We start from the raw sequence: 109,497 nt of genomic DNA on the forward strand, positions 1-109,497 counted from the left end.
ACGGTCGCCTCGAACCACGTCCAGACGTTGGCCGTGACAGTGGTTTCGTTGGCGCTGGTCGACAGGTAGGCGCCAGCTGTGGTGAACCAGTTGACGTTCAGGCCGATGTCCCGGGCGATGCCGCAGAGCAGCCACCCCGAGGCGATGTACTGCTCGCCCACGACCACCGGCATAGTGGCCGACCCGGCGTTGGGGAACTGCGCCACCCCGTTCGGCGTCAGTTGCAGCGCCCACGAACCGGCGAACGGCTTCGGAAGCGGCGCCGAGACCCGGGCGATCGTGCCGCCCGAACCGGCCCAGCCAGTGGTGCCCGTGTCGAAATCCGGGTTGGCATTGAGGACCGGCGCCGCAGTCACCCAGGGCCCGGACGGCGTGCTCACAGCCACGCTTGCCGCGGTGGAGGTCGCTGCCGCAGCCAGCTGTGACAGATCCGTGTCGGCGCGACCGACGACGGGATCCTCGACGACACCGACTCGCCATGGTCCGGCCGGGACGCACACGAAGTCGACTTCCCACGTGTAGATGCCCAGGCGTTCCGTGTAGCCCTGCACCAGCAGGTCGACCGGGCCCGGCGGCAGGAAGTCGGGGAGGTCCGTGATCCGCAACATGTCGCCCTCGGTCATGCCGAGGACGGTGTCGATCAGCTGCGGGGCCCTGTGAAGTTTCACCGTGACGACCGGGTAGCGGGCCTCGTCCCACGTCCGAAGGTGCATCAGCCAGTACGCGGTCGGCTCGGCCTGGTCGTCGTCGTACAGGTTCAGGTCGAAGACCTCGTCGTACAGGCCCACACCTGCGGGCGGGTCCTGCACGGACAGCCGGCCTTCCTCCAGGACGGCACGGCCGGTGCCTCCGGCGACCCGGTTGACGGCGACGTCGTTGCGGACGGTGGAGGAGTCCGGCTCGACTGGCCGCATCGGGCGGGCCACACCGCGGTCCCCGTACGCCAGCGTCAGCTTCGGCGTCTGGTTGTACAGCGTGGTGCGGGCCCGGTACCGCAGGCCCAGACGGTCGCGCTCCTCGCCGAAAACCCCGCCGTCGGCGTCGGCGCAGTCCTGCAAGAGCTTCAGCAGGGTGCCGGGCCGCTGAGGGCCGAGCTGGACTGTCTCCGCAGTCGGGTCGGCCAGCCGGAACGGCACGCCTTCCTCCGCACACAGCCGGGTCATGCGGGCCGCGGCGGTCTCCCCGTTGAAGCCGTGGTCGGCGTTGTTGAACGCTGTGGACTCGCCGGTGAACACCGCCAAGTGTCCCAAGCGCATCCCGTCCAGACCTGTGCCGAATGTCGAGCGGACGTCGAGCACGCTGCCGGGCACCGCGGCGATGGTGGCGCTGGTGGATAGGCCGCCACCCCCGATGGTCACCCAGATGATGATGTACTCCACGTTGCCGCCGGTCTGGACGGCCTTGATCTGGAGTCGGTTCCAAGTGCCGGTGAAGGCCGGAGCGGTCGTCGTCTGGGTGAAGACCACGTTGTCGTCGGCGTCGAGGCCTTCGAATGTGACCTGGTTGGTGGCCACGCGCGCCCGCACGCGGCGGGCCGTGCCGCTGGTGCGCACCTCGAACAGGGTGGTCAGCGCGACCGGCATGGTGTCGAGGTTGTACACCAGCTCCACCTGCCACGAGCCGGCAGGCGCGTTGGGAACCTGCGCGACGAACGAAGCGCCGACTTCCAGGGTCGGAAGGGCGGAGGAGCCGGGCAGGGTGTCGTCCGCAGCCATGTCGAACGCGACCGGTTTGAAGGCCTTCACCCCCGGGATGGGGCTGTAGATGGTGGTGGCGTCGGTGCCCTCCTCCATGGGCCAGTAAGCGATCGGGTTGAACGACGGGATGCGCCGACGCAGGGTCGAGGCCAGGACCTTCTTGCCCTGGTTCATCCGCTCCAGGATGCCGACGGCCTCGCCCTCCACGGTGATGAGGTCACCGCGGCCGGACCAGTCGGCCGGCCAGTCGGAGAACTCGCCGACGAAACGGATCTGCCGGTTGGTGATCTCCGCGCCCCCCGACGGAGACCAGGTACGGCCCGCCGCATCGACGAAGCTCGTGGCGCCCGCAGCAGGGAGCGAGAAATCCGGGTTCGCGACGACCGTGCCGTTGATGCCGGACCGCAGCTCGAAGGCATGGGCACGGCCCACCGGGCGCTCGAAGCCGAGCTCGGTGACATCGCCGACCGTCAGCGGCGCGGTGGAGGAGAAGATGCTCGTGGTCCCGGCGTGGACGTCCGGGGTGCCCAGCATCGTCCACGGCCCGGCGATCGTCGGTGCCGTGTACCAGGTGACCGTGTGGCCGCCCGCGCCGTTGTCGACGTCGAGCGTGACCCGTACGGCCAGGCGGCCAGAGGTGGGGATCGTGAGAGCCGTGGACAGGTACTGGAGGACGTTCGTCCCGTCTGGGGACCAGCGCCACGTCAGTCGGTTGTCGATCCACATGAATAGCGCCCACGATCGCTGGTTGCCGGTGCCCGCGTACTTGCCCGCCAGCTCCCGCAGGTTGCTCGTGCCGTGCCACGGTTCGAGAGTCAGCTCGATACGGACGTCGATGTCGCTGGTGATGTCCAGCGAGGCGTGGTCGGGCGTCGAGGCCCCGCTGCCCGCGATGTCCGGCAGCCACAGGTAGCGCTCTCCGGCGAACACGGAGATCCGAGTGGGGGTGTTGAGGCCGATCTTCTCGAAGTACTCGGATCGGGGGTTCCTCGGGGAGAACAGGCCGTTCGGCGACTTGAGGATGAGGGAGCAGGAGGCCGGGTCGACCGCCTGTCCCTCTTCCTTCTGGCCGCGGGTGTGGGTGATGATGTTCCGCTTCAGCGTGTACGCGGTGACGTTGGTGAACACGTCGTCGATGCCCAACTCGGCTGTGGTGCCGAGAGGATCTTCAGGAAACGCCATCAGCCGTCTCTCCTTCCGGTGAGGGCGAACGTGGCGTCGGGGCCGCCGACCTTGCGGATGCCGCGGCGTACGCGGCCCATGAGGTAGTCGTCCTCTGCGCGGCCTGACGAGCGCAGTTCCAGCACGACGCGCTGCGATGCGGCCGCCCGGGCGCGGGAGCTCGCCGAGTCCCACGACCCCGCGGCTGGCGTCTCGACCAGGGAAGCCATCGACCGGTTGACCGCGGACCGCTGACCCTCCATGCCTCGGATGAGGCCCTGCGCGGTGTACCGGCCGACCAGCGCCATGACCCGGCTCGGGGACTTGATCCCGAGCGCGGCGCGAATCGACTTGGACATGCCCTTAGCGATCCGGAGCATGGTCTTCTCGATGTACTTCTGGTGGCTGGTCAGACCCCGCACGAGGCCTTGAGCAGCCTGGATCCCGGCCCCGTACATCGCGTCCCCGGCAGTGGTGCCCGCCTGCCCCGCAGCCTTCACCAGCGCCGACTGCTGCGAGTTGATCTGCTTGATCTGCGAGTTGTTCGCGTTGGCCAGCGCGGCGGCCGCCGACGCGCCACCCTCCACCCCGGCCTGGGCAATCTGAGCGACCAGGTCGGAGCGGACACCCTTCTTCCGAAGGGCGGCGAGGTTCTTCGCGAAGGTCTGCGCGGCCGTCGTGTCCTGCCTGAGGCCAGCGAGGATGGTCTCCGCAGTCTGCGGCCAGCCCCCGGTCTCCTGGCGCGTGATATTGGCGGAGTCGAGGATGCCCTTCCGGACATCCGCGCTCAGCTTGTCCCGCTCCTTTTGCAGGTCAGCGAGCTTCTTCTTCGCGGTCTTCAGCTGCCCGGCGATCTTCGTGTCCCAGTTCGCCAGGAACACCAGTGAGTTGGCGTCCTTGTTGATCCGCTTGAGAGCAGCGCGCTCCTTCTTCCCGGTCAGAGCGTCCTTCACGATGTCCGTCAGCTTGTACGCGGCGGACTTGACCTGCTTCGTCGACCCGGTGAGGCCGTCGACCAGGCCGCGTGCGATCCAACGCCCCTGCGCCTTGGTGACCTTCGACGGCGAGGCGATCCCGAGGGCCTTGGCGATCGGCCCCGGGATCGCACTCTTCGCCCAGCCGATCAGCTTCGAGCGGAGCCAGCCGCTCATGCCGACGACGCCGTTCCACAGCCCCGTGACGATCTCGCGACCCTTGGAGTACAGCAGATTCCGTACCGCACCGATCGCGCCCGTCACACGCCCAGGGATGCCCTTCACCCAGCCGAGGAACTGGGAGACCTTCACAGCGGCCGCCGTCTGTAGGGCGGCAAACGCGTTGGTCGCCGCCGTCCGAAGTCGCCCAGACAGGCCGGAGATCGCCGACCAGACCCGGCCCGGCAGGCCCGCGACCCAGGCGACCCACGCGGTCGCGATCTGGACCGTGCGATCCTTCACGCCCTGCCACCAGGCGCCGACCTTGTCCGGCAGCGATGCGAGCCACGCGACCGCGGCCAGGATCCCGTCCTTCGCCCACTGGACCTTCGAGACGACCCACGACCAGGACGACTCCGTCGCACCCTTGATCTCGTCCCAGTAGGTGACGATCAGGAGCACGATTCCGGCGACAGCTGCGGCGATTCCGGCGATGATCCAGAACACGGGGTTCGCGAGCATCGCGCTGTTCATCGCCCACACGCCGATCGAGGCGACCGAGAAGGCAACGCCCAACGCCGTCACAGCCGCCGCCAGGCCCAAGACCAGGCCTTTGTTCTCCCCCATGAAGGAGAAGAAGCCCTCCATCCGGGGCAGGACCTGGCCGCCGAGGAAGTCCACGAGGTTCTGCTGCATCCCCCGCTTGAAGGCCTCCAGACGGACGCCCGAGTTGTCGCGGAGACGGTTGCCCATCTCGTCGGCCTTGCCGCCGACCTGCCCGAGGGCGGCGGCCGCCTTCGACGGATCCAGGCTGAAGAGCGCCTTCTGGGTGTCCTCCGCCTTCGTCCCGAACAGAGTGAGAGCCAGGGCACTTCGCTTGGCCGGGTCCTTCACCGCGCGGAGCCGGTCGAAGAGCATGTCCAGCGCGCGCTCAGCCGACGGACCGCCCTTGGCGAACAGCTCCTGCATCTGCTTGCCGGACAGGCCGATCTCGTGGAACGCCTCGTCGACCTTCTTGCCGCCACCCTGTGTGATCAGGACCAGTTCCTTGATCGCGTCCGCGACCACGTCCGTGTCCCTCGCGCCCGCCTTCATGCCCTGCGCAAGCAGGCCTGTTGCGGTGGTTGCGTCGATGCCGACCTGGCGGAAGATCGTCGAGTACTCGTTGAACGTGTCCATCAGGTCGTCGGCCCGCGGGCCCATGACCTGGAGGCCGCGCGTGAAGACGTCGAGGGCTTCGGTACCGTCCTTGGCCAGCCCGGTCTTGATCGCCTGCCCCACGGCGTTCGCCGTCTGACCAAGATCCAAATCGAACGTGGTCGCCAAGTCGGAGACCTTCGTCGAAAGACTCTGGATCTGCGCCTCGGTCGCGCCCGTCGGCAGCAAGCCAGCGCGCATCGTCGCCGAGATGGCGTCCGCCGCACCCTGGAAGTCCTGGGTCACCGCGTCCGCGTACATCCGCCCGGCGATGTGCCCGTACTTCTGAGCCTCCGCCGGGGTCGCGCCAAGCTGAGCCGCGAGCCTCCCTGTGATCTTCCCCTGCTCCATGGCCTGCATGAGCGAGTCCATGAGGACCGCTCCCACGGCCAGACCAGCGCCGGCCGCCGCGAGCTTCATACGGTCACGGAGCCGGTCCCCGATGGACTGTGCAGCCTCGTCGGCACCGTCGGTACCGCCCTCGGTCAGGCCCTCGCCCACGCCCTCGCCCGCGCTGCGGCCCGCGGCCACGAAGCGGCCGCGCGCATTGCGGAGGCGCCCGTCCGCGCCCCTGACGATGCCTTCGCCGAGGTCCTCGCCAGCCTGCCGGCCCGCGCGCTCGGCATCGTCGCCCATGCGCTCCCCGGAGTGGCGCAGGGCCTGCTCGGCTCGGCGCAGGCCAGGGCTCATCGCCTGGTCGTCGACGGACAGGATCGCGTTGAGTTCGCCGACGGTGAGCGACACGGACGGTCACCTCCTGAACTTCTGTTTCTTGTCGGGAGGCGGTGCGAAGTGCCGGTGCAGGCGGGTCTCGCTGGAGAGCAGGCCGAAGACGCGGGCCTGGAACCAGCGCCAGCTGCGGCGCTGGAGAATGCCGTCCCCCACGTCGATCCCGTAGGTCTCGTGGAGGTCGGCCTCGATGAGCGGCCACTGCTGGAGCAGCCGCTCCCACGTCAGGTTCGAGAACCCCTTCGACGACGACGAGAGCCCGCCCTCGTACCACTCGTAGAGCCCTGTGTGCGGGTCGAGTTCGCCTCGGCCGACGCCGAGGTACCGGGCTTCGCCTGCGCTCTCCGGGCCGCCCGGTTCGCCGCTTTTCCCGGCTGCTGGCCCGTCCGCCAGTACTCCTGCGCGGTGGACTTGTCGGCGGTGATCCAGAACATCGCGGTCAGGGACACGTGCTTGAAGGGGCCCCACTTCACGCCGTCCGCCAGCAGCTGGTCGTAGGCGTCGCCGAGGCACATGCGGAACAGATCCCGCTCCTCCTCGTCGTTGAGGAGCGGGGTGTCCGGCGCCTTGCCGCCCGCGGCGAGCCGAGCAGCAAGGGTCGTGATCTTCTCGATCCGGATGCCGTCCTCGGCCGACGGGTCCTCGATCCGGTAGACGCGGACCTCCCCATCGCGGCCCTTGACGGGGAGCTCCAGGTAGTCGTCGAGGAACGCGTCGAGCGCCTCGAACTTCTCGTCAGCCACCATCAGGGGGCCAGCGGGTTGGTGATGGGCGTGAGCGCGCCGTCACCGGTGAACGTGATGTCCGTTTCCCCGAGCGCGGTGTATTCCCCGCCGGCGGGCTGCCAGTTCGGGATCGCCTTGCCCTCGTAGGCCTCCGGCAGACCGTTGCGGTTCATGTACCGCAGGTGCACCTTGTTCGCGTCCCCATACGCGAAGTGGGCCAGGCGGATGGCCTCGTGGACCGGATTGTAGATCTTGACGTCCTTGTTGGCCTTCCGGCGGATCTTGACCGTCAGCTCCCAGCTCTGGCCGGTCTTCTCGTTGGCCGACCAGCCCTCGCCGTCGTAGTCGCTGGCGTCCTCGATGTTCGGCTCGCTGGCCGGCTGGAACTCGCGGACGCCCGGGCAGAGCTGCCAGTCGGGCACCTCCGCGGTGCCCATGTTGATCTCAAGCCGCCACTCGCGTGCGAGCTCGGTCTCCTCCGTGGGGGTCGACACAGGGTCCTCCTAGTCGTTCAGACGGATCCCGGACCTGACCGTCCGGAAGTAGTAGTTGCTGGTCAGCTCCATGCGCCCCTTGGCGTCCTGACCGATCCACGCCTGGCTGTTGCGCCAGGAGATCTCCACGCGCACGCTGCGGGCGTCCCAGCTCTCACGGTTGTGCAGCACGCCGAAGACGTCGTCGGCGAGCTGGACCAGGTCGAGGACGTTCGCGCCCGCGCGGATGCGCACCTGGACGCCGGTCACCGAGTCCGTGGAGTCGTCGTCGGCGACCGGATATGGGTTCAGCGCGAGCACTCGATCCGGGCCGTCCGGCATCCGGCCGAGCACAATGCCCGTGCCACCTGCTGGCAGAGCCGCGGTCGGCGAGTAGACGCCCACGTTCTCGACCGCCAGCAGCTCGGCGACGCCCTGGAGCAGGTCAACGTCGTGGGTCTCACCGCTCACCGCAGCGCCCGCCGCATCTCGGCGGCCACCAGAGCCAAAACGACGGCCCGCTCCGCGTTGAGGCTGTTCTCCAGGTACTTGGCCTCTCGCCCGGGCGCGTGCCGGTAGTCCAGCTCCTCGTGCTGGCGCACGGCGTACGGGGTGTCGTAGCTGACCATCGCGGTCAGGCTCGGCTCGTCCACGCTCGTTGTGCCGGACCGTTGCAGCGCAGCCTCGTCCAGCGGGACCCGGTCGTTGCTCACGCCCAGGACGTGCTCGGCGCCGAGGAGTAGGCCGCGGGCGGCTGCCTGCCGCAGCTCCCGCTCGGCTGGCGCTGCGTTGAAGCGGAGGCGGAAGTTCTGCGGCACGCCGATCACCTCATTCGAGCTGGATTTCCAGGTGGTTGGGGGTGCCGAGGCGGCCGCCGTCGCGCTTCTTGGCGTTGATGACCGTGGTCTTGCGGCCGTCGGGGAGCGTCACCCGGGACAGGGCCGGAGCGGTCTTGTCGAGGTCGGCGTAGGCCGTCGAGGTGGATGTGACCTGCTCGCCGCCAGGCGTCCGCACCGCGCGTGTCTGCTCGTCGAGGAAGCACTTCACCTCGGTCGGCGGGCCGTACAGCGAACCCGTACTCGACTCACCCGTGTACGGCTCCACCGTGATCTCGTGGATGAAGTACCGGCGAGGGATACGCCGCACCATCAGCAGCCACCCGAGAACACGACCAGCCGAAGCTTGTCCGCCGGCACATTCTCAAGCGCACGCCTTACTCCGGGCGCGTAGTAATCCGGGCCCGACCGGTTCTCGCCTGCGCCGAACTGAAGCTGGACGCTGCCGATCGAGACGCCCTGAAGCGGGCCTGAGACATCGGTCTCGACGCCGACTTCACCCCAGAACTCGACTTGCGCACACACCGCCTCGGCGAACGCTGCCGCGACGACCGGATCGCTCGGCATCCCGTCCGAGTTGACGTCGTACACCGCCGCCTTCAGGAAGTCGCTGTCCAGCAGTCGCGTCGCGCGCTCCAGAAGCTCCACCGCATCCACGGGCGGGGCCTTGTGCAGGTAGTTCGCCAGCTGCGTCGTCGTCGCGTAGGACCGGACGTCCGCCATCGTCGGCGGTGCCGGCGCCACGGCCACCACCTCGTGCTGACGGCTCGCTCCGGTACCGGTCACGGTCCACGACAGTCGCCACAGGCCAGCCGCGGTGTACGTCAGGGCCGCCGTCCACGTCGTCCCGCCGTCCGCTGTACCCGTGGCAGGGTTCGAGACGGTGCCGTCGGGCGCGGCGACCGCAAGGGTGGCGCTCGTGCTGCCGTCGGCCGGACTGACGGTCAGGGTCGCTGTGACGGTGTCTCCAACGTCGGGCATCGATCAGCCTCCAGTCGTCGAGGCCGCCACCAGCTGGGGCCCGGTGGTGGACGGGGTGAGAGTGGGCCCGGCCGCCGCCGCGGTGAGCGTCTGTGCGGGGCGAGGCAGGCGGGTGACCGTGCCTGCCCGGGCGCGGGTGCGCGCGGCGCCCAGCTGGACGACATGGGCCGCGCTCAGCGGCCGCGCCGAGCTCGCCGTACGGGCGGCGCCGATCGGGAAGGCCTTCTGCCCGGCGATCGGACGGGCGGCGGCTGCTGTACGCGCTGCGCCGAGGAGGATCAGGCTTGTGGGGAGGTTGACGTTGTCGACCTCGGCGAAGTTGTCCGATCCGTCGGCGCGTGTGGACTCCATCAGCAACGACAGGTCGACGTCTGACGCCCACGCGGGCGTTGGCGAGGAGCGCAGGACGGTCCAGTTCGAGCTGTCCGGCGAGGCCTCCCACAGGAGCGTCCCGCCGGTCTCACGCAGCCTCAGCCACGCGTGCGCCGCTGGGTCGTAGGGCGGGAAGAGCGCGCCTCCGTCGGCGTAGCCGGTGCGGGAGTACAGACCCATCGCGCCCTGCGCGGTGTCGATGATGAAGCCCGCGTCGGTCCCACCCACGCTCGACAGCACGAGCAGCGACAGCGCGGCCGTCGTCACGGCGCCGTTCGCGGCTGGCGGGTAAGCACGCAGCAGAAAGTGCGATCCGGCGAGCGTGTACGTCGTCGCCGAGCGGAGCCCGGCGAATCCACCCACAGTGCATGGGATTCGTCCCCGGCCGCCCGCCGCCGTGGAGTCACCGTACGAGCCCGGCCACTTGCCCGTGTCGAGAGCGCCAGTGAAGTGGTCCTCCAGCGAGTCCAGGAGCGGCATGTTCGCCTCCCCGTCAGGCGTTGGACTCGACGCTGACGCCGTCGACGTGGACACGCGCGACGATGTCCGTGCCGTCCGGCGTGACCGCGAAGTCGTGCAGGGTAAGCGGCATGATCGCCGAGTCGGCCGAGGCCGTGTCCGGCTTGTAGCAGATGGCCAACTTCCCCACAGGGTTGCCGGTCGCGGCTGTCCACGCGATGTCATTCGCGTCGAAGTTCGCACTGTTCGTGGTGTCGTTGACCGCGACGACCACTCCCGCGAGGGCCTGGCGACCCATCGTGGTCTGCTCGTTCGCGGCCCCGGCGAGGAGGTCGGCGAGGGTGTCGTAGTCCTGGAGGACGTCGTCGGACGGGAGCCCGGTCGCCTCCAGTGGCACTGCGATCAGCGAGTCGTTCGCTGCTGGCAGGCTGGCATGGGTCAGGATCCGGCCCTTGGCCACGTTGGCCACCACGTCCGCCATGGCAGTCCTCCCCTCCTGGGCAGTGCGCGAGGGAGGCCCAGTGTCCGGGCCTCCCTCGACGCGGTCTGGATCGGCTACGCGGACGCGCCGACGATGAAGATGTCGTACGTCACCGAAGTTCCGCCTGCGCTGTTCGCGACCTTCAGCAGATCGCCTGTGCCCGCGGTAACCGCGTAGCCCACGGCGTCCGCGGCTCCTGCCATGGCGCCGACCGTGGCACCCGGGCGGACCGTCAGCGTGCCCGTCGCGTTGAGCAGCGTCGCCCACGCGTTGGAGGCCGCCGCGCCGACCACGACGTTGTTCGTGTTCGCCGCAGCAGCGCTGATGAACAGGCCCTTCACCCGCACGAAGGTGAGCGCGGCGCCGAGGGCGTCGGTGAGCACACCCGCCAGGTCCAGGTCCTCGGTCGCGCTGGCGGCGAGGGTCCGACGGGCCTGGTAGACCTTGTCCGCCTTCCCCGCGCCCGTGCCGTTGGCCAGGCTGACACTGCGGTTCAGCTGAGCGGGCACGCGAGCGGTTCCGAGTCCGGCGGTTGCCGAGAGTTCGGCCGACGCCGCCATGGCGAGCAGCGTTCCGGAGAGCGCCATCAGTTGTCACCTCCGTACTGCTCGATGAGCTGGTCCTTGGTGAGGCCGTCGATCGCGACCTCCTCGTCCGAGTCCTGCGCGCGGGCACGGGCGTACGCCTGCCAGTCGGCCTTGGGAGCGGAACGGGCCGGACGCTCAGGTGCTGCGTCCGGTCCGCTGCCGACCCCTCCTGCCACTGGCCCATCACCGGGCGCCTCTGGGCTGGGAGGCTCAGCGACAACCGGTGCGGTGGGCTCCTGTGGGCTCAGTTCGGGCGTCGCGGGCGGTGCCGGCGGCTCCATCGGAGCGGGCGGGCTAGTCGGCAGCGCCTGGGCGCTCTCCGCTTCGGGCTCCTGGAGCGTCTCCCAGTTGGGCAGCATCTCCAGGCGGGCCGATCGGTACGGATACTCGACGACGTCGCCCGTGTTGTTGTTCCGGTAGACGAACATGGTCATGGACGTCCCCATCACGGCAGGTCGTTGACGTCGGCGTCGATCGCGATGTCCGCCTGGATGACGACCGTGGTGGCGTCACCGCTGATGACGTCCAGCGCCAGGACCGCGCCCGCGGCCATGTCCCCTGCGGCGCCGGTCGGCACGGCGGAGGTGAAGGCGCTGTTGCCGGCGGTGAGGTTGGCGGCGAGGACGGCGCTGACGCCGATCTTCGCGTTGACGGCGGCCGCGGCACCGCCGGAGCGGTAGCCGTGAAGCCGTACGACGGTGCACGCGACGGGAGCGCGCCAGACGACGTGGGAGGCGGCGCCGACCGGAGCGCCGGTCAGGCGGATGGACTGGGTGATGATGCGGCGCTGGTACGCCATTGGATCTCCTGACGGGTGAGGAACTGCGTGCGAGAGGACTGGGGCGGCGTTCCGCAGGCCGTCAGCCGTCGACACCCTTGATGAGGACGGCGCGGTTGGCGTCCAGCACCTTCGTGCCGTACAGGCAGTCGATGCTGACGACGTCCTGCTTCTTGTCCATGTCGTAGCCGTAGATCACCCGCAGCCCGAACCCCTTGTAGTTCGCGATCGCCGCGTTCGGGTTGCCCTTCGGCAGGGCCAGGGGGCGGAACGCCAGCGCGAGCGCGGTCTTGTGGAAGGCGATGCCGACCTCGGTCGTGGAGATCCCGGTGCCCTGCGGCGACGGCACGGCGATGTTCTGCGTCATGTAGGGGTCGAACCCGAACACGCGGCGGCCGAGCGAGGCCTCCAGCAGGCCTTCGGTGGAGCCACGCTTGTCCGCCTCGTGGAAGGTGGGGTCGGCGACCCACTGCGCGGCGGTGATCGGTCCGGTGACGACCCTGCGCTCGGTGGTCGGGACCTTCTTGATGTCGAGGGTCATGCCGGCCTCGACGAGGACCTTCGGGTTGGACCACAGGTAGGTCGCGGGCGGGCCCGCAGCGGCGACGTCGCCGACCTCCTGCACGATGTCGTCGCGCAGTGCGAGGAGGTCGCGGTCGATCTTCTGGGCGATGGCCTCCATGGCCGGAGTGAGGAACTGCTCGTCGAAGTCCTCGATCTTCAGCGTGAGGTCTTCGGCGGTGACCGCGAAGGAAACGTCGGCCATGTGGTTCAGCTCCAGGTTCACCGAGGTCTCGGTGACGTCCTGAACCGTGATGCCGGCGCTGCGCTCGTACTCGTTGGCCGTGAAGACAGCAGGCTTGCGGATGGTCACCGCGTCGCCGATCTTCCGGGCGAACTCGTTTTCGTAGTCCCGGTGGACGAGGTTTGCCATGACGGTGGCCTCGTACAGCGTGGCCAGCGACTGCTGCGCGATGGCAGTGGGGCTGAGGATCGTGTTGGCCATGGGTTCTTACCTCCTATCCGGTCCGGCGCTTACGGCGCGCGGCACGGATTTCGTCGATGCTTTCGGGTTCGGAGGAGCCCCCGGCCCCACCGTTGAAGTCGCTGGTCGTGCGCGCGGGAGCGGTAGCGACCTTGAGCTTGGGGTTGTCGTCGACCGCCTTCTTGATGGCGGCGTTGACGGCTTTCGCGAATCCCTCGTCGGACGGGTCGAGACCTTTGATCGAGGACAGGAACGCGCGGCTGTCGGTGAGCGCATCCGGATCGGCGCCGTACTTCGACGCGCCCCGATACACAGCCAGTTCGACCGAGGTCTCCCGGTGTGCCGCCGTGGCCTTCTCCACCTGCGCCATGAGCGCGGCGGGGTCGGGAGGCGTCTCCTTGTCGTCCTTGATCATCCCGAGCGCCTTGCCCAGCTCCTTGACGACCTCGGAGCGGGCCTCGTCCGCCGCGGTCTTCTTCGCGGTCGTCCGCGCCTTCGCCGCGTCCGCGTTCGCCGACTTCAGCTCCTTCTGGAGCCTGGCGATCGTCGCGGCCGGGTCCTCGTCGGCGGGCTTCTTCACGGGCGGCTTCGGCTTGGCCTTGTCGTCCTTGCCTGCGTCGTCCTGGTCGTCGTCGCCGGTCCCGCCGGCGTCGTCGTCCTGGTCGTCGTCGGTGTCGCCGCCGTCACCGTCCCCGTCGTCGCTGGTGGATCCGGAGTCGCCTCCGTCCCCGCCGTCGGCGTACAGGTACGGGTCGAAAGGGCCGGTGGCGTAGGGGTGTGCCCAGCCAGCACCCGCCAGGGCGCGGCGGGGAAGGGTTCGATTCTGCATGTCGTGCACTCCCGGTGCGCGTGAAAGAGGAAGGCCCCGCACCCGGCGGGGCCGTACTGCGATCCGGCCCGCACCCGGCGGGCGGAAGTCTCTGGTGCCGGTCGGTGTGCCACTCGAAGGCATCCGGCGTACCTTCGAGGTATGGACACGGAAGACACTGATCGGCGGCAGCGCCGGTGTCCGCTGTGTAAGCAGCCCCTGAGCTATTCCGGCGACCTGGACACGACCGGCATGGGGCACGAGGGTCACGAACATCGACGCGGTGTCTACGAGTGCACGACAGAGGGCTGCGACAACTTCGCCAGCGTGGTGAACAACCCGATCTAACGAGCAGAGTTGATCTGTTCGCGGTGTGACTTGCGTGGTAGGCCGTTCTCGGCGACCAACTCGCGTACGCGGCCCTGATATGCGCGCACCCGCGCACGCGCAGCCGTCCGTCTCGCATCGTCCATGGCCGCAGTCTCCAGCCGCTTCCACTTCCGGATCTGCCGCTCCAGGTACCGCTGTTTCTGCGTGTCCTCGTACGTGCCGCGCGACGGCTGCGCTGCGGGTACCCGGGACACTCCGGGCAAGTAGGCGCTGATGTTGTGGCGGCAGTTGGGGTGCAGCAGGCCCGCGCCCCTGGCTTCATCCAGGGATCCGGCCACGTGCACCGTGATCGTCTCGCCGTCCTCGGTGGCGTGCTCCACCTCGATGTCCCGCGCGCCCATGTCACCGGTCCGGGTGAGGACCTTCCGCTCCCAGGGGCGGCACAGCGGGCATTCCTCGGGTGCCTGCGACACGATCACCAGGTCGATTCCGGCGGCGCCGAGCCGGTCGGAGTGGGCTTCGATCGTGGCCCGGCCGACCGCCGATCGCGTCGCCATCTCGATGTACGACCGCAGCTCCCACGACCGGCCGGCCTTGTCGATGAAGCCGGTCACGCCCCGGCCTGCGAAGGCATCGAGCGCGGCTTGCGCGGCTTGCCGTCGAGTCTGCGCTCCGAGCGCTGGTGCGGCGGCCGCCCGCGCGATGACATCCCGGTAGGTGTCCATCGTGGTCCGCAGGATGCGCAGGTACACAGGGCCGGTGTCGTTGATGACGGCGGCCGCCAGGCGGTCGACAACCGGTGCAGTCGGCAGGGCCACCGCAGCGGCGGCCGTCTGTCCCACTCCGAGGGCCCCCAACTCGGCGACAGCAGCCTGTTGGCCACGCTCGTACGCCTCGGCCAGGGCCTCGTGGATGGCGCCGTTCGCATCGAGCTGGAGCGCGGCGATGACCTCGTCGATGGCGGCCTGGAGGTTGCCGAGCGCGGCGAGCTTCAGTTCCACCCACGCGGGGCTGTCGATGTCCTTGGCGAGGGCCTGCCGGATACGGTCGATCAGCGTGCCCTCGGCCGCTTCGTACAGGTCGGCGACGGCGGCCGCGAGGTCCTCGGCGAGCGCGGGCGAAACGGGCACGGCCCACCTCCTACGGCAGCGCGCCGGTCTGCATCGGGTCCGGCACGGCCATGCCCTGCTCCTGGTGGATGCGCTCCACCTCGGCCGAGACCTGGACGTCGTTCCACTCCGGGTGGGCCATGCGGACCAGGGTGTCCGTCGAGGCAGCCTGCGCCCGCCTGAGGACCTCGGCCGTGTTCGCCAACGCCAGCGGATCCTCCTGGACCGAGTCCTCGAACTCGATCGTCGGGGGCTGAGGCGTTACCCCGGAGTGGAACACCTCCTGGTCGATCGCCAGCAGAGCGTGGATCGCGTCCTGGAGGCCCGGCCTCCAGCGGAGGATCTTCCGGCCGCGGGTGGTCATCGATCGACGCTCGCGGGACTTGACCTCGGTGGCGGTCACCGCGGCGTCCCCGCCGAGCCCGAACGTCTGGCCCGAGTAGCCGGCCGAGCGGAGGATCTGATTGACCAGGTCCTCCGCTGTGTCCCGATGCTCCTGCACCCGGATCTTGAACTGGACGGCTGTCAGCTGCTGGGTGTCGCCACCGCGGGCCAGCATGTCCAGGCCGGCGTAGATCTCCTGGTCCGGATTCCAGCTGGCGCCCTGCCCGCGGCCGTTGGACTGGAGGTATGCGTTCGGGGTGATCACGCGGCCCTTGCCGATACGGATGTCCCGCATCCAGCTCGCGTACGTCTCGTCGAGGCTGTCCATCATCGGCTCGATGCCGTCGAGGTCGGATCGGCCGAGGTCGGAGAGCTTCTCGTCCCGGCGCCATCGCCGGCTGTTCTGGTTCGGGATGTACGAAACGTCCAAGCCGTTGTAGCCGGTGGCCAAGGCGCCGTCCTCGTTGACCAGAGCGGCGTAGGCCTCGGTTGCCGGGTGGTCCTCCAGCGGTACGGCCCTGCCGAGCTTCTCCTTCGTGCCCTGGTACAGGCCGTGCAGGATGCGGCCCTTCTCGTGGCACTCCAGGTGCCGCCACACCTGGCCGTCCTCCTCGTGCACGACCTTCCAGAAGAGGACCGAGGAGAGGCGGTTCCAGGTGAAGGTGGGGATCGCGCGGTCGGCGTGCGTGGCGTGCAGCCACGGCCGGTCTGCGACGTCCAGGTCGTACACCGGGCGCAGGTAGATGCCGCCCAGCGCGGCCCCAACCTCGGCCGCGGTCTGGAGAGTGGCCAGCATGCCGTCGTCGGCCAGCATGTCGAGGCGCTTCTGGGTGGTCTCGTCGGCGGCGGTGAACTTCGGCGGCTCGGAGAACAGTAGGTCCGCGGATCCGCCGCAGAGGTCACCGGCGATCGGAACGTGCAGCTTGGTTCGACGCCCACCCGGAGCGGTCGGTGTGCCCCACCACCAGCGGGCGAACTTGCCCAGGACTCCGGTGGAGAACTGGACCGGCTTGGGGTCGGGGCCGAAGCCGCCACCGCCCGCGCCGTACAGCTGCTCCAGGCGGTCGGGGTCACCGCCCCACCAGGTGTCCCAGACGTTCATCGCTTCAAGGGCTGGCCGCAGGTGCGGCGGGGGCCAGGTGACGTTACGCGTCGGCAGCGGCATTCGGCACCCCCTCGTTTGTGCGCCAGGCGCGGAAGTTCCGTGCGTAGACCCAGCCGTACGCGACGGCGGAGACCACAAAGCCGTACTGCTGGGTGGACAGTGCGTAGACGAACCAGAGGAGTTGGGCGCCAAGGCCGATCGCCCAACCGAGAGCACGCCTCCGGCCGGCGAGGAAGAGGCCGGTCACACCGACTGCCATGAGCAGCCAGGACCACCAGGTGATCACGCGGCCACCTCCAGACGAGTCGGCAGGTAGGGGCGCCACAGGGACTCGGTTGTTCGGATGCCGTACCGCAGGGCGTCCACCGAGTGGTCGTCCTGCTTGATCGGCTTGTCCTCGCCGCGCTCTGCGGCCTCGTCGTCCCAGCTGTATCCGGGGATCTCGTCGATGAGGCCCTGCGCGGACTCGTGGATGTACAGGTCCTCTGTCGACAGCAGCGAGGACACGGTGCGGATGCCGTCGAGGACGGTGTTGTCGGCCTGAGTGACACCGAGGACCTGGTCGCGGTGCAGCTGCTCGATATACGAGCTGGCGGACGGGTCGACGACCGTCCACTCCGGGGCCACGCCGACCACGTTCGTGCCGGGCTGCGGCACCTTCGCCAGCCACGCGCGCCGCGCGCGGGAATACTCGGCGTCGGTCATCTGCTTCCGCTCGCGCCGCGAGTCGTACCGGTACTCGCTGACCACGTACAGCTTCCGGTCCGCGCCCAGGCCGAGCAGGATGTCGGCGTACGGATTGACCGTGCCGTAGTCGATCGCGTCGCACAGCCACCGGTCGATCCGAGGCAGGGTCGACACGATGTGCTTCTTCGTGTCGAAGCTCTCGTAGATCGCGCCCTCGGACTGCACCCAGTGGCCGAGGATGTACCGCCGGTACCAGAGGCCGGTGAAGTTCCGGCGCATCCGGGCCTTGTAGTCCTCGGACAGGGCGGGGTTGTCGTCCATGACGAAGTGCCAGGTGCGAACGCCCAGCTCATCAGCCCTGTTCAGCCACTCCTTCTTCGCCCAGTGGCCTGGATTGTCCGGGTTGGTCGTTGCGAAGATTAGGGCACCGGGCACGGACATGCGGTCGACCAGGCGCTTGAAGAACTCCTTCGGGAGCAGCGTTAGCTCATCCACGTACGCGCCGGCGCCCGTGAGCCCGCGGAGTCTAGCCTCGGCCTTGGCGTCGTTGGCAGTGATGACCTCGATCTGCTTGCCGAGGATCCACGCGACGCTGGAGCCGCGGGTGTAGGACACGAGCTTGGCGATCTCGGAGCCGACGATGCTCGGGTCCTGCAAGGGTCCGAAGACGTTGCGGGCCACGGTGTCGTAGGTCTTGCCGACGACGACCAGTTGCCCGCCGGAGGGGGCTGTCACGACGTACATCAGCCAGCGCAGGAGGCTGGCGATGGTCTTGCCCGAGCGGACGCTGCCCTCCCACACGTTCAACCACGCGGTGGAGTGGGCGATGCTCCGTTCCTGCTTGTCGGACAGCTTGAGTTCAGTGGTCTCCATGCCGTTCGCGGAGCCGGTCGAAGAGGTTCGTCAGCAGCGATCCGACCTCGCCGGCGCCGCCCTCCTCCTTCGGCGGGGAGAGCTTCAGCGACCGGTCCACGGCGGTGGCCACGAGGGACATATACGCCCGCTTGTCGCCGGGGGTCGGCTCAGGCGCCGTGTGGGTGCCGAAGTCGTGGTCCTTGCCGCCCCAGTCCCAGTACTCGTGCGGCTCGTTGATCTTCGCGGCCTCGGCTTCGGCGATGTCCTGGAGCTTGACGGCGAAGGCGGCGCGGCGGTCGGCGAGGTCGGCCTGCCGGACCTCGGTTGCCTGCCGCACCTCGGCGGCCCGAGAGAAGGACAGGCCGAGGCCCTTGGCGATCTCGCTGATCGTCCGGCCGGAGCGACCGAGGGCGGTCGCGATCTCGTTCCGGCCCTTGCCCTCTGCGTGCAGCTGGCGGACGCGCTCGCGTTCCTCGTCGGTGACCGGGTTGGCGCTGCCCATGGGTGGCCCACCCCCTGGACATGACGGAGGCCCGCGCGGTGGCGGGCCTCCTGTGGTGCGCTCGGTGGCGCGATCATGAGTTTTTGTGTCCGGGCACGCCGGACTTGCGCCCAGGATGGATCATGCCGTCCTGAAATTCAACTACGTCACGACCTCATGCATCCCAGCCCGCGTCGAGGCAGGACTGGGCGAAGGCGTCGGCGCCGATCTGCCAGGCGCCAGCCGATGCCTCGGAGCCGCGGGCGAGGGCCTTCGCGTTGTCGGCAATGCCGTTGGTGGCTGACGACTGCGCCCACTTGTTGACCTTGTCAGCGAGGTCGACGCGCGCCTGCTGGGTCTGGGCGGCCTTGTACCCGTCGGCGAAGTCGTCGCAGGCGAGCGAGGCGGCGTCGTCGAGCTTGGTCGGATCGGCCGGCTTGCTGCTGTCGCTGCTGGAGCAGGCGGTGAGCGCGCAGACGAGCGCGGCGACGGTGGCGATGGTGGTGCGGATGCGCATGGTCCCCCCTGGGGTGATGGTCACGAGGCGGCATCCTCGCGGCTGTTGTGGGGGTGACGGGTGGTTGTGGCGGTTCTGTGACGTCCGGCTTAGGTGCTGACCAGCTCGGGGTGTCGGGCGTGGCGCTTCACATCCGCCTCGACCTCGTTGCGAGCCCTGCTCTCCGCCTCGGCGTGGTCGGTGACTGCGGCCTGGATCGCGACGGCGGCGTCGCGCCAGTCCTCCCATGCCTTGTTGTACGCGGCGGTCTGGTCCTCGCTCCAGCCGCCTTCCTGGGCGGGGCGGCCGTATTCGTCCCGGAGGGCGAGGACCTGGGCGTGGGCCTGGTCGGCCGTGCGCTGTTTCTCCACGAGTTCTTCGAAGGTGTGTGCCACGGGCACGGATCCTACGTCTGGTGGGCAGGACATGACGGGCGTCAAGGCCGTCATGACGGGGCTACGGCAGCCACTCTTCCTCGGTGATCCAGCCAGGGACCGTCCGGCGGACGATGATCGGGCGGTCGCTCGTGAACCAGTGGCCGCAAACGGGCAGGCACGTCCAGATCTCGTGCGCCAGAACGTGCCACTGAACCTCACGGGCCTCGCGCCAGCAGTACGGGCAGCCGGGCAGCGGGACCGAGTCCTCGAAGCCTGGCTGCATGCGGACCTGCCACGGCTGCTCGGCAAGGTAGGCGTCACGGTCTTCGAAGGCCTGACGGAACGCCACGGCCCGGGCGGCACTGAGCGAGAGCGGATGGTCGCTCACGGCCGCCACTCCTCACGGTAACCGGGGCGGTCCGCGTAGGGCAGCGCGAGCAGGCGCAGGGTGACGCACGGGTACTGCGCGGGGAAGTGACCGCACACCTGGCAGTCCTCGATGGTGCCTCCGCCGCTGCCAGTCGACCGCTGCTGCACAGGACGGTGCAGGGCGAGAAGTTGCCGCTTGGCATCGATCTCCCTCAGCACCCGAGCCGGATCCCACTCCGCGATATGCCGGGCCACGCCCTCATCGTCCGAGGCCTTGGGATCGACGTGCGTGACCAAGCCCTCTTCCATCGCGTCCTCGACGTACCAGCGCTCGTCCTTGCCCCATGTGTCATACGGCGAAGGAGCGGCGTGCCAGGCATTCGCCTCGTCGGCCCACGACGCTGCCTGCACGATCCGTTCGTCCTCGTCGACTTGGGTGTGCAACCACTGCGCCAGTTCCATACTCATGCCTCTCCAACGAGATGGCCCGCCGCGTGTACTCGCGGCGGGCCTTGACGGTCAGCGTGGCAGGCCGTCAGCTTCGATCGACGCCGATCGCGACCTCAATCTCCTTGATCTTCCCGCTCATGGAGAGTTCGGCACGGAGCGGGTTGTCGCCAGGGACGCCGGCCTTACGCGCGTCCTCGACGAACTGTGCGAGCTCGTCGAGCGTCAGGTCCTTCGCTTCGCCGGTGGCCCGGATCGAGGTTGGCATGAGGTCAGGATGACGTACGCGGGCCGCGTCGCGGGAGGGGTTCCGCGAAGGGGCTCGGGTGGGGTCACGGGGTGGGTGGCGCGGGCGGCTTGGCCTGGGCGCGCGAGACCTCGGCGAGGAAACGAGCGATCACGTCGTCTTCCGCGCCCTTCTGCCCCGTGCCGATTCGGTGGCTGAGGTCGTGGATCGTGAAGCCGGTGTCCGTGCGCTCTACACGGAACCCCTCCCCGCTCCCCTCCCAGTCGCCGTTGTTGCTGTTGTCGTTGTCGCCTGACCTGCAACAACAACCGCTCCCGTGGGAGTGGCCAGGAAGGGAGGAGGAGGCGGCCGGGATGGACTCCTTACGTACGGCGGGCCCGTTCCCCTTCCGCGTGCGGGACGGCTTCCAGGGGATGCCCTCGGCCTCCAGGAGCTGCTTGACCGTCTTGGTGTCGGGGAGCTGGAGGTCGTCGCGGAGGGCGGTGAGGAGGACGCCCTTGTCGTCGCCGACCAACCGGTGGAGTGCGCCGACGACGTCCGGCGCGGCCTCCTGCTGCTGCTCCTGGTCCTCGTCGTCGCCGGTCTTGCCCCAGCGGGCACGGGCCTTCTGCACGCCGACGGTGCCGATGCTGCCGACGACGACGTACGCCAGCTCGGGGAACGCGACGATGGTCCGCCAGGCGGCGACGGCCCCGAGCGCTGACAACACAACGGCCGACGCCCGGCCGCCGGTCGACTCGTCCTCCTCCCCCGCGGTCTCCGCCTCGACCTCGGGCGCACCCTCCGGCTCCTTCACTGCCACAGCCCCACCACCAGGTCGCCGAGCCACGAAACGGACGGCGCGATGACGATTCCCACTGCGCCCGCGATGCTGGATGCGAGGCCGAGGCTGATCCCCGCGATGGTCTGCCGGACGAAGTCCCAGCGGAAGCCCCTGCGGCTGGACACGGCGATGATGACGACGGTGATGACGATGACCGCGGCGTGGCCACCAGGGGTAAGGGCCAGCTGGCTGGAGCGGGTGACGGCTGGTGTGCTCGCCCCGATCCCGTAGACCAGGACGATGTCGCCCACCATGTTGGTGCCCCACAGGGACCAGTCGGCGATGGCGCCGATGATGCCGCCGACGCAGAGGATGAGCAGCGCGCCGTAGGAGAGGCAGAGGACCTGGGGGGCCAGGTCCTTGAGGGCCTTGGGGGCGAACCGCTTCTTGTGGCTGACGAACCAGCGGGTGAAGTCCCAGGCGAACAAGCTGAGTCCGGCGGTGACGCCTCCGAGGGAGACGTAGCCGTAGGTCGGGAGGTCGAGGGGCGGGAGTGCCATTGCTGTCCTCAATGGAGGAGGGCCGCGGCGAGGGCGGCGAGGGCGAGGATGAAGGCGCCGGTGCCCGTGACCGGGAGGACGGCGTGCGGGGCCTGGTGGACCAGGCCGAGGAGCGCACCGCAGGCGGCGACCGCGCAGAAGACGCCGAACAAGGTGGTCACGGGCGGGCTCCTAGGCGCTCATGCCGAACGGGGCCGTCGGCAGGTCCTTGAGGTGCGGCTCGTGGCTCTCGACCTCGGTGCGAAGGGTGCCGCGGATGTAGCCGTCGGACGCGTCGCTGAGGCCCGCTCGGACGATCGCGGTGCGCATGGCCGCCGTGCCGGGGCGGGACGGCGGGACGGTGTCGTACAGGGCGCGGATCACGGCGCAGCGCGGGTCGCTGTACTGGATCGGCGCCGGAGGCTGCGCGGGTGCGGGCGCGTTCGGGGGGATCGAGCGGCGGCAGACGACCGGAAGGAGCCGCGCCCCGGTCGGGATGACGGGCGGGCGCGGGGCCGGCCTGCGCGCGGGCGGGGGCGGCGGCGGGGTGGGCGCGCTGGGCAGCGCAGGCGCGGCGGGACGCGGCTGCACCGCGGGCGTCGTGACGGGGGTCGTCACCGGACCGTCGGTGATCCTGTCGACGCTGGTCACGGCCGTCACGGGCTCGGTGACAGGGTCGAGGCTGGCGAGGCGGGCACGGACCGACTCACGCAAGGTCTTCCAGGCGTCGCCGGGGAACATCAGCCAGGCCAGGACGGGGATGTGCGGCATGCGTTCCGCGACGAGGCCGCGCGCAGCGCGCTGTTCATCGCGGACGTCGCGGCGGTGCAGCTCGAAGAGCAGCTCGACCGCGAGGCTGATGGAGGCGAGGCCGATGCCGCCGACCATGCCGCCGACCTCCAGGCCGTGCGACCAGTTGAGGACGCCGGAGACGCCGACGAACGCGAGGACGGCGAGGCGTGGGAGGCCGGCCGGGGTGCCGCGCTCGATCGCTCGCTTCGCGTACTGGGCGCAGAGGAGCCCGGCGAGGTCGAACATCAGCGAGAGTGCGTAGGCGGGGCGCTCGCCCATGCCCCAGCCCATGAGCTTGCTGCTGATGGACCAGGCGGCGGCGATGAGCATCATCGCGAGGACGATGAACCAGGCAGTTCCGACGCCGGTACCGAGGCGGCGGCCGGTGCCGATGGTTGGGGTCTTCAAGGTTGCTCCTGGGGAACGAGGGCCGCCCCCGCTGGGGGATGGCGGGGGGCGGCCCGGTCCGGTGGTCAGGCGCCGCGGCAGATCGCGAAGCCGAGGGCCGCGAAGCTGGCGACGATGGCGAGGGCGTACATGAAGCGCTCGAACACGTCGGGCTCCTCAGTTCCAGTCGGTCTCGCACGACTTGTTGCGCGCGAAGCGGTCGCGCTGACGGTCCTTCTCCTCCCAGGCTTCGGCCTTGGCGGCGACGCCCGGGATGGACCGGCGGTGGCCGGCGCGGTTCTGGGCGGAGAGGTCCTCGGCGAGCTGGCGGTCGTAACCGGGGGCGAGGCTGCGGATGATGTCGCGGAGGCCCATCAGTAGCCACCGCCCGTCTGCATGCCGTGGACGCGGTCCTCGCGGGAGAGCTGGTTGCTGCGGCGCTGGGTGTTCCTGTAGTCGACGGCGGCCCGAGCATGGAGCAGGGGCGCGGGGACGTTGGCGTCCTCGGCGACGGGGGTGGGCTGCTCGGGGGGTTGATCGGTACCGTGGTGCACGGTCGTTTCTCCTGATCGCTCGGGTGATCTGGCCCCCCGGCCCATATGGAGCGGCAACTCCGGGCCGGGGTTTTTGTTGTTGCGCAAGGCCGGAGGAGGCCCTCCGCGCCGTTGTGTAGGTAAACTACACTTGTGTAGGCTACCTATACAAGACGGCACGAGAAATCCGCCTCCCCACTCCCGGAGAGGGACGGATATGGACGACCAGTCGGAGGAGGTGCGGCGCGTGCGTGAAGCCATTGCCGCCGTGGCGGTAGAGGCGGCGCCAGCGGAGCGGGCCCGGCGGCTGGACGAGGCCATGGAAGCTGCCCGATTGGAGTGGCGGCGGCGCCGGAGGGAGGCGATGCAGGAGATGAAGGACGGCGGTATGACGCTCCGGGAGATCGCCAAGGAGTTGGGGATCAGCTTCGGCAGGGTCCGACAGATCCTTGCCGACGACCCCGACGCGACGCCGTCAGAGGAATGAGAGATGACCGGGCGGTGTGAGAGACCGCCCGGCCATGCAGCAGCCCGATCCCAGCGATAGGGAGGCGCTCCCTTGAGCGTACAGACCGCAGCGCACCCGCAACTCGTCCCCATCTCGGTGCGGCCGCCGACTCCGTCAGAGCCGCAACTGGCAGCCGTCTACCGGCTCTACGGCGCGGATGGCGAGCTGTTGTATATCGGCAGCACCGACTACCCGCCGATCCGCTGGTCTCAGCACCGGACCTCGAAGGCGTGGTGGACGGACGTCGCCGCCTACTCCATCACCTGGTGGCCTGACCGGATGCAGGCGTTTACGGAGGAGTACAAGGCGATTCACGCTGAGAACCCTTGGCACAACAGGCTGCGGCGTTCTCCAGCGGTCCCGGCTGCTGGGTCTCGGGTATCCGAGTCTCTGGTGCAGCGAGTGTTCGACGCCCTTGACGACGTGGAGCGCATCGACGACCCGGAGGCGCGGTCGCGTGCTCAGGCGCAGATCACGGCGGAGACCCGGACTCGCGCTGCGAAGTGGGCTGCGGAGCGGGGCGAGCTGGCTCGTCGGATGGACGCCGAGGGCGAGTCGCTGCGCGGGATCGCGCGGCGCCTAGGGATCAAGCCCGCCACCGTCCAGGATCTGCTGCGCGGGTACAAGGGCTCGGGGAAGGACCGGCCATCGGCGGGCGAGCGCGAGGCTGGCGAGTGACCGAGAGCCCTATCGATCACGGGGGGCGTCGGAATGCGGTGCCAGGCATTCGGGATGATCCTGGAGCCATGGCCGGGCCGATACGCGTGATCGTGCACCCGCCGTCCACGACGGGCGGTCGGCGGGTGCGTGTGGACGGCGAGATCCTCGGCCTGGCGCACGGCCTGGTCGACGTCGCCGAGTTCCTCCGCCGGGCTGGCCTGGAGGTGGACCCGGCGGACGTAGCCCAGGTGCAGTGGATCGACTGGCGTGGCGGCGGCCCAGGAGAATGGGGCGGTCTCAATGCCGAGACGTCCTGAGTGCGGGCCTCAAGACCGACGCAATGTGCCGTACGTCACGCGCGGTGCGGGCCTGCGGAGCGGTGACCCGACCAGGCCGTTGCGAGACTCGCGACATGCATTTACGCCAAGTAACCGCGTGCCCCTGTCCAGCCGCCTTCACGTCCTTCCGTCGGCGAAGGAAGGACGGCCTGGCGTGGCAAATCTTCACCTGCCAGAAGCATCGCCGGATCAACGATTGGTCGGTCCCGGGCAATCTGCGACGTCTCGAAGTCGGCGAGGGCGAGTACCAGTGCGGAACGGTGCACGACTTCCGGCCCATGGGCGAGATCATCGTGTCGCACGTGCGCGGCTGGATGGGTGGAGAGTGCAGTTTGGGCGACAGCCCCGGAATTCCCGACGACGACTGGCGCGGTCAACTCCGGAACGTGCGTGTGCACTTGGCCTACATCGAGCATCGGAGGTTGCTCGCGATCGTCGACAGGGCTCTGCGTATCGCTGAGACTGGCGAACTGAACGACGTAGTGGCGCTGTTGGCGGAGGCCGAGGCTGACGGCGCACGGCGGCGAGGGCTATGAGGCGAGTGCCGGCGGCCGATGTGGGGTCGGGCCCGGCCCCGAAGGGCCGGGCGTCGTGACGCCCGTCAGGAACCGTCAACGGGGGTGCTCAGCTCCAGAGGCGGGAGCGTGGGCGTGGTGACGATGGCGTAGGCCTCGGCGAGGTCGCGGAGGGCAGCTGCGCCCTCGCGCGGGATCTGCGTCCTGGCGTTGTCCGTCTGCTTGCGGATCGCGTCGATCAGCTCGGCCTTCGCCAGGTCCTCGGGACGCGCGGTGATGATCTTCTCAGACATGGTGTTCCTCTCGGGGTTGGCCCTGCCCGGGCGCGGGCGGGGAAGTCGTCAGGCAGCAGCGGTGCCGGTCCAGGTGCGGCCGCAGCTTCGGCAGCGGACTGCCGGGTCCTGGCCGTCGCCGCCCTCGATGCGTAGGACCCCGCGGCAGTGCGGGCACGGCCGCTCCAGGACCTGCGTCTTCCGCGTCATCTCCAGGGCCATGTCGACCTGCTTGGCGGCCCATCGGGCGACCGAAGCGATGGCGTCCTGGTGGAGCGGGCGAAGCTTCTCGAAGGGGCCGGGAGCTCCGTCATGACGGGCCAGGAGCCATGCGGCCGCGTACGGCGCGGTACGGCGGCGGGGGTCGGTGTAGCTCCACCGTCGTTCGTCGTGCTCGTCCTTGACGATCAGCGTGCGCAGGGCGAGGGCGACGTCGTCTCCGGGGCCGGCCACGCGCACGCGGCTGGGGGTGGGGTCGCGCTGGACGTGGCTGGCGAGGATGTCGGCGGCGTCGACCAGGCGCTGGTCGAGGTCGGTCATGGTGTCGAGGATCGCGATGCGGAGCGGGGCCGCGGTGGCACCGATCTGGTCGGGTGAGCGTTCCAGGGCGCGGAGCTCCACGGCCTGGTCGTCGGCCTTGAGGTGTTCGTGGAGGCGGGCGATGCCCATGACGGGGGGCCAGGTGTCGGCCTGGCTGGTCCCGAGGGCGGTCTGGAGGTCGGTCCAGTGGTTGATGACGTGGTGGAGGTGGTTGGCGGTGGTCATCGTGACTCCAGTTGTTCGCGGGTACGGTGATCACTGCCGGGGGCGCGCTGGTCTGGCGAGACGTGAAGCGCGCCCCTTCCGCATGTCAACGGCTCTGCTGCTGGAGCTCGTGGGCAACTTGGCCGAGCAGCGTGGAGTTTCGGTGCTGGTGCCAGCGGGGGCAACGAATGACCTTGATCCGGCCGATCCCTCGGAGCTTGTCGAGCCTGTCCGCATAGACGACGTCTCGGTCCCGCTCAGAGAGGCCAGACGCGGCACACCACTCGCGGAACTCGGCACGGTCCTGGGCGAGGACCACGAGGATCGTGCGCTCTGATCGCATGGTCAGATCCCGCTTCGGCGTGAGTTCGGCGAGGGCCTGGTCCCAGTTGGTGAAGCGGACGGCCCGGTCGTCGAGGTACGCGGTCGCGGCCAGCTTCCGGTTCGTCACCAGCAGTTCGCCGCGCACGTTCCAGAACGGGCCGGTGTGCTGGAGCTGGCAGGTGAAGCCACCGTGGGCGGTGAGCCACATGGCGACCTGGACGGGGTCCCGGGTGGTGTGGATGAACACGGCGTCCTGGTCGAGGAGGGCGCGGAGGCCGTCGAGGGCGCCGGGCAGGGGCGGGTCGTAGATCGTCCCGTCCGCCCAGCCGCGGCTGTAGGTGTGGATCACACCGTCGAAGTCGACTGCGATCGTCACGGGTCAGTCCTCCTTCGTGGTGGTCTGCTCGGCGCCGTCGAGAGCGGCGATCGCGCGTACGGCCTCCCGATACCGGCGGGCCTTCGCCACAGCCTCGTCGTCCCACCCGTGACGCTGCTGCATCTCCTCCATCGCCCCATGCGTGCAGGAGTCGTCGTGCTCGGTCTGCTCGCAGTCCCAGCCGCAGAGGACAGCCCACAGCCAGGCGTCGACGCGGTACTCGCCCCAGTCGCGGGAACTGGTGGCGAGGAGGGTGTGCAGTCCTTCGAGCATGGGGGCGAGGGTGCGCGCGTGGTTGAGGGTGGCGTGGGGGTCGCCGGTGACGCCCGTCACGACGGGGCTGACGGGGCCGTGGATGGCGGCCCGGAGCTCGGCCAGGCGTCGGTCCCACTCGCGGGCGATGGGCGTGCCGAGCTTCGGCGGGCCGGCCTTTACCCACTGCTCGTAGAGGTCGAGGACGCGCTGCACCGTGGTCGTGCCGATCGGGCACTCGGGGTGCGGGTGGACCTCCTCGCCCTGCTCCTCGTAGCAGAACCCGCAGGACAGGAGTCGGCGTGGCTGGGGCGGGAGCTTGCCGTCGAGGTATGCCTGGCCGATCGCGGCCGACATCTTCTGGACGATCGCCTCCATCGAGCCCTCGGCCGTACCGCCGTCGATGACCTCCAGCGCGGCACCAAGGCCGGAGAGCATGCCGGCGAAGAACATCTGGGCGGGCATGGGCGAGGTCGCGGTCTGGTGCTTGGCCTCGTCGATGAGGGCCTTGATGTGCGTGCGGGCGCGGCGGTCGACCGTGCGGCTGGGGGTCGGGCGGCTCATCCCTGGGCTCCTTGACGGTCGAGGTCGGTGATGATCGCCTGGCAGACCGCGGCGATCTGCACGACCTCCTCGCGGAACTTCGCGAGGTCGGTCTCGGCGCCGGCCTCGTACGCCTCCTCCAGGAGGATCGTCATCCAGCACCGCTGGGCGGGGTCGTCGTTGGTCTTCCTCAGACCGTCGGCGAGGTCCTCGAAGAGGACGACGGAGTGCAGGCCGCGGAGGATCGGGTGATGCTGGTCGCCGAACTTCTCCAGCTGGCGCTGCCGTTCGGTGTCCACGGCCTCGGCGAAGTCCCGCATGCCGGGTGTGGTGAAGAGGGCGGGGTAGCTCACAGGCTGCTCCTGGTGGCGTGGTCGGCGGTGAGGTCGGCGGTGATCCGGTGGAACAGGTCGGTGCACTTCCGACGGTCGTGCGCTGCACCCCCGCTGTGGCGGGCGAGCGCGCAGCACGGATCCAACGGAGCAGGGCACTCGCCGAGTACGTGTCGCTCCTCCCAGGCCTCCTCGGCGACCTGCCGGTGGTGGGCGGCGTAGTACCGGTTCGAGCACCAGGCGAGGACGGCGGCCGCGTACAGGCCGGGCAGGGCGAGCCAGAGGTTCACCAGGGAGGCGGCGTACAGGCCGGCGGCCGTCGAGGCGAGCGCGACCAGGGCCAGGGCGCGGGCGGTGCGTCGGTTCGCGGTCACGGCTTCCTCCGAGCAGCACGGTGGACGTGGAACGCGAGGACAGCCCCGGCGGTCAGGTAGAGCAGCGGGCAGGCGGCCCCGACGACGGTGGCGATCATCTGGACTCCTGGCGGAGACGGGCGTAGCGGCGGGCACGGACCGGGCCGACCGCCCAGGACGGGCGCGGCCGGCGAAGGACGCGGACGAGCGCGCGGGCGCCGGGCGGCGCGCCCTCGCCCTGGTGGCAGCAGAGCAGCGCGGCCACGGGGATGACCATCGCGAGGTAGGCGATGACGCCCGTCATGACGACGCCCCGGTCCGCTGCTGCGCCTGCTCGGCTGTCGCTGCCAGCGCAGTCCTCAACTCGGGCAGTCGGTCACTCGGGACGCGGACGCGGACCGTCGCGGCTGCCTCGCCGACGACCGGCCGTCGAGTCACCTCGACCACGGTCTCGACGCCCGGCCGGACGATCAGCCTGTCGCCGGTGTGGTCCATGGTCTCGTACCTGGTCCCGGCGGCCAGGTGCTTGCGGAGCGTGGCCACTTGATCAAGCCGAAGCCACACGCTGGTGACGGTGACGGTACGGCCGGCGAGGTTCTCAGCCTCCAACCAGACGTACCGGCGGCCGCTCAGGTCGGCGGCCGAGCGCAGCGTCAGCCGGTGGGCCAGGGAGGTGTAGCTGTAGGGCTGCTCCAATTTGAGAGTCACGACTGCTGCGCCCCGCCCTGCTGCGCCTCGGCGGCCATGACGCGGTCGATGGCTGCCAGGGTGTCGCGGGCCTGGTCGATGGCGCCCACGCGGACAGACGCCGCGATGGTCATCTCGCACAAGCGGCGGACCTCGGCGAGCGCGGCGGCGACCCGGTCAGCGTCGGCGACTGGTGCGGTGGTTGCCACGTTGGGGTCGGCGACCAGGCGCAGCAGCTCGTCGGCGGCTCGGGTCACGCCTTCGGCTGTGCGCAGTCCAGCGTCGTCGTAGACCTGGTGAAACAGGGTGGTGCGCAGGTGCCGGGCGGCGATGGCGAGTACGGCGGCCCGGATCTCGGCGCGCTCCTGTGCCCTGTGCTCGCGCACCTTCCTCTCCAGCGGGGCCAGGAGCGCGGCGATCCGAGCAGCGGACTGCTCCTCCAGGGTCGCGAGCTGCTTCGTTGGGGAGGCGATGTCGGCGGTGCTTTCGCCGTCGGCCAGGCCGAGGCAGTGCAGCCCGGTCTCGTCGTCCTCGTCGTAGTCGTGGGGGTCGTGGTGTTCGGGGCGCGGGCAAAGGCGAAGGCGGGAGAGGGGGCTGGTGTCACGGATGCCGTCGCGCTCGCGCGCCTCTTCGGCGTCTACGGCTGCGGTCAGGCGGACGAGCGCCGAGGCGGTCTCGTCGGGGAGGTTGTCGGCGACGTGGGCGAGGAGGGCGTCGAGCGCCTCGGGGCGGTCGTCCATGGACATGGGTGCTCCGTTGGTGGTGAGTGGTTGGCTGTAGTGCTGGTCAGAGGGCCTGTTCCAGCGGCGTGCACCACACGACGGTGTGTTCGGTGTGGTGTTGCGTGCAGTTCCAGCTGGGGCGCGGGTGGGCGAGTGTGTGGGCCCAGACCCAGCAGGTGCCGCGGGGGCAGGCGTACGTCGGGCCCCACCAGGCGCTGGCCATGTACCGGGCGCAGGCATCGCAGCAAGGTCCGGAGTGGGCGCGGTGGAAGGCCTTGCGGTACGCGTTGGCCATCAACCCGGCGGGATGGAGGCCGAGGAGGTTCTGGACGGCGCAGACGCGGGTGGTGGCGGGCTTGTTGCCGCACCATTCGCAGGTGCGGGGCGTCTCGGGGTTCAGAGCGGTGAGGTCGAAGAGGGTCAGGGCGGCTGATCGCACGGCTGCTCCTGGGTTGTGGGACGGCGGGGCGCCGGCCGCCCGCATTGCCCGCGGGCGGCCGGGCCCGTCAGACGTGCCGGAAGGTGATCTCGGCGAGCTCGGCGCGGGCTTCGGCGAGGGTCTTGCGGCCGTTGGCGAGGTCGGCGATGAGGCCGGCGGCGTGGTACTCGCCCTCGTCAGTCGCGTCCGTGAGGCGTACGGCGATCTCGGAGATCAGCTCGAAGACGTCGCCGTCCGCGTCGCCGGACTCCACGAACTCCTCGTCCTGGTCGTCGTCGGAGCACCGCTCGCAGCGCTCGGCGACGGTGCAGGTGCACGGAGTCTCGTCGCCTTCGTCCTCGTATCCGGCGACCGTCCAACGCTCGGTGGCCGGGTCCCAGATGACCGACCAGGCGTTGTGGTCGGTGAGGGTGCCGTCGAGGTCGATGCCGACCGGCATCCCGGCGGCGTGTGCGGCGTTGAGGGCGTTGGCGATGTCCACCCAGCGCTCGCGCTCGGTGCGCGGTACGACCGCAGTGTCGGCCTCGCCCGGGCTGACGGGTTGTGACGGGGCGTCACCGGGCTCACTATCGAGGGGCTCCAGCAGCGCGTAGGCGGCCTCCCGGTCACCGAGGAGGTACTCGATCGCGTAGTCCCCGAGCAGCTCCCGGCGCAGCCATCCGCGCTGCTCCGCGATGAAGCCCTTGTCGTCCCAGGCGCCGTCGCCGATGTGCGACGACGTACCGGTCTGGTCCGCCCGGTCGAGGCGGGAGGCCGGGAAGCCGTACTCCAGCGCGGTCTCCCGGGACCAGACGCCGGCAGGCATCTCGCAGACGTTGGACCAGCCAACGTACTGGTCTCGGTCACGGTCAGGCTTGACGATCAGGCAACGCAGGCGCGGGTCGTGGCTGGCCTTCTCCTCGGCGAGCTCGGCCTTCGTCGTCGCCAGCTCGCGGTGGGCGTCCTCCAGGGCGATGGCGGTTTCGATGTACAGGCCCATGGCGTGTTGGGCCCGGCCTTCCACGGTGACCTCGTACGGCTGGCGGCGGGTGGCGGCGTCGTGGACGTCGCGGGCCCAGCGGGCGTCGCCAAGCGCGGTGTGGGCGACGTCCTTCGAGGGCGGCTCGACGCCGATGGCGCGGGACATGGGGTGAGTGGGCCAGGGCAGTGGTCCGAGGGCCTGGGTGCCGAGCTTGGCGGCGGCGAGCTGGACGATGTCGTACGGCCGGTAGTGCCACTGAGCGCGGCCTCGGCCGACGAGGCGCCGGAGGTGGCGGTCGTCGAAGGCAGGGTTCGAGCCGACGAGGACGGCGCCGCGCAGGACGTTGACGATGGCGGTGACGGCCTCGGCCCGGGTCATCGGCGCAACGTGTCCGCTCTCGTCGGCGGTCCACGCGGCCTCGACGCCGGGCGGGACGGCGAACCGCTCCTCGTAGCGGCCGACCTTCAGTGCCTCGGGGTCGGCGTGGGCGAGGTTGGGGCGGATCTGCCAGACGTACTCGGTGTCCGTGGGCTGGCCGTCCTCGAACTCGCGGAGGATGACGGCGACTTCCCACGCGTGGCCGATGCTGGCGTCGAGGTGGGTGGTCTCGCAGTCCACGAAGGCGATGGGCAGGGTCATGTGCTGGCCTTTCTGAGCGTGCCGGGCTCGGGCAAGCCCTTGATGGCGTTCGGGGTGTGGTCGGGGCAGCGGCGGCCGATGAGGAAGAGGCGCACGCGGTCGGTGGACCGGCAGTGGCGTTGCTCGGCACCGATCCAGTGCGCGCACGCCCCGGCCTCGACGGGCTCAGGCACTCCGCGGTTGCGGCCCGGGGGCCGTCGTGACGGCCGTCAGCGCCCCGTCAGCGACGACATCGAGCGCCAGGAGGCGGACGTGGTTCCGGATCCGCTCACCCCGCTGCTCCGAACCGTGCCCGTCCCACTGGGCCCGCGGGTCCGTCACGTCGACCGCGGGCACGTGCCGGAACAGGTCGGCGTCGCGCGCCGCGATGGGCCAGGACAGCTGCCAGCCGCCAGCCTCGACGTATAGGTCCTGCGACCCCTCAGGGGCATGCGACGGGGCGATCACCGCGGTCGCCGGATGAAGGGCAGCGATCCAGGCGAGGAGCTGCGCGACCTCGCGCTGCGCGTCGTCCCACTCTTGGGCGAACTCGTCAGCGTGGCTCTTCCAGCGCGCGGCCTCCTCGCGGGCGAGGTGGAGGTCTTCGGCCTGACGGACGCTGGCGGCGAGGGCGTCACCGAGGTTCGGGAGGCAGGAGGCGGTGCTGCGCGGGGGCGTCATGACGGGCGTCGGCCTGCGGAACAGGCGCGCGAACCAGGGGCGAACCGGTTCCGGTTCCTGGTTCCTGTCGGGGTGGTTGATCATGGACATGCTCCGGTGTGGTGGCCGGAGGTGGGTCCCTGCGTGGGGTCCCTGTCCTCTGTGGGTGGGCTACTGCTGTGCGGCGATCTGGTCGAGGAAGCGGGCGCGGACGAGGTTGTGGCGGGCGTCGGCGAGGGCGTTGTGGAGTCCGTCGGCTTGCTGTGGGAGGTCGATCGGGCGGAGGCCGAGGCGCTTGGCCTCGGTGACGAGGTCGTCGGACTGCATGGGGATGCCGCGCGGCAGGTTGATCATGGGGCCCCAGAGTTGGGCGAGGGCGACGTGGTCGTACGCCGAGTAGTAGGCCCAGAGCTGGGGGTCGGGGGTGGTGAGGATGAAGTCCTCGACGAGGTTGGCGATCTGGGCGCGGGGTCGGACGTCGGGGTGGTCCAGGTCGAGCCTGTCGATGCCGCGGTAGCCGGGCTGGTTCTTCCGGATCGGCAGGGACGACCAGACGTTCTCCATCAGCCAGGGGTTTTGGCGTACGGCGGTCTGGTTGAACTCGCTGCTGACGGCGTACAGCTCGCGTCCGTCTTCGCGGACCATGCCGATGCTGATGAGGTCGATGGTCTTGCCGTCGTCGATGAATTCGGTGTCGTAGAAGATCCGCATCAGGTGTCCTGTCGTGGTGGTGGGAGTGCGTCGAGGCTGTCGCCGATGTCGTGGGCGAGTTGGCGCCAGCGGGTGGCGAGTTCGGGTGCGGTGGTCTCGCGGGCTTGGGCAGCGACGAGGAGGGCTTCGACGAGTTCGGTGGCGTCTCGGGTGCCTCCGGGGAGGCGGAGGAGGGCGGCCATCAGTAGTTCTCCGGGGCGACGGGTGGCGGTGCCGGCGAGGGTGTCGGTACGGCGTCGCTGGTGGTGTGGCAGCTGAGGAGGAGTACGGCGGCGGCTGCGGTGCTGATGAGGGCGTGGAGGGCGCGCATCAGAAGGGCGGCTCGTTGCCGCTGGGGCCGGTGTTCCAGGGGTCGTCCTGCGGGGGCGGGCCCTGGCGGTACTGCTGCTGTGCTTGCTGGCCTTGGGGGTGCTGCTGGGCGGTCTGGCGTTGTCCGCCTTGGCCGTTCTGCTGGCTGGCGGCGTCCTTCGAGACCTTCGCCACGGCGTAGGCAAGGTTGGGGGCGATGGAGCGGATGAGGAGGGCCGGCCGCTCGTACTTCTGGCCGTCCTTCTCCCAGCGCTCGGTGCGGAGTTCGCCGGTGACGAGGACCTCCATGCCCTTGGCGAGGGACTCGGTGGCGTTCTCGGCGAAGCGCTCCCAGACAGTGCCGCGGACGAAGAAGGTGTCGCCGTCCTCCCACTGTTGGGTCTGCTGGTTGAGGCGGCGGGAGTTGAAGGCGAGCGCGATGGACGCGACGGCTTTCCCGGCCTGGGTGAAGCGGAGTTCGGGGTCGGCGGTGAGGCGGCCGACGCCGGTCAGGGTGGGGAGCAAGGTCAGTTCTCCTTGGTGGTGTGCTTCGTGGTGGTGCGGTGGATGGCTTCCATCCACTCACCCCAGTCCTCGCCGTCGTATCCGCGGCTGTCGGGGTCGCCGGCCAGGGGCTGGGCGAGGACGTGGGCGGCGACCTGGGCGAGCCTGGCGTGGACGTCGGCGCGGGCGATGAGTGCGGCCTGCTGCTCGGGCCACCGGGGGAGGCCCTCGCGTGTGACGGGGCTGCCGGTGATGCTGGTGAACGAGGCTTCGGAGAGGAGCCGTTCGGCTTCGCGGTAGTGCTGAGGTCCGTTCACCGGATCAGTTCTCCTTCGTGGTCTGGTGGTCCGCGATCTCCTGGAGGCGGGCCATGAGGTTGGGGATTTCGGCGAGCGGGACGCTGGAGCCGTTGGGGTCGGTCCGGAACATCACGCCGGGGCCGAGGTTGGGGATGTCGGCGGTGGTGATCAGGAGCCGGTCGCCGTCGACGTCGGTGTGGTGGTACCGGGGCGGCTGGGGGTTGTGGACGACGACGATCTCCGTGACGACGGGGTCGGTCACTCGGGCTCCTCGGGGAGTTGGGGCTGGATGGGGATGGAGGTCTGGTCGGGGTGGACGGTGGGCGTCATGACGGGCTTGACGGGCGTCAGCGCGGGTCGCGGGCGGGGCACTGGCTTCGGGATGAGGCCGCGTCTCTCTCCGCAGACAGGTCCGTAGCCGCGGGCCCGGGACTCTGGCGTCCGGAGCTGCTTCGGGCAGAACCGGCACTTCATTGGCGCTTCTTTCGGCGGTGGGCGTCGAGGCTGGTTACTCCGACGGGGAGGGCGAGCTGCTCGGTTCGGGCGGGGCAGGTGGCGACGTGCGGCATGTGGAGCCGCTCCCAGCCGGTGAGGGGGAGCTCGTCCGAGGGCCGGCGGGATCGGACGGCGCCGGTGCCGTCCCGCCACACTGCGGTGTTGCCTGCAGGGTTCGGGTTGGGGTCGACGGCGAGGCGCTTCCCGGCCTCGGTGGTGGTCCAGAGGACGGGGCGGCGGCATTCTCTGCACGGGATGGGTCGCTTCATGGCGTGGTGGTGGTCGGGGTGTTGGCCGCGAGGACGCGGGCCTGGTGGACGTTGGGGGTGAGGGTGCAGGGCTCGCTGGCGGGGGCCTGGCAGATGCGCTCAGGGCACCGGGTTGACATGACCCTGATCCATTCGATGGCGCGGGCGCTGTGCACGTCCTTGCGCCGGTCGACGCTGCCGCGCTGGTTCGTGCAGAGGGCACCCGGGCCCGCCTTGCACCAGGTGCACTGGATGGCCATCGCGGCGAACCGGTACGGCCGACGGCGCTGCTGGGGAAGGCCCGTCATGACGCCTTTACCTCCGGCTCCTGGTCCTCGTTGCGAACTGCGAGGGCGGCGGCGGACGCGGCCTTGATTCGGGCCTCGGCCGCGTCGAGGTCGAGCAGCGGGAGTCCGGCGGCTTCGCGCTGGGTGTCCTCCAGGCGGACGGGGTGCACGTCCTTGCGGCGCTGTCCGTTGGTCGTGCAGCTGGCGCCGGGGGCGGCGCCGCAGCGTCGGCAGCCTCGGCCGCGAGGGTCCTTGGAGGTGTCGCGGTCGGCGGGCATCTTGCCGATGGCAGCTCGGACGGCGGCTGCACGGCCCTCGTACGGGCCATGATCGGCACCTGGGGGCAGTGCGGGGCGATCTCCGGCCCCGAGGGAGGCACGGATGCTGCTGGGGCCTGTGAGGCCGTCTCCAGCGGCTCGGATGATCTCTCGGATCGCGGCGGCCGACTCGGCGCCGGTCTCCAGCGGGTTGCCGTCGTAGACGATGTTCGCCAGCGCGATGCGCTCGGCACGGCGGGCCTTGATCTCGGCGATGATCTCGGCCGGTGCGACGAAGGCCTGGCGGGAGGCGACGGTGACGACCGCGGCGCGGGCCTCGTCGAGGCTGTACGGGGCGAGGATGTCACCCCAGACGTCGGGGGTGTGCTCGTTGAAGCGCTGCTGAGGGCACAGTTGGTGGACGTAGGCGCAGAGGGCCGTGGCCTCCTGGCTGTTCATGGGGTGCCTCCTTCGGCTGCTGCTGCGGCGGCTTCGTCGCGGGCCTTGGCGCGGGCCATGGCGCGGTCGAAGAGGTCGGTGCCGGTCGTGGGGTCGTAGCCCGGGCCGGCGGACTGGCGGGGCGCCGCGGAGGAGTTCATGACCTCGTTGACGACGCTGGCGAGCGTCGAGGGGTGGAGGCCCTTCGTCATCCAGGTCGCGATGCCGCGGCGGATCCAGTCGGGGTGGATGCGGTCCTCGTCGAGGAGGATCCGGATCTCCTTGGAGAGGTGGCCGATGACGCGGGAAGGCGGGCGCTCGGTGCAGCGCTCCAGCCACTCGCCGACGATTGTCTGTGCGGTGATCGGGGCGTCGGAGTCGGCGGCCAGAGCGTCGTCGACTGGCTCTCCCTTGAGGACCTCGTCTTGTGCGTCTCCTGTGTCACCGGGGGTTGGTGTGGCGGTGGCACCGGAAGCGTCGGCGGGACCTGCGAGCGGTTGCTGGTGGTTCTCTGACGGTTGACTGGTGGTTAGGGGGGCGCTGAGTGCGTGACGTTCGGACGCAGAGTGCGTGACGTCACGCATTGGGAGTGCGTGACTCACGGACTCTGAGTGCGTGACACCCCTCTCTGTCACGTCGTCTGAGTGCGTGACAGTCACGGACTCTCCGTGCGTGACCGTCACGGGCTCCGAGTGCGTGACCCGCTTCGCCCGGGCCCGCCGCTGACGCTCCGCGGCCTGCTTCTTCGCGTCCTCAGCCTCGGCCTCCAGCTCGGCCCAGTCGAACTCCGGCCGCCGCAGGTGCATCTGGAGCTTCCACTTGGTCCGGCCGTTGACCGTGCCCTGCTTCCGGATCAGACCACCGGCCTCCAGGCGACGGAGAGCACGTTGGACGGTCCGCTCGTCGTACCCGGTCCGGTACTGGATCCGCAGGTTCGAGGGGTGCGCGTTGGAGCCGTCGGGGCGGGCGTGCTCGCCGAGGACCTGGAGGACGTGCCGCGCCGTGCTATCGGGCCGATTCTTCTCGGTCCGCAGCATCGGGGCGTCGTCCATCGCCCAGGAGACAGCCTCGGTGCTCACGCGCTCCTCATTCGATAGGTGGAGTAGTGGCCGGGGGCCCGGCAGCCGGTCTCATCCGCTGGGCCCCCGGGGGCTCAGCGGGCGGCGGGAACCTTCGTCGACCCGGTGTGCCGCCAACTGGCGGCACACCGGGTGTTCGCCTCCCGGCATGCCGAGTCGATCGGCTCCTTCTTCCGTACGTGCCGGTCGTACGCAGCCTTCGTGCCGCAGGGCGCGAGCGGGCGCCCGCCCTTGGGCTTCTCCGCCTCCGGCTCGTTGGCGGCCGGGGCCGTGGGGCGGCGGGAGGCGGCGACCTTCGCGCGCTGTGCTCCCGTGAGGCCGGCCACGATGCCGACGCGGAGGCTGGCGGCCGTGTGCGACTCACGAGCGAGGATCGCCTCCAGGCACTCCTCGCGGACCGGGCACTCCTCCAGGCAGATCTCTTTGGCCCGGCGCCAGGTCCTCTTGGAGAACCAGAGCTCCGGATCCTCGCTGCGGCAGAGGGCTTTCAGCTCCCACTCTCGATCCATGACGGGTCCTCCGTACGGTCGGTCAAGATCAAACGAAACTGGGCTGGTGGCGGGTACGTGACGGGGCGTCGCGACGGCCGTCACGAGGCCGCCGCGGAGACGGTCGGAGCGCCCTTGTACGTGCCGTGTTCTCGGTAGTGGCGGTCCCCGGCGTTCTTCGCCTCCCGGCACGGCGGGCACAAAGGCTCCTTCCGCCGGCTGTGCCGTCGGGCGCCCTGGTACGTGCCGCACTGAGCCGGAGGCGCGGCGGACTGGCGCTGCGCCTTCTCCTGCCTCCACTCGGCCTGTGTACGAACTCGGCTCAACGCCTCACACAGGGGCGTGTCGTCGGCCGGGAACCAGATCCGGAGGGTCCGGTAGTCGATGCCGAGGCGCCGCGAGATCAGCGCGCGATCAGTACCGCGCTGGAGCAGGGTGTCCGCCGCGAAGGCGGTCTCGGGGCCGGTGAGCTTCCAGTCGCCTGTGCGGAGGCCGTTGACCGCCAGTTCAATGGCGAGCAGATCGAGCAGCATGAGGCCGTCGGCGGTCGCCAGCCACACGGTGGGCACGGCGAGGTTCGTAACCCGAATCCAGTCCCGCTGGCGGCCGGGAACGGCCGCGGGAAAGGTACTGAGAGTCCCATCGGTGCGGGTCACGAACTCACCGCCTCGAACAAGCTCATCTGCTCGGCCGCGGAGCGATCGGCGGACCGCACGATCTGGTCGGCCAGCCAGAGGGCCACCAGCAGGGCGCAGATCAGTTCCTTCTGCCTCTCGCCCAGCCAGAACCGGTGCTCCGAGCCCCAACCGTGTGTGCTCTTGCCACAGTTGATGCACATCCGCTCCGTACCGCTGACGTCGGCCTCGGTGTCGCGGATCTCGTAGAGGACGTGCTCAGCGCGTTGTCCGCAGCGCCAGCAGCGCATCGTCCGGGCCCTCGCCCGCCCGGTCCACTCGACCACGCTCATTCGCTCACCGCCGTGACGGTGGACACCCAGGCGAGGGCGGTGTCGTCGAGCTGCTCGCGCGCCCGGGTCACCGCCACGTACGCCAGGCGGGCCTCCTCGCGCGGCAGGACCACCAGGCCGGTCTTCTGGTGCGGCTTCGGCGCGCGGAAGTCCGCGTGGATACGGACCGCCGGCCACTCGCGGCCCTTCGACCGGTGCGCGGTCGACACGACCAGCTCGGCCTGCTGCTCCGAGCACAGTCCGTCGGCTGCCGAAACGATCCGCTCGGGCCCGTGCTCATCGATGAGCTTCACCAGGACCTCAAGGGAGCCGTCCTCTTCGGCGGCGTACTGGCGGACGTCGTCCCAGGAGGCGAAGCCCATCAGCTCCGGGTGGTCGGTCGGCTTGCCGCCCTGGAGGGCTTCGGCGGCCCAGGCGAGCTGCTTGATGGCGCTGCCCCCGCCGACGAGGGCGACCTTCCGGCCCTCACCGAGGGCGTGCATCACGATGCCCATGGCGCCCGCGTTCGTACGACAGAGGATCGCGTCCGGGGCGTCGAGCGAGCCGATGGTGGACTCGGCGGCCTCCCAGCCGGTGAGGCGGAGCGGCGCATCGATCAGGCGCAGCCACTGGTTGGCGCGGGCGGCGATCGCCGGGCCGAACCGGAACGACTGGCTCAACGTCAGCTCGGGGCAGCCGAGTTCGTCCACGAACTTGGCCAGGGCGTCGTTGGCGCCGCGCCAGCTGTAGATCTGCTGGGCGGAGTCGCCGACGGCGATGCGCTGGGCGTGCTCCTGGGCGAGGAGGACGGCGGAGAGGACGTCGTTGGTGTCCTGCGCCTCGTCGAGGAGGACCACGTCCGTGGGGATGGTCGGCCGGCTGAGGGCCCACATCTTCAGGTAGTGGTCGTGGCTGAGGTTGAGGACGCTGTCGTCGTTCTTCAGGTCCTCCCACGCGGCCCGGGCCACGGGCAGGATCAGCTTGACGACTTCGCCGCGGTTCTTCTTCAGGCCGTCGAAGTGGGGGACGTGCTTCTGGATGATCTCGGCGTCGGCGCTGTGGCAGAACCGGGTGACGGTGTCCAGCGCCATCCGCATGATGATCTTCGAGGTCATGGCCTTCATGCCGCCGAGGTCCGTGAGGATCGTAGGGGTCGCGCCGATGATGCCGAGGATCGAGCGGACGTCGATGGCCTGCGCGGCCTGGTGCGCGGTCTGGCGCGGCCGCTGGAGACGGGCGCCGTACTTCGGGTCGAAGGCGAGGCCGTGGCCGGTCTTGCAGACGACCGTGCCGGGGAAGGATCGGCGGGCGTCGGCGGCGATCGCGCTGTTGTAGGCGACGTACGTCATCCGGCGCCGCCGGTCGGACCGGGCGATCATCTTGAGGGTCGAGGACTTGCCGCAGCCTGCGCCGGCCTGGAGGACCAGGTCCAGCCCGTCGCCGTACGCGTCGATCGCTTCGGTCTGCTCTGGGGTGGGGTTCACCACTGGGGTGCACCTCCTCTCTGGAAGGTGCGGGCCCGCCCCGCATGGGGTCGGGGCGGGCCCGCGGTCAGTGGTGAATCAGGCGGACGTGAGGGCTTCGTTCTCCAGGCCCTGGACCATCTCGGCGAAGTCGGCGGCCGCGGTCTCCCCGCGCTCACCGAAGTTCGTGAGCGTGTCGAGCAGGGTCTGTGCCTCGTCCTTGGTCAGGTCGTTCGCCGAGCCGATCTGGCGGCCGATGATCAGCGAGGTCGCGTGGAGCCGTGCGGCTCGCGAGTCCTTGTGGCCGAGGCCGACCTTCGTGAAGCAGGCGTGCATCATCCGCATCTGCGGCGCGGTGACGGGGGCCGGGCTCTGCTCCTGCTCGGCGGCGCGCCTGTGGTCGACCTCGGCGAGGACGGCGGCCTCTTGCTCTGCGGGCGTCTCGGGGCGCTCGGTAGTCGGGGCGCTGTCCTGGTTGTGCCCGGCAGGCGGCGTTGACGGGGTCGTGACGCCCGTCGTGACGGGCTTGACGGCCTGCCCGTACTCCTTGATGACGTCCCCGAGCTTCGCGGGCTCCCCGGTCTTCGGGTGCAGCAGATCAGCACCGAGGAGACGCCGGCTGTTGGCCTGACCGTGCAGCTCCAGCGCCCGGTCATACGTCAGACCCTCGCGGACCAGTTCGTCCACGATGACCTGGACGGGGTCCACGCCCTGGCCGAGCTGCTCCAGGATCGCCTCGGCGAATTCCTCGCCGGGGTGGTGGACGCAGGCGCCGTCCAGGGCGGTGTACCGGGTCTTGGTGACGGTGCCCGCGCCCTGCACCATGTCGATCACGACATCGACTTCGTACTCGGCGCCTTCACGCTGGACCGTTTTGACACCCAGCTTCGTCACCTTGCCGCCGGACAGCTCGTAATCGTTCTTCGTCCGCATGGTGACGATCACGTGGCCAGGGAAGCCAAGCAAGACGTCCAGCATGTCCTGCTCCAGCTTGTTGACCGGGTCCCAGGCGGAGAACTTCCCGCCGCTGATCTTCCGGCCCTCTTCCTCGACGCGGGCGAGGAGACCGCCCTTGCCCGCCCAGAAGTGCGACCAGCTGTCGATGATGAGGACGGCGAGCCGGGCCTCCTCGGCGGCCTTGACCGCGGCGATCAGGTTCTCCGGGGAGCAGAACGCCATCGGCAGGTGCACGAACTCGTGCGCCTCGATGTCGGGCCGACCGGGGACGGGGGCGTACTTGAGGGCGGAGCCACGCTCCGTGTCGACGACGCCGATTGGGCCGCCCTTGGCGAAGCCCTCAGCCATGCGGAGGGCGGTCTTGGTCTTGCCGGAGCCGCCAGGGCCTTGGAGGGCGACGCGGGCCCGGGCGGTCTCGCGGGTCGCCGGGGCGAAGGTGAAGGTGGTCATGTCGTGCTCCGGTTGTCGCGCGGGTTCGGGATGACGGGGCGGAGAGGAGCCGCGGCGAGGCGGCGGACGGCGTTCACGACGCGCATCGAGGCGCTGTACGCGCGCTGCTTCTTCCGGAAAGCCGCGTCGCTGTCGGTCGCGGCCCGGCGGAACTTGCCGTCGAGCTGCTGCTCCACGGCGGCCGCGAGCTCGGTGCCGGTCTCCTTGCGGAGCTCGGCGAGCAACTGCGCAGCCTCGCCCGGGCGGAGGGCCCGGCCGGAGGTGAGGGCCTGGTAGACCCGGCTGTAGGCGCTCACTCGGCGGCCTCCGGGTCGTACTTGGAGGCGATCTCCAGGGCGGTCACGACGTAGCCGGTCGGGCCCTCGGCGTCGTCGACCGTGGCGACCAGCTCGGCGACGCCGTCCTCCTCGTCCTCGATCCAGTCGAAGGCTGCGGTGGGGAGGTCGCGGCGAGCGTGGTCCTCAGCGTGCTTCCGGGCCTCGATCTGCGTCGTGTACTGGCCGAGGGGAACCGAGTCCCACTGGGCGCAGTAGATGACGAGCGCGGGCGCCTCGGCCTGGTCCTCGTTGCGGAGGACCTGGGTGGGGGCGAAGGTGCGCGTCAGCCGGTCCGACCCCGGACGGAAGAAGTCGACGGGAGTGGCGTCGGCCGCCGTGCGGCTGCACTTCTCCAGCGTCTCCTCCTGGAGCGGCTTGCTGCCGGCCGGAACCGGCAGGGCCCCGAGCTCACACACGGCCGTCTCGACGTCCTGGATCGGCTCGCCGACGTAGCGGGCGTCCACGCGGGCGCCGTACTCCGTCAGCTCCTGCCGGGCCTCGAACGCTCCCGCAGGGGCGTACACGGACGGCCGACCGGCCCTCTTGAGAGCTCCGCGGATCGACCGCACGACGGCACTCGCGGACTCGCTGGAGCTGTACTCACCGACCTCCTGCCACTGGCCAGGGTTGGCACGGCAGACGGAGGCGACCATGACGTGGTCGACGTTCCTGCGCCTCATGCCGACACACCGCCCTCGGGCAGCACGTCGCCGTGCCCGTCGAGGTACTCGAAGCCCTGGTAGTAGATGCGCACGCCAGACTGGCTGCTGCTGACCTCGTGAAGCCGGTACGGACGGCCAGTTTTGGCGAACACCCGGTCGTTGCTGACCTCGACCTTGGCACCGCGCAACGCCCTCGCGAGCTCCTGCGCGATCTCCACGACCTGGCCGGTCTGCGAATTCCAGGCCGAATCCACACGGATGTGGCCGTCGTGCTGGAGCTGCCAGTCGATCGGGAGCTGGCCCAGGCGCGGGCGCTTCGCGATCAGCATCTGCACAACCGCGGCCTGAACGGGAATCTGGTTCTTCATGCGGTCTCACCACCCGTCATGACGGGCGTGACCTGCTGTGACGGGGTCCCCGTGACGGGCGTCACCGGACCGGCGTGCTGAACGATGCTCGCCAGCGTGCAACGCTCCGGTCGGCCGTCCACCGACAGCAGCGGCATGCCGTCCGCCGTCCGAACGCCCTGGTAGAACCACACGTCACCGCGGGCGTCCTGCTGCGGGAGCGCCAGGTCGTAGACGATGCCCTCGAACTCGAACGGGGCCTTGGCGATCTCCTTCGCGTGCGCCCGGGCCTGCGGCAGGTCGTACGCCACGACACCGACACGGACGCCGTCACGGTGACCGTCACCGGCAACCATGTACGGCAGAGCCGTCTCCTTGTCGTGCTGGATCCCGAAGTACCTGCGCCACTCGCCCCACTGGGACTGGTTCACGATGTGCAGGGAGACGAGGATCCGGTCACCGTCCAGCTGGATGTTCTGAACCGAGGGGTGTTCGCCGATGTGCCGCTGGATGACGGCGGCGACCCGGCGGGCCCGCTCGCAGGACTCATCCCAGACGAGGGCCTGCTGCTCCAGGTCGGTCAACTCCGGCTGCTGCTCCTGGTGCTCGCGTGCCTCGTCGTCAGCGGACTTGCGCTTCAGCACCATGCCGAATGTGCGCTCAGGGTCGACCAGCATGCCGACGCCGTCGAGGGCGTGGGCGATGGCGGCCGCCGGGTCACTGCCGCTGGAGGCCAGCGCTGTACGGATCACGCGGACGGCGTGGGGGAGGTTCTTGTTCACGCCGCGACCCCCTCGGCAGCGAGGGCGCGACGCACATTGGCGCGCAAGTTGTTCTTCGCCCGGTCCGTGAGGGTCTTCACCGCGCCGGACCCGCGGCCGAGCCGGGCCGACGCCTCCGCCAGCGGCAGCTCCTCCAGGAACCGCAGCCGGAGGCACTCCTGCTGCGACGGGAGCAACGACTCCATCGCGGCCTGTACGGTCGCGGCCGCATCGCCGGCCTCCAGGCGACGCAGGGTGGTCTCCTCCGCAGACTCGACCGTGCCCGTCAGCGACTCCAGCCACGGTGTCCGGTCATCAGCGCCCGCGACGGGCGGCGTCAGCACCTCCAGGCGGGTGCGGGCGGCCTTGCAGTGATCCGCGTGGATGTTGCGGGCAATGACGGTCAACCAGGCGCCGAAGCCACCCGAGCCCGGCCGGTCGACGAAGCTGTCGAGGTTCCGGAGCGCGCGGATGAACGTCTCGCTCGTCAGGTCCTCGGCCAGGTGCCGGTTGCCCGTCCGGAAGACGAGGAAGCGGTACACCTCGGGCTGGTGGTCGTTGTAGAGGGTGGCGAAGGCGTCGCGGTCACCCGCGGCGGCCTGGACCACCAGGGCGGCCGTGAAGCCTCCCGTGGGGTTGATCTTGGCGTTAGCCTGTGCAGACACCAGATCTCCTTTGACGTAGGGGTTTTCGGTGTGGGGGTCGTCCCGGGTCGCATCCGGGGCGGCCCCGTTGGCGTTCAGCCGACGGGCTGTCGCTGCATGCCGGCGAGGACGGCGTGCGGGTCGAAGCGGCGAGAGCTGCCGACGTAGATCAGGCCGGGCCAGATCTCGTCCCGCTCTCGTGCGTCGGTGATCTGCTTGTCGATCCAGCTCATGGACTTCCGCAGGAACGTCGCGAGCTCCCGCTGGTCCATCAGCCGCTCTGGCAGTGCCGACTTTCGGCGTTCCGGAATCTTGGATCCGCCTGTGGATGTAGATTCCGTGGGCGTGAAAACGGAGCTCGCGAAGAGGGTGGCGATCTCCCTGTCGAGGGCGGCGGCGATCAGCTCTGCGGCACGGTCGCTGCATTCCTCGCGGGCGCTCTTGCCGCCGCCCACGATGAAGCCGACGTACGAGCCCGAGATGCCCTTGCCCTCGGGGTCGACTTCCTTCGTCTTGGCGGCGAGGCGCGGGATGTCCAGCTCAGCCGCCTTCATGGCGGCCCGCAGCGGGGCACCTTTGTCCAGTCGTCGCATGGTGAACCTCCGGCGCATGGCCGAATAGGAGTGCTGTGCGGATCTTGCTGACCTGCACGTTCTACAGTCTGCATGTAGATGTGGATCGAGTCAAGAGGGGTGTCTAGGGGTGTTGAAGACGCCGGACAGGGGCGCATGGGGGTCGTGTAGATGCCCCGGCGTACCGTCAAATACAGGTCATGGCTCTTCGATCTACTTGCACATGTAGATGCCGATGCCCGATCCTTCTCCTGTGACTAACCACCAGCCCGACCCTGGAGCGAGCGACGCCGAGGCCCCCGCCCGCGACGGCGAGGATCTGGCGGCACTCCTGGAGCGCCTCCTCGAAGAGGTGCCCGGCAGAACACAGAAGGAACTGGCCACCGAGGCTGGCGTCTCCTATCAAACGCTGAATGCCTGGGTGAGGCGCACTCGCGGCACTTCGCGTATTGACCCGGACACGCTGCGATCGCTGGCCAGGGTATTCAGCAAATGGGGTATCGAAGTCAGCGTGCGGCAGTTCTTCGACGCCGCCGGGCGGCCAGTGGCCGGCCCCGCTGACGAGGAGCGGGAGGCGCACCTGCTCCGGGTCTACCGGCAACTCCCCGAGGACAAGCAGCGATTGCTTGTAGAAGACGCCCAGGTCATGCTCCGGATTGCGTCTGCCTCGTGAGAAATACTTAGGGTTGCCTAAGTCTTTCTGTTATGTTTTGCGCAGGTTAAATGCCCGATTTTAGGAGGCTATTTACCGGTCCGGCTGAGGCGAAAACAAACTCCCCGGATCGCATAATTGCACCTACACAGCATCTACACACACAGGTACGATCAGTGACCCGCTGTTCTCCCGGAGCGGATGATTCCTGTCATTGCGCATACCTGGGGGACACCTGTGTGCATCCGCATCACCGCCGTGGACGATCAGCTCCCGAAGATCGCCATCTGGGACCCGAACGAGGTCAGCATCCTCGTATCCAGGGGCACCCACCCCCACGACCTGATCAGAGAACTCCACGCGATCCTCGCGATCGACCTCGGCGCACCCGACCTCCCCGGCGCCGGCCTTCACTGCATCTGCGGGACCCCGATCACGCTCCCTGACGAGCTCGCCGCGGTCCCCGCCGTGACCGGCCCATCGAGTCTCTGATCAGGAGCACGCCCCGATGGTGCGCAAGAAGGCCCTGCCCAGGGCCACCAACAACCCACGCCCTGTCCCGTCCATGCGCTGTGGCTGCCCAACCTGCCTGAAGCGGAAGCCCGGCGCCCGGCCGCCAACCGATGAGCACGTCGGCTCCTGGGAAGCCCGCTACTTCGACCCGTCCGGCAAAGAGCGCAGCAAGGCGAAGCCGACGTACGAGGCTGCCGTCGAGTTCCTTGAGCAGACCCGCACCGAGATGCGGCAGCGGACATGGATCGACCCCGCCCGTGGCGAGATCACTCTCGCCGCCTGGTGGAAGCTGTGGTGGCCGACCCAGACCAAGGGTGAGATGCGGATCGAGCACTGGACGCAGTCCCAGCTACGGGACGAGGCGATGTGGCGCATCCACATCGCGCCCACCTTCGCCGGCGTCCGGCTGTACGAGATGGAGTGGCGAGAGACTCAGCTCTGGGTCAACGCGCTGCACGACGAGAACGGCGGCCCGCTCGCCGCCAGCTCGGTGACGAAGTGCTTCCAGGTGCTCGACAAGATGCTGGAGGACGCCCGCCGCGACCGGCGGATCCCGTTCAACCCAGCTGAAGGTGTCCGGCTGCCCACGATCAAGAAGAAGCACCCGGAGGACCGGCGGCCGCCGACATACGCTCAGCTCTGGATGATCCGGCAGAAGCTGCCCGACTACTTCCACGCGCTGCTGATTGTGGCGCAGGAGACGGGCCTGCGTTTCCAGGAGCTGGCAGGCCTGCGTTGGCACTGCGTCGACTTCGAGGGCCGGCGGATCCACGTCCGCGAGGTCCTGGTGGAGCCGCGGGGAAAGATCAAGCGGAAGGCGTACCCGAAGTCGGACGCCGGTCTGCGCACCGTGCCGCTCACCGGCCTGGCGGCCCGGGTGCTCCGGGACCTGTGGGCGGAGGAGAGCGAGGACGGCAATCCCAGCCGGAAGGTGTCCGACCCGAAGGACGGGTTGCGAGAAGACGAGCTGGTCTTCCACGGCCGCAACAAGGTCCGTCGGGGTAGCAAGGCAAACGGCGGCGAGGGCGAGCCGTATCGCGCGCCTCTGCGGCGGTCCGCCTTCTGGCGCGTGTGGACCAAGGCCATCGACGATGCGAAGGTCGCGCGGAAGACCGTCCGGACCGTCACCGTGCAGAAGGTGGACGAGCTGACCGGGCGGGCGCGAGCGGAGAAGGTGGAGAGGGTCGATTGGTGGCCCGACTTCCACGACACCCGGCATGCCTTCGCCTCACGGCTGCACGACCGCGGGGTACCGGAGGTCATCACTCAGGAGATCCTCGGGCACGAGCGCGCGGGCGAGGTGACGTGGATCTACACGCATGCGGCTGCGGACTACGCGGGTCAGGTGCTGGCGGCGCTGGAGGAGGGCAAGCCCGGAGCGCTGAAGCGGAAGTCTGGCCGCCGCTTGAGGTCGGTGTCTGCGGCGTGAGCGATCCCGGAGGTATCCCGGGATTCTCCCGGGAGGTTCATGGGGCGCACAGGGGCGGGGCGGATCTGCGTTGGGTAGAAGATTGTAGATCCCTGGTGTCATCGCAGGTCAAGTGACCTGCGGAGATCGTCTACTTAGGGCTGAATCCTGATAAGGATGAGGCCACAGGTTCAAATCCTGTTAGCCCCACAAAAGCAGGTACAGGAGAGCGGGTGTTCCCCAAGCGGGGGGCGCCCGCTTTCGTCATGTATCAGGGGGCGGCCGGTGCCGCGTCTGCGTGTGTGTCTGCGGCTGCGGCTGCGGCTGCGTCTGCCTCTGCCTCTGCCTCTGTGGTGCAGGGTGTGTCGGTCGCGGCTGTGTCCTCAGCCTCTGCGTCCGTGGTGGGGCGGTGGCGGCAGCTGGGGGTCTTGCCGTGGGCCTCCGCGCGGATGCGCTGCTTCATCGTGGGCGGCAGGGATCTGTCGTGGGACCACCTCTCGTAGAGCTCGGACCAGGCGGACGGCTCCGGGGCCGTCGCCGCCGCGCTGCTGTTGCGGGTCGTCTCGGTCTGGGGTACCGCCGCGGCGGCGGTCGTGGTGATGAGGCCGAGCGTCGTGCAGAGCGCGAGGAAGGCGGTGAAGAGCGCCGTCCACAGGTTCATGACCTTGTTCCGGGCCATGGTTCCCTCACTTTCGGGTTGGGCGATTTGCGTACTTTCCTCATGATGTGTATGGAGGCTGCGAAGTGGTGGACCGACGCCCATGGCGCGTCGATCTTCAGATGAACACCACCCGGATGGGTGCAAGGAGGTCGAAAAGGCGGGATGAGGGAGAAGGAGGGGCAAAAGGTCACCCGCCGTGAGGGTGTGATCACCCTCTGATCGGAGCGCCGCCGTCCGCTTCTACTGCGGTGATCCGGGCGGGAGTTGAGCCCCGACGCAGGTCACCGATCGGTCTCGGTCGGTGTGTATAGTCGGGCGCCAGAGGTCCCCTACGTCAAGGAAAGACGAGGTCGCGCGGTGAAGAAGCTTCTCCTGGTCGCACTGGCCGCCATCGGCGGGCTCCTCGTGTACCGCCAGATCCAGGCGGATCGCGCCGAGCAGGATCTGTGGACGGAGGCGACTGACTCCGTGCCCACGGGTTCGTGAGTACCGAGATTCGGTTCTGAGCAGACCCCGGCCGCCTCGCGGTCGGGGTTTTGTGTTGCCCGGGGCCGGGACCGGGACTGGAACCGGGGCCGGGATCTGGCCCGGGTTTCGGGCGCTCGTACGGAACGCAGGGATGGCGCGTGGCTCGGCGGGGCAGGATGGGCCACGGTCGCACGGTCCTGGCAACGACGAGTGGGGTGGCGCGTGATGGGCGGGCGCGTGGTGGGGCGGCGTCGGCGTACGGCGTGGTGGCGGGGCGCGACATGGTGCGGCCGTAGTGGTGGCCTCGGCAGTGGTCGTGGCGGTGATCGTGGGCTGGGGCTGGGGCTGGGGCTGGGGCTGGGGCTGGGGCTGGGGCTGGGGCTGAGGCTGAGGCTGAGGCTGAGGGCGGGGCGGAGCCGGGGGCGGGCGTCCGTGGCCCTGCGTGTGGCACGTGTGGCCGTCGTGAGTGCTGTGGTCATGGGGACGTCGGCGGCGCTGCCCGGAGCGGGTGCGTGGGCGGTCGGGCCGCCGAGCCCCTACGCGTTCGCCGCGGACGCCCCGTCGGTGGAGGGCTCCACGAGCACGGCGGACGCCGAGCGCCTGGCGCCGGGGACGACGTACCGCAGCTCCCTGCCCGTCGAGGGCGCGTTCTCCTACCGTCTCGACCTGGACGCCACGTCGACCGCCTACGTCGCTGTGACGGCCGTTCCGCCGCCCGGTACGACGGTCGCCGCCACCGAGGGCATGCGGGTGTCCGTCCAGGACGGCAACAGCCACTCCTGCTCCATCGACACCGTCAGCATCGGCGCGGACCGCAGGCCCCGTCCCCTGACGGCCCTGGGCACCCGTGACGCGTCACGCGCCGGAACGCGGTGCCAGGAGGCCGGTGCGTACTACCTCGTCGTCGAACGCATCCACAAGGAGGAGTCCGCGCCGGACGCCTGGGATCTGGAGATCGCCACGGTGTCCGAGCCGCGCCTCGACCGGGCCGGCGAGACGAACGCCCCCGAGGTCTGGGACTCCGCCTCACCCGAACCCGTGACGGGCGAGGTCCGACGCCGCGCGGGCGGCCTGGGTTTCGCCACGGCGACCTCCGTCGGGCAGGGCGCCTGGCGTGACGACATCCTGCCGGGGGAGACGCTCTTCTACGCCGTCCCCGTCGACTGGGGGCAGCAGCTCCACGCCACCGCCGAACTGAGCAGCTCCGGCGGGGGCGACGGTGTCGTGGCCAGAGCGCTGACCCTGTCCCTCTACAACCCGGTGCGCGGCTACGTCGACGGCGGCGGCGTCCTCTACGACGGCAGCCAGCGGGAGGCCGGCCTGCGCGCGTTGCCTCCGGTCGCCTATCCCAACCGCAATGCTGTGGCCGACCGGGTGAGCGGGATGCGGTTCGCCGGTGCCTACTACCTCGCCGTGCATCTCTCGGAGCAGGTCGCCGACAAGTTCGGCGACGGGCCGTTCGGGATGACGCTGCGGGTCGGGGTCTCGGGGGCGCCGAAGGACGGTCCCGGGTATGTGGGGGAGTCCGAGCCGCGTGGGGTTTTCGCGGTGACGGGGAGTGGCGGGGAGACGGTTGCCGGGGGCGACGCGGTCGGCGGGGGCGGAGGGGACGGGGGCGGAGCCGTGGGGGGCGGTGACACCTCGATGAAGCTGCTTGCGGTGGGTGGGATCGGGGGCGGGACTGTGTTGTTGGCGGTGCTTGGGGTGTGGGTGGGGGTGGGGCGTCGGAGGGTTGGGGTCGGCGGGTAGGGGGGGGCATGGGGGGCGTCTGCCGTGCCTTCGCCGTGCTTTTGCGGTGTTTTCAGAGCTGGGTCAGGGCCCAGAAACCCACGGCGTAGCAGGCGAGCGCCAGCAGCAGGATCGGGATCGCGACCTTGGCCGGCGGGCCGGAGCGACGGCGTGCGGCTCGGCGGGCGCGGTGGCGCGGCTGAGAAATCGGCTGCGCGGGAGGTGGAACCCGGGGGGCCTGAGCGGTGTACGAAAGAGTAGAGGGTTCGTTGCTCCGATGCGGTGCTGCGGTCGGGGGATGAGCCGGGTAGAGGGGGGCGACCGAGCGGGGGGAGGACAGCGCATGCGTCAGGTCGTGCGGGGCGAAGTGGGGGGACTGGCGCGGCGGTCCCTGGTGGGGGCGTGGCTGGCCTTCTGCCTGTGGTGGCGTCTGCGGGGGCTGGGTCTGCGGGAACTGCGTCTGTGCCCGGGGCGTGGAGCCGGTGGCCTGTGGGGGCGGCAGGTGGAAGCTACCCGTGTCCGACATGCTGTTCGGCTGCGAGGGCGTGGACGGCTCCGTGCCGTGCGGCGGGGGGAGCGGTCCGCTGGGGCTGTGGGGTGGGGAGCTGGGAGTGGCTCCTACGCCGTCAGCGGGGGACGGGGTGGAGCGACCGGCGTCAGCGGGGGACGGGGTGGAGCGACCGGCGTCGGAGTGGTCGGCGTGGCCGGCCGCAGGGGCCGCGAGGTCCGAGACCGGGTGGGTGGACGGAGGGACCGAGCCGGGCGGGGAGGTCTCGGCGGCCCGGCCGGGCGTGCCCGGCGCAGGGGCCATGCCCTCGCCCGCACTGCCCCAGCCGCCCACTCCGCTTCCCCAGCCGCCCGCACTCCCCTCGTTTGTGCCGGCACCGGCCCTGGAGCCGGCGTCGGATCCGTGGCCGGAACCGGTCCTGGAGCCCGTGTTGGTTCCGTGGCCCGCACTGGTCCCGAAGGCCGCGTCGGTTCCGTAGCCGACACCAGCCCCGGAGCTCATATGGGCGCCGTGGCCCCCACCGGCCCCGTAACTCGAATCGTCCCCGGGGCCCGCGCCATCCCCGGGGCCCGCGCCATCCCCGGGGCCCGCGCCGCCTCCGGGGCCCGCGCCGTTCCTGGAGCCGGCGCCGTTCCCGAAGCCGACGCCGTTCCCGAAGCCGACGCCGTTCCTAGAGCCCGCGTCACCCGCGTCACCGAACCCGCCACCGTCGCCCGCGTCGCTGTCGTCACTCCCGCCCCGCCCGTCGCCCCCACGGTCCGACCCACCCCGACGCTCCGACCCACCACCGTCCCCCAGACCGCCCCCGCCCCAGCCGTCCCCCTCGACCCCACTGCTCGACCGGCTTCCGCCGACCGTGCCGGCCCCTCCCCCCGTGCGGGAGTTCTTGGTCGTCGTCTCCACTCCGGGGGCCCGCTGGAGAGGGCCGTCGGGGGCGAATCCGGGGGGCAGGGGGCCGAGTTGGTCGAAGATCTCTATGAGTTCGTCGTCGGGGCCGGGCTCGGGCAGGAGTTCCACGGCGGCCGCGAGGGCCTTGCGGGCGCCCGTGGCGGTGCGGAAGCGGGCCTGGGGGTCCGGCTGGAGCAGAGAGGCCACGACCTGCCACAGCGGCTCGGGTATGCCCTTGGGCGCGCTCGGAGTGCCATGGGCCGCGAAGTACTGGACGAGTGCCTTGGTGTCCGGCTTGGCGCCCTCCAACAGATACAGGGCGACCAGACCCACGGCGAACAGATCCGCGGTGAAGTCCGGTTCGGCGCCCAGCATCTGTTCGGGCGCGATGTAACCCGGCGTCCCGACCACGAGGTTGGTGTCGGTCAGGCGGGGCTCGCCCAGCCGCATGGCGATGCCGAAGTCGGACAGCCGCAGCCGCGGACGCGCGGTACCGGTGGCTTCGAGCAGCAGGTTGGCGGGCTTGACGTCACGGTGCACCACGCCTTCCGCGTGCACCGCGGCGAGGCCCGCCAGGAGCTGGTCGAGCAGGGTGCAGACGAAGCCCGGGGGCAGCGGACCGTAGTCGTTGACCAGGTGGACCAGGGAGCCGCCGGCGACCAGGTCCATGGTGAACAGGACCTGGTCGTCGTCGGCCGCCCAGCTGGCGGGGGCCAGCACATGGGGGTGGTCGATACGCAGCGCCTGCTCACGAACGAACCGCAACAGCGCGTGCGCGTCCCGCTGTTGGAGGACCTTGGCGGCCACGTACCGGCGGCGTCGGTGGTCCCAGGCACGCCAGACGGCGCCGACCCCTCCACGTCCGATCGGGTCGACCAGTTCGTACCGTCCGGCGAAGACCTCACCCATGGCTGTGCGTTGCCCCTCCCCCTTCGCTTACCCCCTTGCTTCCCCCTCGACGAGCGATACGACCCCTCTCGCGCCCCCTCGGTGAGAGACACACCCCCGCGTGTCCCTCCCCACGGACGGCGCGACCCCCCGCGCCCCCCTCGGCCGTCGGCCCGGCCGCCGAACCCCCTTCGGCGACCGGGCCCCGGGCTCAGTTCTGGTGGGACTGGTAGTGCGCGACCGCGTCGGAGGTGCGTCCGGCGCCGTACACCCGGAGGAACTCTGCCAGTTCCGGGTGGGTCGGGGCGAGGGTGTCCGCCGCCTCGATGATGTCTCCCGCGGCCGCCACCGAGCGCAGCAGCGACTGGATCTCGCGGACCACCCGCTTGACCGTGGGCGCCCCCGAACTGCTCGTCGTCTGCGTGGTGTTGCTGAGCACCGATCCCCCCTGGGACTTCTTGATCTCGTCCATGCGCTCGGTCGCCTCGGCGGCACTCACGCTGCCGTCCGCGACCTGGGCCGCCAGGTCCTGCAGCAACTGCACGCGCTGCACGACCGCGGGATTACCGATCTTCGCCCGCTGACCGCTCATCAGCTGCGACAGCATCGGTGCCGACAGGCCCAGTACCCCCGCGAGACGAGCCTGGTTGAGGCCAAGATCGTCTATGAGCTTCCGGAAGAGCGCCCCCAGCGGCTCCCCGTACCAGTTCCGCTGCAGTTCCCGCGCTCTTGCGGTCGCTTCCTGCTGTGCGGCGTCCATTCGCGTCTCCCCATCGCTTCCCCAAAACTGTGGTTCGCGGTAGCGAACCACGCCGAGCATCTTACGGAGAGTGGTCGGTGACGGGGACCCCCAATCTCTTTTGCGGAATCCCCGGGGTGACCCGGTACTCTGGTCTGCGGCACCGACCGGTACGCGGTTCTTCCGGTGGGGCAGCCATCCTCCGGGGCCTTAGCTCAGTTGGTAGAGCGCTGTCTTTGCATGGCAGATGTCAGGGGTTCGACTCCCCTAGGCTCCACCCCGAAAATGCCTCCCGACCTGCGGAAACGCGGGATCGGGAGGCATTTTTCCGTGAGGTCGGGCGCGGGGGTGCAACCGTCCGGGCGGGCCGGTGGTCTTCGAAGGGGGTCCCTTACGGATCTCCTCAGCCGGCCCGACGCGAGGACACCCGGTGCAGACGCCCTCCCGCAAGGATCGTGGCTCGCGGTCCCCGGCCGAGCCGACGTCCGACTCCCTCATACCCGGCGGGCCTGCCCCGCCGCACGAGCGGTCGGCCGTCCGGCTCGACGTCCAGGGGCTGCGTGCTCTGGCGGTGTCGCTGGTCGTCCTCTCCCACGCCGGGGTGGGCGGATTCAGCGGCGGCTATGTCGGGGTCGACGTCTTCTTCGTCATCTCGGGCTTCCTGATCTCCTCGTTGCTCCTGCGGGAACTGTCCGCGACGGGCGGGATATCGATCCGCGGGTTCTACGCCCGCCGGGCACTGCGCCTGCTGCCCGCGTCCACCCTCGTCGTCGTCGCCACGCTCGCCGGCTCCTGGCTGTTCCTGTCGAAGGTGCGCTTCACCGAGTACGTCGGCGACGCGCTCGGCAGCGCCCTCTACGCGGTGAACTTCCGGCTGGCGGTGGGGGGTACGGACTATCTGGCGGAGGGCAGTCCGCCGTCGCCGTTCCAGCACTTCTGGTCGCTGGCCGTGGAGGAGCAGTTCTATCTGCTGTGGCCGCTGGTGCTGCTGCTCAGCTGGAGGCTGGTGCCCCGGCGCGCGCTCATGGCGGTGCCGCTCGCCGTGCTGTGTGCGGTCTCGTTCGGGCTGAGCGTCGCGACGACCGACACCTCGCCGTCGTGGGCGTACTTCGGTTCGCACACCCGGTTCTGGGAGCTCGGCACGGGCGCGCTGCTCGCCCTGTCCGTCGAGCGGCTGGGCCGACTGCCCGCCCGGGCGGTGGTGCCGATGACCTGGGCCGGGACGGCCTGCATCGTGCTGGCGGCCGTCGGCTTCGACGACGACACCCCGTTTCCCGGGGCCTACGCGCTCCTGCCGGTCCTCGGCACCGCCCTGGTGCTGGCCGGGGGCTGCGCGCCGGCCCGCTACGACGCCCGGTCGCTGCTGGCCCGGCGGCCGGTGGTCCGGCTCGGCGGGCTGTCGTACAGCTGGTATCTGTGGCACTGGCCGTTGCTGGTCATCGGGCCGATGGCGCTCGACCGGCCCCTGGAGGTCCCGCTCGCGCTGACGCTGTGCGCGCTCGCTCTGCTGCTGGCCTGGGTGACGCTGCGCCTGGTGGAGAACCCGGTGCGCTTCCACGTGGCGTTCCGCGGCCGGACGGATCGCGCGTTGGGGCTCGGGGCCGGTCTGACGGCCGCCGCCGTGGTGATCGCGCTGGTGGCGTCGCTCTTCCCACCGCCGATCGACTCCGGCAGGGCCGCGCCGGAGCTGAAACGCGAGGTGGCGGACGCGGCGGACCCCGTGGCCCGGCTGCGCCAACTGCTGGAGACGTCCGGGACGAGCCTGCCCGGCAATCTCACTCCCGCCCTGACCGAGATCAAGGAGTCGAGGTCGGCGGTCTACCGGGACGGCTGCCATGTGGCGTACCAGGACACGCGGACGCCGTCGTGCGTCTACGGGGACCGCGGCTCGGACAAGGTCGTCGTGCTCTTCGGGGACTCCCACGCGGCCCAGTGGTTCCCGGCGCTCGACCGGCTCGCGCGGGAGCACCGTTGGAAGCTGGTGTCCCTGACGAAGGCGTCGTGCAAGGCGGCCGCGGTGACGATCGTCCAGGGCGGAGCGCCGTACAAGGCATGTGACATCTGGCGCGACAGGGCGGTTTCGAAGATCAACGCGCTGCGTCCCGCGCTGGTGGTCGCCTCGTCCTCGGACGCGGGGGACCCGGTGCGACCGGCGGCCGATCCCGTACGGCAGTGGACCGAGGGGTTCCGGGAGACCTTCGACGCTCTCGGCCGCTCGGGCACCCGGGTCGCTGCGCTGCTCGACACCCCCTGGCCGAAGACGGACGCGGTCGACTGCGCGGCGACCGTCCCGCTGCGACTGGGACGGTGTGCGCACCGGCTGCCCCAGGCCATCCGCGACCCGTCCCGCAGAACGGCGATCAGGAACGCGGCCACGGCGACCGGCACCTCGGTGATCGACCCCGCGCCCTGGCTGTGCACGCCGGCGGGAGAGTGTCCGGTCCTCGTGGGCAACACCGTCGTCTACCGCGACGACAGCCATCTGTCCGAGGCGTATGCGGAGGCAATCGCTCCGGCCCTGGGCGCTCGGCTGACCGAACTCTTCGGGACAGCGCCGGCCCGGGAATGAACCGGGCCGAAGGCACGCACAGAGCAGGGGCGGGAGACCTCGGGTCTCCCGCCCCGTACAAGCGTGGCAAGCCTCGTCAACGCTGTTCGTCGCGGTGCGCGGACTCCTCCTCCGCCTCCTTGGCCTGGACCTCGGGATCGAGTACGGACTGGCCGCTGCCGTCCACCGAGGTCAGCCGGCCCGTCTCGGGAACCTCCGTCGCGGCGGGCGGCTCGACCAGCCAGTCCGGGTTGGCCTGCTTGTCCCACCACTTCCAGGCGGCGAAGGCGCCGCCCGCCAGAATCCCCAGCACCGCCAGTCCCTTGGCGAGCCGGCCGGCGCGCGCCCGCCGCTCGTGCTTCCGGGCGAGCTTGCGGATCTCCTTGGGCGAGACCTGACCGCGCAGGGCGGCGAGCGCGGCGGCACTGCGGGCGGCGGCCTCGTCCCGGACGGGCCCGGCCGCGGCCACCGCCTGTTCGATCCTCGGCCGGGAGTAGTCGGCGGCCTGCCGGGCCGCCTTGCGGGTGCGTGCGGCGGCCTCATGGGCCGCCTGGTCGACCTTGGGCGGCACATGGGCCAGGGCCTGGGTACGGGCCTGTTCCAGACGGGGCGCGACATGGGCGCCGTACTGGACGCGGGCCTGTTCGGTGGCTTGGGACACCTTCGGCGCGAGCCGTACGCGTGCCTCGTGCGTGTAGTGCGCGGCCCTGTCCTTGGCCGTATCGGCGTAGGGCGCCACCACTTCCGCGGCGTGCAGCACGCTGTCCTTCGCCGAGCCGGTCGCGGCGCGCACGCTGTCGATGCGGGTCACGGGATCCTCCTCCTCGGTGGCGTACGGTATTTCGACTTTCCACCCTTTTACGGATCATGCCTGCCGGAGAACACCGGGGCATGTGAGGGCGGGCATCCGGGTCATGGGCAGCTGACTCCGGATCATTCGGATCAAGAACTGCTCGACAACCGATCACGTGCAATAGAGGGTGAATACCGGGCAACGAGAGCTTGTCGTCGACAATGCCACGGATCGCCGCGTCGCGCCCCCGGCCCGGGACGACTCGGCCGGATTTCTGCAAGCGAAACCGCCGAACCCGGGCACCGGGGCGGGTGCCGGGCGACGCCGGAGGCGAAGCGTGCAAGGATCGGTGGGGCACAGATGGACAACGGAAGGCAGATCGTGGCCGAGCAGCTTTACGCCACCCTGAAGACCAATCACGGCGACATCGAAGTCCGGCTCCTGCCGAACCACGCCCCGAAGACGGTCCGGAACTTCGTCGAGCTCGCCCAGGGCGAGCGGGAGTGGACCCACCCGGCCACCGGCGAGAAGTCCACCAAGAGGCTCTACGACGGCACGATCTTCCACCGGGTGATCAGCGGCTTCATGATCCAGGGCGGCGACCCGCTGGGCACCGGCATCGGCGGCCCGGGCTACGAGTTCGAGGACGAGTTCCACCCGGACCTCTCCTTCAACAAGCCCTACCTGCTGGCCATGGCCAACGCCGGCCCGGGCACCAACGGCTCGCAGTTCTTCATCACCGTCTCCCCGACGGCCTGGCTGAACCGCAAGCACACCATCTTCGGCGAGATCGCCGACCCGGCCGGCCAGAAGGTCGTGGACGCCATCGCGGCCGTCCAGACCACCCGCCCGAACGACCGGCCGGTCAACGACGTCGTCATCGAGTCGGTCGTCATCGAGACCCGCTGAGCTCCCGCGGCAACCCGCGCGGATCCGCGCGAAGGCTCCCGCGGCAACCCGCGCGAAGGGAACCAAACGCCCCGCTCAACCGTAAGGATGAGCGGGGCGGTGCATTGCGTACGACGACGAGGGGATGGCCATGGAACAGGCGGCAGACGGTTCACCCCAGGCCCAGGGCCTGCCCGGCTGCTACCGGCATCCGGACCGCGAGACCGGCATCCGCTGCACCCGCTGCGAGCGGCCGATCTGCCCGGAGTGCATGGTCAGCGCCTCCGTCGGCTTCCAGTGCCCCGAATGCGTCCGCAACGGCTCCGGCACCGGGCACGCGCCCACCGCCTCCCAGCCCCGCACCATCGCGGGCGGCACCATCACCGCCGACCCCCGCCTGCTCACCAAGATCCTCATCGGGATCAACATCGCGGTGTTCATCGCCGTCCGGAACTCGACCTCGCTGCTGAACGACCTGGTGCTCGTCGGCGTCTGGCCACCGGCCCCGTTCGCCCCGACCATGGGGGTCGCCGACGGGCAGTGGTACCGCCTGGTCACGTCGATGTTCACGCACCAGGAGTACTGGCACATCGGGTTCAACATGCTGAGCCTGTGGTGGCTCGGCGGCCCCCTCGAAGCGGCCCTGGGCCGGGCCCGCTATCTCGCGGTCTACTTCGTCTCGGGTCTGGCCGGCAGTGCCCTGGCCTATCTCCTGGCCTCGCCCAGCACGTCCACGCTCGGTGCCTCCGGCGCGATCTTCGGCCTCTTCGGCGCCACCGCCGTCCTGGTTCGCCGGCTCCAGTACGACATGCGGCCGATCATCGCCCTGCTGGTGATCAACCTCATCTTCACCTTCAACCCCGGGTTCAACATCTCCTGGCAGGCCCACATCGGCGGTCTGGTGGCCGGTGTCGTCACCGGCTACGCCATGGTCCACGCCCCGCGCGAGCGGCGGGCGCTGATCCAGTACGGCACCTGTGCCCTGGTCCTCGCGGTGATCGTGCTCGTGACCTTGTTGAGGACCGCGCAGCTCACCTGAGCAGGCGTTGTCCACAGCGCGTGCCGGATCTTGTGCATACCGTGCGGGAACCACCGCGCCCCCTGTCACCGACCTGAGTTTCCCCAGGTCAGGCAGGGGGCGAACGTGTTTTCGGTTACCGGTGTGTCAGTCACACCGGCGTCAACACCCAGGGGGTTATCCACAGATCGTCGTCTTTTCCCCACCGTGTGGACAGTGGCTGTGGATAACTCAGTGGATAGCCCTGGGCAGAGCTGTGTTCACCGGCCGGTGGCCTGTCCTTCGACCGCTACTTCCACTGCGTGGAGACGCCGAATCCGGCGGCGATGAAACCGAAGCCCACCACGATGTTCCAGTTGCCCAGCTGGTCGATGGGCAGCGACCCGTCCGTGACGTAGAAGACGACGATCCATGCCAGGCCGATGAGGAACATGGCCAGCATGACGGGTGCAACCCAGGTGCGGTTGGTCAGCTTGATCGCGGTCGCCTGCTTCGCAGGCGGCGGCGTGTAGTCGGCCTTCTTGCGGATACGTGACTTCGGCACGAGGGTCTCTCCTGTCGATGCGCTGCGTGGCCGCGCAGGGAACTGTGGCTGGCTCCGGGGCAGCGTACAAGGGGACTCTTAGCGCTCCCCCGGGCGTCCGTTAGCGTAGTGCTTCCGCGGTGCCGAAGGAGATAAGGGTACGTTGAGCAATTCTGCCGACTCTCCAGGGACAGAATCCAGTCCTGCCCGACCACGGGCTTTCCGGCCCGTGCGGGTGCTCACCGCGGGGGTCTTCGCCCTCGCGGGACTCCTTTTCTTCACCAGCTTCAACACGGCCAAGGGCACCAACATCCGCACGGACGCCTCCCTGCTGAAGCTGTCGGACCTCATCCACGAGCGCAGCGGCAAGAACGGCGCGCTCGACGAGACCAACGCCGCCCTGCGCCACGACATCGAGTCCCTGGCCGAGCGCGACGACGGCAGCACCAAGGCCGAGGACGCCGAGCTGGCGGCCCTGGAGAAGAACGCGGGCACCCAGAAGCTCGCCGGCGAGGCCGTCTCGGTGACGCTCAACGACGCCCCGCCGGACGCCACCGCCAAGCTCCCCGGCTACCCCGAGCCGCAGCCCGACTACCTGGTCATCCACCAGCAGGACCTCCAGGCCGTGGTGAACGCCCTGTGGGCCGGCGGCGCCAAGGGCATCAAGGTCATGGACCAGCGGCTGATCTCCACCAGCGCCGTGCGCTGCGTGGGCAACACGCTGATCCTCCAGGGCCGCGTCTACTCGCCGCCGTACAAGATCACGGCGGTCGGGGACCCGGAGAAGCTCCAGAAGGCACTCACCGCGTCCCCGGCGATCCAGAACTACATGGTGTACGTCAACGTCTACGGGCTCGGCTGGAAGGTCGAGGAGGACGGGCGGGTGACTCTTCCCGGCTACTCGGGCACAGTGGATCTGCAGTACGCCAAGCCTGTGGAGTAGCAGCCTGTGGAGTAGCCGCCGGGGGGCCCAGTGTCGGTGCGGGTGGTCGTCAGGACCTTCAGTGAGCTCTGTATCACCGCCGGTGCCCTGATCGTGCTGTTCGTCGTCTATGTGCTGTTCTGGACCGGTGTGAAGGCCGACCACGTCATGGACGACCAGATCGACCTGCTCCAGGAGCGCTGGGCACGGGAGCCCGTGACACCGACGGCGTCTCCGGGCGCTGCCGAGGCGGAGCCCGTGCGGCCGGCGCGGTACGAGGCGGGCAAGCCCTTCGCGATCATGTACATCCCGCGTCTTGGTTTCACGTGGAACAAGCCGGTCCTGGAGAACACCGCCACCAAGACCCTGAAGAAGGGCCTCGGCCACTACGCGGACACCGCGCGGCTCGGCCAGAAGGGCAACTTCGCGGTCGCCGGCCACCGGCGGACGTACGGCGATCCCTTCAAGGACTTCCCCAGGCTGCGCCGGGGCGACGCCGTGGTGCTCACGGACGGGACCACCTGGTTCACGTATCGGATCGACAAAGGGCCCTACAAAACAGTTCCCTCGGACGTCGAGGTGATCGACCCTGTGCCACGTAAGTCGGGGTATACGCGTTCGGGCCGCTACCTCACACTGACCACGTGCGATCCCGAGTGGGGCCACAGCCACCGGCTGATCGTCTGGGCGCACCTGGACTCCACACAGCCTGTGGAGGCAGGGAAACCAGCGGCCCTGCGCCGTTAGTCTGGTGCGGTACGGCGTGAGTCAGGTGCCGTGGCGCGACGAAAGGGACGGCATGTACGGCTGGATCTGGCGGCATCTGCCGGGGAACGCGGGGGTGAAGGCGTTGATCTCCCTCGCGTTGATCGTGGCCGTGGTCTACGTCCTGTTCCAGTACGTCTTCCCGTGGGCCGAACCGCTGCTTCCCTTCAACGATGTGACGGTGGACAACCAGTGAGCGCGCGCATTCTCGTCGTCGACAACTACGACAGCTTCGTCTTCAACCTGGTCCAGTACCTGTACCAGCTGGGCGCCGAGTGCGAGGTCCTGCGCAACGACGAGGTCTCCACGGCCCACGCCCAGGACGGCTTCGACGGCGTCCTGCTGTCCCCGGGCCCCGGAACCCCCGAGGAGGCGGGCGTCTGCGTGGACATGGTCCGGCACTGCGCCTCCACCGGCGTGCCCGTCTTCGGCGTCTGCCTGGGCATGCAGTCGATGCAGGTGGCGTACGGCGGTGTCGTGGACCGCGCCCCCGAGCTGCTGCACGGCAAGACCTCGCTGGTCGAGCACGAGGGCAGGGGCGTCTTCGCGGGCCTGCCCACGCCCTTCACGGCGACCCGCTACCACTCCCTGGCCGCCGAGCCGGAGACGGTACCGGCCGAGCTGGAGGTCACCGCGCGGACCCACGACGGGATCATCATGGGCCTGCGCCATCGTGAACTGCGCGTCGAGGGCGTGCAGTTCCACCCCGAGTCGGTGCTCACCGAGCACGGCCACCGGATGCTGGCCAACTGGCTGATGGAGTGCGGCGACCAGGACGCGGTGGCGAGGTCGGCGGGGCTCGCCCCGGTGGTGGGCAGGGCCACGGCGTGACGGCGCTGCGCCCCGAGCGCGAGTCGGGAGCCTCGTACGGGGAGCAGCCGTACGAGGATCCCGCCGTGCTCGGGGAGTGGTACGACAGCGCGTCGTACGACACCGCGGGCGCCGCTCCCGACTACGGCTCCACCGGTGCCGGTGAGCCGTGGATACCGCCGGCCGACGACGAGACCGTCGCCCTGCGGATACCCGGTCCCCCGACCCGCCGGTCCGGTGGCGAGTCCATATCGGCGTCTGACGCCTCAACCGCCTCCGCTGCCACAGGAGTCACCCCGGGCGGGCGAGCGGCCCGCAGAAAGGCCGCCAAGGGCCGTCACGGGCGTCATGGCGGCACACTCGAGTCCCCGGCGGACTCCGCGAGCGCCTCCGAGGGGGACAGACCGCTCTCCCGCGTGGAGGCCCGTCGGCAGGCCCGGGCGCGCAAGCCCGGCCCGGCCGTGGTCGCCAGCCGGGCCCTCGGTGAGGTGTTCATCACCACCGGCGTGCTGATGCTGCTGTTCGTCAGCTACCAGCTGTGGTGGACCAACGTCCGGGCGCACGCCCAGGCGGACAAGGAGGCCAGCAGCCTCCAGGACGACTGGGCGAGCGGCAAACGCGCCCCGGGCAGCTTCGAGCCGGGCCAGGGCTTCGCCATCCTCCACATCCCCAAGCTGGACGTGGTCGTGCCGATCGCCGAGGGCGTCAGCAACAAGAAGGTCCTCGACCGGGGCATGGTCGGCCACTACGGCGAGGCCCCGCTGAAGACGGCGATGCCCGACGCGAAGACCGGCAACTTCGCGCTCGCCGGCCACCGCAACACCCACGGTGAGCCGTTCCGGTACATCAACAGGCTCACCAAGGGCGACCCGATCGTCGTGGAGACGCAGGACAAGTACTACGTCTACAAGATGGCGTCGATCCTGCCGGTGACGTCCCCGAGCAACACGAGTGTCATCGACCCCATCCCCAACGGGTCCGGTTTCACCACGGCCGGCCGCTACATCACGCTGACGACGTGCACGCCGGAGTTCACCAGCAAGTACCGGATGATCGTCTGGGGCAAGATGACCGAGGAACGGCCGCGCAGCAAGGGCAAGCCGGATGCGCTCGTCCAGTAAGGGCAGATGAACGTGGCAGCGACCACCGACGGCACCGCAGAGCAGACCGACACCGCTTCGCCCGGGCGTCCCGCCCCGCGTCGCCGTGGCGGTCGTATCGCCCTGGCGGTCAGCGTCTTCGGCGAACTCCTCATCACGGGCGGCCTGGTCCTCGGCCTGTTCGTCGTCTACTCGCTGTGGTGGACCAACGTCCTCGCCGACCGCAAGGCCGACCAGCAGGGCGACAAGGTCCGCGACACCTGGGCCCAGGAGCAGGACAAGGGTCCGGGAGCGCTGGACACGGGCGACGGCATCGGCTTCCTGCACGTGCCGGCCATGAAGAACGGTGAGGTCCTGGTCGAGAAGGGCACGACCTCGAAGATCCTCAACGACGGCGTCGCCGGCTACTACACCGACCCGGTCAAGGCCACGCTCCCGACCAGCGGCAAGAACGGCAACTTCTCCCTCGCCGCCCACCGCGACGGGCACGGCGCGAAGTTCCACAACATCGACAAGCTGAAGAAGGGTGACGCGATCGTCTTCGAGACGAAGGACAAGTGGTACGTGTACAAGGTCTACGCCGCCCTTCCGGAAACCTCGAAGTACAACGTCAAGACCCTCGCCGCCGTCCCCAAGGAGTCCGGGAAGAAGAAGGCCGGCAAGTACATCACCCTCACCACCTGCACGCCCGTCTACACCAGCCGCTACCGCTACGTCGTCTGGGGCGAGCTGGTCCGGGTGGACCCGGTGGACAGCAGGCGGACACCGCCGAAGGAACTCGACTGAGGCAGGCGCCCCCCCGGCAGGGGGAAGGTACGAGGAAGGGGCCTCGACACCCGCTCAGGGTGTCGAGGCCCCTTCCTGTGGTGGCCCGTGGTGACCGGTCCAGGGGGCTAGCCGAAGATGCCGCCGTTGTCGCCGTTGCCGTTGTTCTGGTCCACGGCGATCAGGTTGACCGCGGTGCCGCGGTCGACCTGGGTGTTGGGCTGCGGGTCCTGGCTGATGACGACGGCGTTGTCGTCCTGGGAGCCGGCGATGTTGCCGACGGTCAGCCCGGCGTCCTCGATGGCCTTCTTGGCGTCCTTCAGCCTCTGCTGCGTCACGCCCGGGACCGGGACCTGCTGACCGGCCTTGCCGACCTGGATGGTGACCGTCTGGTTCTTGCTGAGCTGGGTGCCGGCCTGGGGGTCGGTGGAGATGACCTTGCCGACCTGGTTCGGGTCCTGGGTCTCGACCTCTACGCAGGTGCCGACCAGGTTGTTGGCCGTCATCTGGGCCTTGGCCGCGTCACAGGACTGGTTCAGGACGTCCGGCACCGTGACCTTCTCCTCCGCCTTGGCGATGGTGAGGGTGATGGTGGTGCCCTTCTGGACCTCCGTGCCGAGACCGGGATCCTGCTCCAGGACCTTGCCGGCCTCCTCCGTGGACACCTGGTCCTTGGTCTCGACGACGAAGTTGTACTTCGCGTCGGTGAGGATCGACTTCGCCTCGTCGATGTCCTTGCCGAGGACACTGGGCACCGCCACCTTCGGCGCACCGGTGGAGACCACCAGGTTGACCGTGGTCTGCTTCTTGACCTCGGTGCCGGAGTCCGGGTCCTGGTCGCAGATCTTGCCCTTGGCCTGGTCCTCGCAGGGCTTGTTGGTGATGCTCAGCTTCAGTTCCGCGTTGATGGCCAGTTCCTTGGCCTGCGCCTCGGTCTGGCTGATGAAGTCCGGGACGGTGGTCTTGTCGTTGGCCACACCGTCGCTCGCGAAGATCCACCGGCCGATCAGGATCGCGCCCACCAGCACCAGGACACCCGCCACGACCAGGAGGATCGTCGAGGTGTTGGACTTCTTCTGCTGGCGGCGCCGGGCCGGCCTGTCGTCGTAGCCGTAGCCGCCGTCGTCCGGGTTCACGGGCGGCAGCATCGTGGTCGCCCCGGCGCCCGAGTCGGCGCGCAGGGCCGTCGTCGGCTGGTCGTCGGGGTAGCCGCCGTAGCCCACGGAGCCCATCGCGGCCGTGGCCGCGACCGGCTGGCCGTCGAGGCAGGCCTCGATGTCGTTGCGCATCTCGTCGGCGGACTGGTAGCGGTAGTTCGGGTCCTTGACCAGCGCCTTGAGGACGATGGCGTCCATCTCGGGCGTGATCTCGGGGTCGAAGACCGACGGGGACTGCGGCTCCTCACGGACGTGCTGGTACGCGACCGCGACCGGGGAGTCGCCCACGAACGGCGGGCGCACGGTGAGCAGCTCGTACAGCAGACAGCCGGTGGAGTACAGGTCCGAGCGGGCGTCGACCTGCTCACCCTTGGCCTGCTCCGGCGAGAGGTACTGGGCGGTGCCGATGACCGCCGAGGTCTGCGTCATCGTCATGCCGGAGTCGCCCATGGCGCGGGCGATGCCGAAGTCCATCACCTTGACCTGGCCGTTGCGCGTCAGCATGACGTTCGCCGGCTTGATGTCGCGGTGGACGATGCCGTTGCGATGGGCGTACTCCAGGCCCTGGAGGATGCCGATGGTCATCTCCATGGCGCGCTCCGGCAGCAGCTTGCGGCCGGAGTGGAGCAGCTCACGCAGGGTCGAGCCGTCCACGTACTCCATGACGATGTACGGGATCGACACGTTGTCGATGTAGTCCTCGCCCGTGTCGTAGACCGCGACGATCGCGGGATGGTTGAGCGAGGCGGCCGACTGGGCCTCCCGGCGGAACCGGGCCTGGAAGGACGGGTCGCGCGCGAGGTCCGCGCGCAGGGTCTTCACCGCCACCTGGCGTCCCAGACGGGTGTCATGCGCGAGGTAGACCTCCGCCATGCCACCACGACCGAGCACCTGGCCCAGTTCGTACCGGCCGCCGAGGCGACGCGGCTCTTCCATAGCTTCCTACCAGCCCTCTCCGTCGGTCCCGACCGGCACGGGTGTGCGGTCGGAGGCTGCCGTCCGGGCCTACCGTACCCGGCTAGCTTTGTGTGACCTGGCCAAGTGCGTCACCCGATACAGGACCGGTATCGCAACGTGCACCGATGTGAAGGGGACGTGAGCGGGGTCACTTCTTGCTGTTGATGACCGCCTCCATCACGCTCTTCGCGATCGGCGCCGCGAGGCCGCCGCCGGAGATGTTCTCGCGGACGGCCTCGTCGTCCTGGATGACCACGGCCACGGCGACCGGCGCGCTGCCGTCGGCGACCTTGGCGTAGGAGATGAACCACGCGTACGGGTTCTTGCTGTTGTTCTCGCCGTGCTGGGCGGTACCGGTCTTGCCGCCCACCGTGACACCGTCGCCGATCTGGGCGTTCTTGCCGGTGCCGTCCTTGACGACGGTCTCCATCATGTCCTGGAGGATCTGCGCGTTCTTCGCCGACAGCGGCTGGCTCAGCTCCTCCGGCTCGGTCTTCTCGATCGGGTCGATCGTCGGGGCCTGGAGCTCGTCGACCATGTACGGCTTCATCAGCTTGCCGTCGTTGGCGACCGCCGAGGCGACCATGGCCATCTGGAGCGGGGTCGCGGCGGTGTTGAACTGGCCGATCGAGGACAGCGCGGTCTCCGAGGGGGCCATGTCGTCGGAGAAGTTCGAGGCGCTGGCGCGGACGGGCGTGAACTGCTCGGAGCCGAAGCCGAACTTCTTGGCCTCGGCGAGCATCTTGTCGTTGCCGAGGTCGGAGCCGACCTTGCCGAAGACGGTGTTGCAGGAGTACTGCAGGGCCACCCGCAGGGTCGCGTTCTCGCAGGGGATGGTGCCCTCGTTCGGCAGCACGGTGGTGGTGCCCGGCATCGTCCACGGCAGCGGCGACCTGGTCTTCTGGTCGGCCGAGGTGTACAGGCCGTTCTCCAGGGCGGCCGCCGCGGTGACGACCTTGAAGGTGGAGCCGGGCGGGTAGGTCTCGCGCAGGGCGCGGTTGAGCATCGGGTCGTTCGGGTCGTTCTTCTTCTGGAGCTTCGTCCACGCGTCGGTGTCGGTCGTCGTGGAGTTGCCCGCGAAGGAGGAGGGGTCGTACGACGGGAAGGAGGCCAGCGCCAGGATCTTGCCGGTGGAGGGCTCGATCGCGGCGACCGCGCCCTTGCCGCCCTGCTTCCTCAGACCGTCGTAGGCGGCCTTCTGGGCGGCGGCGTTGAGGGTGGTGACCACATTGCCGCCCTCCTTCTCCTTGCCCGTCAGCATGTCGAGGGTGTTGCGGAAGAACAGCCGGTCGTCGTTGCCGGTGAGGATGCCGTCCTCGATGGACTCCAGCTGGGTGGCGCCGAAGGCCTGTGAGGCGTAGCCGGTGACGGGCGCCCACATGGGGCCGTTCATGTAGGTGCGCTTGAACTTGAAGTCGCTGCCGTCGGTCTCCTTGGAGCCGGTGATCGCCTTGCCGTCGACGATGATGTTGCCGCGGGGCGAGGCGTACCGCTCGATGATGACGCGACGGTTCTCCTTCTGGGTGCGCAGCTCGTCGGCCTGGACGTACTGGATCCAGTTGTCGCGGATGAGCAGGGCCAGGACGAGGAGTCCGCAGAAGATCGCGATCCGGCGCAGGGGCTTGTTCATGACGGGCGGACCACCTGGGTCATCTCGGCGTCGGGGTTGGGAGCGGGGGCGGGTGCCGGGCGGCGTGCGGTGTCGCTGATGCGCAGCAGGATGCCGATCAGCGCCCAGTTGGCGATGACGGAGGAACCGCCGTACGCCACGAAGGGCAGCGTCATACCGGTCAGCGGGATGAGGCCCATGACACCGCCGGCCACCACGAAGACCTGGAGCGCGAAGGCGCCGGACAGGCCGATGGCCAGCAGCTTGCCGAACGGGTCGCGGGCGGCGAGCGCCGTACGCACACCGCGCTCGACGATCAGACCGTAGAGCAGCAGGATCGCCATGACGCCCGCGAGGCCCAGCTCCTCGCCGAAGGTGGCGAGGATGAAGTCGGAGTTGGCGGCGAAGCCGATGAGGTCGGAGTTGCCCTGCCCGAGACCGGTGCCGAGGGTGCCGCCGGAGCCGAAGGCCCACAGGGCCTGCATGGACTGCTCGGTGTGGCCGTAGACGCCCTGCCTGCTGAGTGTGTACTCGCGCATCGGGTCCAGCCACGCCTGGACGCGCTGCTGGACGTGCGACTCGAAGGAGGCGACGCCCACGGCGCCGGCCGCGGACATCAGCAGACCGAAGACGATCCAGCTGGTCCGCTCGGTGGCGACGTACAGCATGATGACGAACATCCCGAAGAACAGCAGGGATGTACCGAGGTCGGTCTCGAAGACCAGGATGAGGATCGACATCACCCAGACGACGAGGATCGGACCGAGGTCGCGGCCGCGCGGCAGGTACAGGCCGATGAAACGCCGGCTGGCCAGCGCCAGGGCGTCTCTCTTGACCATGAGGTAGCCGGCGAAGAACACCGCGAGGGCGATCTTCGCGAACTCGCCCGGCTGGAGCGTGCCGAGGCCGGGAATCTTGATCCAGATCTTGGCGCCGTAGGTCGGGGCGCTGATGCCGGGGATCAGCGGCATCACCAGGAGGAGCAGGGCCCCGGCCATGGAGATGTAGGTGTAGCGCTGAAGGACGCGGTGGTCCTTGAGGAAGATCAGTACGACGACCAGCAGGGCGACGCCCATCGCGGAGTACAGCAGCTGGCGCGGTGCCGCCTCGACGAAGGTGTTGCTCGCCTGGAGCCGCCTGGACTGGTCCAGCCGCCAGATGACGACCAGCCCGAGCCCGTTCAGCAGGGTGGCCAGCGGCAGCAGCAGCGGGTCGGCGTACGGTGCGAACTTCCGTACGACGACATGGCCGATGCCCGCGAGGAGGCCGAGCCCGAGGCCGTAGCTCAGCAGGCCGGGCGGCACCTTGTCGTTGATCGCCAGCCCCACGTTGGCGTACGCGAAAACCGGAATGAGAACCGCGAACGCCAGCAACGCCAGCTCGGTGTTGCGCCGGCTCGGCGCGCCGATGGCGCCGATCGTGGACGTGTGGTGGGTCGGCGAGTTCGTAGTGCTGCTCATCGTGTGACTGGGCCTCTCACGGCTTGCCTACTGCGTACCGCATTGCCCGACGACCTGCTTCTCTTCCTCCGAGAGGGTGGGGCCGGGAGTGGGAGTAGGGGCGGTCGTGGACGGGGTCGGGGACGTCGACGGTGAGCCCGAGGGGTTCGGGGTCGGTGTCGCCTTGGACGTGAGGGAGGTGCGGGTGGTTCCCGTGGTGCCTCCGGCCTCGCCCTCTCCGGTCTTGGAGTTCTGCTCGCTCTCGGCCTGCTGCTGCGCGACCCGCTTCTTGCACGCGGAGGCCTGCACCGCCAGCTCGTTGATCTTCTTCTGGGCGTTGCTCAGACCGCCCTCGGCGATCGTGCCCTCGACCGACTTCTGCCAGTACGGCGGCAGGTACTTGAGTTCGATCTCGGGGTGGTCCTTCTCCACCTTCGACAGGGACACCCAGGCCAGGTCCTGGCTGATGCCCCGGTACAGCGCGACATGGTCGTCGTTGACGCCGACGTAGTACTGCGTCTGCGTCCAGCGCCAGCCGCCGTAGAGACCGCCGCCGACGACGGCGAGGGTGAGGGCGATGTAGAAGGATCTCTTCAGCCACTTGCGCCCCTTGCGGGGCTTGACGAAGTCGTCGTCGGAGTAGTCGCCGAAGCCGTTGGCGGGGATGTAGCCGGTGGTGTCGCCGGAGCCGGGCGGGCCGAACTCGCCGCCCCCGCCGCCCTGTCCGGGCACCTGGCGGCCGAGCCCGGAGGCGCGCCCTGCCGGGGTCTGCATGATGCCGGGGTCGTGCAGGTGGTTCTGGTTCTCGGCGACCGCGCCGACCACGACCGGGGTGTCGGACAGCTGCCCGGCGAGGGTGTCGCCGGTGTCGAGGTCGAGGACGTCGGCGACGATGACCGTGATGTTGTCCGGGCCGCCGCCGCGCAGCGCGAGCTCGATCAGCTGCTGCACGGTCTCCTGGGGGCCCTGGTAGCTGGCGAGGGTGTCCTCGAGGGTCTGGTGGGAGACCACCCCGGACAGCCCGTCGGAGCAGATCAGGTAGCGGTCGCCGGCCCGGACCTCACGGATCGACAGGTCGGGTTCGACGTGCTCGCCGCTGCCCAGCGCGCGCATGAGGAGCGAGCGCTGCGGGTGCGTGGTCGCCTCCTCCTCGGTGATGCGGCCCTCGTCGACCAGGCGCTGCACCCAGGTGTGGTCCTGCGTGATCTGGGTCAGGACCCCGTCGCGGAGCAGGTACGCGCGCGAGTCGCCCACGTGCACGAGACCGAGCCGCTGGCCGGTCCACAGCAGGGCGGTGAGCGTCGTGCCCATGCCCTCCAGCTGCGGGTCCTCCTCGACCATCGAACGCAGTTGGTCGTTGGCACGCTGTACGGCGGTGCCGAGCGAGGTGAGGATGTCGGAGCCGGGGACGTCGTCGTCGAGCGCGACGATGGTGGAGATGGCCTCGGAGGAGGCGACCTCGCCGGCCGCGGCGCCGCCCATGCCGTCGGCGATCGCGAGCAGGCGCGGACCGGCGTATCCGGAGTCCTCGTTGCCCTCCCGGATCATGCCTTTGTGCGATCCGGCGGCGAAGCGCAGTGACAGACTCATGCGCACCTCGCCCGTCGGCTCCGGGTACATCCGCACGGTGCCCACCCTCCGGTCGGGAGCGCGCCGGGGCCCGGGGTGAGGGCCGCCGCTGCGTGCTCGCTCCGCTCGCGCTCATTCATGACGTAGCACTACTTCCGCAGCTCGATGACGGTCTTGCCGATGCGGAGGGGCGCGCCCGGCGCAATCGGTGTGGGGGTCGTCAGCCGCGTTCGGTCGAGGTACGTGCCGTTGGTGGAGCCCAGGTCCTCGACGATCCACTGGCCGTCGCGGTCCGGGTAGATCCTGGCATGGCGGCTGGAGGCGTAGTCGTCGTCCAGCACGATGGTGCTGTCGTGCGCCCGGCCCAGGGTGATGGTCTGGCCCTGAAGCGCGACCGTGGTGCCGGTGAGGGTGCCCTCGGTCACCACCAGCTTGGTCGGGGCGTTACGACGCTGTCGGCCCCCGGCGGCCTGCTGGCGCTGTTGCGGGGGCGCGGCCTGGCGGGCGGCCTGCTGCTGCCGTCCGCTCTCCCGGCGCGAGCCGCGCTGAGTGACGCGCGTTCCGAACAGGTCGCTGCGGATGACCTGCACGGCCACGATCACGAACAGCCACAGTACGGCCAGGAAACCCAGCCGCATGACCGTGAGGGTCAGCTCTGACATTGCCCCCGCTTCACCCTTCGGCTTGCCGGTAAATGATGGTGGTGCTGCCCACGACGATCCGCGAGCCGTCGCGGAGCGTAGCGCGGGTGGTGTGCTGCCCGTCCACCACGATGCCGTTGGTGGAGCCGAGATCCTGGATCGTCGAGGGCGAACCGGTCCGGATCTCGCAGTGCCGGCGGGAGACGCCGGGGTCGTCGATCCGCACGTCGGCCTCGGTGCTGCGGCCCAGCACGAGCGTCGCGCGGGAGATCTGGTGGCGGGTGCCGTTGATCTCGATCCAGTGGCGTGTGCGACCGCCTGCCGCGGGCGCGGCCGGGGGCCGCTGTCCGCCCGCGGGCTGCGGGTAGCCGTAACCGCCGCCACGGCCGCCGGGCGGTGGCGCGGCCGGCATCGGCGGGGCGCCCGCGGGCGCGGCGGCCGGCGGGTAGCCGTAGCCGCCGGGGGCGCCGGGCGCGGGGGAACCGGGGCGTCCGGCCGGGGCCGGTGCGGCGCCCTGCTGGTTGCTGGAGGAGGCGAGCGTACGGCTGCGCACCCGGTACAGGCCGGTGTCGAGGTCGTCCGCCTTCTCCAGGTGCACCTTGATCGGGCCCATGAAGGTGTAGCGCTGCTGCTTGGCGTAGTCGCGCACCATGCCGGCCAGCTCGTCGCCGAGCTGGCCCGAGTAGGGGCTCAGCCGCTCGAAGTCCGGCGTGCTCAGCTCCACGATGAAGTCATTGGGTACGACCGTCCGGTCGCGGTTCCAGATGGTCGCGTTGTTGTCGCACTCGCGCTGGAGAGCGCCGGCGATCTCCACGGGCTGGACCTCGGACTTGAACACCTTGGCGAAGGTGCCGTTGACCAGACCTTCGAGACGCTGCTCGAACTTCTTCAGGACTCCCATGGGGCACCTCCTCCGTCCTTGCCGTCCTGGGTACTGCTTACCTGGTACTGCTTACTGATCGTATCCACGCGCCGGTGAATCGGCTGGTTCCCCCTGTCGGCCCGGTCGACAGGTGTCGACGCCTCCGAAGTTCCCTCTGGAGCCCGGCTTCGAACTCTTCTGTCAAGGATCGTAGAGGCGGCCGCAGACCAGTGTCCCGCACCTGACTGTGGACCCCGACCGGCTCCTGGGGAGACGGCCGCTACCGGTACGAGGTTGATACGTGAACCGGTACTGGTTGATACGTAGTCGAAGGCGCCCCGGGTCGGTCGGGTTCTCCAGAACCCGCTGGTGGGCGGCTGCCCGCCGGTAAGGGATGTGAATCCACCCCGGCCCGCGTGCTAATGTTCTGCGTGTCGGAAGGCGCCGGACCGCACGGAACGGGGCCCGAGGACACACCCAATGCGCGGGTGGCGGAATAGGCAGACGCGCTGGATTCAGGTTCCAGTGCCCGCAAGGGCGTGGGGGTTCAACTCCCCCCTCGCGCACAACGGGAAGCCCCGTAGGTCTCGGACCTACGGGGCCTTCTCATGTGTGGTGCTCACCTCAGGTGAGGACAATCACATCGATGTTCCCCACCTGAGGCGTCGGCCTGGGATTCCCCGCCGGGGCTCCTTCTTCCGGTGGCTACGGTTTCCGGTGGCTACGCGGCTTCCGGTGGTTACGAGGCGAGGCGCTGCGTCAGTTCCTTGGCCTTGGCGGCGGCGCTCTGAAGGGCGCGCTCGCGGGAGGCCTCGAAGAGCGGGACCAGCTCGGACATCGCCGGGTTCTGCGGGGCGGACGTGAGCTCCGGGACGATGAAGTCGACGTCCACGGCGAGCATGTCGGTGAAGATCGCCGTCAGGTAGTTCTGGACGTACTCGTAGCCCTCGCGCGGGGTGCCCGGCGCGTAGGAGCCGCCGCGGCTGGCGACCACGGTGACCGGGGTGCCCTTGATCCGCGAGTCCTCCGTCATGGCGGTGCGGCCGATGAGGATCACGTTGTCCAGCCACGCCTTCAGGGTGGACGGGATCGCGAAGTTGTACATCGGGGCGCCGATCAGCACCGCGTCCGCCTGCTCCAGTTCCTCGATCAGCTGCACGCGCGCGTGGAAGGCGGCGGCCTGCTCGGGGCTGTGCGTCGCGGGATCGGAGAAGCCGGCGGTGTGGGCGTCGACGCTGATGTGCGGCACCGGGTTCTTGGCGAGGTCGCGGTAGATCACCGTGCCCTCGGGGTGCTGCTCCTCCCAGGTCCTGCGGAAGGCGTCCGTCACGGACCGGGACGCGGAGGCGTCGGTGGGGAACACGGACGAGTCGATGTGCAGCAGCGTGGCCATGGTTCTCCCAAGAAGAGGTGGCGAGAGGAGCCCGCGGGACGCTCCCCCGCGGGCTGCTAATTCGTACTCGACTATGGATAACACAGTCACTTACTTTTTTTCATCCCGTGTGGTGAGGGCAGTACCCTGAGGGCATGACGGTCGACGAGGGCATGACGGTCGAGCAGCGGCACGACCCGGGTGCGTGCAAGCAGGTGGACCACGCCATCACGCGGGTGTTCCAACTGCTCGGCAAGCGCTGGACCGGCCCGATCGTGTCCGTGCTGACCAACGGGCCCGCCTACTTCGTCGACCTGCGTCGCGCCATCCCCGGCATCAGCGAACGGATGCTGTCCGACCGGCTCACCGAACTCGGGGCCGCGGGACTGCTGCTCCGCGAGGTCGACGAGGGACCGCCGCTGCGGGTGTCGTACCGGCTGACGGAGGCGGGAGCGGCGCTGGACCCCGCGCTCAAGGAGCTGGGGCAGTGGGCCAAGCGGTATCTGCCGGAAGGGGAGCGGCCGACGGGGTGCTGAGCCCCGTGGCGTGAGAGGTGGGGTGCTCCCGCCGCCGGCGACGGCGGGGTTTTCCACAGCCGCGGAGTTGTCCACAGGGTCTGACGCGTTCTCGCCGGCGGCTGTACGGTCGGCACGAGTTGATGTTCGTGCGTGAGCCTGTACGTGTGCGGGGGAGGCGGTCGTTGTGACCGAGGTCGGTGCCAGGACGGTGGCCGGGGACGCGGTCCCCGCTCAGCAGACCGTGGCGGGTGACGGCGGTGCCCGTCGGCTGCCGCCGGTGCGGGGCTTCGCCGAGTGGCCCGGGCGAGGGACGCCCAAGGACGAGGGCAAGGCGCTGCGGGGCCGGGTCCCGCGCGCGGCGCACGCCGCCCTCGACCTGGACATCTCCCGGCCCGACGCGGTGAGCGCCGTCGAGGAGTCCGGCCGTGGCCGGATCCCCGGGCTCACGCCGATACGCGTCGGCCGGATGGCGGCCACGCCCTTCGCCTTCCTGCGCGGAGCGGCCGGACTCATGGCCTACGACCTCGCGCGCACCCCCATGACAGGGATCCGCGCCCAGATCTGCGGCGACGCCCACGCGGCCAACTTCGGTCTGTACGGCGACGCCCGCGGCGGCCTGGTCATCGACCTCAACGACTTCGACGAGACGGTGCTCGGCCCCTGGGAGTGGGATCTCAAGCGGCTCGCGGCCTCGCTCGTGCTGGCCGGCCGTGAGGCGGGCGCCGACGAGGACCGCTGCCGCAAGGCGGCGGGCGACGCGGCGGGCGCCTACCGCCGCACCATGCGGCTGCTGGCCAAGCTCCCGGTGCTGGACGCGTGGAACGCCATCGCGGACGAGGAACTGGTCTCCCACACCGACGCCCACGACCTGGTCGGTACGCTGGAGCGGGTCTCCGAGAAGGCGCGGGCCAACACCAGCGGGCGCTTCGCGGCGAGGTCGACCGAGCCGACCGAGGACGGCGGGCGCCGCTTCGTCGACGCCCCGCCGGTGCTGCGGCGCGTCCCGGACGCCGAGGCCACCGCGGTGGCCTCGGCCCTGGAGGAGTACGTCAGCACGCTCGCCGAGGACCGCCTCCCGCTGCTGGCCCGGCACGCGGTGCACGACGTGGCCTTCCGGGTCGTCGGCACGGGCAGCGTCGGCACCCGGTCCTATGTCGTGCTGCTCCTGGACCACCGGGGCGAGTCCCTCGTCCTCCAGGTCAAGGAGGTCCGTCCCTCGGCGCTGGTCCCGCACCTGGTGAGCGCCGGCTTCGAGGTGCCCGAGGTGGCGCACGAAGGACGGCGCGTGGTGCTGGGGCAGAAGCGTATGCAGGTGGTCAGCGACATCCTGCTGGGCTGGACGACGGTCGACGGACGCCCCTTCCAGGTACGGCAGTTCCGCAACCGCAAGGGCAGCGTCGACCCCGCGGCCCTGGCCGCCGACCAGATCGACGACTACGGCCGGATGACCGGCGCGCTCCTGGCCCGCGCCCACGCCCACAGCGCCGACCCGCGCCTGGTCGCCGGCTACTGCGGCAAGAGCGAGGAACTGGACGAGGCCGTCGCCGCGTTCGCCATCGCCTACGCCGACCGCACCGAGGCGGACCACGCGGACCTGGTGGCGGGGGTGCGCTCGGGCCGGATCGCCGCGGAGTTGGGGGTGTGAGAGCGATGAGAGCACCGGACGGGCCGGGTGACCAGGCGGTGCCGGGGGTTCCCGGCCGGGTGTGGCCTACGCTGGTCGGGTGACGACGCCGGAAGCTGAGCAAGGCGGTGTCCCCGGTGAGGACCGGGTGACGCCCGAAGGTGGTGCGCCCCGGCCCGAGGAGCGGCTGGAGCGGGCCGTACGGGCCGCCGAGCAGGCGCTGATCGAGTACGAGATCGCCGTCGAGACCTTCCGTATCGAGGTGGAGAACTTCTCGCGGCTGCACCACCAGAAGCTCGGCCCGATGTACACCCGGCTCGACGAGCTGGACGCGCTCATCGCCGAGGCCAGGGCCGCCCGCACCGGTGACCCCGAGGACCGGCGCAGGGCCGACGAGGCGCGGGCCCGGGTCATGCCGATGCCCGGGGTCGAGGAGCTGTTCGGCGGCTGGATGGACGGCCAGGGGCTGTTCCCGGAGGCCGAGGCGATGCTCACCGACCAGCCGGTGCGGCCCCCGCAGCGGGTGCGGCCCAGCGACGAGGCCCGCAAGCTCTACCGCGAGCTGGCCCGCAAGGCCCACCCCGACCTGGCGCAGGACGAGGGCGAGCGGAGCCGGCGCGAGGAGTTCATCACCCGGGTCAACGCCGCCTACGGCCGGGGCGACGAGCCGCTCCTGCGGGAACTGGCCGAGGAGTGGGCCGCCGGGCCGAAGCCGCCCGAGCAGGGGCCGACGCCCAGCGAGGAGCTCTACGCCCGCCTCGAATGGCTCGCCCGGCGCAAGGAACTGCTCAGCGTGGTCGCCCGGGAACTGGAGGAGGGCGCGATCGGCTCCATGCTGCGGATGGCTCCGGACGACCCGGACGCCCTCCTGGAGGAGATCGCCGAGAAGCTCCTGGCGGACGTCGCCGTGCGCGAGGCGGAGCTGGCGGAGCTGCTCGGGTAGGCGGGGGCTGCTTGGTTGGGCGCGAGCTGCTTGGCCAGGCGGGGCTGCCCGGTTGGGTGGTGCCCGGCGGATCCCGGACCCGGATCCCGGGTGCCGGTGCCCGTTCGTGTGGATGGTGGTGTCGGGTAGCGTCGGGGTATGCATTTCGGAGCTGGTGTGCCCACGGTCGAGGTCACGGACCTCAAGGACGGCGACTTCCTGCTGGACGTCCGCGAGGACGACGAGTGGCAGGCGGGTCACGCCGAAGGAGCGCTGCACATCCCCATCAGTGAGTTCGTCGCCCGGTACGGCGAGTTGACGGAGGCGGCGCCGCAGGACGGGCGGGTCCATGTGATCTGCCGCTCCGGCGGGCGCTCGGCCCAGGTCGCGATGTACCTCGCCCAGCAGGGCGTCGACGCGGTGAACGTCGACGGTGGGATGCAGGTGTGGGCCGCGGTGGGGCGGCCCGTGGTGACCGACGAGGGACAGCAGGGCTTCGTTCTCTAGGCTCGCCTCGCCGCGAAGTCGCGCCTCACCTGAACCGCCTCTGCGTCAGGCCAGTGGGTGGGCCGCGAGCAGGTCGCCCAGGGTCTCCTCGTGTGCCGCGGCCGGGCCGAGTGACAGCTCCAGGTGCTTGGCCCAGGCGTGATAGCGGTGCAGGGGGTAGTCGACGTCGGCGCCGAAGCCGCCGTGCAGGTGCTGGGCGGTCTGCACGACCCGTCGTACGCCCTCGCAGGCCCAGATCTTGGCGACGGCCACGTCACCCGAGGCGGGGAGCGCGCCCGGCGCTCCCGTGGCGATCCGCCACGCGGCCTGCCAGAGCGTGGCCTCCATGGCCCGCAGGTCGATGTAGCGGTCGGCGGCCTGGACGGCGACGGCCTGGAACGTGGCGACCGGGAACCCGAACTGCTCCCGCTTGCCGGTGTACTCGCTCGTCATCCGCAGCACCCGCTCGCCCAGACCGAGGGCCAGCGCGCAGGTCCCGGTGGTCAGCAGATCACGCAGCCACTCCCACGCGCCCTCGGCCTCGACGACGTCCCGGGCGGTGAGCCGGGCCGAGTCCAGGCGCAGTTCGGCGAGCCGTTCGCCGGTGGTGGAGATCTGCTCGGCCAGGGCGACGCCCTCGTGGAGGCGGGGGACGGCCGCGAGGACGGTCCGGTCGGCGGGTGTGCGGGCGGGGACGAGGACGACGTCGGCGCCGTAGGCCCACGGCACCGCCGTCTGTACGCCGTCCAGGATCCACCCGCCCTCCTCCTGGCGTGCGGTCACGGCGAGTTCGGCCGGGTCGTGGCCGGTGCGGCCGTTCGCGGCGACCGTGAGGACGAGCTCGCCGCGCACGGCCGCGGGCAGCAGGGCGGACCTCAGCTCCGGGCCACCGTGGTGCTGTACGGCGGCCACGGCGGCGCTGTGCTCCAGCAGCGGCACCCGGGCCAGGACCTTCGCCGCCTCGCGCAGCACCAGACACAGGGCGATGGCGTCGAGTCCGGCGCCGCCGTACTCGGGGGCGGCGAGCAGGCTCAGCAGATCCGCGTCGGACAGCCTGGCCCACAGCGCGCGGTCGAAGTCCTCGGCGACGGCACCCGCCGTGAGGGACGGGCTGGGCACCGCGTCCGGCGCGACCCCGGCGAACACCCCTCGTGCCGCCTCGGCCGCCGCCTGCTGCTCCTCGCTGAAGGTGAAGTCCACGGTCCAGTCCTCCCGGCGGGTTCGCTGATCTGACGGCCTGATCCGGCTGCCTGATCTGACGGGCCGTCAAGATAGAACAGGTTCTAGAAGAAGGGAACGGTCGTCGAGGGACCGTTCCGGCGCGGCCGGGTGAGGGTGGGTCTGCCGATCGTTCGGTTCACCGGCTCCGGTGCGGGGGGCACCGTAGGGTGTCAAACGCCGTGGACGGCCCGTGGGCCTGCCCGGACGTGGTGATGGCCACGTCGGGGCAGGGCCGGAGGGGGCTGTGCCGGGTGGGTGTGGCTGAGTACCGTTCCGTGCGAGCGTCGTGGACGTCGCGTGAAGTCGCGGCGACGGCCGCGGTGGCCGCGGACGATAGCGGACGCCATGGGCGAAGCTGGGCATCACCGGTGAAATCGCGATCGGGAGACGGGGCGGAATGGACGCGTACGACGGAGGCTCGCAGGCCCCGCCGGGGCCGGACGAGCCGGGCGCGGCGCCCCCTCCGCCTCCCGCCGAGGGCCGCGCCGGGATAGCCGGTCTCTCGCTTCCGTACCAGGTCGGTGTCGCCGTGGCCCTCGCGGTCGTCGCGGTGGTGGTGTGTGTGCAGGTGGGCATGGTGTTCCTGCATGTGGCGCCGTCGAACACGGTGACGAAGCAGCACGGCAGGGCGATCGACGACTGGATCTATCCGGAGTTCGAGCAGAACTGGAAGCTCTTCGCGCCGAACCCCTTGCAGCAGAACATCGCCGTCCAGGTGCGGGCGCAGATCCGCACCGGGGACGGCGGGACGCGGACCACCGGCTGGTACGACCTGTCCGCCCAGGACGGCCGGGCCATCGACGGCAATCTGCTGCCGAGCCACACCCAGCAGAACGAGCTGCGGCGGGCCTGGGACTTCTTCGTCGCCACGCACGACGGCCAGAACCGCCCGGTGGGCCTGCGCGGCTCGCTGTCCGAGACGTATCTGCGCCGCATCGTGACCCTGCGCCTGGAACGCGATGACGTGGCAGGCAGGGGCGGTGCCGTCGAGCTCGTGCAGATCCGCGCGCGCACGACCAACGTGCAGCCGCCGAAGTGGAGCGACGAGAAGGTCTCCGACCGGCCGGTCTACCGGGTGCTGCCCTGGTGGTCGCTGCCCGAGAGCGCCGAGAACTCCGGGAGTGCCGAGAGCGCCGGGAGTGCCAAGAACTCCGGGAGTGCGGGGAGGGTGCAGTGAACCGATTCTCCCTGTGCGTCTCCGGCGTCATCGCCCGGGTCACCGAGGCCGCCCTCGGCCCCTACCAGACCGCCGTGATCCGGATCGGCTTCAGCGGGACCTGGCTGCTGTTCCTGCTGCGCGAGTTCCCGCACCGCCAGGAGATGTACGGTCCGGACGGCCCCTGGAGCTGGGACCTCGCCGAGCAGCTGATCTCGACGAACGGCGCCTTCACGGCCCTGATGTGGTCCGACGGCAACATCTGGTTCGAATGCGTGTACGCACTGGCCGTTCTGGCGAGCGTCCTGCTGCTGCTGGGCTGGCGTACCCGCACCATGACCGTGCTCTTCATGGTCGGCGTGCTCTCGCTGCAGAACCGCAGCATCTTCATGGGCGACGGCGGGGACAACGTCCTGCACCTGATGGGCATCTACCTCGTCTTCACCCGCTGCGGCCAGGTGTGGTCGCTGGACGCCCGGCGGGAGCGGCTCGCGCGGGCGGCACGGGAGCGGGGGGAGCCGGTGGTGGACCGGGCCGGGCCGGTCCTGTGGGCCGTGCTGGGTGTGGTGCTGGTCGCGGTGACCCTGGCCGGGCGGCTGTTCGACGGCGACCGGTTCATCCCCCTGCTGCTGTGGGGCGTATGGCTCGCGCAGGGCCTGTGGTGGGCCGTCGGGCGGTTCGGACGCCTGCGCGAGCCGCGGATCCTGCTCGATGTCGTCGCCAACATCGTCCACAACGGCGCGCTGCTCGTGATCATGGCCGAGGCGTGTCTGATCTACGCGACGGCCGGCTGGTACAAGATCCAGGGCACCCGCTGGCAGGACGGCACCGCCGTCTACTACCCCCTCCACCTCGACTACTTCTCGCCCTGGCCCGCCCTCGCCGACCTGCTGACGGCCAGCGGCACGATGGTGCTCCTGGTGACCTACGGCACCGTCGCCGTGCAGGTCGCCTTCCCCTTCACGCTGTTCAACCGGCGGGTGAAGAACGTCCTGCTGGCGGCCATGATGACCGAGCACGCCGTGATCGCCGTGGTCCTCGGGCTGCCGTTCTTCTCGCTCGCGATGATCGCCGCCGACGCGGTCTTCCTGCCGACGTCGTTCCTGCGCCGGCTGGGCGGTCGGGCGGAACGCGGGTGGGGGCGGCTGGTGGCGCGCGTGCGCCGTACGCCGGAGCCCGCGCCGCCGGTCCCGGAGGGCACGAGGAGTACGGAGAGCGCGAAGGGCGCGGAGGGTGCCGAGGGCGCTGAGGGCGCGCACGTAGGCTTCACGGCATGACCGACCCCCTGAGCGCCTGGCACCGGCTCGCCGGCGGCTGCGTCCTGCTCGACGGTTTCCACGCCCTCAAGCACGCGGTGCGCTTCGGCGCCGAGGTCCCGGTGGCGGTGACCGCCGACCGGGCCGCCGCGCTCGCCCTCGCCGACGAGCTGGCCCCTGACGTACGGGAGACGCTGGACGCGCTGCTGACCGAGGTGCCGGAGACGACGTACGCCTCGCTGGTGCCGCGCCCGCATCCCACGGCGGTGGCCGCTCTGGCCGTACGGCCGTCCCGCGAGGCCGGTCTGCGGGCGCTGGAGCGCACGCCCCGCGGTGCCCCGGTCGTGGTCCTCGACAACCCGCGCAACCTCGGGAACGCGGGCGCAGTGATCCGGCTGGCCGCCGGGTTCGGCGTGACCGGAGTCGTCACCACCGGCACGCTGGATCCCTGGCATCCCACCGTCGTGCGCGGCGGGGCGGGCCTGCACTTCGCGACCGTCGTGGAGCGGCTGGCCGTCGAGGAGCTGCCCGCCGGGCCGGTGTTCGCGCTCGACCCGGAGGGCGACGACATCCGGGGCGTGAAGCTCCCGGACGACGCCGTCCTCGCGTTCGGCTCCGAACGCAGCGGGCTGTCCGCCGAACTGCGGGCGCGGACCGACCACTTGGTGGCGCTGCCGATGCGCCCGCAGGTCTCCAGCTACAACCTGGCGACGAGCGTGGCGATGACGCTGTACCACTGGAGCCTGGGGGCCGTCTGACGCGGCGCCCGGGCTCACGAGCGCCGCTCAGGCCTCCCGGCGGATCTCGATCACCCGGAAGCGGTTGGCCACGAACGCCCCGTCGGTGAGCGCCGAGTTGGCCGCCGGGTTGCCGCCCGAACCGTGGAAGTCGGAGAACGCGGCCGTCTGGTTGACGTACACCCCGCCCGTGAGGTTCAGCGACAGCTGGGCCGCCTCGTCCAGGCAGACCTCCTGTACGGCCGCCTCGACCTCCTCGTCGGTGGTGTACGCGCCGACCGTCATCGCCCCCTTCTCGCGGATCGTGCGCCGCAGCAGTTCCACCGCGTCCGCGGCCGAGTCGACGGCCACGGCGAAGGAGACCGGGCCGAAGCACTCGCTCATGTAGGCGGCCTCGTCGTCGGGCTTGGCCCCGTCGAGCTTCACCATGACCGGTGTGCGGACCACCGCCCCATCGAACTCGGGGTTGCCGATCTCCCGTGAGGCGAGGGCGACTTCGCCCAGTCCGGCGGCCGCCTCCAGGCGGGCCTTGACGTCCGGGTTGACGATCGCGCCGAGCAGGGCGTTCGCGCGGGCGTCGTCGCCGAGGAGGCCGTCGACCGCGCGGGCGAGGTCGGCGACCACCTCGTCGTAGGTCCGCGGGCCCTCCTCGGTGCGGATGCCGTCGCGGGGGATCAGCAGGTTCTGCGGGGTGGTGCACATCTGGCCGCTGTACAGGGACAGCGAGAAGGCCAGGTTGGAGAGCATGCCCTTGTAGTTGTCCGTGGAGTGGACCAGGACCGTGTTGACGCCGGCCTTCTCCGTGTAGACCTGCGCCTGGCGGGCGTTGGCCTCCAGCCAGTCGCCGAACGCCGTCGAACCGGTGTAGTCGATGATCCGGATCTCCGGACGGGTCGCCAGGGTCTTGGCGATGCCCTCGCCGGGACGCTCGGCGGCCAGGGCGATCAGGTTCGGGTCGAAACCGGCCTGCTCCAGGACCTCGCGCGCGACCTGCACGGTGAGCGCGAGCGGCAGCACCGCGCGCGGGTGGGGCTTGACCAGGACCGCGTTGCCGGTGGCGAGGGAGGCGAACAGGCCCGGGTAGCCGTTCCACGTCGGGAAGGTGTTGCAGCCGATGACCAGGGCGATCCCGCGCGGGACGGGGACGAACCGCTTGGTCAGCGCGAGCGGGTCGCGCTTGCCCTGGGGCTTGGTCCACTCCGCGGTGTCGGGGGTGCGGACCTGCTCGACGTAGGCGTAGGCCACCGCCTCCAGGCCGCGGTCCTGGGCGTGCGGGCCGCCGGCCTGGAACGCCATCATGAAGGCCTGGCCGGAGGTGTGCATGACCGCGTGCGCGAACTCGTGCGTCCGGTCGCTGATCCGCTTGAGGATCTCCAGGCACACCACCGCGCGCGCCTCCGCGCCGGCGTCCCGCCAGGTCTTCTGGCCCGCCTTCATGGCGGGCAGCAGCACGTCGACGTCCGCGTGCGGGTACTCCACGCCCAGTTCGATGCCGTACGGCGACACCTCGCCGCCCACCCAGCCGTCGGTGCCGGGCTGGCCGAGGTCGAGGCGGGTGCCCTGGAGGGCGTCGAAGGCGGCCTTGCCCGCCGCCGCGTCCAGGCTGCCGTGCTCGCCGTAGGCCTTGGGGTGTTCGGGGTGCGGGGACCAGTACGCGCGGGTGCGGATCGCCTCCAGCGCCTGGTCGAGGGTGGGCCGGTGCTTGGCGATGAGCTCGTGCGTGGTCAGTTCGGCGGCCATGCGGGACCAACTCCTCGTTTCCTGAACTCTTCGTCGAGCTCATGACCTGGGCAGAAACATGGGCGGGAACAGGCGGTCAGAGTTAGAGTAACCGAACGATCGGTCGGGACAAGGGGGTCCGCCGCATCTGTGGAAAACCCCGTGCGGGAGGATCGCGCACATGACAGCACTCGACCTCAGCAGCCCCGTGGCCGTCATCGGCGCCGGCACCATGGGCCAGGGCATCGCCCAGGTCGCGTTGGTCGCCGGCCATTCCGTACGGCTGTACGACGCCGTCCCGGGCCGTGCCCAGGAGGCGGCCGACGCGATCGGCGCGCGCCTCGACCGGCTCGTCGAGAAGGACCGGCTCGGCGGCGCCGACCGGGACGCGGCGCGCGCCCGTCTGCTGCCCGCCTCGGACCTCGCCGATCTCGCCGACTGTGCCTTGGTGATCGAGGCCGTCCTGGAGCGGCTGGACGTCAAACAGGAGCTGTTCCGCGCGCTGGAGGACGTGGTCGGCGAGGACTGTCTGCTCGCCACCAACACCTCCTCCCTGTCGGTGACGGCCATCGGCGGTGCCCTGCGCAACCCGGGCCGCTTCGTGGGCCTGCACTTCTTCAACCCGGCGCCGCTGCTGCCGCTGGTCGAGGTCGTCTCCGGGTTCGCCACGGACGTCACCTCGGCCACGCGCGCGTACGAGACGGCCCGCGCCTGGGGCAAGACGCCGGTCGCTTGCGCGGACACCCCCGGCTTCATCGTCAACCGCATCGCGCGGCCCTTCTACGCCGAGGCCTTCGCGGTCTACGAGGCCCAGGGCGCCGACCCCGCCACCATCGACGCGGTCCTGCGCGAGTGCGGTGGCTTCCGGATGGGCGCCTTCGAACTGACCGACCTCATCGGGCAGGACGTCAACGAGTCCGTCACGCGCTCGGTGTGGCGGTCCTTCTTCCAGGACGTGCGCTTCACGCCCTCGCTAGCCCAGCAGCGGCTGGTCGAGTCCGGGCGCCTCGGCCGCAAGACCGGGCAGGGCTGGTACGCCTACGGCGACGGCGCCGAGAAGGCCGAGCCGCACACCGCGGAGCGGTCCCGGCCGCCCGCCTACGTGAGCGTCGAGGGCGATCTGGGCCCCGCGTCGGAGCTGGTCGGCCTGATCCGCGAGGCGGGCATCCAGGTCCGCGAGGAGGAAGAGGACCACGGCACCCGGTTGGTGCTGCCCGGCGGGGGACAGCTGGCGCTGGCCGACGGGCAGACCTCGGTGGAGTTCCGGGACGTCGTCTACTTCGACCTCGCGCTCGACTACCGCCGGGCCACCCGGATCGCCCTGTCCGCCTCCCAGGACACCGCCCCGCAGACCCTCTCCGAGGCCATCGGGCTCTTCCAGGCGCTCGGCAAGGACGTCAGCGTCATCGGAGACGTCCCGGGCATGATCGTCGCCCGTACGGTCGCCCGGATCGTCGACCTCGCGCACGACGCCGTCGCCAAGGGCGTGGCCACCGAGGAGGACATCGACACCGCGATGCGCCTTGGTGTCAACTATCCGCTGGGCCCCTTCGAGTGGAGCCGCAGGCTCGGCCGCAACTGGGCCTACGCGCTCCTGGACGACCTGCACCTGCGCGATCCCTCCGGACGGTACGCCCCGTCCCTCGCGCTGTACCGCCACGCGTACGCCACCGACAAGCGGGAGGGCGGCACCTCATGACCACCGCCAAGCGCGACACGTACACGCCCGAGACGCTGCTGTCCGTCGCCGTCCAGGTCTTCAACGAACGCGGCTACGACGGCACCTCCATGGAGCACCTGTCCAAGGCGGCCGGCATCTCCAAGTCATCGATATACCACCACGTCACCGGCAAGGAGGAGCTGCTGCGCCGGGCCGTGAACCGGGCCCTGGACGGCCTCTTCGGGATCCTCGACGAGGAGCACGCGCGCGTGGGGCTCGCCGCCGAGCGCCTGGAGTACGTCGTCCGGCGCATGGTCGAGGTGCTCATCGCCGAGCTGCCCTACGTCACGCTGCTGCTGCGGGTGCGCGGCAACACCGGCACCGAGCGGTGGGCCCTGGAGCGGCGCCGCGACTTCGACCACCGGGTCGCCGCCCTCCTCAAGGCCGCGGCCGCCGACGGTGACGTACGCGAGGACGTCGAGGTGCGGCTCGCGACCCGGCTCGTCTTCGGGATGATCAACTCCATCGTGGAGTGGTACCGCCCGGACGGCCGGGGGATGAACGAACGCGAGGTGGCCGACGCGGTGGCGCGGCTGGTGTTCGGCGGGCTGCGGCGAGCCGACTGAGGGGCCGTGTCCCTCGACGACGTCCTCGCCCGGGCCGAGCGCCGTTTCGGAGTCCGGTTCCCGCGGGACTAACGGGACTTCCTGGCCGCCGAAGGGAGCATGAGCCGCTTCGTGCCTCCCGCGGTCGACTTCCTCGTGATCAACGCGGCCGGGGAACTCGTCCCGGTCAACGAGGCCGGTGAGATCCAGGCCCGCTTTCCCGGCGCCGTGGTCGTCGGCGGGGACGGCAGCCGGGAACCGCTCACCTACGACTTCCGGCAGGAACCCCCCTCGTCTGGTGCTGCTCGACATCTCCGCCCCGGACTGGTCCTCCGCCCTGCACCAGGCGGACTCGCTGACCGACCTGCTCGAACGGTTTCCCGAGAGCGGGTGGGACTGGGGCGACTGACGCTCAGCCCTGCGGCTCCAGGTCCTCCTCCTCGAACACCAGCAGGGTGCGGGTGCTGAGGACCTCGGGGATGGCCTGCAGGCGGGTGAGGACCAGCTCGCGCAGGGCGCGGTTGTCGGGGGTGTGGATCAGGAGCAGGACGTCGAAGTCGCCGCCGACCAGGGCGATGTGGGAGGCGCCGGGGAGCCGGCGGAGCTGCTCGCGGACCGTGCGCCAGGAGTTCTGGACGATCTTCAGGGTGATGTAGGCCGAGGTGCCCTGGCCGGCGCGCTCGTGGTCGACGCGGGCGCCGAAGCCGCGGATGACGCCGTCCTCGATGAGGCGGTTGATGCGCGCGTAGGCGTTGGCGCGCGAGACATGGACGCGTTCGGCGACCGACCGTATCGACGCGCGGCCGTCCGCCTGGAGCATCTGGAGGATGTCCTGATCGATGGCGTCGAGCGGACGCGGGGACGGCGGGGGACCGCTGCCGTCCGGGCTCTCGGCCATTTGTTCAGGTGCCATGTCCCCCCGCCTCCCTCTCGTGGACGTACTGCGTCCATCAGAGGCTGTGGAGAACCGTTTGTCCACAGCCTGAGGGGGCCTGTAGCCAAAATGTGCCGACGACCGAACAATCGGTAGGTGAGGCGCCTCACACTCGTGACGCGTCCGAAGCCGTCTCCCACGAGGAGGTGCCGTCATGACGGTCATGGAGCAGCGGGGCGCGTACCGGCCATCGCCGCCGCCCGCCTGGCAGCCCCGTACGGATCCCGCGCCGCTGCTGCCCGATGCCGAGCCGTACCGCGTCCTCGGCACGGAGGCGGCCGCCCAGGCCGACCCCGAGCTGCTGCGCCGCCTGTACGCCCAGCTGGTGCGCGGCCGCCGGTACAACGCGCAGGCCACCGCCCTCACCAAGCAGGGCCGGCTCGCCGTCTACCCCTCCAGCACCGGCCAGGAGGCCTGCGAGGTCGCCGCCGCGCTGGCCCTCGAAGACCGTGACTGGCTCTTCCCCAGCTACCGCGACACCCTCGCGGCCGTCGCCCGAGGCCTCGACCCCGTCCAGGCGCTGACCCTGCTGCGCGGCGACTGGCACACCGGCTACGACCCGCACGAGCACCGTGTGGCGCCCCTGTGCACCCCGCTCGCCACCCAGCTCCCGCACGCCGTGGGCCTCGCGCACGCCGCCCGTCTCAAGGGCGACGACGTGGTCGCGCTCGCCATCGTCGGCGACGGCGGCACCAGCGAGGGCGACTTCCACGAGGCGCTGAACTTCGCCGCCGTCTGGCAGGCACCGGTCGTCTTCCTCGTCCAGAACAACGGCTTCGCCATCTCCGTCCCGCTCGCCAAGCAGACCGCGGCTCCGTCGCTGGCCCACAAGGCCGTCGGCTACGGCATGCCCGGCCGCCTGGTCGACGGCAACGACGCGGCCGCCGTGCACGAGGTCCTGACCGCCGCCGTCCGCCACGCGCGCGAGGGCGGCGGACCGACGCTGGTGGAGGCCGTCACCTACCGCGTCGAGGCCCACACCAACGCCGACGACGCGACCCGCTACCGCGGTGACGCCGAGGTGGAGACCTGGCGCGGCCACGACCCGATCGCCCTCCTGGAGCACGAGCTGACCGAACGCGGCCTGATCGACGAGGCGGGCATCCGGGCCGCGCGGGACGCCGCCGAGACCATGGCCGCCGACCTGCGCGAGCGCATGAACCAGGACCCGGTGCTCGACCCCATGGACCTCTTCGCCCATGTGTACGCCGAGCCCACCCCGCAACTGCGCGAGCAGCAGGACCAGTTGCGGGCCGAGCTCCAGGCCGAGGGGGAGCAGCGATGACCACCGTCGCGCTGAAGCCGGCCACCATGGCGCAGGCCCTCACGCGCGCGATGCGCGACGCCATGGCCGCCGACCCGAGCGTGCACGTCATGGGCGAGGATGTCGGCACCCTCGGTGGTGTCTTCCGGGTCACCGACGGCCTTGCCAAGGAGTTCGGCGAGGACCGCTGCACGGACACCCCGCTCGCCGAGGCGGGCATCCTCGGCACGGCCGTCGGCATGGCGATGTACGGCCTCAGGCCGGTCGTGGAGATGCAGTTCGACGCGTTCGCCTACCCGGCCTTCGAGCAGCTGATCAGCCACGTGGCGAAGATGCGCAACCGCACCCGCGGCGCGATGCCCCTGCCGATCACCGTCCGGGTTCCCTACGGCGGCGGCATCGGCGGCGTCGAGCACCACAGCGACTCCTCCGAGGCGTACTACATGGCGACCCCGGGGCTCCATGTCGTCACGCCCGCGACCGTCGCCGACGCCTACGGCCTGCTGCGCGCCGCCATCGCCTCCGACGACCCGGTCGTCTTCCTCGAACCCAAGCGGCTGTACTGGTCGAAGGACTCCTGGAACCCGGACGAGCCGGCGACCGTTGAACCCATAGGCCGCGCGGTGGTGCGGCGCTCGGGCCGGAGCGCCACGCTCATCACGTACGGACCGTCCGTGCCCGTCTGCCTCGAAGCCGCCGAGGCGGCGCGGGAGGAGGGCTGGGACCTCGAAGTCGTCGACCTGCGTTCCCTGGTGCCGTTCGACGACGACACGGTCGCCGCCTCGGTACGGCGGACCGGGCGAGCGGTCGTCGTGCACGAGTCGGGCGGGTTCGGCGGACCGGGCGGGGAGATCGCGGCCCGGGTCACGGAGCGCTGCTTCCACCACCTGGAGGCGCCGGTGCTGCGCGTGGCCGGGTTCGACATCCCCTATCCGCCGCCGATGCTGGAGCGTCACCACCTGCCCGGCGTGGACCGGATCCTGGACGCCGTGGGGCGTCTTCAGTGGGAGGCGGAGAGCTGATGGCCCAGGTGCTGGAGTTCAGGCTGCCGGATCTCGGCGAGGGCCTGACCGAGGCGGAGATCGTCCGCTGGCTGGTGGAGGTCGGTGACGTCGTCACCGTCGACCAGCCGGTCGTCGAGGTCGAGACGGCCAAGGCGATGGTCGAGGTCCCCTGCCCCTACGGCGGCGTGGTCACCGCCCGCTACGGCGAGGAGGGCACGGAGCTTCCGGTGGGGGCGCCGCTGATCACCGTCGCGGTGGGAGCGCCGGCCTCCGGCGAGGACACCGGGAACGGCGAGAGCAAGGGCTCGGGCAACGTCCTTGTCGGGTACGGCACTTCGGAGGCACCGGCGCGCAGGAGGCGGGTGCGGCCGGGGCAGCGGGTGCCCGCGGGGACGCACGGGACGCAGGGGGTGCCCGGAGTGTCCGGGCGCGCGTCCTCGGCTCCCGCGACTCCTGCGGCTTCCACAGCACCTGCGGCTTCCACGACTCCTGCGCCTGCTGTCGCCCTCGCGGCTCCCGAGGCGGCCGAGGGTCCCGTTCCCGTGATCTCCCCGCTGGTGCGCCGGCTGGCCCGTGAGAACGGCCTCGACCTGAGGGAACTCACCGGCTCCGGGCCCGACGGGCTGATCCTGCGGGCGGACGTCGAGTACGCGCTGCGGGCCGCCGCCACGCCGGTCCGGGCCACCGCACCCGCCACACCCGCCGAACCGGCGGTGGTCACGACACCGGCTGCCCCCGAAGGCACCCGTATCCCCCTCAAGGGAGTCCGCGGGGCCGTAGCCGACAAGCTCTCCCGCAGCCGGCGCGAGATCCCGGAGGCCACCTGCTGGGTGGACGCCGACGCGACGGAACTCATGCGGGCGCGGACGGCGATGAACACCGCCGGTGGACCGAAGATCTCCCTGATCGCCCTCCTGGCCCGGATCTGCACCGCGGCCCTGGCCCGCTTCCCCGAGCTCAACTCCACGGTGGACACGGAGGCCAGGGAGATCGTCCGGCTCGACCGGGTGCACCTCGGCTTCGCCGCGCAGACCGAACGGGGCTTGGTGGTCCCGGTCGTGAAGGACGCCCACGCGCGGGACGCGGAGTCGCTGAGCGCGGAGTTCGCCCGGCTCACCGAGGCGGCCCGCACAGGCACCCTCACCCCCGCGGAACTCACCGGCGGCACCTTCACGTTGAACAACTACGGCGTGTTCGGCGTCGATGGCTCCACGCCGATCATCAACCACCCCGAGGCGGCCATGCTCGGCGTCGGCCGTATCGTCCCCAAGCCGTGGGTGCACGAGGGCGAGCTCGCCGTACGGCAGGTCGTCCAGCTCTCGCTCACCTTCGATCACCGGGTGTGCGACGGCGGCACCGCGGGCGGCTTCCTGCGGTACGTGGCGGACTGCGTGGAACAGCCGGCGGTCCTGCTGCGCTCCCTGTGACACCGGCCCGCACCCCCGGCGCCGCGAACGCACCGGCTCCCCCGCGTTCCCTGTGATCGCGTCGGCACGCATACTCGGGGGGTGACCGCATACGACGCCGTCGTCCTCGCCGGAGGTGCCGCCCGGCGGCTCGGCGGTGCGGACAAACCCGGGGTGCGGGTGGGCGGACGGGCGCTGCTGGACCGGGTGCTGGCCGCCTGCGCCGACGCGCGCACCACCGTCGTGGTCGCCGACCCCCGGCCCACCGCCCGGCCGGTGATCTGGGCGCGCGAGGACCCTCCGGGCGGCGGGCCGGTGGCCGCTCTCGACGCGGGCCTCGGGCACACCACGGCGGACCACCTCGTCGTCCTCTCCGCCGACCTGCCGTTCCTGACCGGGGCGACAGTGGAGCTGCTGCTGATCACCCTGCGCGCGAGCGGCGCCGACGGCGTCCTCCTCACCGACGCCGAGGGCCGCGACCAGCCGCTGGTGGCCGCCTACCGCGCGCCTGCGCTGCGCCGCGCGCTGGCCGGGCTCGCCGCGGAGCACGACGGGCGGGGGCGCCTCGCCGGTCTGCCCCTGCGCCGCCTCACCGCCGGGCTCGGACTGACCCGGGTGTCCGACCCCGTCGCGTCCTTCGACTGCGACACCTGGGACGACATCGCCACCGCCAGGGCACGGATCAGGGAGCATGGGCACGTGTTGGATGAATGGATTTCCGCAGTCAAGGATGAGCTGGGCATCGACCTCGACGTCGACACCAATGCGCTGCTCGATCTGGCCCGCGACGCCGCCCACGGCGTGGCCAGGCCCGCGGCACCGCTGACCACCTTCCTCGTCGGCTACGCGGCGGCCCGGGCCGGGGGAGGCCCGGAGGCGGTGGCCGAGGCGTCCCGCAAGGCCGCCGCGCTCGCCCTGCGCTGGGCGGACGAAAAGGCGGACGAAAAGGCGGGCGAGAACATGGACGGGGAAGCGGGCGGGGAAGCGGGCGGCAGTGCCGCCGAGCCCGACGCTGCCCCCGCCCCCGCCCCCGCCCCGCCCCACGCCGCCCCGGACGCCGGATGACCGCCCGAGCGACCCGGACCGGCGAAGACGCCGAGGATGCCGAGGATGCCGAGGACTTCGACGTCGAGGAGGTGCTCGCCCTGGTGAAGGAGGACGACGGCCGCTCCCCCGGCGACCACCACGTGCCCGCGCCCACCCCGCAGCGCGGCTCCTCCGAGCCGGAACACCGGCACAGGGCCACTCCCTGGCCCGAGGCCCGCGCGATCGCCGCCCGTGCCGCCCGTTCCGGCACCCGCCGCTCCCCCGTCTCCGTGCGGCTCGACGACGCCCTCGGCCTCACCCTGGCCGCCCCCCTCCCCGCCCTCACCGACCTGCCCTCCTTCGACACCTCCGCGATGGACGGCTGGGCCCTCGCCGGGCCCGGCCCCTGGGGCGTACGGGAGGAAGGCGTCCTCGCCGGGCACGCCGAGCCCGAACCCCTCGCTGACGGCGAGGCCGTCCGGATCGCCACCGGCGCCCGTATCCCGCAGGACACCACCGCCGTACTGCGCAGCGAGCACGGCCGCTCCGACGACAAGGGCCGGCTGCACGCGACCCGGGAGGTTGTCACCGGCCAGGACATCCGCCCGCGCGGCCAGGAGTGCCGCAGTGGCGACCATCTCCTGCCGGCCGGCACCTTCGTGACCCCGGCCGTGCTCGGTCTCGCCGCGGCGGCCGGATACGACACGCTCGCCGCCGTACCGCGCCCCCGGGCCGAAGTCCTTGTCCTCGGCGACGAGTTGCTCACCGAGGGCACTCCGCACGACGGTCTGATCCGCGACGCGCTCGGCCCGATGCTCCCGCCCTGGCTGCGGGCGCTGGGCGCCGAGGTCATCGCCGTACGGCGACTCGGTGACGACGCGGACGCGCTGCACAAGGCGATCACCGGTTCCGGGGCCGACCTGATCGTCACCACCGGTGGTACCGCCGGGGGCCCCGTCGACCACGTCCATCCGATCCTGCGCCGCATCGGCGCCGAACTCCTTGTCGACGGCGTCAAGGTGCGCCCCGGCCACCCCATGCTGCTGGCCCGCACCAAGGAGAACCAGCACCTCGTCGGGCTGCCCGGCAACCCGCTGGCGGCCGTCTCCGGGCTGCTCACGCTCGCCGAGCCGCTGCTGCGGACGCTGGCGGCGCACCCCGCGCCGGAGCCGTACACCCTGCCGTTGCGGGACGAGGCGCACGGGCATCCGTACGACACCCGGCTCATCCCGGTGGTGCTGCGCGGTGACCGGGCGGTGCCGTTGCACTACAACGGTCCGGCGATGCTGCGGGGCATCGCGGCGGCGGACGCCCTGGCCGTCGTACCACCGGGCGGCGCGAGGGCCGGACAGGAGACGGAGCTGCTCGACCTGCCCTGGGCGAGTGGCGGAATCGGGGTGTGTTTCACGTGAAACTTCCGGGCCAGGACGCGATCGCCCGCCAGGCGGACGAGCATCTCGTGACCCACCGGGTGAAGCTGCCGAGGAAGGTGGTGGAGCATCCCTTCCGCCAGGTGGCCAAACGGGTCCTGATGGCGCTGCTGGTCCTCGTGACGACCGCGCTGCTCGTCTACGTCGACCGGGACGGCTACAACGACAACTCCGACGGTTCGGTCGACTTCCTGGACGCCTGGTACTACGCGACCGTCACCCTCTCCACCACCGGATACGGCGACATCACCCCGGTCAGCGACGCCGCCCGGTTCACCAACATCTTCGTCATCACGCCGCTGCGGGTGCTGTTCCTGATCATCCTGGTCGGCACCACGCTGGAGGTCCTCACGGAACGCACCCGGGAGGAATGGCGGCTCAACCGCTGGAGGTCCACCTTGCGCGACCACACCGTCGTCGTCGGCTTCGGCACCAAGGGGCGGTCGGCGATCCAGACCGTCTGTGCGACGGGACTGAAGAAGGAGCAGGTCGTCGTGGTCGACCCCAGCTCCAAGGTGATCGACGCGGCGACGGCCGACGGCTACGCGGGCATCGTCGGCGACGCGACCCGCAGCGAGGTGCTGAAGCGGGCCGAGGTGCACAAGGCGCGGAAGATCATCATCGCGACCCAGCGCGACGACACGGCCGTCCTGGTGACCCTGACCGCCCGGCAGCTCAACAAGGGCGCCAAGATCGTGGCCGCGGTGCGCGAGGAGGAGAACGCGCCGCTGCTGAAGCAGTCCGGCGCCGACGCCGTCATCACCAGCGCCAGCGCGGCCGGCCGGCTGCTCGGTCTGTCGGTGCTCAGCCCCGCGGCCGGCATGGTGATGGAGGACCTCATCCAGCAGGGCAGCGGCCTCGACATCGTCGAACGGCCGGTCATAAAGGCCGAGGTGGGCAGGAGCCCGCGGGAGACGGACGACCTCGTGGTCAGCGTCGTACGCGGCCACCGGGTGCTCGGCTACGACGATCCGGCCGTCGGAACACTGGAGTTGACGGACCGGCTGATCACGATCGTGCGGGCGACGCCGGGTACGCAGATCGCACCCGACGTCCGCCCGCTGCCCCACAGCTGAGCCGTCGTCGTACAGCAGCCGTCGTACGGCTGATCACTTGCGGTTGTACAGCCGCATGGTGATCGGCCCGAAGACGGCCATGAACAGTCCTGCCCACCCCAGCGACCAGGCGATCTCGTCGGCCGGCCAGTCGCCCGCCATCAACTCGCGGACGGCGGAGGACAGATGGGTGATCGGGCTGTTGTTGACGAAGGCCTGGAGCCAGCCCGGCATGGTCTTCGGGTCGACGAAGATGTTGGACAGGAAGGTCAGCGGGAACATCACCATCATGCTGACGCCCATGACCGACTTCTCGGTGCGCAGCAGCAGACCGAACATCGTCCAGATCCACGAGAACGCGAACGAGAACGCGACCAGCAGGACGATCCCGGCGAGCACGCCGCCGACCCCGCCGTCCGGGCGGTAGCCCAGGATCAGGCCGACGGTGAGCATCACGACGGAGGCGATCGTGTAGCGCAGGGCGTCGCCCAGCAGATAGCCGACCATGGTCGACGGCCGCCAGATCGGCAGCGAGCGGAAGCGGTCGAAGACGCCCTTCTCGATGTCGGTGTTCACCGAGATGCCGGTGTACATCGTGATCATCACGACCGACATCACCATGATGCCCGGCAGCAGGAACTGGATGTACTCCTTCGGGGAGCCGGCCAGGGCGCCCCCGAACAGGTACGTGTACATCAGCACCATCATGATCGGGAACGCCGTGACGTCGAAGAGCTGCTCCGGCACGTGTTTGATCTTGAGGATGGCCCGCCAGCCGAAGGTCAGCGAGGCCGACAGCGCGCTGGGGCGCGGCGGCCGCTCCCCGGAGACGAGCAGCGCGGCCAGCGACTCGGCGCTGACGGGGGCCAGCTCCTTGTTCTCGGTCTGTGTCGCGGTGCTCATGCCGCCACCTCGTCCTTCGTGTCCTTGCCGCTGTCGTGGGTGTCATGTCCGGTGAGGGCGAGGAACACCTCGTCCAGGCTGGGCTGGCCCAGCGAGAAGTTGTCCACGACCACGCCGGTGCGGGCCAGCTCGGCGAGCGCGCGGGCCGCCTGCTCGGCCGCCCCCTGGCCGTTCGCCGCCCCGGCTCCGACGCGGGCCGTCAGGGCCACGGGATCGGGTTCCAGCTGGACGTCGGCGTCCAGGGCCAGCCGGAGCACCTGCTCGGCCTGCGGTCGCTGGGCCGGGTCGCGCAGACGCAGATGGACGGAGCCGGCGCCGACGGAGGCCTTCAGCTCGCCCTTGGTGCCCTCCGCGATCACCCTGCCCTGGTCGATGACGGCGATCCGGGAGGCCAGCTGGTCGGCCTCGTCCAGGTACTGCGTGGTCAGCAGCACGGTGGTGCCCTGGGCGACGACCGCGCGCACGATGTCCCAGACCTGGTTGCGGCTGCGCGGGTCCAGGCCGGTCGTCGGCTCGTCCAGGAAGAGCAGGTCGGGCGTGTTCAGGATGGAGGCGGCGATGTCGATACGGCGCCGCATACCGCCGGAGTAGTGCTTGACCTGCTTGCCGGCCGCGTCCGTGAGGCCGAAGGCCTCCAGCAGCTGCCCGGCGCGCAGTCGCGCGGCCTTCTTGTCGTGACCGAGGAGGCGGCCCAGCAGGACCAGGTTCTCGGTGCCGGTGAGGTCCTCGTCCACCGAGGCGTACTGGCCGGTGAGGCTGACCCGGCTGCGGACCTCGTCGGCCTCGCGGACGACGTCGTGGCCGAAGACGTGGGCCTGGCCGCCGTCGGGGCGGAGCAGGGTGGCGAGCATCTTGACCGTGGTGGTCTTGCCCGCGCCGTTCGGGCCGAGGACGCCGTAGACCGTGCCCGCCGGCACCGCGAGGTCGACTCCGTCGACGGCCCGTGTCTCGCCGAACGTCTTCACCAGGCCTGCGGTCTCGATGGCCAGGCCGGACGTGTGCTGGCTCATGGGGTGTCCTTCCGCGTACATGGGTTACGCATGGGGAGACCTTTACCGTCGCGCAAACTCATCGGTCCCGCACAGGGTTTTTCCGGGGAACCGGTCGAAGGTCCCAAGGGGGCCGATCCAAGGACCTAGGGGGACGGTCGTAGACGGGAGGGAGGGGGTGGGTCGAGGCCGCCCGGGGAGTAGCGTCCCCTTCATGCATGCGATCACGATTCCCGAACCTGGTGGTCCCGAGGCGCTGGTGTGGAGCGAGGTCCCGGATCCCGTGCCCGGCGAGGGCGAGGTGCTCGTCGAGGTGGCGGCCGGCGCCGTGAACCGCGCCGACATCCTCCAGCGGCAGGGCTTCTACAACCCGCCGCCCGGCGCCTCCCCGTACCCCGGCCTGGAGTGCTCCGGGCGGATCACCGCGCTCGGCACCGGCGTCTCCGGCTGGAGCGTCGGCGACGAGGTGTGCGCGCTGCTCGCGGGCGGCGGTTACGCCGAGAAGGTGGCCGTCCCGGCCGGACAGCTGCTCCCCGTGCCCAAGGGCGTCGCCCTGGAGCGGGCCGCCGCGCTCCCGGAGGTGGTGTGCACGGTCTGGTCCAACGTCTTCATGGTCTCCCACCTCCGCCCCGGCGAGACGCTGCTCGTGCACGGCGGCTCCAGCGGCATCGGCACCATGGCGATCCAGCTGGCCAAGGCGGTCGGCGCGAAGGTCGCCGTGACGGCGGGCACGCGCGCCAAGCTGGACCGCTGTGCGGAGCTCGGCGCTGACATCCTGGTCAACTACCGGGAGCAGGACTTCGTCGAGGAGGTCAGGCAGGCCACCGGCGGGACGGGGGCCGACGTCATCCTCGACAACATGGGGGCCAAGTACCTCGACCGCAACGTCCAGGCCCTCGCCGTCAACGGGCGGCTCGCGATCATCGGCATGCAGGGCGGCATCAAGGCCGAACTGAACATCGCCACCCTCCTGAACAAGCGCGCCGCCATCAGCGCGACCTCTCTGCGGGCCCGCCCCCTGGAGGAGAAGGCCGCCATCGTCGCCGCCGTACGCGAACACGTCTGGCCCCTCATCGACGGCGGTCACATCATCCCCGTCGTCGACCGCGAAATCCCGATGCGCGAGGCCTCCGCCGCACACCGGGTGGTGGAGGAGAGCGGCCACGTGGGCAAGGTGCTGCTGGTCACGTCGTAGAAGGGTCGTAGAAAGGTCGTAGAAGGGCCGGGAGACGGCGGGCGGAACGCGGCCCGGCGAGGCCACAGGGCTCAGAGCGTGCCCCGCCGCAGCCGTAGGGCGACGAAGGCGAGGCCCAGGCCCAGGCCGACGAGGATGAGGCCGCCGCCGAGCGGGAGGATGTGCAGCCGCGGCCCGGCCGACCGTTCGGCGGCCCTGCCGACGGGCTCTCGCGGAAGCCCGGGGGACACCTCCGCCGCGGTCTCCGCCGGTGCTTCCGGTACGCCGGTGTAGGCGCCGTCGGACCGGCCGTCCCGGCCGCTGCCCGCGTCCACGCCCGCGTCCTCCGGCCGCCCCGGCCGCTGCCGCCCTTCACCGGCCCGGCTCCCGGCCCGGGAGGGCGCGGCGGCGGAGGGGGGCGGGGAGGGAGCACGCACGGTCAGGCCGTCCCCCACCGACGCCCACTCACTCCCGTACGCGGACTCACTTCCGTACGCCGACTCACCTCCGTACGGACAAAGGACCGCGCTCGCCCCCACCACGACGAGCAGCACCGCGGAACGCAGCGGTCGCAGCGACCGCGGTGATCGCGGCAGGCGCGGCAGACGTGGGCAGGCAGTCACGGGACAACCGTGACATTCGGCCGTTACCCCGGCATTCCGGGGCGGTCCGGAGGAGCGATACGGCGTGGGAACGGTGGATCAGGCTTCGGCGGGGGCACCACGGTGGTGAGGTGTAGGCGTGCGAGAGAATGGCGGCATGGAGATGCCGAGGAACGAACGGTCGCCGGAGAACCCCCAGATCCTTGTCGTGGGTCAGGACGGGATGGCCATCGGTGGCGGAGGAGACGAGGACTCCCGCGAGGTTCCCGTGACGGAGATGGTCGAACAGCCCGCGAAGGTCATGCGGATCGGCAGCATGATCAAGCAGCTGCTCGAAGAGGTCCGCGTGGCTCCCCTCGACGAGGCGAGCCGGGTCCGCCTCAAGGAGATCCACGCCAGCTCGGTGAAGGAGCTGGAGGACGGTCTTGCCCCGGAGCTGGTCGAGGAGCTGGAGCGGCTCTCCCTGCCGTTCACGGACGAGGCGACCCCGAGCGACGCGGAACTGCGGATCGCGCAGGCGCAGTTGGTCGGCTGGCTGGAGGGGCTCTTCCACGGGATCCAGACCACGCTGTTCGCCCAGCAGATGGCCGCGCGTGCCCAGCTGGAGCAGATGCGCCGGGCCCTTCCGCCGGGTGTCGGCCACGACGGCGACGACGGCGGCCACCAGGCCGGCCGCTCGGGCGGGCCGTACTTGTAAGACCCGACCTGCTTGTAAGCCCACCGCCCACCCATGACGAAGGCCCGGCAGCCAGCGCTGCCGGGCCCTGTCACGTCACGCGCGTCGGACGGGACGAACGCGGCTCACGCCGGATTGCCCGTGGAGACGTCGAACTGCATCTTCGGCGGGTTCTTCGGGTCGAAGTCGGTGCCCGCGTCAGGGAACTGCTGGATCACGGCACCGTCGCCGTAGGTGTTCTCGTCCACCTTGTTGATCTTGTAGTGCCATCCGGCGGCCTGCAGGCACTTGAGGACCGAGTCCCAGTTCTTGTACTGGAAGCTCGGCATCCGCACCTGGTCGGGGTCGTTGTACGACTCGGCCGGCTCGGTGCACTCGGTCGTCTCGACCGTCTTGGTCGTGTCCGGCCCGCGGTAGCCCGCCGCCTGGGTCGCCGAGGTCGAGGGGCTTGCGCTGCTGTCGCCCCCCGCCTCGTTGTCACCGCCGCTGTTCAGCAGCAGCGCCGCGAGCAGACCGCCGACGGCGATCAGGGAGACGGCGATCGACCCGATGATCACCGGCTTGTTGCTCTTGCCGCCACCGCCCCCACCGGAGGCCGCGGTCGCGGTCTGCGGGGTGAGGTTGTACGGCGGCGGGGTCGACGGGGACTGGTGCGGCGCGTAGGACGCCGGGCCCGGGGTCGGGTAGCCGCTCTGCTGCGGATAGCCGTACGACGGGGCGGGCGTCGACGGCGGCGGGGTGCCGTGCGGAGCCGGAGTGCCGTACGGGCTCGGCGTCGGGGCCGGCTGGTACGGCGTCTGCACGCTGCCCTGGGGCGGCGGCGTCTGGTCGACCGGCGGGAACACCGCGGAGCCGACACCGGCGCCGCTCGACGTCTGCACGCCCGGCACGATGCTCGGGGCGGCGGCCTGGAAGGAGGAGGCCACGCGCAGACACTCGTCGCGCATGGCCTCGGCGCTCGGAAAACGCTCGTTCGGGTTCTTCTTGAGCGCGCGGGCGACCAGCGCGTCCACGGCCGGCGGAAGCGAACGGTTGATCGAGGAGGGAGCCACCGGCTCCTCCTGGACGTGCGCGTACGCTATGGCCAGCGGCGAGTCCGCGTCGAACGGCAGCCGCCCGGTGACCAGCTGGAACAGCATGATGCCGACCGAGTAGAGGTCGGACCGGGCGTCCACGCCGCGGCCGAGGGCCTGCTCCGGCGAGAGGTACTGCGGGGTGCCGACGACCATGCCGGTCTGGGTCATGGAGGTGACCCCGGACTGCATGGCGCGGGCGATGCCGAAGTCCATCACCTTCACCACGCCACGCTTGGTCATCATCACGTTGCCCGGCTTGATGTCCCGGTGGACCAGGCCCATCTCGTGGCTGATCTCCAGGGCCGCCAGCACGTCCGCGGTGATCTTCAGCGCCTTGTCGGCGGGCATCGCGCCGTACTGCTGCACGTCCGCGTTGAGGACCGAGCCGAGCGGTTGGCCCTCGACGTACTCCATGACGATGTACGGCATCGTCGTGCCGTCCAGCTCGTCCTCGCCGGTGTCGAAGACCGAGACGATGTTGGTGTGCGTGAGCTTGGCCACGGCCTGGGCCTCACGGCGGAAACGCTCGCGGAAGGCCTGTTCCCGACCCAGCTCGGTGTGGAGCGTCTTGATCGCGACCTGGCGGTCCAGCACCGCGTCGTAGGCGAGATGTACCGAGGCCATGCCGCCCTCGCCGAGCAGATCGCGCAGCTGATAGCGGCCACCGGCCAGCGCACGCCCCGCATAGCGGCCGTGTGCGGAGTCCTGGCTCATGTTCTGTGTCCCCCATAGCCTTTCGCGCGCCGGCGAGTGTCGTCCTGCCGAAAGGATCCCGAAAATTCGTTGATCCAGTGTCTAATCCCGGCCAAGTCTGCCGGAGGGCACTGACACGTCAAGTTCGGTGCCCGTTCCGTGACCGTACGCGAAAGAAGCGTCGCGGAAGCGTTACAGCGGGCGTACGGCCGGCACACAGGATTTGCACGCCGACACGTCGGACGGGTTTGATGGCCGGTCCGTCTCGGGCCGGTCCCCGGGGCCTTCCCGGACCGGCGGGTTGCGCGGAGGCTGTAGCGTGGCCGACGGAGACCGTAACAACACCGCGCGCACCGCGGGCAGAAACGACGGCGAGGACTGATGGCACAGCAGCGCGCTCAGGGCCCGTCCGACCCCGAGGCGACTGGCGGCGGGATGTCAGATGCGCCGGAGCTGTGGGGTAACGGCGGGCTGGTCGGTGACGGCCGATATCGGCTGACCCGCAGACTCGGCCGGGGCGGCATGGCAGAGGTGTTCGCCGCCGAGGACGTGCGTCTCGGGCGTACCGTGGCGGTCAAGCTGCTGCGTGCCGACCTCGCCGAGGACCCCGTCTCCAAGGCCCGCTTCACGCGCGAGGCCCAGTCGGTGGCCGGGCTCAACCACCACGCGATCGTCGCCGTGTACGACTCCGGCGAGGACTTCGTGGGCGGCCAGTCCGTGCCGTACATCGTGATGGAGATCGTCGAAGGGCGCACCATCCGCGACCTCCTCCTCAACGCCGAGGCGCCCGGCCCCGAGCAGGCCCTGATCATCGTCTCGGGTGTCCTGGAGGCGCTCGCCTATTCGCACCAGCACGGCATCGTGCACCGCGACATCAAACCCGCCAACGTGATCATCACGCACAACGGCGCGGTGAAGGTGATGGACTTCGGCATCGCCCGCGCGCTGCACGGCGCGTCCACGACGATGACTCAAACCGGCATGGTCATGGGCACCCCGCAGTACCTCTCCCCGGAGCAGGCCCTCGGCAAGGCCGTCGACCACCGCTCCGACCTGTACGCGACCGGCTGTCTGCTCTACGAACTCCTCGCGCTGCGGCCCCCCTTCACCGGTGAGACCCCGCTGTCGGTGGTCTACCAGCACGTCCAGGACATCCCGACGCCGCCGTCGGAGGTCTCCGACGGCGTCCCGCCGGAGCTCGACGGCCTCGTCATGCGCTCGCTCGCCAAGGAGCCCGACGACCGCTTCCAGACGGCCGAGGAGATGCGCGGCCTGGTCCAGTACGGCCTGCAGATGCTGTACGAGCAGGGCGGCCACACCGGGACCTGGAACACCGGCCCCGTCGACATGCACGACGGCCGGCAGACCCCGTCGTCCGGTTTCGCGAGCACGACCGTGCTGCCGCACGGCGCCGACGCCTCCGGCACCACGCAGATCCCGCAGCAGATCCTGCCCGCCGGCTACGGCGGCGGGGACGACGGCGGCTTCGAGGGGGGCGGCAACCGGGGCAGCGGCCGCGGCAAGCTGTGGATCCTCGCCGTCCTGGCGGTGATCGCCATCGCGGCGGGCGTCGCGCTGGCGCTGAACAGCGGCGGCGACAAGAACCCCGGCGACGGCACCACGCAGTCGCCGACCACCTCGCAGACCACCGACGAGGCGACGCCCAGCGAGACGCCGAGCGACGACACCGGCGACGAGCCGACGGACACCAGCACCGACACCGGCACGAGCACGGGCTCCAACGGGGACTACACGCCCTCGTACACCCCGTCCTACACGCCGTCGCCGACCACGCAGCAGCCGACGGAGGACCCGACGGCGGATCCGACCACGCAGCAGCCGACGGAGGACCCGACGCCGTCCGACGAGCCGACGCCGTCGGACGAGCCCACGGACACGATCGGCGGCACCATCGAGGGTGGCGGCAACGGTGGCGCCGACGGTGGCGGCACCGGCGGCTGACCGGCCCCCTCGCCTCAAGCAGCCTTCACGCGCGCGTGCGGCCCGGAAACGGGCTCCACGCGCGCGTGGCGTTCTGCGGCGTGTGTGTACGGCTGTCCGCCTCGGCCCGCGAACGCCTCCCTCGCACACGGCGTCAGTCCGCGAACGCCTCGCACACCGCCTCGTAGCGCCGCGTCCACCACACCGCGAGCGCGGAGGCCGCCGGGAACTGGGGGTCGGCGCGGGTGTCCCCGCGCTCGTAGTGCCAGCGCAGCATCCAGAAGTCGTTCAGTCGCTCCCACCACACCCGGTGCACGGCCGCCGTGAGCTGTGAGGGCGTGGCCCCCGCGGTACGCCGGTACGCGCGCGCGTACGCCCGGACCTTCGGCAGGTCGAGGGCGCCCGCGGGCCGTACGAAGAAGATCGCGGCGGCGCGTACGGCCTCCTCGGCGCGGGGTTTGACGCCGAGCCGGTCCCAGTCGACGATCGCGGCCGGGGCGTCGCCCTTGTAGAGCAGGTTGAACGGGTGGAAGTCCCCGTGCACCCAGCCCACCGAGCCGCCACGCGGAGGCCGCCGGTCGGCGTGCTGTTCCAGGAGCTCGCGCCGCTCCAGGAGGCGGTGACGGGCCAGCTCGTCGAAGGAGTCGGCGGGGCGGTGCCGGCGGACCCGGACGAGCAGCGCGTCGATGAGGGCGAAGGTGTCGGCGGGGTCGGGGCTGTCCACGGGGTCGGGGCTGCCGGCCGGGTCGGGGCGGTGGGAGGCCGGCAGGCGCTCGGCGGCGTGGCGGCTCGCGTCCGGTTCCGCACGCGCCCGCGTGTGCGTCGGCATCACGCGCTCCAGACTCGCGTGCACCACCCCGAGAAGCGCCCCCAGCCGTTCGCACTGCGCGGGGGTGAGCTGACCGCCGTGCCGGTGCCGGCCGTCGATCCAGGGGTGCAGGGCGTACGTGTGGCCGCCGACGACGGCGACCGTACGGCCCTCGCGGTCGGCCAGCGGCGGCGCCACGGGAACGCCCAGGCGAGCCAGGCGCTCGGTGGCCCGGTGCTGACGGGCGATCGCCGCGGGGTCGGCGGTCTCGGGGTCGAAGTGGTGCTTGAGGAAGTAGCGGCCGCGGGTCGTGCACAGCCGGTAGCCGCGGTTGAGCAGCCCTTGGTCGACGGGCTCGCAGGCGAGGACGGAACCGGCGGCGTACTGCCGGAGGAGGGCGCCCAGCGGGGGCGTGTGGGGCGTGGGGGGTGGTACACAAGAGCGCGGCACGCTGCCCGATGCTAAGGCACGATTCAGGCCTCTGAGCTGGGCGTTGTCACAGTCAGTCGCATTCTGTCACGGGATGTGCTCGAAGTGGCTTTCCAGGCCGTCGTCGATCGAGTGCACCGTGCCGAACTGCGGATCGATGCTCAGGTAGACGGGTTCGTACGGCTCGCCGTCCACGCGGCCCGGGGCGGGCCCGAAGCGCGCGATCTCGGCGGGGGTGGGGTCGTGCGCCGTGCACTCGCCCACGACCTGTACCGACCACAGGCTCTCCCCCGGCCCGGCGGAGCCGAGGTTGTCCGCCCCGTAGGCGACGACGCTGCCGACGCACGCCCGGTGGTACCCGCAGTTCCTGGGCATCCGCAGCAGCACCCGGCCGTCCACGACGATGTGCCGCGCGAGGGCGAGGAAGGGCAACGCCCGCATGCTGGTGGCCGCCCGGCCGTAGCCGGTACGGGCGAGCAGATCGACGGCGAGACGGTCGATGGCGAGCTGGTCGACGGCCGGGCGGTCGACAGCCGGGTGGTCGGCGGCGGACGGGGCGACGGCGAGGCGGTCGGCTGTGGGCATAGGGCCACTGTCCGGCACGCGCGCGTGGACGTGGAAGAGGCGCTCGGCCCCTGAGGAGGGGCCTTAGGTCCCGAGCCGCTCGCTCAGCGTCGCTGTGCCTCGGCCTGCCGCCGTGCCACGTACGCCGCCGCCTGGGAGCGCCGCTCCATGCCGAGCTTGGACAGCAGGCTCGACACATAGTTCTTGATCGTCTTCTCGGCGAGGTGCATCCGCTCGCCGATCACGCGGTTGGTCAGCCCCTCGCCGATCAGGTCCAGGATCCGGCGCTCCTGATCGGTGAGCCGCGCGAGCTCGTCGGGCTCGGCGCGCCCGCCGTCGCGCAGCCGCTCCAGCACGCGCGCGGTGGCCACCGGGTCCAGCAGGGAACGGCCGGCCGCGACGTCCCGGACGGCGTCCAGCAGTTCGTTCCCGCGGATGGCCTTCAGGACGTATCCGGAGGCGCCCGCCATGATCGCGTCGAAGAGGGCCTCGTCGTCGGCGAACGAGGTCAGCATCAGGCAGTGGACGGACTCGTCCCGCGAACGGATCTCCCGGCACACCTCGACCCCGCTGCCGTCCGGCAGGCGTACGTCGAGGACCGCCACGTCCGGATGGGCGGCCGGGATGCGGGCCAGGGCGTCGGCCGCGGTGCCGGCCTCGCCGACGACCTCGATGTCGCTCTCGACGGACAGCAGCTCATGGACACCGCGCCGCACGACCTCATGGTCGTCCAGGAGAAATACCCTGATTTTTCCGTCTTCTCGCACGCGGTCAGTGTCACACGGGACACGTGATCCCGCTTTCGGCGGGCTCTTCCCGTGACCTGGGTCACCGGGATAACGTGCCGTTGTTCCGGCCCCCTGCAAGGCTGTGACCAGGTACTGTTCCCGATTTTGCGAATTTACTTGGAAATCCAAGCAAAAACGCAGGTCAGGAGGGGTTTCACAGAATTGTGGACCACTGGGTAACGTGCTTTTTGCAGGGCGCTCGCCGGGGCACCTGTCACGCCTGTTCCCGACCGGGCCGCACCCACCCCGTGCGTCCCGTGGGCCCGCAGGCAAGCCGTACTGGCGCCCGGCGAACCCGGGTAGCCGGACCGACGGAGGAGCACACGTGACCGTGGAGAGCACTGCCGCGCGCACCACGCGACGCAGCGCAGATACGACCGGTAACACGGCCGGCAAGCGTACGACGGCGAAGAGCACGACCGCCGAGAAGCCCGCGGCGAGCGCCAGGAAGTCCGCGGCGACCGCGAAGAAGGCGCCGGTGAAGAAGGCGACCGCGAAGAAGTCGCCGAACGGCGAGCCCGAACTCGTCCAGCTGCTGACGCCCGAGGGCAAGCGCGTCAAGGACGCCGCCTACGACAAGTACGTCGCCGGCATCACCCCCGAAGACCTCCGCGGTCTGTACCGCGACATGGTTCTCACCCGCCGCTTCGACGCCGAGGCCACCTCCCTGCAACGCCAGGGCGAGCTGGGCCTGTGGGCCTCGCTGCTCGGCCAGGAGGCCGCCCAGATCGGCTCGGGCCGCGCCACCCGCGAGGACGACTACGTCTTCCCGACCTACCGCGAGCACGGCGTCGCCTGGTGCCGCGGGGTCGACCCGACGAACCTCCTCGGCATGTTCCGCGGCGTGAACAACGGCGGCTGGGACCCCAACGGCAACAACTTCCACCTCTACACGATCGTCATCGGCTCCCAGACGCTGCACGCCACGGGCTACGCGATGGGCATCGCCAAGGACGGCGCGGACAGCGCCGTGATCGCGTACTTCGGTGACGGCGCCTCCAGCCAGGGCGACGTGGCCGAATCGTTCACCTTCTCCGCGGTCTACAACGCCCCCGTGGTGTTCTTCTGCCAGAACAACCAGTGGGCGATCTCCGAGCCGACCGAGAAGCAGACCCGCGTCCCGCTCTACCAGCGCGCGCAGGGCTACGGCTTCCCCGGCGTCCGCGTCGACGGCAACGACGTCCTGGCCTGCCTCGCGGTGACGAGGTGGGCGCTGGAGCGCGCCCGCGGCGGCGAGGGCCCGACCCTGGTCGAGGCGTACACCTACCGCATGGGCGCCCACACCACCTCCGACGACCCGAGCAAGTACCGCGCCGACGAGGAGCGCGAGGCGTGGGAGGCGAAGGACCCGATCCTGCGCCTTCGCCGGTATCTGGAGGCCTCAAACCACGCGGACGAGGGATTTTTCGCGGAACTGGAGGCCGAGAGCGAGGCGTTGGGCAAACGAGTGCGCGAGGCGGTCCGCGCCATGCCGGACCCGGACCACTTCGCCATCTTCGAGAACGTCTACGCGGACGGGCACGCCCTCGTCGACGAGGAGCGGGCGCAGTTCGCCGCCTACCAGGCGTCGTTCGCTGAGGGAGAGGGGGCCTGACCATGACCGTGGAAAAGCCGGCAGTGGAAAAGATGGCGCTGGCCAAGGCGATCAACGAATCGCTGCGGCGCGCCCTGGACACCGACCCCAAGGTCCTCGTCATGGGCGAGGACGTCGGCAAGCTCGGCGGCGTCTTCCGGGTGACGGACGGCCTCCAGAAGGACTTCGGCGAGAGCCGCGTCATCGACACCCCCCTCGCCGAGTCCGGCATCGTCGGCACCGCGATCGGCCTCGCCCTGCGCGGATACCGGCCGGTCGTGGAGATCCAGTTCGACGGCTTCGTCTTCCCGGCCTACGACCAGATCGTCACCCAGCTCGCGAAGATGCACGCGCGCTCGCTGGGCAAGGTCAAGCTCCCGGTCGTCGTCCGTATCCCCTACGGCGGCGGCATCGGGGCGGTCGAGCACCACTCGGAGTCCCCCGAGGCGCTGTTCGCGCACGTGTCGGGCCTGAAGGTGGTCTCCCCGTCGAACGCGGGCGACGCCTACTGGATGATGCAGCAGGCCATCCAGAGCGACGACCCGGTGATCTTCTTCGAGCCCAAGCGGCGCTACTGGGACAAGGCCGAGGTCAACACCGAGGCGATCCCGGGCCCGCTGCACAAGGCCGAGGTGGTCCGCGAGGGCACCGACCTCACGCTCGTCGCCTACGGCCCGATGGTGAAGCTCTGCCAGGAGGTGGCCGACGCGGCCGCCGAGGAGGGCAGGTCCCTGGAGATCCTGGACCTGCGCTCGGTGTCCCCGCTGGACTTCGACTCGATCCAGGCGTCGGTGGAGAAGACCCGCCGTCTGGTGGTGGTCCACGAGGCCCCGGTGTTCTTCGGCTCGGGCGCGGAGATCGCCGCCCGGATCACGGAGCGCTGCTTCTACCACCTGGAGGCCCCGGTGCTCAGGGTCGGCGGCTATCACGCCCCCTATCCGCCGGCTCGGCTGGAGGAGGAGTACCTGCCCGGTCTGGACCGGGTACTCGACGCCGTCGACCGCTCGCTGGCGTACTGAGGAGAGGGTCGTGACGACGATGACGGAAGCGTCCGTACGCGAGTTCAAGATGCCGGACGTGGGTGAGGGTCTCACCGAGGCGGAGATCCTCAAGTGGTACGTCCAGCCCGGTGACACGGTCACCGACGGCCAGGTGGTGTGCGAGGTCGAGACCGCCAAGGCGGCCGTCGAACTGCCCATCCCCTACGACGGCGTGGTCCGCGAGCTGCGCTTCGCCGAGGGCACCACGGTGGATGTGGGCACGGCGATCATCGCGGTGGATGTCGCGGGCGGGGGCGCGGGGGCCGGCCAGGCACCCGAGGCGTCCGCGGCCGAGGCACCCGCCGCGCCGGAACCGGCGGCCCAGGAGCCGGCTACCGGGGAGAAGAAGCCCCAGGCCCGCCAGCCGGTGCTGGTCGGCTACGGCGTGGCCACCTCCTCCACCAAGCGCCGCCCCCGCAAGGGTCCGGAGATCCCGGCCCAGGAGGCGTCGAAGGCGATCCAGGGCGAGCTGAACGGCCATGGGACGGCCGCCGCGACCGCGACGCCGCGCCCGTTGGCCAAGCCGCCGGTGCGCAAGCTGGCCAAGGACCTGGGTGTCGACCTGGCGACGGTGATCCCGTCCGGCCCGGACGGCATCATCACGCGCGAGGACGTCCACGCGGCGGTGGCCCCGCCGCGCCAGGCCCCCGAGCCGGTGACGGCAGCGCCCGCGCCGCCGGTGTCCGCTCCCGCGGCGCCGTCGGCGTCGTACGACGTCACGCGCGAGACCCGGATCCCGGTCCGGGGGGTGCGCAAGGCGACGGCCGCGGCGATGGTCGGCTCGGCGTTCACCGCGCCGCATGTCACCGAGTTCGTGACGGTCGACGTGACCCGCACGATGAAGCTGGTCGAGGAGCTCAAGCAGGACAAGGAGCTCCAGGGGCTGCGGGTCAATCCGCTGCTGCTGATCGCCAAGGCGCTGCTGGTCGCGATCAGGCGCAACCCGGACGTCAACGCGTCCTGGGACGAGGCGGCGCAGGAGATCGTGGTCAAGCACTACGTCAACCTGGGCATCGCGGCGGCCACCCCGCGCGGGCTGATCGTCCCGAACATCAAGGACGCCGACGCCAAGACGCTGCCCCAACTGGCCCAGGCGCTGGCCGAGCTGGTCGCCACGGCCCGCGAGGGCAAGACGTCCCCGGCCGCCATGCAGGGCGGCACGGTGACCATCACCAACGTCGGCGTCTTCGGCGTCGACACCGGCACCCCGATCCTGCCGCCCGGCGAGTCGGCGATCCTCGCCGTCGGCGCGATCAAGCTCCAGCCGTGGGTCCACAAGGGCAAGGTGAAGCCCCGTCAGGTCACCACCCTGGCCCTCTCCTTCGACCACCGCCTGGTCGACGGCGAACTGGGCTCGAAGGTCCTGGCCGACGTGGCGGCCATCCTGGAACAACCCAAGCGCCTGATCACCTGGGCGTAGCAAACGGGGCCGCGCTTCCCACCCCGGACGCGCGGCCCCATCCGCCCACGAGCGGTCACAACGACACCACCAGCCGCATCCGCACATAGTCGGCCCCCGCAGGCCCCGGCCGCCGACACCCGTCCGCCCGTCAGCCGCGCCGCGCATAGAAGGCCCGGGCCCGCTCATTGCGCTCCCACGCTTCGAGCACGCCCGTGCCCAGGGACGCCTCCCGCAGGAACTCGACGTAGGCCGTGTGCAGCCGACCACCGATGCCCTGCCCCCACTGGTCCGGCCACACATGGATCTGATGGAGCTGCCCCACGGCTGCGGCATCGAGGTCGGCGTCCGCGCACCCGCCCGGTCGGTAGTAGGCGGCTCGGGCGGCGGTGTGCAGGTCGGTGATGGCGTCCAGGTCGGCGAGGGTCGCGGGGCGCACGGTGGGAGCAGGTGGGTTCATGGGGGCATGGTGAAGGGCCCGTCACCAGTGGCGACGGGCCCTTTGCGCAAGTACTGCCTGATGTTGGGTCAGCCGAGCTTGGCGAAGCCGTAGTTGAGGAGCTTCTTGGCGTCGGTCTCGCGCTGGGTGCCGTTCGTGGAGGCGAGGACCGTGCCGTAGACGGTCTTGCCGTTGCGGGTGGCGGCGAAGACGAGGCAGTAGCCGGCCTCGTCGCCGGAGCCGGTCTTCACGCCGATGGTGCCGCTGTAGTTGTTGAGCAGCGTGTTGGTGTTCTTCCACGTGCCCATCGTGCGGGTGCTGCCGGTCTTGGTGATGGTCTTCGCGGTGTACGCCTTCGTCTTCACCACCGTGCGGAAGGTGGAGTTCTTCATCGCGCTGCTGGCGAGCTTCGTCAGGTCCTTCGGCGTGGAGTAGTTCTTGCCGTTGCCGATGCCGTCGAACGAGTCGAAGTGCGTGTTGGTCAGGCCGAGCTTCCTCGCCTCGGTGTTCATCTTGCCGATGAACGACTTCACCCGCGCCGCACGGGTCGAGCCCGAGCCGAACTTGTCGGCCAGCGCGTACGCGGCGTCGCAGCCGGACGGCAGCATCAGCCCGTAGAGCAGCTGGCGCACGGTGACCTTGTCACCGACGATCAGCCGGGCGGACGAGGCGCCCTTGGACACGATGTAGTCGCTGTACGCCTTCTGGATCGTGACCTTGCTGTTCAGGTTGAGGTTCGACTGCGCGAGGACGACCTTCGCAGTCATGATCTTCGTGGTGGAGCCGGTGGAGCGCTTGGTGTTCGCGGCCTTGCTGTACAGACCCGCGCCGTTCGCGTTGTTCATCACGTAGCCGCCCTTGGCGACGATCGTGGGCGCGGTGACGGCCTGTGCGGGGACCGCGGTGAGGGCTCCGGTCGCGAGGACGGCGCCGGCGGTCATGGAGACGGCGGCGGCTCGGCGGAAGCGGACGGACCGGAAGCCGCCCTTGATGCCCGTTATCAACTGAGATACCCCGATGTTGTCGAATGCCCCTGGAATGCGGCCGGTCGAGTTGAGCAAGGAATGTGGGGCCGCAGGTGTGTGACTCGTAACTAGCACAGAAGGTTGTGGGGTTGCTCGGGCGGGGTTGGGTTCTTTACCGGACGATCTGATCTACCCGTCCGTATCCTGGACGGTCGCCATCATGCGTACGTGTTGTATCTAAGCTGTGGGCATGAGCCTGGCCGTCAAGCAACCTCCCGCCGCCGACCGCGTCTACGCCCACGTCAAGCAGGGTGTTCTGGAGCGCCGCTACGAGGGCGGCATCCTCCTGACCGAGGGCGAGCTGGCCGAGGCCGTCGGCGTTTCCCGCACACCCGTGCGGGAGG

Annotated in this window: 130 protein-coding genes and 2 tRNA genes (2 of these 132 only partly in view); 42 read left to right on the top strand and 90 right to left on the bottom strand. The window is 70.4% G+C overall.

Annotated elements, in window-relative coordinates; genetic code table 11:
- The 32 genes from K4B79_RS18695 to K4B79_RS18845 form a co-directional block, all read right to left on the bottom strand.
- Positions 1-2,879, bottom strand: the 5' portion of a protein-coding gene (locus K4B79_RS18695; RefSeq protein WP_232027887.1) for a hypothetical protein. The gene continues 904 nt to the left of window position 1, outside the view; 2,879 of the gene's 3,783 nt are visible here — the first part of the coding sequence; the start codon lies at positions 2,877-2,879; the stop codon falls past the left edge of the window.
- Positions 2,879-5,932: a phage tail tape measure protein gene (locus tag K4B79_RS18700; protein ID WP_232027888.1), complete on the bottom strand. Its 3,054-nt coding sequence runs from the start codon at positions 5,930-5,932 to the stop codon at positions 2,879-2,881. Before K4B79_RS18700 ends, K4B79_RS18695 begins: the two co-directional genes overlap by 1 nt.
- Positions 5,933-5,938: 6 nt before the next feature.
- Positions 5,939-6,073: a hypothetical protein gene (locus tag K4B79_RS47800; RefSeq protein WP_269463642.1), complete on the bottom strand. Its 135-nt coding sequence runs from the start codon at positions 6,071-6,073 to the stop codon at positions 5,939-5,941.
- 68 nt (positions 6,074-6,141) lie between these two features.
- Complete coding sequence (locus K4B79_RS18705; protein ID WP_232027889.1) at positions 6,142-6,663, bottom strand: DUF7426 family protein; 522 nt, start codon at positions 6,661-6,663, stop codon at positions 6,142-6,144.
- Entirely contained in the window at positions 6,663-7,136 is a 474-nt protein-coding gene (locus K4B79_RS18710; protein ID WP_232027890.1) for a phage tail tube protein, read from the bottom strand. The genes K4B79_RS18705 and K4B79_RS18710 overlap by 1 nt, the downstream gene beginning before the upstream one ends.
- Before the next feature lie 9 nt (positions 7,137-7,145).
- A complete protein-coding gene (locus K4B79_RS18715; protein ID WP_232027891.1) occupies positions 7,146-7,586 on the bottom strand; it encodes a minor capsid protein in 441 nt (146 codons plus the stop codon).
- Positions 7,583-7,933: a minor capsid protein gene (locus K4B79_RS18720; RefSeq protein ID WP_232027892.1), complete on the bottom strand. Its 351-nt coding sequence runs from the start codon at positions 7,931-7,933 to the stop codon at positions 7,583-7,585. The genes K4B79_RS18715 and K4B79_RS18720 overlap by 4 nt, the downstream gene beginning before the upstream one ends.
- Before the next feature lie 10 nt (positions 7,934-7,943).
- The gene (locus K4B79_RS18725; RefSeq protein ID WP_232027893.1) at positions 7,944-8,264 is read right to left on the bottom strand and encodes a hypothetical protein; all 321 of its coding nucleotides are present in this window, start codon (positions 8,262-8,264) and stop codon (positions 7,944-7,946) included.
- Positions 8,264-8,932: a hypothetical protein gene (locus K4B79_RS18730; RefSeq protein WP_232027895.1), complete on the bottom strand. Its 669-nt coding sequence runs from the start codon at positions 8,930-8,932 to the stop codon at positions 8,264-8,266. Before K4B79_RS18730 ends, K4B79_RS18725 begins: the two co-directional genes overlap by 1 nt.
- 3 nt (positions 8,933-8,935) lie before the next feature.
- Positions 8,936-9,784, bottom strand: coding sequence for a hypothetical protein (locus K4B79_RS18735; protein WP_232027896.1), 849 nt, complete (start codon positions 9,782-9,784; stop codon positions 8,936-8,938).
- 13 nt (positions 9,785-9,797) lie between these two features.
- Positions 9,798-10,244, bottom strand: coding sequence for a hypothetical protein (locus tag K4B79_RS18740; protein ID WP_232027897.1), 447 nt, complete (start codon positions 10,242-10,244; stop codon positions 9,798-9,800).
- A 74-nt stretch (positions 10,245-10,318) separates the two neighbouring features.
- The gene (locus tag K4B79_RS18745; RefSeq protein ID WP_232027898.1) at positions 10,319-10,831 is read right to left on the bottom strand and encodes a hypothetical protein; all 513 of its coding nucleotides are present in this window, start codon (positions 10,829-10,831) and stop codon (positions 10,319-10,321) included.
- Positions 10,831-11,265, bottom strand: coding sequence for a hypothetical protein (locus K4B79_RS18750; RefSeq protein ID WP_232027899.1), 435 nt, complete (start codon positions 11,263-11,265; stop codon positions 10,831-10,833). Before K4B79_RS18750 ends, K4B79_RS18745 begins: the two co-directional genes overlap by 1 nt.
- An 11-nt stretch (positions 11,266-11,276) precedes the next feature.
- On the bottom strand, positions 11,277-11,630 hold the full coding sequence (locus tag K4B79_RS18755; protein ID WP_232027900.1) for a hypothetical protein: 354 nt from the start codon (positions 11,628-11,630) through the stop codon (positions 11,277-11,279).
- Positions 11,631-11,691: 61 nt separating this feature from the next.
- Positions 11,692-12,615: a P22 phage major capsid protein family protein gene (locus K4B79_RS18760; protein WP_232027901.1), complete on the bottom strand. Its 924-nt coding sequence runs from the start codon at positions 12,613-12,615 to the stop codon at positions 11,692-11,694.
- Between the two features lie 13 nt (positions 12,616-12,628).
- The gene (locus K4B79_RS18765) at positions 12,629-13,423 is read right to left on the bottom strand and encodes a hypothetical protein (RefSeq protein ID WP_232027902.1); all 795 of its coding nucleotides are present in this window, start codon (positions 13,421-13,423) and stop codon (positions 12,629-12,631) included.
- A gap of 323 nt (positions 13,424-13,746) precedes the next feature.
- Entirely contained in the window at positions 13,747-14,862 is a 1,116-nt protein-coding gene (locus tag K4B79_RS18770; RefSeq protein ID WP_232027904.1) for a phage minor capsid protein, read from the bottom strand.
- 10 nt (positions 14,863-14,872) lie between these two features.
- The gene (locus K4B79_RS18775; RefSeq protein ID WP_232027906.1) at positions 14,873-16,327 is read right to left on the bottom strand and encodes a phage portal protein; all 1,455 of its coding nucleotides are present in this window, start codon (positions 16,325-16,327) and stop codon (positions 14,873-14,875) included.
- Positions 16,328-16,370: 43 nt separating this feature from the next.
- Entirely contained in the window at positions 16,371-16,616 is a 246-nt protein-coding gene (locus K4B79_RS18780; protein WP_232027907.1) for a hypothetical protein, read from the bottom strand.
- Positions 16,613-17,890: a PBSX family phage terminase large subunit gene (locus K4B79_RS18785; protein WP_232027908.1), complete on the bottom strand. Its 1,278-nt coding sequence runs from the start codon at positions 17,888-17,890 to the stop codon at positions 16,613-16,615. The genes K4B79_RS18780 and K4B79_RS18785 overlap by 4 nt, the downstream gene beginning before the upstream one ends.
- Positions 17,877-18,374, bottom strand: coding sequence for a helix-turn-helix domain-containing protein (locus K4B79_RS18790; RefSeq protein ID WP_232027909.1), 498 nt, complete (start codon positions 18,372-18,374; stop codon positions 17,877-17,879). Before K4B79_RS18790 ends, K4B79_RS18785 begins: the two co-directional genes overlap by 14 nt.
- Positions 18,375-18,528: 154 nt before the next feature.
- Positions 18,529-18,894, bottom strand: a complete 366-nt coding sequence (locus K4B79_RS18795; protein WP_232027910.1) for a hypothetical protein — start codon at positions 18,892-18,894, stop codon at positions 18,529-18,531.
- A gap of 65 nt (positions 18,895-18,959) precedes the next feature.
- Entirely contained in the window at positions 18,960-19,244 is a 285-nt protein-coding gene (locus tag K4B79_RS18800) for a hypothetical protein (RefSeq protein ID WP_232027911.1), read from the bottom strand.
- 61 nt (positions 19,245-19,305) lie between these two features.
- Positions 19,306-19,614, bottom strand: coding sequence for a hypothetical protein (locus K4B79_RS18805; RefSeq protein ID WP_232027912.1), 309 nt, complete (start codon positions 19,612-19,614; stop codon positions 19,306-19,308).
- Positions 19,611-20,057, bottom strand: a complete 447-nt coding sequence (locus tag K4B79_RS18810; protein WP_232027913.1) for a DUF6221 family protein — start codon at positions 20,055-20,057, stop codon at positions 19,611-19,613. Before K4B79_RS18810 ends, K4B79_RS18805 begins: the two co-directional genes overlap by 4 nt.
- A 73-nt stretch (positions 20,058-20,130) precedes the next feature.
- On the bottom strand, positions 20,131-20,310 hold the full coding sequence (locus K4B79_RS18815; RefSeq protein WP_232027915.1) for a hypothetical protein: 180 nt from the start codon (positions 20,308-20,310) through the stop codon (positions 20,131-20,133).
- Between the two features lie 64 nt (positions 20,311-20,374).
- Complete coding sequence (locus tag K4B79_RS18820; protein ID WP_232027917.1) at positions 20,375-21,091, bottom strand: hypothetical protein; 717 nt, start codon at positions 21,089-21,091, stop codon at positions 20,375-20,377.
- The gene (locus tag K4B79_RS18825) at positions 21,082-21,612 is read right to left on the bottom strand and encodes a hypothetical protein (protein WP_232027919.1); all 531 of its coding nucleotides are present in this window, start codon (positions 21,610-21,612) and stop codon (positions 21,082-21,084) included. Before K4B79_RS18825 ends, K4B79_RS18820 begins: the two co-directional genes overlap by 10 nt.
- Positions 21,613-21,620: 8 nt before the next feature.
- Positions 21,621-21,773: a hypothetical protein gene (locus K4B79_RS18830; protein ID WP_232027921.1), complete on the bottom strand. Its 153-nt coding sequence runs from the start codon at positions 21,771-21,773 to the stop codon at positions 21,621-21,623.
- A 10-nt stretch (positions 21,774-21,783) separates the two neighbouring features.
- Positions 21,784-22,791, bottom strand: a complete 1,008-nt coding sequence (locus tag K4B79_RS18835; protein WP_232027923.1) for a DUF2637 domain-containing protein — start codon at positions 22,789-22,791, stop codon at positions 21,784-21,786.
- Positions 22,792-22,947: 156 nt separating this feature from the next.
- Positions 22,948-23,145 carry a hypothetical protein gene (locus tag K4B79_RS18840; protein ID WP_232027925.1) on the bottom strand — a complete coding sequence of 66 codons (198 nt, stop codon included), beginning with the start codon at positions 23,143-23,145 and terminating at the stop codon, positions 22,948-22,950.
- Positions 23,145-23,324: a hypothetical protein gene (locus tag K4B79_RS18845; RefSeq protein ID WP_232027927.1), complete on the bottom strand. Its 180-nt coding sequence runs from the start codon at positions 23,322-23,324 to the stop codon at positions 23,145-23,147. Before K4B79_RS18845 ends, K4B79_RS18840 begins: the two co-directional genes overlap by 1 nt.
- A gap of 196 nt (positions 23,325-23,520) precedes the next feature.
- On the opposite strand from K4B79_RS18845, the gene K4B79_RS18850 reads away from it, so the two are divergent.
- The 4 genes from K4B79_RS18850 to K4B79_RS18865 all read left to right on the top strand — a co-directional run bounded on the left by K4B79_RS18850 (position 23,521) and on the right by K4B79_RS18865 (position 25,345).
- A complete protein-coding gene (locus K4B79_RS18850; protein WP_232027928.1) occupies positions 23,521-23,790 on the top strand; it encodes a sigma factor-like helix-turn-helix DNA-binding protein in 270 nt (89 codons plus the stop codon).
- Between the two features lie 72 nt (positions 23,791-23,862).
- Positions 23,863-24,489 carry a GIY-YIG nuclease family protein gene (locus tag K4B79_RS18855; RefSeq protein ID WP_232027929.1) on the top strand — a complete coding sequence of 209 codons (627 nt, stop codon included), beginning with the start codon at positions 23,863-23,865 and terminating at the stop codon, positions 24,487-24,489.
- Positions 24,490-24,557: 68 nt separating this feature from the next.
- The gene (locus K4B79_RS18860) at positions 24,558-24,788 is read left to right on the top strand and encodes a hypothetical protein (protein WP_232027930.1); all 231 of its coding nucleotides are present in this window, start codon (positions 24,558-24,560) and stop codon (positions 24,786-24,788) included.
- Positions 24,789-24,883: 95 nt separating this feature from the next.
- On the top strand, positions 24,884-25,345 hold the full coding sequence (locus K4B79_RS18865; protein ID WP_232027931.1) for a hypothetical protein: 462 nt from the start codon (positions 24,884-24,886) through the stop codon (positions 25,343-25,345).
- Between the two features lie 65 nt (positions 25,346-25,410).
- Here K4B79_RS18865 and K4B79_RS18870 read toward each other — a convergent pair whose 3' ends face one another.
- From K4B79_RS18870 to K4B79_RS19030, 34 genes are all read right to left on the bottom strand, one after another.
- Positions 25,411-25,617, bottom strand: coding sequence for a hypothetical protein (locus K4B79_RS18870; RefSeq protein WP_232027932.1), 207 nt, complete (start codon positions 25,615-25,617; stop codon positions 25,411-25,413).
- 48 nt (positions 25,618-25,665) lie between these two features.
- Complete coding sequence (locus K4B79_RS18875) at positions 25,666-26,361, bottom strand: hypothetical protein (RefSeq protein WP_232027933.1); 696 nt, start codon at positions 26,359-26,361, stop codon at positions 25,666-25,668.
- Between the two features lie 85 nt (positions 26,362-26,446).
- Positions 26,447-27,040 carry a hypothetical protein gene (locus K4B79_RS18880; protein WP_232027935.1) on the bottom strand — a complete coding sequence of 198 codons (594 nt, stop codon included), beginning with the start codon at positions 27,038-27,040 and terminating at the stop codon, positions 26,447-26,449.
- A gap of 3 nt (positions 27,041-27,043) precedes the next feature.
- On the bottom strand, positions 27,044-27,856 hold the full coding sequence (locus K4B79_RS18885) for a hypothetical protein (RefSeq protein ID WP_232027937.1): 813 nt from the start codon (positions 27,854-27,856) through the stop codon (positions 27,044-27,046).
- The gene (locus tag K4B79_RS18890; RefSeq protein ID WP_232027938.1) at positions 27,853-28,188 is read right to left on the bottom strand and encodes a hypothetical protein; all 336 of its coding nucleotides are present in this window, start codon (positions 28,186-28,188) and stop codon (positions 27,853-27,855) included. The genes K4B79_RS18885 and K4B79_RS18890 overlap by 4 nt, the downstream gene beginning before the upstream one ends.
- Positions 28,185-28,541, bottom strand: coding sequence for a hypothetical protein (locus K4B79_RS18895; RefSeq protein WP_232027939.1), 357 nt, complete (start codon positions 28,539-28,541; stop codon positions 28,185-28,187). Before K4B79_RS18895 ends, K4B79_RS18890 begins: the two co-directional genes overlap by 4 nt.
- 94 nt (positions 28,542-28,635) lie before the next feature.
- Positions 28,636-28,824: a hypothetical protein gene (locus K4B79_RS18900; RefSeq protein ID WP_232027940.1), complete on the bottom strand. Its 189-nt coding sequence runs from the start codon at positions 28,822-28,824 to the stop codon at positions 28,636-28,638.
- Entirely contained in the window at positions 28,821-29,228 is a 408-nt protein-coding gene (locus tag K4B79_RS18905; protein ID WP_232027941.1) for a hypothetical protein, read from the bottom strand. The genes K4B79_RS18900 and K4B79_RS18905 overlap by 4 nt, the downstream gene beginning before the upstream one ends.
- A complete protein-coding gene (locus K4B79_RS18910; RefSeq protein ID WP_232027942.1) occupies positions 29,225-29,953 on the bottom strand; it encodes a hypothetical protein in 729 nt (242 codons plus the stop codon). Before K4B79_RS18910 ends, K4B79_RS18905 begins: the two co-directional genes overlap by 4 nt.
- A gap of 40 nt (positions 29,954-29,993) precedes the next feature.
- On the bottom strand, positions 29,994-30,368 hold the full coding sequence (locus K4B79_RS18915) for a hypothetical protein (RefSeq protein ID WP_232027943.1): 375 nt from the start codon (positions 30,366-30,368) through the stop codon (positions 29,994-29,996).
- A gap of 67 nt (positions 30,369-30,435) precedes the next feature.
- Positions 30,436-31,968, bottom strand: coding sequence for a 3'-5' exonuclease (locus tag K4B79_RS18920; RefSeq protein WP_232027944.1), 1,533 nt, complete (start codon positions 31,966-31,968; stop codon positions 30,436-30,438).
- The gene (locus K4B79_RS18925; protein WP_232027945.1) at positions 31,965-32,141 is read right to left on the bottom strand and encodes a hypothetical protein; all 177 of its coding nucleotides are present in this window, start codon (positions 32,139-32,141) and stop codon (positions 31,965-31,967) included. Before K4B79_RS18925 ends, K4B79_RS18920 begins: the two co-directional genes overlap by 4 nt.
- The gene (locus tag K4B79_RS18930; RefSeq protein ID WP_232027947.1) at positions 32,134-32,712 is read right to left on the bottom strand and encodes a hypothetical protein; all 579 of its coding nucleotides are present in this window, start codon (positions 32,710-32,712) and stop codon (positions 32,134-32,136) included. Before K4B79_RS18930 ends, K4B79_RS18925 begins: the two co-directional genes overlap by 8 nt.
- A gap of 66 nt (positions 32,713-32,778) precedes the next feature.
- Positions 32,779-33,318 carry a 3'-5' exoribonuclease gene (locus K4B79_RS18935; protein WP_232027948.1) on the bottom strand — a complete coding sequence of 180 codons (540 nt, stop codon included), beginning with the start codon at positions 33,316-33,318 and terminating at the stop codon, positions 32,779-32,781.
- A complete protein-coding gene (locus tag K4B79_RS18940) occupies positions 33,318-33,500 on the bottom strand; it encodes a hypothetical protein (RefSeq protein ID WP_232027949.1) in 183 nt (60 codons plus the stop codon). The genes K4B79_RS18935 and K4B79_RS18940 overlap by 1 nt, the downstream gene beginning before the upstream one ends.
- Positions 33,500-33,628 (bottom strand): hypothetical protein, encoded by a 129-nt coding sequence (locus K4B79_RS47805; protein WP_269463643.1) that lies wholly within the window; start codon positions 33,626-33,628, stop codon positions 33,500-33,502. Before K4B79_RS47805 ends, K4B79_RS18940 begins: the two co-directional genes overlap by 1 nt.
- Positions 33,628-34,131, bottom strand: a complete 504-nt coding sequence (gene ssb, locus K4B79_RS18945) for a single-stranded DNA-binding protein (protein ID WP_232027950.1) — start codon at positions 34,129-34,131, stop codon at positions 33,628-33,630. Before ssb ends, K4B79_RS47805 begins: the two co-directional genes overlap by 1 nt.
- Before the next feature lie 2 nt (positions 34,132-34,133).
- Positions 34,134-34,427, bottom strand: coding sequence for a hypothetical protein (locus tag K4B79_RS18950; protein ID WP_232027951.1), 294 nt, complete (start codon positions 34,425-34,427; stop codon positions 34,134-34,136).
- A 4-nt stretch (positions 34,428-34,431) separates the two neighbouring features.
- Complete coding sequence (locus K4B79_RS18955) at positions 34,432-34,671, bottom strand: hypothetical protein (protein WP_232027952.1); 240 nt, start codon at positions 34,669-34,671, stop codon at positions 34,432-34,434.
- Positions 34,672-34,879: 208 nt separating this feature from the next.
- Positions 34,880-35,173: a hypothetical protein gene (locus tag K4B79_RS18960; RefSeq protein ID WP_232027953.1), complete on the bottom strand. Its 294-nt coding sequence runs from the start codon at positions 35,171-35,173 to the stop codon at positions 34,880-34,882.
- Positions 35,170-35,460, bottom strand: a complete 291-nt coding sequence (locus K4B79_RS18965; protein ID WP_232027955.1) for a zinc finger domain-containing protein — start codon at positions 35,458-35,460, stop codon at positions 35,170-35,172. The genes K4B79_RS18960 and K4B79_RS18965 overlap by 4 nt, the downstream gene beginning before the upstream one ends.
- Complete coding sequence (locus K4B79_RS18970; RefSeq protein WP_232027957.1) at positions 35,457-36,155, bottom strand: hypothetical protein; 699 nt, start codon at positions 36,153-36,155, stop codon at positions 35,457-35,459. The genes K4B79_RS18965 and K4B79_RS18970 overlap by 4 nt, the downstream gene beginning before the upstream one ends.
- A complete protein-coding gene (locus K4B79_RS18975; RefSeq protein WP_232027961.1) occupies positions 36,152-37,213 on the bottom strand; it encodes a helix-turn-helix domain-containing protein in 1,062 nt (353 codons plus the stop codon). The genes K4B79_RS18970 and K4B79_RS18975 overlap by 4 nt, the downstream gene beginning before the upstream one ends.
- 74 nt (positions 37,214-37,287) lie before the next feature.
- Positions 37,288-37,722, bottom strand: a complete 435-nt coding sequence (locus tag K4B79_RS18980; RefSeq protein ID WP_232027963.1) for a WhiB family transcriptional regulator — start codon at positions 37,720-37,722, stop codon at positions 37,288-37,290.
- An 80-nt stretch (positions 37,723-37,802) separates the two neighbouring features.
- Entirely contained in the window at positions 37,803-38,270 is a 468-nt protein-coding gene (locus tag K4B79_RS18985) for a hypothetical protein (RefSeq protein WP_232027965.1), read from the bottom strand.
- Between the two features lie 83 nt (positions 38,271-38,353).
- Positions 38,354-38,668, bottom strand: a complete 315-nt coding sequence (locus tag K4B79_RS18990; protein WP_232027967.1) for a hypothetical protein — start codon at positions 38,666-38,668, stop codon at positions 38,354-38,356.
- On the bottom strand, positions 38,665-40,131 hold the full coding sequence (locus K4B79_RS48300; protein WP_232027968.1) for a UvrD-helicase domain-containing protein: 1,467 nt from the start codon (positions 40,129-40,131) through the stop codon (positions 38,665-38,667). The genes K4B79_RS18990 and K4B79_RS48300 overlap by 4 nt, the downstream gene beginning before the upstream one ends.
- Positions 40,132-40,209: 78 nt before the next feature.
- Positions 40,210-41,517 (bottom strand): AAA family ATPase, encoded by a 1,308-nt coding sequence (locus tag K4B79_RS19000; protein WP_232027969.1) that lies wholly within the window; start codon positions 41,515-41,517, stop codon positions 40,210-40,212.
- Positions 41,514-41,813, bottom strand: coding sequence for a hypothetical protein (locus tag K4B79_RS19005; protein ID WP_232027970.1), 300 nt, complete (start codon positions 41,811-41,813; stop codon positions 41,514-41,516). Before K4B79_RS19005 ends, K4B79_RS19000 begins: the two co-directional genes overlap by 4 nt.
- Positions 41,810-42,514 carry a hypothetical protein gene (locus K4B79_RS19010; protein ID WP_232027971.1) on the bottom strand — a complete coding sequence of 235 codons (705 nt, stop codon included), beginning with the start codon at positions 42,512-42,514 and terminating at the stop codon, positions 41,810-41,812. The genes K4B79_RS19005 and K4B79_RS19010 overlap by 4 nt, the downstream gene beginning before the upstream one ends.
- Positions 42,511-42,864 (bottom strand): hypothetical protein, encoded by a 354-nt coding sequence (locus K4B79_RS19015; protein ID WP_232027972.1) that lies wholly within the window; start codon positions 42,862-42,864, stop codon positions 42,511-42,513. The genes K4B79_RS19010 and K4B79_RS19015 overlap by 4 nt, the downstream gene beginning before the upstream one ends.
- The gene (locus K4B79_RS19020) at positions 42,861-43,625 is read right to left on the bottom strand and encodes a BN159_2729 family protein (RefSeq protein WP_232027973.1); all 765 of its coding nucleotides are present in this window, start codon (positions 43,623-43,625) and stop codon (positions 42,861-42,863) included. The genes K4B79_RS19015 and K4B79_RS19020 overlap by 4 nt, the downstream gene beginning before the upstream one ends.
- Positions 43,622-44,269, bottom strand: coding sequence for an RNA polymerase sigma factor (locus K4B79_RS19025; protein WP_232027974.1), 648 nt, complete (start codon positions 44,267-44,269; stop codon positions 43,622-43,624). Before K4B79_RS19025 ends, K4B79_RS19020 begins: the two co-directional genes overlap by 4 nt.
- Before the next feature lie 74 nt (positions 44,270-44,343).
- Positions 44,344-44,841 (bottom strand): hypothetical protein, encoded by a 498-nt coding sequence (locus K4B79_RS19030; RefSeq protein ID WP_232027975.1) that lies wholly within the window; start codon positions 44,839-44,841, stop codon positions 44,344-44,346.
- Between the two features lie 232 nt (positions 44,842-45,073).
- On the opposite strand from K4B79_RS19030, the gene K4B79_RS19035 reads away from it, so the two are divergent.
- The 3 genes from K4B79_RS19035 to K4B79_RS19045 all read left to right on the top strand — a co-directional run bounded on the left by K4B79_RS19035 (position 45,074) and on the right by K4B79_RS19045 (position 47,414).
- On the top strand, positions 45,074-45,493 hold the full coding sequence (locus K4B79_RS19035) for a helix-turn-helix domain-containing protein (RefSeq protein WP_232027976.1): 420 nt from the start codon (positions 45,074-45,076) through the stop codon (positions 45,491-45,493).
- Positions 45,494-45,730: 237 nt separating this feature from the next.
- Complete coding sequence (locus tag K4B79_RS19040) at positions 45,731-45,964, top strand: hypothetical protein (protein WP_232027977.1); 234 nt, start codon at positions 45,731-45,733, stop codon at positions 45,962-45,964.
- 16 nt (positions 45,965-45,980) lie between these two features.
- On the top strand, positions 45,981-47,414 hold the full coding sequence (locus tag K4B79_RS19045; RefSeq protein ID WP_232027978.1) for a tyrosine-type recombinase/integrase: 1,434 nt from the start codon (positions 45,981-45,983) through the stop codon (positions 47,412-47,414).
- Between the two features lie 250 nt (positions 47,415-47,664).
- Here K4B79_RS19045 and K4B79_RS19050 read toward each other — a convergent pair whose 3' ends face one another.
- A complete protein-coding gene (locus tag K4B79_RS19050) occupies positions 47,665-48,072 on the bottom strand; it encodes a DUF6344 domain-containing protein (protein WP_232027979.1) in 408 nt (135 codons plus the stop codon).
- A gap of 339 nt (positions 48,073-48,411) precedes the next feature.
- Here K4B79_RS19050 and K4B79_RS19055 point away from each other — a divergent pair, with 339 nt between their 5' ends.
- Both K4B79_RS19055 and K4B79_RS19060 read left to right on the top strand, forming a co-directional pair.
- The gene (locus K4B79_RS19055; protein WP_003999697.1) at positions 48,412-48,540 is read left to right on the top strand and encodes a DLW-39 family protein; all 129 of its coding nucleotides are present in this window, start codon (positions 48,412-48,414) and stop codon (positions 48,538-48,540) included.
- Between the two features lie 444 nt (positions 48,541-48,984).
- Positions 48,985-50,271, top strand: coding sequence for a hypothetical protein (locus tag K4B79_RS19060; protein WP_308280444.1), 1,287 nt, complete (start codon positions 48,985-48,987; stop codon positions 50,269-50,271).
- A gap of 52 nt (positions 50,272-50,323) precedes the next feature.
- Here the strand turns inward: K4B79_RS19060 and K4B79_RS19065 are convergent, their stop codons facing one another.
- Together K4B79_RS19065 and K4B79_RS19070 are read right to left on the bottom strand one after the other, a co-directional pair.
- Positions 50,324-52,555 carry a serine/threonine-protein kinase gene (locus K4B79_RS19065; RefSeq protein WP_232027981.1) on the bottom strand — a complete coding sequence of 744 codons (2,232 nt, stop codon included), beginning with the start codon at positions 52,553-52,555 and terminating at the stop codon, positions 50,324-50,326.
- Positions 52,556-52,745: 190 nt separating this feature from the next.
- Positions 52,746-53,294: a helix-turn-helix domain-containing protein gene (locus K4B79_RS19070; protein WP_232027983.1), complete on the bottom strand. Its 549-nt coding sequence runs from the start codon at positions 53,292-53,294 to the stop codon at positions 52,746-52,748.
- Positions 53,295-53,477: 183 nt separating this feature from the next.
- Here K4B79_RS19070 and K4B79_RS19075 point away from each other — a divergent pair.
- Positions 53,478-53,550 (top strand) — tRNA-Ala (locus K4B79_RS19075).
- A gap of 153 nt (positions 53,551-53,703) precedes the next feature.
- Entirely contained in the window at positions 53,704-55,842 is a 2,139-nt protein-coding gene (locus K4B79_RS19080) for an acyltransferase family protein (protein WP_232027984.1), read from the top strand.
- 76 nt (positions 55,843-55,918) lie between these two features.
- Here the strand turns inward: K4B79_RS19080 and K4B79_RS19085 are convergent, their stop codons facing one another.
- Positions 55,919-56,632: a DUF5324 family protein gene (locus K4B79_RS19085; protein ID WP_232027985.1), complete on the bottom strand. Its 714-nt coding sequence runs from the start codon at positions 56,630-56,632 to the stop codon at positions 55,919-55,921.
- A gap of 363 nt (positions 56,633-56,995) precedes the next feature.
- Here K4B79_RS19085 and K4B79_RS19090 point away from each other — a divergent pair, with 363 nt between their 5' ends.
- Together K4B79_RS19090 and K4B79_RS19095 are read left to right on the top strand one after the other, a co-directional pair.
- Positions 56,996-57,523, top strand: coding sequence for a peptidylprolyl isomerase (locus K4B79_RS19090; RefSeq protein ID WP_308280453.1), 528 nt, complete (start codon positions 56,996-56,998; stop codon positions 57,521-57,523).
- Positions 57,524-57,653: 130 nt separating this feature from the next.
- The gene (locus tag K4B79_RS19095; RefSeq protein ID WP_232027987.1) at positions 57,654-58,541 is read left to right on the top strand and encodes a rhomboid family intramembrane serine protease; all 888 of its coding nucleotides are present in this window, start codon (positions 57,654-57,656) and stop codon (positions 58,539-58,541) included.
- 268 nt (positions 58,542-58,809) lie between these two features.
- Here K4B79_RS19095 and crgA read toward each other — a convergent pair whose 3' ends face one another.
- Positions 58,810-59,064 carry a cell division protein CrgA gene (gene crgA / locus K4B79_RS19100; RefSeq protein ID WP_232027988.1) on the bottom strand — a complete coding sequence of 85 codons (255 nt, stop codon included), beginning with the start codon at positions 59,062-59,064 and terminating at the stop codon, positions 58,810-58,812.
- A 142-nt stretch (positions 59,065-59,206) separates the two neighbouring features.
- Between crgA and K4B79_RS19105 the strand changes: the two genes are divergently transcribed.
- From K4B79_RS19105 to K4B79_RS19130, 6 genes are read left to right on the top strand one after another with little or no spacing between them, the layout of a single operon-like run.
- On the top strand, positions 59,207-59,986 hold the full coding sequence (locus K4B79_RS19105) for a DUF881 domain-containing protein (protein ID WP_232027989.1): 780 nt from the start codon (positions 59,207-59,209) through the stop codon (positions 59,984-59,986).
- A 36-nt stretch (positions 59,987-60,022) separates the two neighbouring features.
- Positions 60,023-60,712: a class E sortase gene (locus K4B79_RS19110; protein WP_232028339.1), complete on the top strand. Its 690-nt coding sequence runs from the start codon at positions 60,023-60,025 to the stop codon at positions 60,710-60,712.
- A gap of 16 nt (positions 60,713-60,728) precedes the next feature.
- Positions 60,729-60,926: a hypothetical protein gene (locus K4B79_RS19115; RefSeq protein ID WP_232027990.1), complete on the top strand. Its 198-nt coding sequence runs from the start codon at positions 60,729-60,731 to the stop codon at positions 60,924-60,926.
- Positions 60,923-61,561, top strand: coding sequence for an aminodeoxychorismate/anthranilate synthase component II (locus K4B79_RS19120; protein ID WP_232027992.1), 639 nt, complete (start codon positions 60,923-60,925; stop codon positions 61,559-61,561). Before K4B79_RS19115 ends, K4B79_RS19120 begins: the two co-directional genes overlap by 4 nt.
- Positions 61,558-62,661, top strand: a complete 1,104-nt coding sequence (locus K4B79_RS19125; RefSeq protein ID WP_232027994.1) for a class E sortase — start codon at positions 61,558-61,560, stop codon at positions 62,659-62,661. The genes K4B79_RS19120 and K4B79_RS19125 overlap by 4 nt, the downstream gene beginning before the upstream one ends.
- Positions 62,662-62,667: 6 nt before the next feature.
- Positions 62,668-63,426 (top strand): class E sortase, encoded by a 759-nt coding sequence (locus K4B79_RS19130; protein ID WP_232027995.1) that lies wholly within the window; start codon positions 62,668-62,670, stop codon positions 63,424-63,426.
- 107 nt (positions 63,427-63,533) lie between these two features.
- Here K4B79_RS19130 and pknB read toward each other — a convergent pair whose 3' ends face one another.
- The 6 genes from pknB to K4B79_RS19160 all read right to left on the bottom strand — a co-directional run bounded on the left by pknB (position 63,534) and on the right by K4B79_RS19160 (position 71,678).
- Positions 63,534-65,498, bottom strand: coding sequence for a Stk1 family PASTA domain-containing Ser/Thr kinase (gene pknB, locus K4B79_RS19135; protein WP_232027996.1), 1,965 nt, complete (start codon positions 65,496-65,498; stop codon positions 63,534-63,536).
- Positions 65,499-65,667: 169 nt separating this feature from the next.
- On the bottom strand, positions 65,668-67,149 hold the full coding sequence (locus K4B79_RS19140; RefSeq protein ID WP_232027997.1) for a peptidoglycan D,D-transpeptidase FtsI family protein: 1,482 nt from the start codon (positions 67,147-67,149) through the stop codon (positions 65,668-65,670).
- Positions 67,146-68,588 (bottom strand): FtsW/RodA/SpoVE family cell cycle protein, encoded by a 1,443-nt coding sequence (locus tag K4B79_RS19145; protein ID WP_232027998.1) that lies wholly within the window; start codon positions 68,586-68,588, stop codon positions 67,146-67,148. The genes K4B79_RS19140 and K4B79_RS19145 overlap by 4 nt, the downstream gene beginning before the upstream one ends.
- A 27-nt stretch (positions 68,589-68,615) precedes the next feature.
- On the bottom strand, positions 68,616-70,187 hold the full coding sequence (locus tag K4B79_RS19150) for a Stp1/IreP family PP2C-type Ser/Thr phosphatase (protein WP_232028340.1): 1,572 nt from the start codon (positions 70,185-70,187) through the stop codon (positions 68,616-68,618).
- A gap of 98 nt (positions 70,188-70,285) precedes the next feature.
- A complete protein-coding gene (locus K4B79_RS19155; RefSeq protein WP_067436218.1) occupies positions 70,286-70,798 on the bottom strand; it encodes an FHA domain-containing protein FhaB/FipA in 513 nt (170 codons plus the stop codon).
- A gap of 10 nt (positions 70,799-70,808) precedes the next feature.
- A complete protein-coding gene (locus tag K4B79_RS19160; protein WP_232027999.1) occupies positions 70,809-71,678 on the bottom strand; it encodes an FhaA domain-containing protein in 870 nt (289 codons plus the stop codon).
- Positions 71,679-72,121: 443 nt separating this feature from the next.
- On the opposite strand from K4B79_RS19160, the gene K4B79_RS19165 reads away from it, so the two are divergent.
- A tRNA-Leu gene (locus K4B79_RS19165) sits at positions 72,122-72,205 on the top strand.
- 173 nt (positions 72,206-72,378) lie between these two features.
- Here K4B79_RS19165 and K4B79_RS19170 read toward each other — a convergent pair.
- Complete coding sequence (locus K4B79_RS19170; protein WP_232028000.1) at positions 72,379-73,032, bottom strand: FMN-dependent NADH-azoreductase; 654 nt, start codon at positions 73,030-73,032, stop codon at positions 72,379-72,381.
- A gap of 152 nt (positions 73,033-73,184) precedes the next feature.
- Here K4B79_RS19170 and K4B79_RS19175 point away from each other — a divergent pair, with 152 nt between their 5' ends.
- From K4B79_RS19175 to K4B79_RS19190, 4 genes are all read left to right on the top strand, one after another.
- A complete protein-coding gene (locus tag K4B79_RS19175; RefSeq protein WP_232028341.1) occupies positions 73,185-73,547 on the top strand; it encodes a winged helix-turn-helix transcriptional regulator in 363 nt (120 codons plus the stop codon).
- Positions 73,548-73,713: 166 nt separating this feature from the next.
- Positions 73,714-75,174 (top strand): DUF2252 domain-containing protein, encoded by a 1,461-nt coding sequence (locus K4B79_RS19180; RefSeq protein WP_374208491.1) that lies wholly within the window; start codon positions 73,714-73,716, stop codon positions 75,172-75,174.
- Between the two features lie 79 nt (positions 75,175-75,253).
- Entirely contained in the window at positions 75,254-76,096 is an 843-nt protein-coding gene (locus K4B79_RS19185; RefSeq protein ID WP_374208492.1) for a J domain-containing protein, read from the top strand.
- Between the two features lie 156 nt (positions 76,097-76,252).
- Positions 76,253-76,582 (top strand): rhodanese-like domain-containing protein, encoded by a 330-nt coding sequence (locus K4B79_RS19190; RefSeq protein ID WP_232028344.1) that lies wholly within the window; start codon positions 76,253-76,255, stop codon positions 76,580-76,582.
- 45 nt (positions 76,583-76,627) lie between these two features.
- Here K4B79_RS19190 and K4B79_RS19195 read toward each other — a convergent pair whose 3' ends face one another.
- Positions 76,628-77,761 (bottom strand): acyl-CoA dehydrogenase family protein, encoded by a 1,134-nt coding sequence (locus K4B79_RS19195; RefSeq protein ID WP_232028001.1) that lies wholly within the window; start codon positions 77,759-77,761, stop codon positions 76,628-76,630.
- Between the two features lie 418 nt (positions 77,762-78,179).
- On the opposite strand from K4B79_RS19195, the gene K4B79_RS19200 reads away from it, so the two are divergent.
- From K4B79_RS19200 to K4B79_RS19210, 3 genes are read left to right on the top strand one after another with little or no spacing between them, the layout of a single operon-like run.
- Positions 78,180-78,959: a DUF5819 family protein gene (locus K4B79_RS19200; RefSeq protein ID WP_232028002.1), complete on the top strand. Its 780-nt coding sequence runs from the start codon at positions 78,180-78,182 to the stop codon at positions 78,957-78,959.
- Entirely contained in the window at positions 78,956-80,215 is a 1,260-nt protein-coding gene (locus tag K4B79_RS19205; RefSeq protein ID WP_232028003.1) for an HTTM domain-containing protein, read from the top strand. The genes K4B79_RS19200 and K4B79_RS19205 overlap by 4 nt, the downstream gene beginning before the upstream one ends.
- Positions 80,212-80,952 carry a TrmH family RNA methyltransferase gene (locus K4B79_RS19210; RefSeq protein ID WP_232028004.1) on the top strand — a complete coding sequence of 247 codons (741 nt, stop codon included), beginning with the start codon at positions 80,212-80,214 and terminating at the stop codon, positions 80,950-80,952. The genes K4B79_RS19205 and K4B79_RS19210 overlap by 4 nt, the downstream gene beginning before the upstream one ends.
- A gap of 27 nt (positions 80,953-80,979) precedes the next feature.
- Here K4B79_RS19210 and paaN read toward each other — a convergent pair whose 3' ends face one another.
- Positions 80,980-82,671 carry a phenylacetic acid degradation protein PaaN gene (gene paaN / locus K4B79_RS19215; RefSeq protein WP_232028005.1) on the bottom strand — a complete coding sequence of 564 codons (1,692 nt, stop codon included), beginning with the start codon at positions 82,669-82,671 and terminating at the stop codon, positions 80,980-80,982.
- A 160-nt stretch (positions 82,672-82,831) separates the two neighbouring features.
- Here paaN and K4B79_RS19220 point away from each other — a divergent pair, with 160 nt between their 5' ends.
- Complete coding sequence (locus tag K4B79_RS19220; protein ID WP_232028006.1) at positions 82,832-84,349, top strand: 3-hydroxyacyl-CoA dehydrogenase; 1,518 nt, start codon at positions 82,832-82,834, stop codon at positions 84,347-84,349.
- Positions 84,346-84,936 carry a TetR/AcrR family transcriptional regulator gene (locus tag K4B79_RS19225; RefSeq protein WP_232028007.1) on the top strand — a complete coding sequence of 197 codons (591 nt, stop codon included), beginning with the start codon at positions 84,346-84,348 and terminating at the stop codon, positions 84,934-84,936. Before K4B79_RS19220 ends, K4B79_RS19225 begins: the two co-directional genes overlap by 4 nt.
- A 391-nt stretch (positions 84,937-85,327) precedes the next feature.
- On the opposite strand, the gene K4B79_RS19230 is transcribed toward K4B79_RS19225, so the two are convergent.
- Complete coding sequence (locus tag K4B79_RS19230; RefSeq protein WP_232028345.1) at positions 85,328-85,813, bottom strand: Lrp/AsnC family transcriptional regulator; 486 nt, start codon at positions 85,811-85,813, stop codon at positions 85,328-85,330.
- A gap of 190 nt (positions 85,814-86,003) precedes the next feature.
- Here K4B79_RS19230 and pdhA (K4B79_RS19235) point away from each other — a divergent pair, with 190 nt between their 5' ends.
- The 6 genes from pdhA (K4B79_RS19235) (at position 86,004) to K4B79_RS19260 (ending at position 93,055) form a co-directional block, all read left to right on the top strand.
- Positions 86,004-87,134, top strand: coding sequence for a pyruvate dehydrogenase (acetyl-transferring) E1 component subunit alpha (gene pdhA, locus K4B79_RS19235; RefSeq protein WP_232028008.1), 1,131 nt, complete (start codon positions 86,004-86,006; stop codon positions 87,132-87,134).
- Positions 87,131-88,135, top strand: coding sequence for an alpha-ketoacid dehydrogenase subunit beta (locus K4B79_RS19240; protein WP_232028009.1), 1,005 nt, complete (start codon positions 87,131-87,133; stop codon positions 88,133-88,135). Before pdhA (K4B79_RS19235) ends, K4B79_RS19240 begins: the two co-directional genes overlap by 4 nt.
- Positions 88,135-89,544, top strand: a complete 1,410-nt coding sequence (locus tag K4B79_RS19245) for a dihydrolipoamide acetyltransferase family protein (protein WP_232028011.1) — start codon at positions 88,135-88,137, stop codon at positions 89,542-89,544. The genes K4B79_RS19240 and K4B79_RS19245 overlap by 1 nt, the downstream gene beginning before the upstream one ends.
- Before the next feature lie 81 nt (positions 89,545-89,625).
- A complete protein-coding gene (locus tag K4B79_RS19250) occupies positions 89,626-90,588 on the top strand; it encodes an NTP transferase domain-containing protein (RefSeq protein ID WP_232028013.1) in 963 nt (320 codons plus the stop codon).
- Positions 90,585-91,961, top strand: coding sequence for a molybdopterin molybdotransferase MoeA (locus tag K4B79_RS19255; protein WP_232028014.1), 1,377 nt, complete (start codon positions 90,585-90,587; stop codon positions 91,959-91,961). Before K4B79_RS19250 ends, K4B79_RS19255 begins: the two co-directional genes overlap by 4 nt.
- Complete coding sequence (locus tag K4B79_RS19260) at positions 91,958-93,055, top strand: potassium channel family protein (protein WP_232028015.1); 1,098 nt, start codon at positions 91,958-91,960, stop codon at positions 93,053-93,055. The genes K4B79_RS19255 and K4B79_RS19260 overlap by 4 nt, the downstream gene beginning before the upstream one ends.
- Positions 93,056-93,088: 33 nt before the next feature.
- On the opposite strand, the gene K4B79_RS19265 is transcribed toward K4B79_RS19260, so the two are convergent.
- Positions 93,089-93,937: an ABC transporter permease gene (locus K4B79_RS19265; protein ID WP_232028016.1), complete on the bottom strand. Its 849-nt coding sequence runs from the start codon at positions 93,935-93,937 to the stop codon at positions 93,089-93,091.
- Entirely contained in the window at positions 93,934-94,947 is a 1,014-nt protein-coding gene (locus tag K4B79_RS19270; protein WP_232028017.1) for an ATP-binding cassette domain-containing protein, read from the bottom strand. Before K4B79_RS19270 ends, K4B79_RS19265 begins: the two co-directional genes overlap by 4 nt.
- Positions 94,948-95,140: 193 nt before the next feature.
- Here K4B79_RS19270 and K4B79_RS19275 point away from each other — a divergent pair, with 193 nt between their 5' ends.
- On the top strand, positions 95,141-96,121 hold the full coding sequence (locus K4B79_RS19275) for an NAD(P)H-quinone oxidoreductase (RefSeq protein ID WP_232028018.1): 981 nt from the start codon (positions 95,141-95,143) through the stop codon (positions 96,119-96,121).
- A 71-nt stretch (positions 96,122-96,192) separates the two neighbouring features.
- Here the strand turns inward: K4B79_RS19275 and K4B79_RS19280 are convergent, their stop codons facing one another.
- Positions 96,193-96,723 (bottom strand): hypothetical protein, encoded by a 531-nt coding sequence (locus K4B79_RS19280; protein ID WP_232028019.1) that lies wholly within the window; start codon positions 96,721-96,723, stop codon positions 96,193-96,195.
- A gap of 136 nt (positions 96,724-96,859) precedes the next feature.
- Between K4B79_RS19280 and K4B79_RS19285 the strand changes: the two genes are divergently transcribed.
- Positions 96,860-97,399, top strand: a complete 540-nt coding sequence (locus tag K4B79_RS19285; RefSeq protein WP_232028020.1) for a bacterial proteasome activator family protein — start codon at positions 96,860-96,862, stop codon at positions 97,397-97,399.
- A gap of 104 nt (positions 97,400-97,503) precedes the next feature.
- Here K4B79_RS19285 and K4B79_RS19290 read toward each other — a convergent pair whose 3' ends face one another.
- Entirely contained in the window at positions 97,504-99,168 is a 1,665-nt protein-coding gene (locus tag K4B79_RS19290; protein ID WP_232028022.1) for a Stk1 family PASTA domain-containing Ser/Thr kinase, read from the bottom strand.
- A gap of 357 nt (positions 99,169-99,525) precedes the next feature.
- Between K4B79_RS19290 and K4B79_RS19295 the strand changes: the two genes are divergently transcribed.
- Complete coding sequence (locus K4B79_RS19295) at positions 99,526-101,109, top strand: protein kinase domain-containing protein (RefSeq protein WP_232028346.1); 1,584 nt, start codon at positions 99,526-99,528, stop codon at positions 101,107-101,109.
- Between the two features lie 133 nt (positions 101,110-101,242).
- On the opposite strand, the gene K4B79_RS19300 is transcribed toward K4B79_RS19295, so the two are convergent.
- From K4B79_RS19300 to K4B79_RS19310, 3 genes are all read right to left on the bottom strand, one after another.
- The gene (locus K4B79_RS19300; protein ID WP_232028023.1) at positions 101,243-102,346 is read right to left on the bottom strand and encodes a phosphotransferase; all 1,104 of its coding nucleotides are present in this window, start codon (positions 102,344-102,346) and stop codon (positions 101,243-101,245) included.
- A 66-nt stretch (positions 102,347-102,412) separates the two neighbouring features.
- Entirely contained in the window at positions 102,413-102,910 is a 498-nt protein-coding gene (locus K4B79_RS19305) for a pyridoxamine 5'-phosphate oxidase family protein (RefSeq protein ID WP_232028024.1), read from the bottom strand.
- Between the two features lie 83 nt (positions 102,911-102,993).
- Positions 102,994-103,656: a response regulator gene (locus tag K4B79_RS19310; RefSeq protein WP_232028025.1), complete on the bottom strand. Its 663-nt coding sequence runs from the start codon at positions 103,654-103,656 to the stop codon at positions 102,994-102,996.
- A gap of 346 nt (positions 103,657-104,002) precedes the next feature.
- Here K4B79_RS19310 and pdhA (K4B79_RS19315) point away from each other — a divergent pair, with 346 nt between their 5' ends.
- The 3 genes from pdhA (K4B79_RS19315) to K4B79_RS19325 are packed head-to-tail and all read left to right on the top strand — an operon-like array spanning position 104,003 to position 107,710.
- The gene (gene pdhA / locus K4B79_RS19315; RefSeq protein ID WP_232028026.1) at positions 104,003-105,271 is read left to right on the top strand and encodes a pyruvate dehydrogenase (acetyl-transferring) E1 component subunit alpha; all 1,269 of its coding nucleotides are present in this window, start codon (positions 104,003-104,005) and stop codon (positions 105,269-105,271) included.
- A gap of 2 nt (positions 105,272-105,273) precedes the next feature.
- Complete coding sequence (locus K4B79_RS19320; RefSeq protein ID WP_232028027.1) at positions 105,274-106,269, top strand: alpha-ketoacid dehydrogenase subunit beta; 996 nt, start codon at positions 105,274-105,276, stop codon at positions 106,267-106,269.
- Between the two features lie 10 nt (positions 106,270-106,279).
- Positions 106,280-107,710, top strand: a complete 1,431-nt coding sequence (locus tag K4B79_RS19325; protein WP_232028028.1) for a dihydrolipoamide acetyltransferase family protein — start codon at positions 106,280-106,282, stop codon at positions 107,708-107,710.
- Positions 107,711-107,840: 130 nt separating this feature from the next.
- Here K4B79_RS19325 and K4B79_RS19330 read toward each other — a convergent pair whose 3' ends face one another.
- Positions 107,841-108,149, bottom strand: coding sequence for a GNAT family N-acetyltransferase (locus K4B79_RS19330; protein ID WP_232028029.1), 309 nt, complete (start codon positions 108,147-108,149; stop codon positions 107,841-107,843).
- A gap of 68 nt (positions 108,150-108,217) precedes the next feature.
- Positions 108,218-109,132: a D-alanyl-D-alanine carboxypeptidase family protein gene (locus K4B79_RS19335; RefSeq protein ID WP_232028031.1), complete on the bottom strand. Its 915-nt coding sequence runs from the start codon at positions 109,130-109,132 to the stop codon at positions 108,218-108,220.
- Positions 109,133-109,343: 211 nt separating this feature from the next.
- Between K4B79_RS19335 and K4B79_RS19340 the strand changes: the two genes are divergently transcribed.
- A protein-coding gene (locus K4B79_RS19340) for a GntR family transcriptional regulator (RefSeq protein ID WP_232028033.1) crosses the window boundary here: on the top strand, positions 109,344-109,497 show its 5' end (the start). The gene runs 497 nt beyond the window's last position; the window shows 154 of its 651 coding nt (coding positions 1-154); it begins with the start codon at positions 109,344-109,346; its stop codon lies off the right edge, out of view.

Origin of the sequence: Streptomyces lincolnensis (assembly GCF_021173675.1) — a bacterium.
Taxonomy (GTDB): domain Bacteria; phylum Actinomycetota; class Actinomycetes; order Streptomycetales; family Streptomycetaceae; genus Streptomyces; species Streptomyces lincolnensis_B.

Coding starts and splice junctions, on each gene's coding strand:
- K4B79_RS18730 (WP_232027895.1), bottom strand. CDS start 8,932: ATGCCCGACGTTGGAGACACCGTCACAGCGACCCTGACCGTCAGTCCG.
- K4B79_RS19160 (WP_232027999.1), bottom strand. CDS start 71,678: ATGGGAGTCCTGAAGAAGTTCGAGCAGCGTCTCGAAGGTCTGGTCAAC.
- K4B79_RS18870 (WP_232027932.1), bottom strand. CDS start 25,617: ATGTCTGAGAAGATCATCACCGCGCGTCCCGAGGACCTGGCGAAGGCC.
- K4B79_RS18740 (WP_232027897.1), bottom strand. CDS start 10,244: ATGGCGGACGTGGTGGCCAACGTGGCCAAGGGCCGGATCCTGACCCAT.
- K4B79_RS19275 (WP_232028018.1), top strand. CDS start 95,141: ATGCATGCGATCACGATTCCCGAACCTGGTGGTCCCGAGGCGCTGGTG.
- K4B79_RS19305 (WP_232028024.1), bottom strand. CDS start 102,910: ATGCCCACAGCCGACCGCCTCGCCGTCGCCCCGTCCGCCGCCGACCAC.
- K4B79_RS18810 (WP_232027913.1), bottom strand. CDS start 20,057: ATGGAACTGGCGCAGTGGTTGCACACCCAAGTCGACGAGGACGAACGG.
- K4B79_RS18885 (WP_232027937.1), bottom strand. CDS start 27,856: ATGAGCCGCCCGACCCCCAGCCGCACGGTCGACCGCCGCGCCCGCACG.
- K4B79_RS19255 (WP_232028014.1), top strand. CDS start 90,585: ATGACCGCCCGAGCGACCCGGACCGGCGAAGACGCCGAGGATGCCGAG.
- K4B79_RS19245 (WP_232028011.1), top strand. CDS start 88,135: ATGGCCCAGGTGCTGGAGTTCAGGCTGCCGGATCTCGGCGAGGGCCTG.
- K4B79_RS19230 (WP_232028345.1), bottom strand. CDS start 85,813: ATGGCCGAGAGCCCGGACGGCAGCGGTCCCCCGCCGTCCCCGCGTCCG.
- K4B79_RS18750 (WP_232027899.1), bottom strand. CDS start 11,265: ATGACCATGTTCGTCTACCGGAACAACAACACGGGCGACGTCGTCGAG.
- K4B79_RS19140 (WP_232027997.1), bottom strand. CDS start 67,149: ATGAACAAGCCCCTGCGCCGGATCGCGATCTTCTGCGGACTCCTCGTC.
- K4B79_RS18970 (WP_232027957.1), bottom strand. CDS start 36,155: ATGAACAGCCAGGAGGCCACGGCCCTCTGCGCCTACGTCCACCAACTG.
- K4B79_RS19210 (WP_232028004.1), top strand. CDS start 80,212: ATGACCGACCCCCTGAGCGCCTGGCACCGGCTCGCCGGCGGCTGCGTC.
- K4B79_RS18900 (WP_232027940.1), bottom strand. CDS start 28,824: ATGACGGGCGTCATCGCCTACCTCGCGATGGTCATCCCCGTGGCCGCG.
- K4B79_RS18755 (WP_232027900.1), bottom strand. CDS start 11,630: ATGGCGTACCAGCGCCGCATCATCACCCAGTCCATCCGCCTGACCGGC.
- K4B79_RS18735 (WP_232027896.1), bottom strand. CDS start 9,784: ATGCCGCTCCTGGACTCGCTGGAGGACCACTTCACTGGCGCTCTCGAC.
- K4B79_RS18850 (WP_232027928.1), top strand. CDS start 23,521: ATGGACGACCAGTCGGAGGAGGTGCGGCGCGTGCGTGAAGCCATTGCC.
- K4B79_RS18940 (WP_232027949.1), bottom strand. CDS start 33,500: ATGGCCGCCCTCCTCCGCCTCCCCGGAGGCACCCGAGACGCCACCGAA.
- K4B79_RS19015 (WP_232027972.1), bottom strand. CDS start 42,864: ATGAAGAACCAGATTCCCGTTCAGGCCGCGGTTGTGCAGATGCTGATC.
- K4B79_RS19065 (WP_232027981.1), bottom strand. CDS start 52,555: ATGGGTGAGGTCTTCGCCGGACGGTACGAACTGGTCGACCCGATCGGA.
- K4B79_RS19220 (WP_232028006.1), top strand. CDS start 82,832: ATGACAGCACTCGACCTCAGCAGCCCCGTGGCCGTCATCGGCGCCGGC.
- K4B79_RS19155 (WP_067436218.1), bottom strand. CDS start 70,798: ATGTCAGAGCTGACCCTCACGGTCATGCGGCTGGGTTTCCTGGCCGTA.
- K4B79_RS18775 (WP_232027906.1), bottom strand. CDS start 16,327: ATGAACGTCTGGGACACCTGGTGGGGCGGTGACCCCGACCGCCTGGAG.
- K4B79_RS18980 (WP_232027963.1), bottom strand. CDS start 37,722: ATGGATCGAGAGTGGGAGCTGAAAGCCCTCTGCCGCAGCGAGGATCCG.
- K4B79_RS19240 (WP_232028009.1), top strand. CDS start 87,131: ATGACCACCGTCGCGCTGAAGCCGGCCACCATGGCGCAGGCCCTCACG.
- K4B79_RS19320 (WP_232028027.1), top strand. CDS start 105,274: ATGACCGTGGAAAAGCCGGCAGTGGAAAAGATGGCGCTGGCCAAGGCG.
- K4B79_RS19095 (WP_232027987.1), top strand. CDS start 57,654: ATGGAACAGGCGGCAGACGGTTCACCCCAGGCCCAGGGCCTGCCCGGC.
- K4B79_RS18965 (WP_232027955.1), bottom strand. CDS start 35,460: ATGACGGGCCTTCCCCAGCAGCGCCGTCGGCCGTACCGGTTCGCCGCG.
- K4B79_RS19225 (WP_232028007.1), top strand. CDS start 84,346: ATGACCACCGCCAAGCGCGACACGTACACGCCCGAGACGCTGCTGTCC.
- K4B79_RS18930 (WP_232027947.1), bottom strand. CDS start 32,712: ATGATCAACCACCCCGACAGGAACCAGGAACCGGAACCGGTTCGCCCC.
- K4B79_RS19045 (WP_232027978.1), top strand. CDS start 45,981: ATGGTGCGCAAGAAGGCCCTGCCCAGGGCCACCAACAACCCACGCCCT.
- K4B79_RS19130 (WP_232027995.1), top strand. CDS start 62,668: ATGAACGTGGCAGCGACCACCGACGGCACCGCAGAGCAGACCGACACC.
- K4B79_RS19000 (WP_232027969.1), bottom strand. CDS start 41,517: ATGACCACCTTCACCTTCGCCCCGGCGACCCGCGAGACCGCCCGGGCC.
- K4B79_RS18745 (WP_232027898.1), bottom strand. CDS start 10,831: ATGGCGCTCTCCGGAACGCTGCTCGCCATGGCGGCGTCGGCCGAACTC.
- K4B79_RS18860 (WP_232027930.1), top strand. CDS start 24,558: ATGGCCGGGCCGATACGCGTGATCGTGCACCCGCCGTCCACGACGGGC.
- pknB (WP_232027996.1), bottom strand. CDS start 65,498: ATGGAAGAGCCGCGTCGCCTCGGCGGCCGGTACGAACTGGGCCAGGTG.
- K4B79_RS18920 (WP_232027944.1), bottom strand. CDS start 31,968: ATGACCCTGCCCATCGCCTTCGTGGACTGCGAGACCACCCACCTCGAC.
- K4B79_RS18825 (WP_232027919.1), bottom strand. CDS start 21,612: ATGGCACTCCCGCCCCTCGACCTCCCGACCTACGGCTACGTCTCCCTC.
- K4B79_RS18935 (WP_232027948.1), bottom strand. CDS start 33,318: ATGCGGATCTTCTACGACACCGAATTCATCGACGACGGCAAGACCATC.
- K4B79_RS19285 (WP_232028020.1), top strand. CDS start 96,860: ATGGAGATGCCGAGGAACGAACGGTCGCCGGAGAACCCCCAGATCCTT.
- paaN (WP_232028005.1), bottom strand. CDS start 82,671: ATGGCCGCCGAACTGACCACGCACGAGCTCATCGCCAAGCACCGGCCC.
- K4B79_RS18865 (WP_232027931.1), top strand. CDS start 24,884: ATGCATTTACGCCAAGTAACCGCGTGCCCCTGTCCAGCCGCCTTCACG.
- K4B79_RS19175 (WP_232028341.1), top strand. CDS start 73,185: ATGACGGTCGAGCAGCGGCACGACCCGGGTGCGTGCAAGCAGGTGGAC.
- K4B79_RS19145 (WP_232027998.1), bottom strand. CDS start 68,588: ATGAGCAGCACTACGAACTCGCCGACCCACCACACGTCCACGATCGGC.
- K4B79_RS19265 (WP_232028016.1), bottom strand. CDS start 93,937: ATGAGCACCGCGACACAGACCGAGAACAAGGAGCTGGCCCCCGTCAGC.
- K4B79_RS19150 (WP_232028340.1), bottom strand. CDS start 70,187: ATGTACCCGGAGCCGACGGGCGAGGTGCGCATGAGTCTGTCACTGCGC.
- K4B79_RS18760 (WP_232027901.1), bottom strand. CDS start 12,615: ATGGCCAACACGATCCTCAGCCCCACTGCCATCGCGCAGCAGTCGCTG.
- K4B79_RS18725 (WP_232027893.1), bottom strand. CDS start 8,264: ATGGTGCGGCGTATCCCTCGCCGGTACTTCATCCACGAGATCACGGTG.
- K4B79_RS18705 (WP_232027889.1), bottom strand. CDS start 6,663: ATGGTGGCTGACGAGAAGTTCGAGGCGCTCGACGCGTTCCTCGACGAC.
- K4B79_RS19290 (WP_232028022.1), bottom strand. CDS start 99,168: ATGAGCCAGGACTCCGCACACGGCCGCTATGCGGGGCGTGCGCTGGCC.
- K4B79_RS19200 (WP_232028002.1), top strand. CDS start 78,180: ATGGACGCGTACGACGGAGGCTCGCAGGCCCCGCCGGGGCCGGACGAG.
- K4B79_RS18785 (WP_232027908.1), bottom strand. CDS start 17,890: ATGGAGACCACTGAACTCAAGCTGTCCGACAAGCAGGAACGGAGCATC.
- K4B79_RS19050 (WP_232027979.1), bottom strand. CDS start 48,072: ATGGCCCGGAACAAGGTCATGAACCTGTGGACGGCGCTCTTCACCGCC.
- K4B79_RS19170 (WP_232028000.1), bottom strand. CDS start 73,032: ATGGCCACGCTGCTGCACATCGACTCGTCCGTGTTCCCCACCGACGCC.
- pdhA (WP_232028008.1), top strand. CDS start 86,004: ATGACGGTCATGGAGCAGCGGGGCGCGTACCGGCCATCGCCGCCGCCC.
- K4B79_RS18875 (WP_232027933.1), bottom strand. CDS start 26,361: ATGACCACCGCCAACCACCTCCACCACGTCATCAACCACTGGACCGAC.
- K4B79_RS18765 (WP_232027902.1), bottom strand. CDS start 13,423: ATGCAGAATCGAACCCTTCCCCGCCGCGCCCTGGCGGGTGCTGGCTGG.
- K4B79_RS19070 (WP_232027983.1), bottom strand. CDS start 53,294: ATGGACGCCGCACAGCAGGAAGCGACCGCAAGAGCGCGGGAACTGCAG.
- K4B79_RS47805 (WP_269463643.1), bottom strand. CDS start 33,628: ATGCGCGCCCTCCACGCCCTCATCAGCACCGCAGCCGCCGCCGTACTC.
- K4B79_RS18910 (WP_232027942.1), bottom strand. CDS start 29,953: ATGTCCATGGACGACCGCCCCGAGGCGCTCGACGCCCTCCTCGCCCAC.
- K4B79_RS19270 (WP_232028017.1), bottom strand. CDS start 94,947: ATGAGCCAGCACACGTCCGGCCTGGCCATCGAGACCGCAGGCCTGGTG.
- K4B79_RS19030 (WP_232027975.1), bottom strand. CDS start 44,841: ATGCGACGACTGGACAAAGGTGCCCCGCTGCGGGCCGCCATGAAGGCG.
- K4B79_RS18990 (WP_232027967.1), bottom strand. CDS start 38,668: ATGAGCGTGGTCGAGTGGACCGGGCGGGCGAGGGCCCGGACGATGCGC.
- K4B79_RS18815 (WP_232027915.1), bottom strand. CDS start 20,310: ATGCCAACCTCGATCCGGGCCACCGGCGAAGCGAAGGACCTGACGCTC.
- K4B79_RS19330 (WP_232028029.1), bottom strand. CDS start 108,149: ATGAACCCACCTGCTCCCACCGTGCGCCCCGCGACCCTCGCCGACCTG.
- K4B79_RS19010 (WP_232027971.1), bottom strand. CDS start 42,514: ATGAGGCGCAGGAACGTCGACCACGTCATGGTCGCCTCCGTCTGCCGT.
- K4B79_RS18790 (WP_232027909.1), bottom strand. CDS start 18,374: ATGGGCAGCGCCAACCCGGTCACCGACGAGGAACGCGAGCGCGTCCGC.
- K4B79_RS18960 (WP_232027953.1), bottom strand. CDS start 35,173: ATGAAGCGACCCATCCCGTGCAGAGAATGCCGCCGCCCCGTCCTCTGG.
- K4B79_RS18840 (WP_232027925.1), bottom strand. CDS start 23,145: ATGGGCCTCCGCGACATCATCCGCAGCCTCGCCCCCGGTTACGACCGC.